Here is a 115,343-nt window from a genome sequence, read left to right as displayed (position 1 = left end):
TTCCAATTAGTCAGCTCACTAATAAGCGTATTGAGCATCCAAATGATATTATTTCACTTGATGATCAAATTAATGCGGTTGTTATCAAAGTGGAAGATGATGCTAAAAACATTATTATTTCCATCAGAAAATTAGATGAACAAAACACTTACGATGAGCTTAAACAAAAACAAGCAGATGATGAAACTATTCAAGGTAAGGTTGTTGAGGCTGTTAAAGCTGGCCTTGTACTTGATGTGGGTGTAAGAGGCTTTATCCCAGCATCATTACTTTCTGATGAGTATGTTGAAGATCTTGAGCAATTTAATGATCAAACATTAGATGTAAAAGTCGAAGACATCGATCAGGATAAAAACAGAGTTATCTTAAATAGAAAACGCATCGTTGAAGGGGAAAAATCTAAACTTCGTCAAGAAGAGCTTGAAAATCTTGAAATTGGCAGCATTATTGAAGGTGAAGTTGTTCGCACAACATCATTTGGTGCTTTCATCAAGATTGGAAATGTTGATGGTCTAGCTCATATTTCTGAATTGAGTTATGAAAGAGTAGAAAGTGTAGAAGATGCAGTAGACATTGGCCAAAAGGTCAAAGTTAAGGTTCTTGATGTAAAACCTGAAGAAGAACGCATCAGCTTATCTATTAAACAAGCTGGAGAATCTCCATTTGATCAATTTATCGATGCACATTCAGTCGGTGACACTTTAACAGGTACTGTTAAGCGTCTAGTTGACTTTGGTGCTTTCGTTGAAGTTGCAAGCGGTGTGGAAGGCTTAGTACACATTTCAGAAATTGCACATGAACATGTAAATGTTCCACAAGATGTTCTTAAAGAAGAAGAAGAGGTTACTGTTAAAATTATCGGTCTTGATAAAGATAACGAAAAAATTTCTCTATCAATTAAGGCACTTGAAGATGCACCAGAAAGACCTAGACAAGAAAAACGAGAATCAAACACTCAGGTTTACACAGATGATTCAGAAGATGATGCACCAACACTTGGTGATGTCTTCGGTGATCGTTTCAAAAACCTAGACTTATAAGTTAAAAAGTTCATTATCTTAAAGAGCGATGTGACTATCGCTCTTTATTTTATTTGTGTTAAAATATATGTGCATATAGGGAGGTTAAAAATGTATAAACCAACAGTAGCTGTAGTTGGCCGACCCAACGTCGGAAAATCTACACTTTTTAATAGAATTATTGGTGAAAGAAAAGCGATTGTCGAAGACACTCCAGGAGTGACTAGAGATCGACTCTACGCAGAAGGTGAGTGGTTAAATCATACTTTTAACCTAATTGATACAGGTGGTATTGAAGTCAAAGATGAACCATTCCAAGAACAAATTAAAATGCAGGCAGAAATAGCCATTCTTGAAGCTGATGTCATCTTAATGGTGGTTAATGGTCGTGAAGATGTTACACGTGATGACTTATTTGTAGCTAGAATCTTACAGAAATCAAATAAACCTGTCGTTTTAGTTGTTAATAAAATTGATAACTTTGAAATGAGAAACGATATTTATGAATTTTATCAATTAGGATTAGGAGAACCTTTCCCTGTTTCAGGCTCTCATGGACTCGGCCTTGGAGATGCTCTAGATGAGGTTGCAGGGCACTTTAAGCAACTTGAAATGGATGTCGAAGAAGACACTTCAATCAAAGTGTCACTAATTGGTCGACCAAATGTCGGAAAATCAAGCCTAGTCAATGCTATCCTAGGAGAAGAACGTGTTATCGTTTCAAATATTGCAGGTACAACGCGTGATGCGGTAGATACTCCTTATACTTATGACGGTGAAGCGTATACTTTAATCGATACTGCTGGCATGAGAAAAAGAGGAAAGATTTATGAATCTACAGAAAAATATTCTGTCTTAAGAGCCAGTCGTGCCATTGAACGTTCTGACATCGTTCTCGTAATTTTAAACGGTGAAGAAGGTATTCGTGAACAAGACAAGAGAATAGCTGGTCTTGCCCATGAAGCAGGTAAGGCAATTGTCATTGTCGTTAATAAATGGGATGCCGTTAAAAAAGATGAAAAAACAATGCGTGATTTTGAACTCGATATCAAGGATAATTTCCAATACTTAGATTATGCACCGATTACCTTTGTATCTGCTTTGACATCAGCACGTTTAAAAACTCTTTTCCCATTAATTCAAGAAGTATATGAATCGAGTATAAAACGTATTCAGTCTTCAACTTTAAATGAAGTACTTGTAGACAGTGTAAGTATGAATCCAACACCTACAGATTCAAGCGGTCGTAGACTCAGCATTTATTACGGTACACAGGTCAGTGTCAAACCACCAACCTTTGTGTTGTTCGTCAACGATACAGAATTGATGCACTTTTCATATCGTCGATATATTGAAAATCAACTACGTAAAGCATTCGGCTTTAAAGGTACACCGATTCATATTATTAGTCGTAAAAGAAATTAGAAGAGAGGCGTTTTCCCTATGAAGGTGTCAGTTATAGGAACAGGCAGTTTTGGTACTAGCCTTTCAATTGTATTAAATGACAACCAAAACCAAGTACTTTTATATGGTAGAAACCATGATACTGTTAATGAGATTAACAATTCTCATACAAACGAGCGCTACTTAAAACATATTCAATTAGATGAGAATATTGTCGCGACAACATCACTAACAGATGCAATAGAACATGCTGATGCACTTGTTCTCGCAGTTCCTGTATCTGCCATGAGAACTGTTGCGACTGACATTCATGAACACTTGAAAACTTTAAACAAACAAGTGTTAGTTGTTCATGTTGCTAAAGGACTAGAATTAAATTCATATAAGAGAGTCTCAGAAGTTCTATCTGAAGTCTTCGATGATACAACCGTCTCAGATATTTGTGTCTTAAGTGGTCCTAGTCACGCTGAAGAAGTTGCAGAAAAACAACCGACAACAGTCAGTGTTGCCTCTATTAACGTAGATGGTGCTAAAATCATGCAAGATATTTTTATGACAGATTACTTTAGAGTCTATGTAAACAGTGACTTAATCGGCGTTGAAATCGGTGGAGCCTTAAAAAATATCGTTGCCTTAGCAGTAGGTGCCTTGTCTGGTTACGGCTTTGGAGATAACCCTAAAGCTGCTGTAATTACTAGAGGCTTACACGAAATTGCAGCGCTTGGGACAAAACTCGGTGCTAATCCGCTTACCTTCTTAGGCTTATCAGGCATGGGAGATTTGATTGTCACGGCAACGAGTCAACACTCAAGAAACTACCGCTGTGGCCAGATGCTTGCGAGTGGTTTATCACTTGAAGAAGCTGTAGATCAAATGGGTATGGTTGTAGAAGGTGTTAACACAACACGTGCTGCTTATGAATTATCTAGTAGAGTAGATGTTGAGATGCCGATTACTAAAACTTTATTTGGTTATCTATTTGAAGGTATGAATGAAGATGAAGCATTTCAAGCCTTAATGCAGAGAGAAAAAACATCAGAATCAGAAGGTTTAAAACAATTATTAGAGAACCAAATTAAAAATAGTCATAGTTAGAGGTATAAATATGTTCGATATTTCGAGAATGGATTTAATGTGGGTGTCCTTTGTCTCTATGGGCTTAATGGCACTCTCAGCAGTCTTAATATACCTTTCGAGGTATGTAATTACTATCCGTATTATAAGTATCTTAGTATCCACCGTTGCATGGTTCCTCTTGGCTCTTGCCTTTTTACTAATGGTCGTAGTCATTGGAGGTTCATCACATGCGTAAATTAGCATTTTTATTAACACTCTCTACTGCACTTTTAATCTTAAGTGGATGTCTATATCCAGCTGAAGAACGTAGTGAGAACAGCATGCCACCTGAGGCTGATATTCAAAACGTGCAAAGTGCTGTTGAGAACTTTCAAAAAAATGAAGATGGTATTTTACCGATAAAAACAAGCTCAGATAATGTGGAATATCTAGAGTATCAAATTGATTTCACAAGAATTTCTCCACAATATCTTTCTGATATTCCTACAACAGCTTATGAAAACGGTGGTAATTTTCAGTACGTCATTATCGATGCTGAAGAGAAGCCAACCGTGAAATTGGCAGACTTAGCAATTATAGAAGAACTAAGATCTTTAACGCTTCGCATCAAAGGTATGGGAGAGCATGTAGAACTTGGAGAACAAGTCGGGCCTAATGTGTATCAATTGGATTTAGATTTTTACAACTTAGAAGAGAATCCAACTGTCACAAGTCCATATACAGGTGAACCACTCAATGTTTACTACAGTGGGGGCGAAGAGTATGTCATAGATTATCGCCCTGATTTAAACCACATCATTGAAAATGAAGGACTAGAACTTAAGACAGGTGAAGATATTAGGAAAATACTCTATGAATATACACCGATTGTGCCTATATATTCCCCAGAGATGACTGTAGATGAAAATAATGAAGCTATTTTTATGACCAGCCTTCATAAAAACTAATTTCAGGGCTTTTTTTTACTCTAAAAATCGCTTAAATGCGTTGCAGTCACTAGTGTCGTATGGTAAAGTCAAAACATAATGATAAAATCATTATACAGATTATAGGAGGTCTATCTCATGAATAAGACAGATTTAATCAACGCTGTCAGCGATAAAGCTGATTTAACTAAAAAAGAAGCAGGAGCTGCTGTAGACGCAGTATTCGAATCAATTCAAGGTTCACTTTCAAAAGGTGAAAAAGTACAATTAATTGGTTTCGGTAACTTTGAAGTACGTGAGCGTGCAGCTAGAAAAGGCCGTAACCCACAGTCTGGTGAAGAAATCGAAATCCCAGCATCTAAAGTACCTGCATTCAAAGCGGGTAAAGCACTTAAAGACGCAGTTAAATAATCTACTTACTTAGGCCTAACGCTTTTATGTTAGGTCTATTCATTTATAAGGTGATATATATGAACTACCAAACAGTAGGTCAGGATGATCAAATAAGTTTATCAGACATCATTGATGATCTAGAAAGTAATGACATTACAAACTTTTTAAAAGATGATGCTAACATTATAAAAGACAAAACTGTAGTTGAAGCAATTCTTTTATTTACATATGCTTTAAATAATTTAGATACTATACCATCTGATGAAAAAAGAGAGCAGCATGTCTTAACTGGAGACTTCTACTTTTCTGAATTTTACTTTGCTTTAAGTCGTGAATCTAAAATGGACATCGTTTACGAAATGGTTGAGATATCTAAAACCTTATCTTCAAGAAAGTCAAAAATATATGAAGAAAATATTGAAATTGACTTAGAAGAAGTTAAATATCTATTGTTTGCACCGCTCCTATATTTAATAGATAATGATTATGTTAAGTTAGGTCTAGATAGTGCGATCGACAAATATTTAATAGATAAAGACCTAAGTGAGATAACATACATAAAGAATATAAAAGGTGACGACTAATGCAAACAGAAAATAGAATTCAAACAATCTTCAACAATATCTCGAATGATTATGATCATATGAATGATATCATCAGCTTTAACCAACATACGATTTGGCGCAATAAAACTAATAGAGAAATATTCGTCAAAGATGGTCACAAGGTTTTAGACTTATGTTGTGGGACAGGAGATTGGACACTTCAACTCGCTGACAACTTAAAAGCTGATATTACAGGCTTAGATTTCAGTGAAAATATGCTAGCTGTCGCTAGAGAAAAAACTGAAAATTTCGGCAATATCAACCTCGTTCAAGGTGATGCTACTGATTTGCCATATGAGGATAATACATTCGATATTGTGACGATTGGATTTGGTTTACGTAATTTACCAGACTATCAAAAAGGTATTAGAGAATTTTATCGTGTCTTAAAGCCAGGCGGTCAATTAGTCGTCCTAGAAACTTCTAATCCAGAAAATCCTTTGATCAACTTTGGTTTTAAGATTTACTTTAGTAAAATTATGCCTTTTCTTGGTCAAAAAATTGCAGGTAGTGGGCAAGAATACACTTGGTTATATGAATCAACCAGTCACTTTTTAACTAAAAGAGAATTAAAAGAGATGCTACAAACTGAAAACTTTATCAATGTTAAGGTGATTCCACATACTTTTGGCACAGCTGCAACACATATTGGCTATAAAGCGCTTGGTGATCAAATGTGAAACGATTAAGAAAATTTATGTCAGAAGAGCTTCAACATGTTAAAAAAATTGTCAAAGCTGAACTGGAACCGAATGGTACCTTAGTCAACGATAAGAGCTATGAATTGTTTAACAATGGGGGGAAAAAACTCAGACCCTTATTTACAATTCTTGCTGGTAAACTTGGAGATGCCAATTTGTATGATAATGTTTTAAAAACTGGTGCAAGCCTAGAACTCCTACATATGGCTAGCCTCGTCCATGATGATATTATCGATGATAGTGAGCTACGCCGTGGTAAACCAACGGTCTACCATGATCAAGGTTACTTCCAAGCTGTCAACACAGGAAATTATCTTTTGTCTACAGCACTTCAAGTCGTTGCAAAAATTGATAATCCTAAGTTTCATGAGACTTATTCACAAGGTATTCGTGAAATTGTTAGAGGGGAAATTATCCAGTTAGATACACAATTTAATGAAGCACAAAGTGTTGATGACTACTATCAAAAGATTTATAGAAAGACAGCACTGTTAATTGTCTTGAGCATCAAACTAGGTGCTTATGCAGGGCAAGTTGATGACAATATAATTGATAAGTTAGTGGAGTATGGGTTTCACATTGGAATGAGCTTTCAAATTATAGATGACTGCCTAGATTTTACAGGTTCTACAAAAGTACTTGGTAAACCGAGATTTGCCGATTTAAAAAATGGTCATTATACTTTACCTGTCTTACTTCTTAGAGATAGTGACCCAGTGTTTAAATCTATGCTCAGAGAATATTCTAAGGATGGTAATGATAGCCAAAAACTGATTGACTATCTCTTAAATACGACTGCCATAGATCATGCAATGGATGTCTCAACTCAACATATAGAAAAAGCTAAGAAGGCTGTCGAGACAATTGATGAGCCAATTAAGTCCTACTTTATAGAAATTACCGATATATTAAAAAATAGACGTAATTGATTTGTAGTCATATATGAATAATGATAAAATAAGACGTAAATATTTTTAAGGAGCTATTAACATGGAAAAAACATTTCTTATGATTAAACCGGACGGAGTCCAAAGAAACCTAATTGGTACTATCGTTGAAAGACTAGAAAACAAAGGTTTTAAAATTGTTGGTGCTAAATTAATGCAAGTATCTGATGAACTTGCTAAAACTCACTACGGTGAGCACAGTGAGAGACCATTCTTTGGTGAACTAGTAGAATTCATCACTTCTGGACCAGTATTCGCTATGGTACTTGAAGGTGAAAATGTTATCAAGACAGCACGTCTTGTAGTTGGTTCAACTAACCCACAAGAAGCAGCACCTGGAACAATCCGTGGTGACTTCGGTTTAACAGTAGGGAAAAACATCATTCACGGTTCAGACTCACCTGAAAGTGCAGAAAGAGAAATAAATCTTTTCTTCGATCAAAGTGAACTAGTTGATTACAATCTATCTAATAGCGCTTGGATTTACTAAGATAAGAAACCAGGCTGGGTAAGAAATTACTCAGTCTTTTTTTCATATACAAATAAATTAAACAGAGGTGCTTACTATGAGATTTTTAACTTCAGGAGAATCACACGGTCCAAAAGTTAGTGCTATAGTTGAAGGTTTTCCTGCAAACCTTCCATTAAATAAAGAGAGAATGCAAGAAGAGTTATTTAAAAGACAAGGTGGCTATGGACGTGGCCGTCGTATGCAAATTGAAAAGGATACCTTTGAATTCGGCTCAGGTGTTAGACATGGTAAAACTTTAGGAAGTCCAATCATGCTAGAGATAAACAACGATGACTTTAAGCATTGGACTAAAATTATGGGCTCAGAGCCGATTACAGAAGAAGAAGAAAGTGAAATGAAGCGTGTCATTACTAAACCACGTCCAGGTCATGCAGATCTAGTTGGTGGCATGAAATATAATCACCGAGATTTAAGAAATGTTTTAGAGCGCTCATCTGCAAGAGAAACGACTGCTCGTGTAGCTGTTGGTGCACTGTGCAAAGAGTTGCTACATGCATTAGATATAAAAATTACATCACGTGTGACTCAAATCGGTAAAGTAGTTGATGAAGGCACATATGACTTTGATACCATTGTAGAAAAAACTAATAGCTCTAGTGTACGAATGGTGTCAGATGAAGTCGTTAGTGATGCAGAAAAAACAATTGATGCAGCTAAGAAAGCAGGAGATACAATCGGTGGTATCGTCGAAGTTATAGTTGAGAACCCACCGGTTGGCCTTGGATCACATGTCCATTACGACCGTAAACTTGACGCAAAAATTGCGAGAAGCATTGTCAGTATTAATGCTTTTAAAGGTGTTGAGTTTGGTCTCGGCTTTAAGATGGCAAGAACCCCTGGTAGTCAAGTCCAAGATGAAATTAAATATTCAACTGACGATGGTTACTATAGAAGCTCCAACAACTTAGGTGGCTTTGAAGGTGGTATGACAACGGGCATGCCAATTGTTGTCCGCGGTGTCATGAAACCTATACCGACACTCTACAAACCACTGATGAGTGTAGATATCGATACAAAAGAACCCTTTACTGCAACGATTGAACGTTCTGATCCAAGTGCAGTTCCAGCAGCATCTATCGTTGCTGAGCACATGGTTGCAATTGAAGTTGCAGAAGCTATTTTAGATAAATTCCCAAGTGATGATTTTAATGAATTAAAAGATGAGCTTGAGCGTTACAATAGAAGAATTAGAGAGTTTTAATATGGATATTCGCACATCTTATAAAAATAATAATTACACAATTTCTGTTGCAAACGACATACTAGAAAACAAGTTAAAAACTTGGACAGAACAATATGAAGATGTTTTTTATCTTATCGATGAAAATGTTTATGCTCTCTATAAAGATACTAAGTTAAAAAATATACATTCACCGATTGTGGTTACTGGAGGAGAATCGTTTAAATACGCTTCTCCTCTTATGAACACTATAGAAAAATTACTTGAATTAGGAATTAAGAGAAATTCTTTAATTGTGGTTATTGGCGGGGGAGCGACTGGTGATGCTGGGGGCATGATTGCAAGTCTCGTCCTAAGAGGGGTGGACTACATCCATATACCGACCACTTTACTTGCTCACGATTCAGCAATTGGTGGAAAGACTGCTATTAATTCACTTCATGGTAAAAACTTAATTGGTAGTTTTTATCGACCTAAAGCAGTCATCTATGATTTAGATTTTCTATATTCATTAAGTAACGATGAAAAGTTAAGTGGTTTTGGAGAAGTATTTAAACATGCACTTCTCTTAAGTGAAATTGAAGTAGAGTCATTAATGAAGGTTACTAAGGATTCTATTGAGATTAAGGATCTTACAGAATTTATTATCTCAGGGATTAAACTAAAAATGGATATTGTTACTAAGGATGAGCATGAAAGTGGCTCTAGAAAATTTTTAAACCTAGGTCACACCCTAGGCCATGCTATAGAATATCAATATAAAATCCCTCACGGTCAAGCGGTCATGTTAGGTATTCTATTTAGTCTTTATCTGTCCAATGAAATTTATCAGCAGGACTTCGACTTAGTTAAATATTATAACTTTATGGCTCACCACGGTTATCCAGTTCAATTACTTCAAAATATGAACGAGGATGATATGATTAAATTGATGCAACAAGATAAAAAGAATCATCAAGGTGACTTGATTACCTTTATTCTCTTTAGTGACACTAACACGCTAACTTTAACAGACATCAAAAAATCAGACTTATATGATTATCTAAGACGTATAAAGGAGACACTATGAAACAGTTACTGAATAGTACATTTATTGGTTCAACGAAAGTTCCAGGAGATAAGTCCATCACACATCGTGCTTTAATGTTAGGTGCCTTAAGTGAAGGAACAACTTATATTAAAGATCCATTAATCAGTGCTGATACGCTTCGAACGTTCGAAAACATGCAGCAAATTGGAGCTCAAGTTTCAAGAGTTGGTGACGATTTTCAAGTGATATCAAAAGGACATAGTGCTTTAAACTCTCCAGAAGATATACTTTACACCGGCAACTCAGGTACAACGACGCGTCTTTTAACTGGTTTAATTGCAGGCTTAGAGCATGTCAGTGCAACAATTGAAGGTGACCAAACGATTGCAAAGCGTCCAATGGATAGGGTAGTCACACCTTTAAATTCTATGGGAGCAAATATTACTTTAAAAGATGAGAAATATCCACCGATTGTGATTAATCCTAGTAACATCACACCTATGGAATACCATATGCCAATTGCCAGTGCACAAGTCAAAAGTGCCCTGTTATTCGCTAGTCTATTTCAAGAGGGAACAACTGTTATCCATGAGACCCATCAATCTAGAAATCATTCAGAAATTATGATGCGTCAATTTGGAGCTGACTTAAAGGTCGACAATAAGACAGTGACTCTAAATGGTGGTAAAAACTTACAAGCAAGTGATGTCACTGTGCCTGGTGATATTTCATCAGCTGCCTTTCTCATCGTTTTAGCACTCATTACAAAAGACTCTGATATTACAATTGAGAATGTGTCACTTAATGAGACGCGTTCAGGTATTATTGACGTCTTAAAAGAATGTGGGGCAAACATAGAAATTAGCAAAAAATCATCTGATGGTGAAAAATTTGGTGATATTCATGTTAAATACACAAGCGACTTAAAACCATTTTCTATTGATGGGGAAATTATTCCACGGTTAATTGATGAAATCCCAATTCTTGCAGTGCTTGGCGTCTTTGCCTCAGGGCCATCTACAGTAAAAGGTGCTCGTGAGCTCCGTTATAAAGAAACAGACCGAATTTCAGCTGTAGTAGGAGAACTAAAGAAATTTGGAGTAAAAATCGATGAATTTGAAGATGGTTTCACAGTTCATCCTGGTTTTTCTGTCGTCACTGACAACACTATTTTCAAAGGGTATCATGATCACCGAATCATTATGATGCTGTTAGTGATGAGCATCGGCGTAAATCAAGAAATTAAGATTGACGATGACTCAGCAATCGACGTATCATTTCCCACTTTCGTTCAAGACCTCCATAAGTTAAGAAAGGATCGATAAGATGCATGAAGAAATTCTTCAAATAATCGATAAATTACGCCAAGGAACCTACCCTGAAGCTGATTTAAATAATATATTAAACTCGCTTGATCAGTTTCATACTGATGAATCACTCGAAGCCTTATTTGTTTTAGGTGATGCACTTCAAAATGCCGGACTTGACTATCAGGCAAGACAAATCTTCTTACATTTAAATAATAATGTGGATCATGATGATTATGTCATCTCATATATCGTCGAGTCCTACATCAGTGAAGGAAGATTAGATGACGCTTTAGAACTCATCAACCAAAGTCCAACAACACCGACGGTCTTACTTCTAAAATCTGAGATTTTCCAACAGATGAACTTAAATGATGTTGCCTTAAAATTACTATTTGAAGCTAAAGATTTATCCGATGATTTAATTTTAGACTTTGCAATAGCGGAACTTTATTATTCAATGGGTGAGCTTGAAGAAGCAACACGTTACTATGAAAGTGTCATCAATCAGGGTGTGGATGAAGTGAACGGCATCATGCTTGGTTTAAGAATGGCTGACATCAATGTTAACCTCTTAAACTTCGATGATGCTAGAGCTTATTTTGATAGCGTAGAAGAAGAACGATACTCTAACGAAGACTACTACAAAAAAGCCCTCTTAGAATATAATCTAAAAGATTATGATGCAGCCAAAGTATTGTTGGAAAAAGTGATTGATAATGAACCTTACTTCATCAATGCATATATTTTACTAATGAACATCTATGAAACAGAACATAATTTAGACGATGCAATCCAAACTTTACAGACTTATTTACGAGAGAACGATAAAAATTCGCTCATATATTTCCATTTAGGTCGCTTGTATTTCAGAATGAATCAAGCTGAAACTGCAATTAAGAATTTCAGCATAGCGACTGAGCTTGACGAGGATTATGATGATGCTTATCTAATGCTCTTTGAAAGTATTTTAAAAACTGGTGATACATCCACTATCGATGACTATGTTAAGCATCTAGATATCAATGCCCTAAGTGGGGAATCAATCTATTTACTCGCTAAGATTGAAAGCGAAAATGAGAATGATGATAATGCACTTAAGTATTATAAGGATGCTGAGGCATTGATAGGGGATTCAGTGGAGTTTTATCAGGATTACTACTTCTACTTAAGAGAGATTAATCATCCTGATAAGAAGAGAGTGCTTGAAAAACTCATGCACTTAGAGCCCGATAATCCTGAATGGCAGTTGGATCATGAGCAGATAGCAGGTGAGGAAGACGAGTTTTAAAAAAGATTTTATTAATTACTGTCTTTATAACTACAACTTTAAGGACCACACCGCAGTATGGATATTGAATTTTATTAAATCTCATCCTTTAATTACTCATAATATTTCATTTACTAAGAGCACCTTAAATAGAAAACTACGGATCGCAGAAATTAACACGAATCGACCGACCTTGATGTTTGAAAAAGATGGCATCATTACTGATGATGGTGAAACCATTTTTCATGAGCTCAACTTAAATAAGACAGACGGTTTATATTTAGAGTTCATCTTAGCGAGTGACGATCAGAGATATCACCAAATGAAATCAGAAGAATTAATGAAAAATGATGAGATTCTACTTGAGGATATTGAAACATTAGAGAACTTAATCGATGAGGCTTTGATATCCAAAGACAAAGAACGTTTTTTAGAGTTGACTGATGAATTACAAAAATTAACCAAGCAAAGAGGGTAAAAGAGTGTTATATAATATTACAGATCTCAGAGTTTTAAAAGATGAAATCGAATTTATTGATACTGCAATTGTCCCTTTGGTCAATATTGATTTCAATAATGAAGTTCAAAACAATGCAAATAACTTAGAGTTAATGCAGTTTATTACCATCCAATTAGAAAAACAGCTAAAGGGTCGATTGATGATTACGCCTGTCTTAACTTTAATTGGTGATAACTATGACAACATAGAGGAATATAAGACTCAATTGTTAGATTACGGTTTTAAGAACATCGTTCTTTTATCATTTACAGCCTTAGAACTTGATGATGTAAGTACAATTAAAGTAAATAGTATTCCAATTTCGGATATGGACAACGATATGAAGTTATCAATTATTAATGACGAGGTTAAATCAGTCATCAAAGAAATCATTTTGGTGTGGAATAAATAATTAAAAGTATTATTACACATTCAATTTGTGACATGTGTCAATTCTTTGAATACTGTATTGACCGGGCACATTTAATAAGCTAAAATTAATGTGTCCTAGTTATATTATATGTAAAAGTATGTGCGTTTGAGGGGGGAAAGAATAATGTCGCAAAAAGTAACAAGACGCCAGTTCCTGAACTATTCTCTAATGGGTGTAGGTTCATTTATGGCTGCAGGTATGATTTTACCTATGGGTCGATTCGCACTGGATCCACTCTTTAAAGAATCATCTGCAGGTGACATGATAGCAACCAGTGTTAAAGTTGATGACATCACAGAAGAACCAGTTAGTGTCGACTTTACATACGAACAAAAAGATGGTTGGTATGTAAGTGAAGTCACTGATTTTGCATGGGTCTACCGTGATGGTGATAAGATTATTGCTCTATCACCAGTTTGTAAACACTTAGGTTGTACAGTTTCATGGGCAAGCGATGCAAACAACCCAGATCGTTTCTTCTGTCCATGTCACAATGGTTTATATGAAAAATCTGGAGAAAACGTCCCAGGTACACCACCACGTGGACCTTTGGATATGTACGAAGTTGGGGAATCTGATGGTTTCTTAACAATCGGTGCAATTAAAGAGAATGAATTGGTATAGGAGGGAATTATATGCTAAATCGTATTTATGATTGGATTGATGACAGAATTGACATTACTCCAATCTGGAGAGACGTAGCGGATCATGAAGTGCCGGAGCATGTTAACCCTGCCTATCATTTTTCAGCATTCGTCTACTGTTTTGGAGGACTTACATTCTTCATCACATTGATTCAAATTTTATCTGGAATGTTTTTAACAATGTACTATGTGCCAGATGTCGTTAACGCATGGAACTCTGTATACTTCCTACAACAGGATGTTGCAGCAGGGGTTATCGTTCGCGGTATGCACCACTGGGGTGCAAGCTTGGTTGTAGTAATGATGTTCCTACATACTCTTAGAGTATTCTTTACAGGTGCATACAAAGCACCACGTGAATTGAACTGGGTAGTTGGCGTACTGTTATTTGCGGTTATGCTTGGTCTTGCCTTCACAGGTTACTTACTACCTTGGGATATGAAAGCATTATTCGCAACAAAAGTAGGTTTAGATATTGCTGGTAGTGTACCGTTCATCGGTGAATGGATTCTGACATTACTTGCAGGGGATTCAACGATTATTGGAGCTCAGACACTTACGAGATTCTTTGCCATCCACGTATTCTTCCTACCTGCAGCACTATTTATCTTAATGGCAATACACTTTATCCTAATACGTAGACAAGGTATTTCAGGACCACTATAAGAAGGGGAGGGAAAATATATGAAACACGGTAAAGGTCTCACTTTTGTAGGTGACTCACGTGTCCAAAAGTATGACAAACCAAAATTGAATCGTGACTATTCAGAATTCCCTGGACGCACAGAGGAATTTTACCCAGACTTCCTTCTTAAAGAATGGATAGCTGGTGCAGTATTCTTAGTTGGATTCCTATGCTTGACTGTTGCACATCCTGCACCTCTTGAGCGTATGGCTGATCCAACAGATACAGGTTATATACCACTTCCTGACTGGTACTTCCTGTTCTTATACCAGATTCTTAAATATACTTATGCTTCTGGTCCGTTTAACATCGTTGGTGCAATAATTATTCCTGGTATCGCATTTGGTGCCTTATTACTCGCACCTTGGTTAGACGCTAAAAAAGAACGTCACTGGAAAAAACGTCCAGTTGCTACAGGTGTTATGCTCCTATCAGTTGGTATTATATTCTACACAACTTGGGAATCAGTTGCTTATCACGATTGGGATCAAACTCACCAACAAGGTCAAATTGTATTCTCTAACTTAGATGCAGAAGACCCTGTTTTCAATGACTTAATTCGTACAAACTGTACGAGCTGTCACGGTGGGGAACTAGCAGGTGGATCAGGTCCTAACTTGATCGAACCTGAATTACCACCAGAAATGGTTGAATCATTCGTAAGAAATGGTTCTGGTGAAATGCCTTCATTTGAAGGACAGTTAACTGATGAGGAAATCACTAAGATTTCTGAGTACGTTGCTGGACTAGAAGAAGTTTCTAAAGACGAAGCAACTAATATTAAAAAATAATGTACTAAATTAATTACCCTTCTGGAAACAGAAGGGTTTTCTTATAGGTGACTAAATGACAACTTATCTGATAAATCTCATGTACAATAGAAAATTTCTGGTCTTACTTTTAATTGCAAACTTTTTAGGTACTGTTTATGGCTATATATGGTACGGTGGGCAGCTCTCTGTTACACCTTGGTACTTCTATCCTTTTGTCCCTGATAGTCCAACAGCTACCCTATTTCTATGTATATTGATCGTTTTAATTCTATTAAATAAAAAATTTGGCTTGATTGATGCACTTGCCTTTACAACTTTAATTAAATACGGTCTTTGGGCAGTCATTATGAACATATGGAACTTTATTGATATCGGGTTTGTAACTCCTGTTGGCTTAATGCTAATCATGTCACACTTAGCCATGGCTGTTCAGGCATTTATGTTTCTCCCACATATACAAATAAAGAACTGGCATTTCTTTGTCACTGCAATATGGCTCTTTCATAATGACGTCATTGATTATGTTTATGTACAGTATCCACGCTATGGTCAACTGCATCCATATATGGCTGAGATTGGATACCTAGCATTTTGGTTGACGGTTATTGTTTTAATTTTGCTTTGGAAGCTGGCTGATAGACGTAACAATTGACTTATATAATTTCAATTTAGTAAAATACAAATAGGAACATGACGGAGGGACTAATGTGTATTTAATCATCTATTTTATAATCTTAATGATAGTGCCGATGCTCGCACAGATGAATGTTAAGTCAACTTTCAATAAATATTCGAAAGTTCGCTCAACCTCAGGTTTAACTGGTAAGCAAGTTGCAGAAGAAATCTTGAAGGAAAATGGGATTTACGATGTGACAGTTGAACGCGGTCAAGGTAACTTAACGGATCATTATGATCCAAGAAGTAAAAAGGTTGTCTTGTCACCAAGTAACTACGATAATCCGAGTGTTGCTGGTACCGCTGTAGCAGCCCACGAAGTTGGCCACGCCATTCAACATGCTACAAGCTATAAGTTCTTGAGTTTTCGTTCAGCCTTAGTGCCATTAGCTAACCTTGGCTCAAACTTCTCTTATTTCTTAATTATTGCTGGTATTATTTTAACTGCTGCTCAAAATGCAGCGGGTGGGGGACTCGGAGAAATCCTTCTATGGTCTGGTATTGGTTTAATGGCTTTTGCAGTACTCTTCCAAGTCGTCACCTTACCAGTAGAATTCGATGCTTCTAAGCGGGCAATGAATCAAATCGAAGAGTTAAATATCGTCAATAGTAAAGAATATAGACATGCTAAGAAAGTTTTAAATGCAGCAGCAATGACTTATGTCGCAGCGACTGCTGTAGCCGTAGCAGAGCTCTTACGCTTTATTATGATCGCTAGAAACTCAAGTAACTAAAACGACCTTTAAGGTCGTTTTTTTCTTTTAGAAAGATTTATTTCCTTTATAGAGATGACTTCTTTATAATTGATGTAGATATTAAGAGTTCGAGGTGGAAATATGAAAATAGGTATAACATGTTATCCAAGTGTTGGTGGCTCTGGTGTCATTGCAACTGAACTTGGAATCCAGATGGCTAAACGTGGACATGAAGTGCATTTTATCGCTTCTAGTGTCCCTTTTCGCTTAGGAAATAATTACGATAATATATACACTCATAAAACAGAAGTGAATGATTATAGTGTGTTTAAATATCCGCCTTATGATATTACCTTGTCTTCAAAAATTTCAGAGGTAATTGATGAGTTTGATTTAGATGTCATTCATATGCACTATGCAATCCCACATGCTGTGTGTGGTATTTTAGCGCGTGAGATGTCTGTAAAGAAAGATGTGGGCATTATAACGACTTTACACGGGACTGACATTACAGTCTTAGGCCACGACATGTCTTTAGTTAATGCTATCAAATTTGGTATTGAACATTCAGATATTACAACTTCAGTGTCAGATAGTTTAAAAGTTGAAACTTATGATTTAATCGAGCCCAAAAGTCAAATTGAGACGGTGTATAACTTTGTCGATGAGTCACGTTTTAATACAGAAGACCGTGACTTAATTAAAGCACAATTAAAAGAAAAACTAGGAATTCCGAGTGATGCTAAAGTCATTATGCATACTTCAAATTTCCGTAAAATTAAAAATGTTAATCACGTAGTGAAAAGCTTTGAACTCTTAGCTCAGTCAGTAAACTGTCACTTAGTCTTCGTCGGAGATGGACCTGATTTATATGCCATTCGTCAAATGGTAAAAGACAAAAACTTACAGGATATTACTCACTTCATCGGTCAAGAAACCGATGTAACAAGCTACTATAAGCTAGCTGATATCTTTTTACTCTTAAGTTCAAAAGAGAGTTTTGGTTTAGCTATGCTTGAAGCAATGTATTGTGGTGCTGTTCCTATTGGTTCTACTGCAGGTGGAATATCTGAGGTTATCAAGCATGGTGAAACTGGTTATATTGTTGATGTCGGAGATTACCAACAAGTAGCAAGCCACATCAAACAACTATTGAATGATGACGACTTGTACAAAAGGATTCAAGAAAATATGCTTATAGATGTTAAAGAACGCTTTGATATGGACACAATCGTTGACCAGTACGAAGCACTTTATCAGTCTATAATGACTGGTGAAGATAATGAATAAGCTATTTAAAGTTGCGAGTAGAATTATTTCGAAATTAGAAGAAGAGGGCTATGAAGGCTACTTTGTTGGAGGTTCTGTTAGAGACTTTCTGTTAAACCGTCCGATTAATGATGTGGATATAACGACTGATGCACTACCGGATGACATCGAGCGAATATTTGATAAAACAATCGATGTGGGTAAGGAGCATGGGACCATAGTTGTCCTTATTGACCAAGATCCATTTGAAGTGACGACTTATAGGGTAGAGGGTGATTACAGTAATTACCGCCGGCCGGATCAAGTGTTCTTTACTAATAAGTTATCAGATGATTTAAGCAGACGTGACTTTACAATTAACGCTATGGCAATGAGTAAAGACATGAAAGTCTTTGATCCTTTTGATGGACAAGTTGACTTAAAAAATCGTGTGATTAGAACGGTTGGTAAAGCTGAAGCTCGCTTTGGTGAAGATGCACTAAGAATGTTAAGAGCAGTGCGCTTTATGTCTCAGTTAGACTTTCAACTCAGTGAAGATGTCATTTCTTCAATTGAAGAAAACGGCAAGCTCTTACAACATATAGCAAGTGAGAGAAGCTTTGTAGAACTCGATAAGCTGTACAGAGGTAAAAATCCACAAGTGGCAAAGTCTGTGATTGATAAAACCAATTTGCTTCATTATCTGCCTTTCTTTAGTCATGTCAGTCATGAGAATTTTCTTTCGTCAAAAGTTTCAAACTTAGCTGACGAACTCATACTGCAGATATATTTAAAGTCCGACCTACATGACTATTTACATGAATTAAAACCGTCAAATAAATTGAAAGCCTATATCAACAATAGTTTGTCTTTGATTGAGACTTTAGACACGGATATAGATAGCCGTATTATTGCTTATCGTTTTGAAAGGACTGTTTTAGAGGGTGTGACTGAAATTAATAGAACGAATCAAATTCTAACTCAGTCTTCTTCTCATACTTTGAGTGATGCACTAGATAAAAAAGAGTCACTCATTATTAAAGATAGAAGTGAACTTGCAATCAACGGTAAGGATTTGATGGATGCTCTAGGAATCGCTGGAGGACCATGGCTAAAAGAAGCCTTAAATTTAATTGAAATTGCTGTCTTAACAGAAGAAGTAAACAATAATAAAACTGACATAATTAATTGGGTGAAGAAACATGCAAACGACCAAAACGGCACTATTAGCTTTACTTAAATCAGGAGATTTTGTATCAGGTGAAGCGCTAGCAGAAGAGATTGGAGTATCACGTACAGCAATCTGGAAAAATATACAGAAGCTAAAGGATCAAGGGTATAACATTGTAGCTGTACATAATAAAGGTTATTCTCTCTTAGAAAGTTCAAAAGAATTAAATGAAACGACCTTAAAATCACTCATAGAGTCATCACAACTGTTTGATCAAGTAGTCTATAAAGAAGTGGTAGATTCAACTCAAAATTACGCATTCAACATTTTGAACCAAAGTGATGATAACATAGTAATTGTGAGTCAGGAACAAACTAAAGGACGCGGTCGTTTTAAAAGAGAGTGGGAATCACCAAAATCAACGGGTCTATACATGTCTTTAGTACTGAGACCTGACATACCGAATCACAAGATGATTCCTTTTAATCTTTTCATATCCTTAGCGATTTCTAAAGCTATTCAAAAAGTTACTGGTCTAGATGCCGGCATTAAGTGGCCGAATGACATATATATCAATAACAAAAAAGTCTGTGGCTTTCTAACAGAGATTGTGGCAGAAGAGAATACGGTTAGCTCTATTATTTGTGGAATTGGTATAAATATTAAGCCTTCAAATGAAATTTCTAAACTGGCCACTGCCACAAGTTTACTTGGAGAATTAAAAGACAAAGACTTCGATTTAGTTCATTTTATCGACGTACTATTCCAACACATTGAAATATACTATAATATGTTTATGACTAAGAATTTTAAAGCGATTAAAGATGAGTGGTTAAGTCACTCTATTATTTTCAATCGCAAACTAAAAGTGACACAATCTTCCGGGGTTATCTATGGAAAAGTACTTGATATCACCGATGATGGCCAGCTCCTCATTGTGGATGAAGAAGCAAATATCCATAAAGTAATCAGCGCTGATATTGAAATTTAATTTGGTGATTAGATGTTAGAAAAAACATTCGCTGTTGTAGATTTAGAAACAACAGGTAATAAAATAAATAAAGATAAAATTATTCAACTCAGTATTACATTTGTCCGCAATTTAAAAATTGTAGACCAATATAATACTTTCTTAAGCGATAGCAAAAACATTTCTCCTTTTATTAGAGAGTTAACTAATATCTCTCCGAGCATGTTAGAAAAAGCACCTCTGTTTCAAGATGTTGCGACTGAGATCAACGATAAATTGAAAGATGCAATCTTTGTTGCACATAATGTTGAATTTGATTTAAATTTTTTAAAAGCAGCCTTTAAATCAATTGGCATTAACTATCAGCCAAGCTATAAATTAGATACGGTTGAATTATCGAGGATTTTTTTGCCACAAGTTGCTGGCTATCAATTAAATATTGTAGCGGACTACTTGAATATAGAGTTATCGCAAGCTCACAGAGCGGATGAGGATGCGCTTGCTACTGCAAAAATTCTAATCTACATCATAGAAAAAATGTTGAAGTTACACAGTCAGACCTTGATACATATTTATCATTTATCAAAAAATATGCCGACAAATTTAACAGACTTACTCTTTAACATCTTGAGTCAAAAAGATGAGACTAATGATCATCAGATTATTTCTTATAATCAGTTTTATATTAAAGATTCCAAAGTCGATCATAAAAATATGCCAGCAATTTCTGTCGATGAGCTGTATCAAGCTTATTTAAAAGCTGCTAACCATGAATACAGAAGTGACCAACATAAATTGGTTAACTTAATATACGATAGTTTAGTAGCTGGGAGATTTCATGCTATTGAAGCATACACAGGCTTAGGAAAAAGTGATGCATTCTTAATTGCAGCACTTAGCTATTATTCAATTTATAAGCGTCAAGTGATCGTTTCAACTTCTAGAAAAATCTTGCAGAATCAACTGATTGAATCATCACTGACACTCTTAAGAAGCGTCGCCCTTGGCGCAATGCCATTCGTCTTATTAAAAGGACGAAAAAATTATATTGATTTAGAAGCATTTACTAGTCTTCTAGACTTAGATGATGATAATCCTGAAATATGTTTCTTAAAAATGAGGATTTTAGTCTGGCTGTTAGAAACTGAATCTGGAGACTTATCTGAGTTAAATTTAAGAGGACCAGAAAAATCGTATTATGAAACGATGTTGATTCAAGTCGGACAACATAAAAGTCACTATTATTTTAAAAGAGCTTTAAATAATGCCAAAGTTGTACCTGTCATTGTAACGAATCATTACTTCTTAAATGACTGCTTGAATAATTTAGAGGATATTCAAGCTTTAATCATAGATGAAGCACACCAGCTAAAAAGTGCACTTGATTTAAAAGAACGCCGTTTATTTACTTATCCCAACTTAAAATTCTTTATTGGACAAGTAGGGCACGTGAGTCAAGATCGCCTGCTCGCAAGCTACATTAAAAGAAATCCGTCACCGACAAATTATCTACTAGAAGATATTGTTCTAAAACTTCACGGAGAAATTGATCACTTGTTTAAATATCTAACGAAAAAGGATATTAAAAAAGCGACTGACGCTTTAGATAACATGCTTAAGTTTACTAATTTGTTTCTCAGTACAATTAGGGGAACCAACGACTATCAAGCGCTCTACAATCAAGTTGCATATTTCCAGAGCTCTATAAAAGAATTGCGTCATTCTTTAGAATTTGATAATTGCACTATAAAAAGTCATAAAAACACGCATAAAACAGAAGTCATAATTCGTACAGATGAGCTCGATTCACTATCTGAAGCACTGGTTACTATACCGTGTCAGATTCTTTTATCGGGCACTCTAGAAGTTAATGGCAGCTTTAAACATTTAAGCTATTGGTTTGGAGATTCTGATTTCGATACCACCATAATGAATAAGAAAGAAATATTTGATGATATACGTTTATTCATTCCTAATGACATAACTTCATATGATATTGATGATAAATCTTATGTTATCGATGTCTTAGATTACCTATTACTTTATCTAACAGAGACAAATAGTAAATTAATCGTGATTTTTTCTAATTTCGAGCTGTTAGAAAAAGTGTATAGCTATACAGAAGATATTGGTTTATTTGAACAAATACCCGTCTTAAAGCAAAGCCGTGGATCCAACACTGAAAAATTACTCAATCAGTATAATCAGTTAAATCAATGCCTCTTACTTGGCACTTATACATTTACAGAAGGCGTCAATCTTGTCTCAGAAAAGGATAAAGTACTGATGCTGACAAAATTACCATTTCCTTTACCTAGTGGGGACAGCTTTAGAAACTTTTACAAAGAAGATTTACCTGAGGCAGTCATTCACTTTAGACAGATTGCAGGTCGCTTAAAACGTTCTCAAGATGATAAAGGGATACTCATCTTGTTTGATAACCGGATATTAAACAAACCTTATAAAAATGCATTTTTAAAATATTTTCCAGAAAAAAATATTATTAAAGCGGATAGGGCATCTTTTAAAGCCTTACTTTTTGATTTATAATGAGTAAAACACATTGTTAGGAGACGTCAGCCATGGAACTATCTGAGAAAGTTAAGTCCATTACACCCAGTCAAACAATAGAAATTACTAATGCTGCTCGTAAGTTACGTGAAGAAGGGGTGGATATCATTAGTTTATCAGCTGGTGAACCTGATTTTAACACCCCAACAGAAGTGATTGAAGCTGCACATCAAGCGGCCTTAGATGGTCATACAAAATATACAGCTTCAACAGGTATACCAGAACTTCGTCAGGCGATTGCTAAAAAAATGAGAGATGATAATCAGCTGGATTATTCACCTGAAGAAATCTATGTTGGTAATGGAGCAAAACAAGTGCTCTATAATATCTTTTTAGCAACTTTAAATCCTGGAGATGAGGTCTTACTTCCTTCACCGTACTGGGTAAGTTATGGTGAGCAAATTAAAATGGTAGGGGCAGAACCTGTAACTATTCAAACAGGGGAAGAAAATGGTTTTAAATTAACACCCGAACAATTGAAAGCTCACATTACTGAAAAGACAAAAATGATTGTCTTAAATTCACCAAATAACCCAACAGGAACAGTGTATTCTAAAGAAGATCTACAAAAACTCGCTGATGTACTAGAACACACTGATATCATTGTTGTTGTAGATGAAATTTATGAAATATTAACCTACGGAACAGACCATGTTTCTATCGCTTCTTTAGGTGATAAGATTAAAAGTCAGTCCATCATTGTCAATGGCTTCAGTAAGTCCCATGCCATGACAGGTTGGCGTGTAGGATACGCTTGTGGTCCAGCTAATTTAATTACTGCCCTAGGTTCTCTAACCTCTCAGTCGACAACGAGTGTGGCATCGGTCAGCCAATATGCTGCAATCAGTGCTTATAATATGGATTCAGAGTATAGAAAAGACTATGTACAGATCTTTCAAAATCGACGAGATAATGCCTATGAAAAAATAACGGGCTTACCTTATGTCAGATGCTTGAAACCGGATGGTGCTTTCTACTTATTCCCATATATGAGAGAGGCGGCTGTAAAATGTGGCTATGACAGTGTAGATAGTTTCGTTAAGGCTATCTTAGCTGAAACCTATGTTGCTATCGTACCAGGTTCAGCATTTGGCTCAGAAGATTACGCAAGAGTGAGCTATTCTGTTGATCAAGCACATCTTAACGAAGCGATGGATCGCATTAAAGAATTTATTGATAAAAAAACTAAAGCTTAAGGATGGTTACAATGAAGATTACAATTAATCAAGCACCAAATTTTGTCGGTCAAGAAGTCACACTAGGCGCTTGGCTACTACAAAAACGTGGTTCAGGAAAACTACAATTTTTACAATTAAGAGACGGTACTGGTTTCATGCAGGGTGTCGTTGTTAAAGCAAATGATGAAGACCTTTTTGAAACTGCAAAGAACTTACACCAGGAAGCATCTTTCTATGTGACTGGAATGATAAAAGAAGATGACCGCTCAAGCTTTGGTTATGAGATGGAAGTTTCTAAAATTGAAATCATCCAAAACAACACTGGATACCCAATTACACCTAAAGAACATGGTCCAGAATTCTTACTTGATCATAGACACTTATGGTTACGCTCAAAAAAACAACACGCAGTAATGAATATTAGAAATCAGATTATCAAATCAACTTATGATTTCTTCTTTAAAGAAGGTTTTAAAAAGATTGATTCACCAATCTTAACAAGCTCTTCACCAGAAGGAACAACAGAACTCTTCCATACTAAATACTTTGATGAAGATGCTTATCTTTCACAAAGTGGCCAGCTCTATGCAGAAGCTGCTGCTATGGCACATGGTAAAGTCTTTACCTTTGGACCGACTTTCCGTGCTGAGAAATCAAAAACACGTCGTCACTTAATTGAATTCTGGATGATTGAACCAGAAATGGCTTTCTATGATCACGATGATTCACTAGTGGTGCAAGAGCAATATGTTGAATACCTTGTACAAAATGTCTTAGAACATTGTAAATTAGATCTTGAAGCATTAGGTCGTGATACAAGTGCTCTAGAAAAAATTAAAGCACCATTCCCAAGAATTTCTTATACAGAAGCCATTGATTTATTACATGAAAAAGGCTTCGATGATATTGAGTGGGGCGATGACTTTGGTTCACCACACGAAACAGAAATTGCGAATAGCTTTGAAAAACCGGTCTTTATCCTAAATTATCCAAAAGATATTAAATCATTCTATATGAGCACTAACCCAGAAGATCCTCGTACTGTTCTATGTGCAGATTTAATTGCACCAGAAGGTTACGGAGAGATTATCGGTGGTAGTGAACGTATTCATGATTACGATGAATTAAAAGAACGCATTGTAGAATCTGGTTTAAACCTAGATGCCTACGAATGGTACCTAGACTTAAGAAAATATGGTAGTGTACCGCACTCTGGATTTGGCTTAGGACTTGAGCGTGCAGTTGCCTGGTTCTCAGGCGTACAGCATGTTAGAGAAACCGCACCATTCCCAAGATTACTCAACCGTCTATACCCATAAAATACAAGGAGACGTTAGCTTGCTAATGTCTCCTTTCATAATTGGAGGATGACATTTTGGTCAATGAATATATAAAATACATTACAATACCCGTTAATAAGGTGCTCCTAGACCATTATCAAGATTTCTCTTTAGATGAAGAAGCATTGATTATTTTAATCAAACTCTTAGAATATGATAGAAACCATAGTGTCATGAGTAATTTATCTGATATCATCAAATTTTGTAAGGTCGATCAAAATCAACTTAGTCGTGTCTTGCAATTATTAATCAAAGAAGAATTATTGGAAATTAATACTGACAAAATCGATGGCAAATTTTATGAATCTTATAATTTTGAACCGCTTTATGAGAAGCTAAATAATTACGTAAATATTGGTGATGAAAAAGAAGATGAGAATGATACAGGACAAATGAGAGAGCTATTTGACTATATAGAACAGCTCTATGGTCGGACGATTAGTCCAAATGAGTATCAGCGTTTGAATTCTTGGATAGATGATTCAAACTATAGTGTCGACAGCATTAAAGATGCTGTTGATGTCGCTTATAAGAGCAATATTACTTCACTCCAATATGTGGAGAGAATTTTATCGAGTCAAAGTAAAGCACCAGAAACAAAAGGCAGTGGCTTGCCAGTCATATCATGGTTAGATCGGGGGAATCGACTTGACGACAAGTAAAAAGAAAACGATGGAAATGATTTCTATTATAGATGAGATGTTTCCAGACGCTGAGGCAGAACTGAATTACACAAATCCTTTTGAATTGACCATCGCTGTGCTTTTAAGTGCACAAACAACAGATGTTGGGGTCAATCGTGTGACAAAAGACCTCTTCCAGCGATTTAAAACACCTGAAGATTACCTCAGTGTTGATGTAACAGAAATAGAGTCCTATATAAAAACCATCGGCCTCTATAGAAATAAAGCAAAGAATATCCAAAAATTATGCAGGGACTTAATCGACAAATTCGATGGGAAAATCCCTGAAAACTATGACGATTTAGTAAGTTTAGCAGGCGTTGGGCGTAAAACTGCCAATGTTGTCTTATCAGTTGCCTTTGGTGAACCAAGAATTGCTGTCGATACTCATGTCGAACGCATATCCAAACGCTTGGATATTGCGCGCTATAAAGACTCACCCTTAGAAGTTGAAGAAACCTTGATGGGAAAAATACCAAAAGAACGCTGGTCCAAAACCCATCATCAGTTGATTTTCTTCGGTCGTTATCACTGTCTAGCCAGAAATCCCAAATGTCATGAATGTCCACTCCTAGATCAATGTAGAGAAGGGCAAAAGCGCTTAAGAAAAGGCTTAGTCAAAGGAATGTAATTATAAGTAAGAACCAAGGAGACTTGGTTCTTTTTTTATGGGGTTTGTCGGTGATGAGTTGGGATGGATTTTGGTTTTTATCGATGGAGGAGGTGTGTGGGATGGTGACAAGTCATGCTAAATCTCGGCTCTTATCACCAAAAGAGATTGAAATGGTGATAAGTCTCGCTAAATCTCGGCACTTATCACCAAAAGAGATTGAAATGGTGATAAATCATGTTAAATCTCAGTACTTATCACCAAAAGAGATTGAAATGGTGATAAATCATGTTAAATCTCAGTACTTATCACCAAAAGAGATGGAAATGATGATAAGTCGTGCTGAATCTCGGTACTTATCACCAAAAGAGATGGAAATGGTGATAAGTCATGTTAAATCTCAGCACTTATCACCGAAATTTTTAAGAATCGTGATTGATCTACATTCAAACTCACTAAATCCAGGAGCTTATGTATTAACTTTTAATCAATTGATGTAGCTTTATCCTGTGGTATACGTTTCTCGATTGAAAATTCCATTGGCTATGCCAAAAGTCATATCGAATAGACAAAAGTACTTAAAAAGTCTATAAGTCATGTCAAAAGTCATATCGAATAGACAAAAGTACTTAAAAAGTCTATAAGTCATGTCAAAACTCAGGTCTTATAGACAATAAGGCTTAAAAAGTCTATAAGTCATGTCAAAACTCAGGTCTTATAGACAAAATGACTTAAAAAGTCTATAAGTCATATCAAAACTCATGTTAAATAGACAAAAAAGAAGTAACACAAAAATCAATTCTCTTTGATTTCCGCATTACTTCTTAAATTTATAAGCTATTCACTTGATGAGTCACTTTCACTTTCATCACTAGATGATTCTTCACTTGAAGAATTGCCGTCAGAGCTTGATCCACCTGATTCGCTCTCTGTTTCTTCAGATGAATTCGAGGAGTCGGAGCCGCCTGATTCTGACTCAGAGCTTGATTCAGATTCTGATCCTGAACTAGACCCTGACTCGGACTCTGATTGACTGCCTGAGCTTTCCTCTTCTTCTGGATCAGCGAGCTCAGCATCATCAGGGAGTTCTGATTCTGGCACATCGCCTTCGGTTTCTATTTCACCGTCTTCGTTATACTGCCAGCTCCACGTTCCGCCTCCAGAGTCATCGGATGAATTTGAATTACTGTCTGAGCCACTGGAATTCGAATTACTATTTGAATTCGAGTTATTGTTATTATTCCAGAAGCCACCACTTGCATTTTTCACTTGAAATTCATTGCCATTGATTTGTTCTACACTATCTGGTTGTTCAAAGTCTTGTCCGTTAAAGGTAGAAATATACTGCATAATATCTTTAAAGAACCACTGTGGTGTTATGTGTTCATCTGTACCGATAAAGAGCTTGTCTTCAGAGTATCCCGCTTCTGCATTATTAAAGCCAGACCACACACTCATTGTATATTCTGGTGTATAACCGACAATCCATGCGTCTTTAGCACTATTATTAGGAAGGTTATTCTCCTCTAATATTGATGTGTCTAGGGAAGTGGTACCTGTTTTAGCTGCTATATTTAAACCGTCCATCTTGATGTAGTCCGCACTACCATTGTTTTCAAAAGTATCTTTTAAGATATCCGTTAACATAAAGGCAGTGGAATCTTTCATCGCTGTATGTGTTTCATTATCAAATTCTATTGTTTCTTCGTCATCAGTCACAATGTATCTGATGGATTGTGCTTCATTGAATTCACCATTATTTCCTAGTGTTGCATAGGCTTGTGCCATTTGCAGTGGACTAAAGCGAGATTCGCCACCACCGAGTACATCATTAAAGGACACAGTATAATCGCCCTCTAATTTAGTAGAGTAGTCGAGTCCTACTTCACTAGCAAATTCAACGGGTGCTTGATTACCTGCTTCTTCTTGAACTTCTTCAAAAGTTTTAACAGCAGGTACGTTAAAGCTTTGTCTTAAAGCATCTCTTATCGTCACATTACCATGACCTTGATTGTCATAGTTATAGATTGTATTGTTCGGACTATCTTTAGGTGAGTAAGACTGTTCATCTTGGACTGTATGATTCGTTGCCCAGTCCAACTCTTCAATGGCAGGTCCATAAGCTAAGAATGGTTTCATAGTTGAACCCACATTATGTTGTACTAAGGATAGGTTTTGATCAACGACTTCTTGATAATCTCGACCGCCACTCATAGCAACTAAGCCACCTGAGGTCGTATCTAATATCGTTGATGCAATATTAAAGTCATCACTTTGGAATTTTTCATTATAATAATAATTTTTATTATTGGTCATATTTTGTAAATAGGCTTGAATATCAGCATCCATATTTGTATAGATTTTAATACCGCTATTTAAGACTTCTGAAATATCTCTATTTCTAAATTCATCATGATTTTGTAATTCAGTTTTAACATAGTTGATGTAAGCTGCATATTCTGGATCTTCTTGTTCGTTGACTGCACGATCTTCTTCATCACGTGCCACAAGGTTTGCTGTAAGATCTGTATTGATCGCTTCATCGTATTCTTCTTGTGAAATTCTCTCATGTTCTAACATCATATTTAAGACCACTGTCGTACGTTTCTGTGCCGCTTCTGGATCAACGTATAAGTTATAGACGTTAGGTAGGTTAGACAGTCCTGCTAAGTAAGCCGCTTCAGTAAGATTTAAATCTGCTAATTCTTTATCGAAATAATAAAGACTGGCGGTTCTAATTCCATAAATACCATCAGAATAATAAATTTTATTTAAGTACATCTCTAAAATATTATCTTTAGAGTATTCCTGTTCAAGTCTATATGATAAATAAGCTTCTTGAGCTTTACGTTCTATTGTTTGCTCCTCTGTTAAAAAGGCACGTTTAACAACTTGTTGTGTAATCGTGCTCGCACCTTGGGATGCAAAGCCATCCGTAATATTAGATATAACCGCTCCACCTAAGCGGATAAAGTCCATTGCACCGTGCTCATAAAAACGGTTATCTTCAATAGCAAGTACCGCATCACTCACATGTGTCGGCACATCTTCCATACTGACATATTCACGCTTTTGACCAGTATGTAAGGTGGTCACTAAGTTATCATTACGGTCGTAAATTTCAGCTGGTACTGGATCTTTTAATTTTTCTTCACTAAAAGCCGGCGCTTGTGAAGCATAATAAGCGAACATAACAGCCCCAATGACAAGACCGATTAGTGCGAGTAAGCCTCCATATAGGAAGACTTTTTTTATAATCGATGCTTTTGATGTATTGGAAGACCGCTTTTTGTCCTGTTTATTTTTAGGAGTCTTGCTCCTTTTAAAATTCGATTCCATAATTATTGCTCCATTTCAATGTAGAATTCGTCAACTGCAGCTAAGTAATCATACCGCGGATTGTACTTCATTGGTAGTATAATACTCTCATTTTTAATGTCTTCATAAGTAATAGATTTGCGTCCATTATTTAGAAAGTGATCCCAATGTTTTACAAAGTGTTCAAAGGGATACAAGAAGACTTCATCATGTACAGTAAACTTAATAATTAAAAAGACGATACCACCGGATAAATGACACTGTCGCATATGTTCGACTTGATGGGCATGAATGTTTATAAAAGGAAAGCGTGTTTTATTTCTTGTTTCTTTCGCTTCAAAATCAATATATCTTCCCTTATAAATTCCATTATAATCACTAGTCGATGGTACTTTAAAATAAGCTTCTGTAATCTTAGCTTTATTCCTTGAAGGGTAGTCCACATTGACGATTTGTACAGGTGTCGGCTTTTTGTGGATGACAGCTTTCTTACTATCCAAATAAAACTGATTGGTACGGTCTAAGTCTTTCTCGAGTGTCATTCCACGTTGGCCATACTGCACTTGTTTATTCGCCTGATAATTACTATTTGGTGCTCTTACACCACGTGGGTATTTCATTTATTAGCACTCCAAACTATTATTATATATACTTATTATAATATATTAATTAGAATTTGATTAATATTTCATTATTATTAGGTGGTGGACCAAACTTGTCAAGCACAGTCACATTCGAACAGTATCGAGAATTACTAGCTGAAATCGACAGTCGCTACAGCCGAGCAAGAGACGGCTATGATTTCGATTTCAAAAGTGAAATTGAACCTTTTCTCGACAACAACAAACAACTCGCTTATCATTTAGAGTCAATTAAAACAGATGAGCGTCTGACTCCTATTGTGAGACAAACTATGTCTGATGAGTTGATGGAGCTATTAATGAGTTGCCACATACCTCGTTTTAGTTTAAAGCTGTACTATGAAAAATTCAAATATATTAATATGTGGATTAATCATGCAAACGTAGAAGGGTTACTATGAATGTATTTATTACAGGCTATCGTCATTACGAAATGGGCATATTTAAAAATGATCAAAAAGAGGTCACAGTACTAAGAGCCTTTCTTAGGGATAAAATTATTCAGTTGATTGAAGAAGGGGCTGAGTGGTTTATCATCCAAGGCTATACAGGTATAGAAATGTATGCTGCCAATGAGATCATAGATTTAAAGGCAGATTATGATATTAAACTCGGTCTTTTAAAACCATTCCATAATTTTGATGACCGCTATAACGACAGTCATAAAATAGAATTGAATAATATAATCGCCCATGCTGATTTTGCCCGCTTTATCTTTGAAAGAGAGTATGAAAGTCCAGCTATGTTTAAAGCGATTAACCAGTTTATTACGAGTCATACGGATTATGGTTTAATCGTATATGATAGTGAGGCTGAAACAAATTTGAAATATATATTTAGCCTAATGCTTGAATTACAAGAGAAGAATCAGTATAATATTGAAAGAATACAATTTGACGAAATCAATGACTTCGTCAACGATAGATATGATGGTTGAGAGGTGTAAAGATGAGTGACTATACGCTAAAGCTGTCTGCTAAAGATATCTTCGAAAAAGAATTCGAAAAATCAGTGAGAGGTTTCAAACCGATCGAAGTAGATAGTTTTCTCGATGATGTTATCAGCGACTATCAGAAAATGGCAGACATGAACAATAACATTAAAAAGTTAGAAGAAGAAAATGCACGTTTGAAAAAAGAAGTCGAAGACTTGCGTATTAGAGTTGCAACAAATACGCGTACTGGTAATAACGGTGGTCAAAGTCAACAAATCGACATTTTAAAACGCCTATCCAACCTTGAAAAACAAGTATTTGGCAAAGCGGAAAAACAATCTTAGTCAATCATAATATTTAAGCAAACGGTAACTCGGATAATCGCTATGCACTTAGATGCATAGAGGAAAGTCCATGCTCACACGGCCTGAGATGGCCGTAGTGTTCGTGCCAGACGAAACAATAAGTCTGGGCAATGATATTTATATCTTGACGGCGGTGAAATACTCTAAGTGTTCGCATATGAGTAAATTAACCATAAAGTGCCACAGAGACGAGCTTCAAAAGAAATGATGAAGTTGGAACGCGGTAAACCCCTCGAGTGAGCAATCCAAATTAGGTAGGAGCACTTTCCAACAGGAAGTCAACTGACGGAGAGATATTAGTAAAATAATATAGACAGATGATTATCACCAATGTGCGAGTGTATACTAGTGCACGCTTATAGCACAGCGGGACAGAACATGGCTTACAGAGTAACCGGACTAGACGCTCTCCTTAAGTGGAGAGCTTTTTTTATGCCGATTTTCATACTATAATAAAAACAAATCAAACTTTAGGAGTCTATATATGAACTTTAAATTTATTGTCAACACACCAATGGGCCTAGAACGCGTCGTTGCAGATGAAATAGAATCCCTCGGACTATCGCCGACTCTAGAAAACGGCCGGGTCTATTTTGAAGGTAATGAACAAACCATCGTCGAAACAAATTTAAAACTTAGAACTGTTGATAGAATACGAATTGTCTTAGGTGATTTTACCGTTAAGACTTTTGATGAACTGTTTGAAAAAATCAAAGCTTTACCGATTTCAGATATCCTCGGACCTAATGCTGAGTTCCCAGTCACTGGTCGTTCTCACAAATCAACTTTATACAGTGTGCCAGATGTGCAAAGAATTACTAAAAAAGCAATTGTTGAACATCTTAAAGAAAGCTTTTCAATGACGGGTAAACTTCCAGAAGATGGCCCGCGTTACAAAATAGATATCAATATCTTAAAGGATCGTGCAATTTTAACTGTAGACACGAGTGGAGAAGCCTTACACAAAAGAGGTTACAGAGTCGAACAAGGGGAAGCACCAATTAAAGAAACACTCGCTGCCAGCATGTTGAAACTCGCCAACTACAATGGAGATAACACTTTAATTGATCCTTTTGTGGGCTCAGGCACCATTGCCTTAGAAGCAGCAATGATCGCACGTAATATTGCACCGGGTTCTAATCGTACTTTCGATAGTGAGTCTTGGGATATTATTCCTGAAGACATGTGGACTGAAATTCGCACACAATGTGAAAATGAAGCCGATTTTGATAAAGAAATAAAAATATACGCATCAGACATTGATTCAAACATGATTCGCATAGCACGTAGAAATGCTGAAGAAGTAGGCTTAGAAGACGATATTATCTTTAATACTATGGATGTACATGACTTAAATGAAATAGATGACAATGCACAGCTCATTACCAATCCACCTTATGGGGAACGTATTGGTGAGGCTAAGGCAGTTGAGGCAATGTATGAAAAAATTGGCCAACTGATGAACGCTCATCCAAGTCTAAATGTTTATTTGATGACTTCTAATAAAGAATTCGAACAGATTGTCGGTAAAAAAGCGACTAAACGTAGAAAGCTGTTCAATGGTTATATAGAAACAACTTTCTATCAATACTGGGGAGTGAAAGCATAGTTGTTAACACAAGGGGAAAAAGAGAAAAGCTTAAACCGTTTATATAAATTAAAAAAAGAAATATTAAAATCAGATAACGATGTCTTGGTCTCCCAAATTGACCATGCCATTTTAAAAACATACAAAAATCAATTAGTACTGTCGTTTATTGGTCATTATTCTGCAGGGAAGTCGAGCTTGATCAATCACTTATTACAAAGAGATATCCTACCATCTTCACCTGTTCCAACAACCAGTAACACTGTAGCAGTAGAAATTAGTAATGAGAACTTAATTGAGGCTTTTATCAATCAATACCAATATGCTGTGGTGGATAATTATGATGATTTAAAGCATTTAAACACAAAGGATTTAGATATTGAAGCGATCAATATGGAAATTATTCATGATGACTATAAAGAAGGTACAGTCTTTCAAGATACACCGGGTGTTGATTCTAACACTCAGAGCCATGAAGACTCAGCCAATCGTTTCTTACTAAACTCTGATGTTATTTTCTTTACTGTCGAATACAACCACGTAGAAAGTGAACATAATTTAAGACTACTTAAGGAAATTTCAGAGCTAGATATTCCATTGATCTTAATCATCAATCAAATCGATAAACATGATGATCATGAGCTCAGTATGGATACTTTTTTACAAAGAGTGAGAAGAACCTTAAAATCATGGCAGATCGCTGAAGAAGATATCTATACTACATCAATTTATGAATCTAAGTACAATCAAGTGGACGACCTAAAATCCTTTATTTTAAATATTGAAAAAGAGAAAGCAAGTCGCCTAAATCTCTACGATCAGCGTATTAGAAAGAATATAGAGGATAAACAGCTCGCCTATCTTAAAGATCAAGTCGACGCTTTAGAAGAGGACTTAAAGCTCGAGCATCCATTAAGTATAGAGAAATGCCAAGAAAGAATTTCCTACCTAGATAAGGAACTTAAGGAAGCACGTGCAGCTTCTATTCGTCAAGATCCAGAAGAACTAGAGTCTTATATTAAAGAACAAGTGAAAAAGTTGGTTAAAGATGCTTATATTTTCCCGCATCAAGTTAAGAGTGCCATTACGGATTATTTAAAAGTCCTTTCTGGGGATGAAAAAGTGTCTGGACTATTCGGTAAGAAGAAAAAAGAAGCACAACTTAAAAATGAACGACTGGAAAAAATCAATGACGTCATGCAACCGGTGCTAGATACTGAAATCAATGCTAATGTTAATAGTCTTTATACAAGTCTCGGTTTAATTGGTCCACCTTATAAGTATATTTGGCATAATGAAAACTTAAATCACGACGCCATTACATCTTTAAACAAGAACTTTATTTCCAATTACTTCGACCGCTTATCGTCAAAACTCATGACGGATATTTCTAAAGAAGCGGCTGACTTTATCAAACAATTAAAAGTCGAAGAGAGTAGTTCTAACCAGGGATACACAGCCTTAACATCTGAAAAAGAGCTCTATGAAAGTGCCGCTCAATACTTAACACTCATTGAATCCTTAACTACTCAAAACTATCAACATCTTTATATTCATATGGATGATGAAATCGATAAACTTAATTTAACAGAAGAAATTGAGTTATCAGTCGAAGACAGTGAAAAAGCTGAAGAAGAGAAAAGTAGACATAATATTTTTACAGTTAACAAATCAAGTCAATCTCTTCAAAGCTATAAAGAAGTTGTTTCATTACTTAAAGATCAGCCGACTTACAGCAGCTATCACAACATTTTTACAGAAAAAATTAACCGTTTAGAGTCGGGTAAAGCAAATATTTCTGTTTTTGGTGGCTTTAGTGCCGGTAAAACAACTTTTATTAATGCATTACTTGGACAACACTACTTAACTACAAGTCCGAATCCAACGACTGCGACGATTACAGAAATTAATGATCAAGAGACGAGTCGGGCCATATACAAATCAGAAAGTGATTTAATCGAAGTACTTGAAACCTTATCCGGTCTTTCTTATTCATCAATTAAAGATTATGAGTCATGGATTAAAAAACATATTAATCAGGTAGAAGAGACATACAAACCTCTACTATCTGGCTTATTAAACAAGTATGAAGACTATCAAGATGTACTTGGACAAACAGTCGATATCGACAAGGACCACTTGATCTCTATGATTTCGAGTGATGAAGATGCAACTTTTGTCCATAAGGCAGATGTTTCAATAAAAAATAAACTGACGGAATCCTATACCTTGATTGATTCACCAGGTATTAATTCTATTAACCAAAGACATACTTCAGAGACGAGTGACATTATCGCATCGAGTGATATGATCATATATGTATCTTACTATAATCACGTATTTTCTCGTTCTGATGAAACATTCTTAAAATATATACAATCTATTAAAGGTCAGGACTTCCCAATCATCTTTATTATCAATGCTGTCGATTTAATGAGGTCAGAAGACGATAAAAACAAGGTCATTAACTATATGGCATCGTCTCTTGATAAGCTTGGCATTAAGCATGTCATTTATCCTGTATCTAGTAAAAAAGCCTTAACCTCTTCAGATCAAGGCTTTGATTTAGCAAAAGAGAACATTATGAAACTCGCTAAAGAAGAAGCACGGGCTGTTCAAATTAAATCGCTCAAGGAATTAAAAGACCAATTACTCTCTAACATAGAAAGTAATATGAGACAGTTTGAGGATAGTGGACAAGAAAGACAAAAGATTATTAATGACAGACAAGATTTACAAGAGTTTCTTACAACATTTAACTTAAATAATTTACAAGACACCCTAAATTCAGAACTAGATATTATTTTAACTTATTTACCTAAGCGTTTAGATCTACAGCTTTACGACTATTTAAAAGGTTTACTGACAGTGTCTGATATGAAAGATAAAGCTTACATTAAAGACAATCTATCTTTACTTGAACGTAAAATTAATGATTACTTAACTCTTGAAGCTAATATTGCTTTTAATGCGGTTTATCGTCAGGCGGATAGTGAAGTCACTCAAACACTCACCACGCTAAATGAAAAAATCAGCCAAGCAAGTTTAGCAAATCATTTCACTATAGAGAAAAGTACTCATAAAGAAGCTCAGCTTGAGATTGATGCAAGTGTCTTAACGAATTATGATAAGACTTTAAACAAGGCGATCAATAAACCAAAAGTCTTTAGAGATGCTTTATTAGACTTATCTCAATCGCTAATTCAAACGATAGATATATCTCTCTTACAAAGTCAGCTCGAAGATTTAATTCATGACTATCTTAAGACACAGGATCAATCACTTGAAGCGGACAAAGATGAATTACAAAGAAGCCTACAAGTGCCTTTAAAAGAAATATCTCAAGAAGATTATGAAAAAGATAAAGTACTATATCAAGAACTAAAAGACATTAAGGAGTAGTGGCATGACAAATCAAACTTTGATTATAGATGGAATGGCACTCTTATTTAGACATTTTTTTGCGACCAGTTTTCGCAATCAATTTATGTACAATAAGTATGATATACCAACAAACGGAGTCCAAGGCATGATTAGACACACATTTAAACTTTTAGAATTAACGAAAGCGAAAAATGTGGTTATCGCCTGGGACATGGGTTCAAAATCTGTGCGAAATGATTGGTTTGAAGGCTATAAAGCGAACCGTCTCGCACCACCTGAAGAAATGACACCACAATTTGATATGGTCAAACAAGTGATGCATGACTTAGGCTTTCATCAAGAAGGTGTGATTGGCTATGAAGCGGATGACGTGATTGGCACAGTCTCTAAGGAAATAGATGATCTGATCATAGTCAGTGGAGACCGAGACCTTCTACAATTGATTAATGATCATAACCAATTATGGTTAACCAAAAAAGGCTATACAGAATACCATCATTATAATTTAGAAACTTTTATTAACCAGTACGGAATTACACCTAGTCAATTTATCGACGTTAAGGCTTTAATGGGCGATTCAAGTGATGGCTATACAGGAGTGACTGGTATCGGAGAAAAGACGGCTTTAAAACTTATTCAAAGCCACGGTTCAATTGATATGCTCTTAAATAATTTATCGACCTTAACACCTAAGATGCAGGACAAGATTAATACAGATATGGAATCCCTTAAGATGTCTTTAAAATTGGCTAAAATTATTACGGATGTGCCTTTAAAAATGGACGCCCTTAAAGACAATTCAGTTTTCACCTATGATAAAAATCACGCTCAACAAGTTTTAGAGGACTACGACTTAAACATCGCTCGAAAATATTTAGATAGTGTGAGTTTGTCTTAATGGCAATTATGTATATAGATGCAGCAGCAAGCATCGAACCAAAACTTGCTGCCGGTGGTGTCTTAATTAAGACGGATGATGCAACTTATGAAGCTTCCACATTTTTAGGAATAATGGACAACCATGAAGCGGAGTGGGCGACTTTTGAATTTGGTATAGAGGAAGCGAACCGTTTAAAACTCAACTCCCTGATTGTCTACACCGACTCTAAATTAATTGCTGATAGCTTTAATAAGGGTTTTGTTAAAAAGGGGATCTATAAGTCATACTTTGACAGGATTCAAAATTTAAGTCAGTCTTATAGTATGCTACTCGTCAGTCATACCCCTCGTAAGAAAAACAAAGGGGCAGACAGGCTGGCAAAAGACCGTTTATATAAAGAGCGAAACAGTTTATAATGGGTGAGTAAGAGCGCTTATAAAAGAGGTATGATAATGAATACAGAAGCACTTGAAAAAATAAATTATTTAGAAAAGAAATATTGTCGAGGCTGCCTCTTAAAAGAAAGAAATCGTTTAGAAGGCAGTAAAACTAGTGCACATACGTTTTGTATAACAGAGTGTTCAGTTGGTATTGAAATGAAAATGCAGGGCAATAAACTATAACCGGAGGCAATAACATGAAAATTGAAAGAATAGAACCTACACCAAGTCCAAATACAATGAAGATTACAGTCAATGAGGCAAAAGAAGATATGAAATCTTCTACTTATAAGGAAATTACAGAAGAGACACCTGCTTTCATTGCACGTGTATTAGAATTAGAAGATGTCACTAGTGTCTTTCATGCTTTAGACTTTATCTCAGTTGATAAATCATCTAAGGCAGACTGGGATAGTTTAATCCCACAGATTGAAGCCGTGTTTGATCAAGGACAGGCTGATGATCCAAAAAAAGCGTAAAACCTGAGTCGAACTTCGGTGAAGTAAGTGCTCAGGTGCTAACTTTTAAAGATATTCCCTATCAGTTAAAACTCAATGATGGTACAGAACATAGAGCGCAATTAGGCGACCGCTTTGTTCAGGCAGTCTCTGATGCGACTTTAGAAACGGATAATATTATCTTCAGTAGAAAGTGGCAAGATCTTTCAGTTCGTTATGGTCAAGTAGAAGACGTCATGAAGGAACTCTTAGAAGAGTTTGATGCGCTTTATCCAAAGACTGCTTTAGATCATTTAGTCAGCCAGGCTAAAGCAAAAAAACAGCCAGAAGCTAAAAAGTATTATAAAGTATCATTAGAGGACTTTAAAAATGCCACTGATTGGAAAGAGCGTCTTTATATGCTGGATCATTACGATAATCCAGATGAGAGTGATTATGACTTTTTATCATACGCAATGACCGATGAAAAACTACAAGTCAGACGTATGGCAGTCAGCTTACTATCCTTGATTGAAGAAAAGTCTACACTCCCTTATTTAAAGGAAGCCTTAAAAGATAGAGCAATTCCAGTTAGGCGAACCGCTGCGGATGCATATAGTGACCTTGGCTTTAAAGAAGGTTTAGAAGATATGCACCAAGCGCTCGACGATAAAAGTCCAATTATCCGTTGGAGAGCGGCAATGTTTATATACGAATCTGGTGATGAATCTAGCCTTGAAGTATTAAGAGCACATCTTGATGAACCTCAATATGACGTTCGTCTTCAAATAGAGATGGCAATTACTCGTATTGAACAAGGTGAAGAAGCACTCGGAAGCGTATGGAAACAAATGCAATATAGGGAGCGATAAGAATGGATGCTTATCAAGCGTATATGAAAGAAATTGCTGAACCGATGAGACGAGAGTTAACAACATATAATTTTGAGGAGTTACTCGACGAAGAAGCGGTTCATAACTATATGAAAGAGGCGACTGACGAGACAACGACCTTTGTTGTTATCAATAGTGTATGTGGTTGTGCTGCCGGACTGGCAAGACCAGCAGCAGTCACTGTGGCTAGTCAAAACCCAATTAAACCGGACCGTCTAGCAACAGTTTTTGCCGGCCAGGAAAGACCAGCGACAGAAGCCATGAGAGAATATATTGACCGTGCACCATCAAGCCCTTCAATGGCACTGTTTAAAGGTCAAACACTTGTTGCTTTCTTAGGTCGAGAAGATATTGAGAATAGAGAAATAGAAGCAATTATGGCAGATATTAAAGATAACTTTGATAACTACTGTGCATAAAAAAATACGCCGACTGAATATTTCAGTCGGCGTATTCATCTACTTACTCGTAAATGCACATACTAATCATGTATAATGCTAATAAAGACAGGCCAATTGTAAATAAAATTTCCATGTGCAGCACTCCATATCTTATTTTTCATTATTGATTACTTTAATTATATAGAATATATCTAGAAAATGAAAGGGTGGTTTTCATGAATTCATTTGATCAGAGCTATCATGACCTCGCTAAAAAGATTCTTAAAGACGGAATCGATAAAACAGATCGTACCAATACGGGAACAAAATCTATCTTTGGTCACCAGATGCGTTTTGATTTACAGGACGGTTTTCCCTTATTAACCACGAAAAAAGTGTCCTTCAAACTTATTGCAACCGAATTGATATGGTTTTTAAGAGGGGATACTAATATTAGATATCTCTTAACTTATAATAATAATATATGGAATGAATGGGCCTTTAAAAAATACGTCGAGTCAGAAGATTACCATGGGGTGGACATGACTGACTTTGGTCACCGCTCGCTTACCGATCAGGACTTTAAAAAAGAGTACGATCAAGAGATGGCAAAATTCAAAGAAAACATCCTAAATGACGATGCTTTTGCAAAAAAATATGGCACTTTAGGTAATGTCTACGGTCGCCAGTGGAGACACTGGGCGGGTCCGGATGGTCAAGTCATTGATCAGATTAAAAACTTAATCGACGGCTTAAAAAACAATCCTGACTCCCGCCGACATATCGTCAGTGCTTGGAATCCTGCAGAAATAGAAGGAATGGCCTTACCACCATGCCATACACTCTTTCAGTTTTATGTAGCAGATAATAAGTTGAGTTTACAGCTCTACCAAAGAAGTGGCGATGTCTTTTTAGGTATTCCTTTCAACATCGCAAGCTATAGCCTTTTACTGGCACTGGTGGCAAGAGAATGTGGCTATGAAGTAGGAGAATTTGTGCATACAATAGGGGATGCCCACATTTATTCTAATCACTTCGATGCTGTAAATACTCAGTTAAGTAGAGATAGCTTTGCACCACCACAGCTAAAAATTAAATCAGACAAATCAATCTTTGACTTAGAATATGAAGATTTAGAGATTATCGATTATCAATCACATCCAGCAATCAAAGCACCGATTGCAGTCTAAGGAGGACATCATGGTTTCTTTAATTGTTGCACATGCTCGTCAATTTGTAATTGGTTATAATGGAGATATGCCTTGGCATTTACCCAATGATTTAAAACATGTTAAGACACTCACAACAGGACAAACAATTGTCATGGGACGTAAGACTTTCGATACTTTAAAAAAGGCACTACCTAATCGAAAAAATGTAGTCTTAACGTCTAACACGTCATATGAAAAACCAGATGCGACAGTCATTCATAATATTGAAGACATTAAGTCTCTAGAAGGTGAGGTCTTTATCTTCGGTGGGGCGACGATCTATGAACAGACGATGCATCTTGTTGATACGATGTACATCACTTATATTGATGAACATTTTGGCGGCGATACTTTTTTCCCAGAATACGACTTAAGCGACTGGGATATTGTTGAAAAAGTCTCTGGTCAAGTCGACGATAAAAATAAATACCCACACACATTCTATAAATTAGTTAGAAGGTCATGATGAATTTTTTAAAAAATCATATATGGCAAATCTTGTTCTGCATACTTTTAGCTTTTAATATTTTAGTCATCTTATTGATTATTTCATTTACTAACCCAAGTTATGAAACAGTCAATTATGATGATAAGACAAGTAAAGAAGAACAAGCCTTACCTTTTATCTTGCCAAATACTACTATTGAGACTCTGATTAACGACAATTTACCTTATGAAGAATTTAAAGTGAGTGTGAATGAAGAGGGTGTCAGAGTTAATATTGAACAAACTGTCTTAGGGATTAAGGTTAAATCTAGCGTCCAAGGTAAACCAGTCGTTGATGGGGATAACATTATCATTCCCTTGTCGGATTTAAACTTAGCTAATCTGCCACTGAGTGAAGATACCCTTTACACTGCCTTAAGAACCTTTACAGATTTACCTGAAGGTATCACCATGAAAGAAAATGAAAAAGCCATCGTCATCGAAAGTGGACTATTCGAACAATATTTTGGTATTGGACTTCAAGTCGATAAGATAGACTACGAAAACAATGCGTGGTACTTTTCTATTAACAACATATTCTAGGAGGAATTTTTATGTCAACAGCGACACTTGCCGGAGGATGCTTCTGGTGTTTAGTCAAACCATTCGATCAATGGGATGGCATTAAGGAAATAGTATCAGGATACTCTAACGGTGATGAAGAAAATCCATCATATGAATTGGTTTCAACAGGGACAACAAAACATGTAGAAGCTGTACAAATTGATTTTGATGAAAATGTAATATCCTATAGAGAAATCTTAGAAATCTTTTTTAAAACTTTTGATCCAACAGATAATGGCGGTCAATTCGGTGACCGTGGACCGCAGTATATGCCTGCAATTTTTTATCATAATGATGAGCAAAAAGAAATTGCTGAATCAGTCATTAATGAACTAGAAGAAAAAGAAGTCTTTAATGCACCGATTATTACACCAGTACTGCCGTACAAGAATTTTTATCCTGCTGAAGAAGAACACCAAGACTTCTATAAGAAAAATGCAGGTCACTATAAGGCTTATTATAAAGGCTCAGGTCGTCAAGGATTCATTGAAAATACTTGGGGGGAACAATAATGACAAGAAAAACTGTAGAAGAACTTACTGATCTAGAAAGACAAGTCATGAAAGAAAATGGTACAGAAGCACCGTTTGAAAACGAGTACTGGAAGCATTTTGAAGAGGGAATTTACGTCGATAAATTAAGTGGTAAGCCACTATTCACTTCTAAAGACAAATTTGATTCATCATGCGGTTGGCCGTCATTCTCTAAATCACTTGCTGAGGGCGATGTATCAGAACACGTCGATACTTCATTTGGTATGAGACGTACTGAAGTCAGAAGTGAAAGCTCTGATTCACACCTCGGTCACGTCTTCCCAGATGGGCCACCAGAAACAGGTGGCCTACGCTACTGCATTAACTCTGCTGCGATTGACTTCATTCCAAAAAGCGAGATGAAAGATCAAGGTTATGAAGAGTATATCAGTATTTTAGAGGCGCGTGACTAGATGAAAGAACGTTCTTATTATCAATATATGAAGACAAGACTCGGCAGTAAAGATCAAGAAGGCCAGCTTGCCCATCATATTGTTGACGACATGTCTTTTCCGAAATACGAAACAGATTATGATAAAATTTCAGATTATCTTGAAAAGAACCCATACCTTAATATATCATTAGATACGTTCGATGATACTTTTTCGGATTATAAAGAATGGTTAAAGTCATAAGGAGATGAATTGATGAGTATTCACATTAATGCAAAACAAGGCGACATTGCTGATACGATCCTTTTACCAGGTGACCCACTACGTGCCAAGTACATTGCAGAAACATTTTTAGAAGACGTAGTTTGCTACAACGAAGTACGTAATATGTTTGGTTATACAGGGACTTATAAAGGTAAGAGAATTTCTGTACAAGGTACAGGAATGGGTGTCCCTTCAATTTCAATCTACATTCATGAGCTCATGAGAGAATACGGCGTTAAGAACTTAATTCGCGTCGGTACTGCTGGAGCTTTAAAAGAAGAGGTTAAAGTTCGTGACGTTGTTATTGCACAGAGTGCGACAACAGATTCTTACCAAAATGCTAAACTTTTTGGTAATGTCAACTACGCGCCAACTTCTGACTTCGATTTACTCTTAACGAGCTACAACGAAGCAAAAAAACGTGGTCTAGATGTTAAAGTTGGTAATGTTTATACAGCTGATTCATTCTACGATAGAAAAACAGATACTAAGCAATTAGCAGACTATGGTGTCTTAGCAGTAGAAATGGAATCTGCAGCACTATTTACAATTGCCCAAGAATACAATGCTAAAGCACTTGCTATTTTGACAATTTCTGACCACTTAATTACTGGTGAAGTAACAACTGCTGAAGAAAGACAAACAACTTTCAATGATATGATTGAAGTTGCACTTGACTCAGCAATACAATTTATCTAAGCATAATTAGAACAGTGGATATCACATTCACTGTTCTTTTCTTTTATTTAAAGTGATAAACTGTTATTATATGGAGTAATATACAGGTAGAAATTAGGTGCATAAGTTGACAGAAGAAAAAGAAAATGGAGGTCAGGGTCACAAGAACCGCTCTATAAAAATAAATATATTCTGGTTTATCGTTATTATATTGACGACAATTATTATTTCTGTCGTCATTACTGCTGTTTCTATATCTAATAATCAAGAGCGAGCAGTGAACGTAGGGACAGACACAAGAACTGAGTTTGCTAAACTTTATAATGTGTATGATACTTTAACTGAAAACTACTACGAAGATGTCGATAAAGACGCGCTGATTGAATCATCGATTAGAGGGATGGTAGAAGGTTTAGACGATCCCTACAGTGAATACATGAATATCGATGAGACCGGAGAATTTGAAGAAAGTATTACAGGTGACTTCGAAGGTATCGGTGCTGAAATTATGCAAGAAGGAAATAAGATCCTAATTTCTAGTCCGATGAAAGGCTCTCCTGCAGAAAAAGCAGGCTTAGAACCTGGAGATCAGATTGTCGGTGTAGACGGAGAATCGACTGAAGGCATGACGACGACCGAAACAGTTCAACTTATCCGTGGTGAAAAAGGTACAGACGTGACGATTACTATCCAGAGAGGGAACAGTAGTCCAAGCGATGTTACTATCACGCGAGATACGATTCATATCGATAGTGTGACTTATGAAGAAGTAGATGGTGTCGGTCATATTTCAGTCAACCGTTTCCAACAAGGTACAACAGAAGAATTTGAAACACACTTTAATAAGGCTGCAGATGACGGTGTAAAAGAATTGATTATTGACTTCCGTTACAATCCAGGTGGACTCTTAAATGAAGCAGTCACACTCATCAATCAATTTGTTGGCCCTGATACAAATGCACTTTATCTAGAAGATAATGAAGGTAACCAACAAGAACTGCTAACAGAAAATGAAAAAAATCCAAATGCTGAAAAATTTGACGAAGTTTACATCTTAATAAATGAAGGTTCTGCAAGTGCTTCAGAAGTATTTACAGGTGCCTTAGATGATTTAACTGATGTTAAAATCGCAGGAACGACTTCATTCGGTAAGGGTGTTGTTCAAAGAACAAGTGAGTTCAAAGATAACTCTATGCTTAAATATACAAACACCAAATGGTTAACACCGAATAAGACTTGGGTTCAAGATAAAGGTATAGAACCTGACATCAACCTAATTACACCGGATCACTATAGAATAGAACTCTTAAGTGAGGATGAAGTCTTTAGTGAGAACCAAGAGAACGACAAGGTACTGTCAATAAAAGTTGCCTTAGACGCACTCGGTTATGATATCTCTGACTTCACCAATAAATTTGATTCTAACTTGACCAATGCTGTAAGTGCATATCAAGAAGATCAAGGCTTAACTGCAGATGGTATTGTTACTGGTGAAACGACAACAAGCTTAATTTCAGATATTAGAGAATTAATTCAAGAAGAAGATGCACAACTAAATTACTTAGTTGATTACATCAATAACGATCGTTCAATTATGGAAATCGAGCAAATTGCACGCAATAACGCTCAACACATTCCAGTCGTTGAAGATACTGAAAACAATCTTGAAGATACTGAAGAAGAGGAATAAATATTCCAAAGGCATGTTTCCTGGATTAAACAGGGGATATGCCTTTTCTTTTATGGTAGCTTAGAATTTACACACTTTTATACACAATACAGGTCGAATTATGCAGAATTTTTCTTGTGGACAGCTTACAATTGGTTTAAAGTAATAGTAATAAGTACGATGATGGAGGATTTTATGGATTCCGAGAATAATAAAATTATGCTTACCGGCGGTGGTACAGTCGGTCACGTTATGTTAAATAAAATGTTAATCCCTGAACTAAGCAATATGGGATATCAGCCACACTACATCGGCTCAAAGAATGGTATAGAAAAAGATATTATGGAAGAAACTCAAATTCCGTATCATTCCATCTCAAGTGGTAAATTACGTAGATATATATCGCTTGAAAACTTTAAGGATATTTTCAAAGTAGTTAAAGGTGTACTTGATGCCAAAAAGATCTTGAAAAAAGAAGCACCGCTCTTAGTGTTTTCAAAAGGTGGCTTTGTATCAGTACCTGTCGTACTGGCAGCTGCTGCGAGAGATGTACCTGTCTACATACATGAGTCGGATTTGACACCAGGACTAGCAAATAGAATTGCGAGTAAGTTTGCAAATAAAGTATTTTGTACTTTTGAAGAAACGACCAGTAGTTTTACTGATGCAAAAGTGTCTTATTTAGGGCCTGTCTTACGTACAGATTTACTTCAAGGTCAGACAGAAGAAGGTTTTAAACTGACACTTTTTTCAGCTAAAAAACAAGTGCTCATGATTATGGGTGGCTCTTTAGGTTCTAAAAAAATTAATGAATTTATTTGGGAGCATATAGATACACTGACTGAACACTATCAAGTGATTCACTTAACAGGTAAGGACAATATTAACAAAGATATTTCCAATCCTGATTACATCCAGTTTGACTATGTAAATGAAGATTTAAAACATCTCTTAGCAATTTCTGATATAGTCATATCACGTTCTGGTTCTAATGCAATCTTTGAACTTCTCTTAGTTAAAAAGCCAATGATCTTAATTCCACTCGGCCTTGACCAAAGTCGTGGAGACCAGATTCAAAATGCTGAGCATTTTAAAAAGGAAGGTTATGCTGAAGTAATTAAAGAAGAGGAACTAGATATTAATACTTTAAGAAGTCAGCTTAGTAAGATTGAAGACAACTACAGTGATATTACTTACAAGATGTCTCAATTTAAAAATGCTTTTGAACCTAAGGAATTTGCTAGAAAACTCATCGAGGAGGCCAGTAAGTGAATCGACAAAAAAAGATATCCTTATTTATAGTCTTCACTTTAATATTTGGCGTCATCGCCGTCTTTCATGAGTCGAGAGTGGGGCGCTTTATTGACCGTGAAGTATACGAAATTATCTATGCCTCTGAGAGCTTTATCACTACAGCACTCATGCTAGGTTTAACCCAGCTTGGAGAAGTTTTATCAATGATTGTCATGTCATTGATCGTTATCTCTATACTCATGCTTTATAAACTTAAAGTACATGCTTTATTTATGATTCTATCCATGCTGACATCTACAATTTTAATTCCTGTCTTAAAACATTCTTTTGACCGCGAACGTCCAAGTTTCTTAAGACTTATTGAAATCTCAGGCTTTAGCTTCCCAAGTGGTCATGCTGTAGGGTCATCTATTTTCTTTGGCTCTTTAGCCACTGTAATTAACCATACCAATCTAAATAATAAAGCGATTCTATTAACAGTCTGTGCATCATTTATCCTCTTGATTTCATCATCAAGAGTCTATCTCGGTGTGCATTATCCAACTGACGTCATAGCAGGGGCAGTCATTGGCTTAGCAGTTGTCTTTGGAACAAGTGCTATACTCCATAAGTCCTTAAAACGCTATAAGTTATCTAGATAAATTTATTTTCCAATATTATTATTGCTTATAATTTGGCTAGCAATTATAATGAGATTGCTTGTGATAAATTAAGACGGTAGGTGATAATATGGTTATAAATTTATATGAAAACATCACTCTAGAAAACGATAGAATTAGACTCGTTCCTATGCAGTTAAGTCATGCGGCTGAGCTACACAGAATCAATCACGACAGTATTTGGACCTACATGCTGTTTCAAGCAACTACCGAGGATACTATGCTTCAATGGGTACAAAGCGCAATTGACTTAAGAACTCAGATGCAGTCAATTCCTTTTGTTGTCGTCTTAAAGTCTACTGGTGAGGTTGTTGGTTCAACAAGAATTCAACATATTGATTACGAACGTCAAAGCTGTGAAATTGGTGCATCTTGGTTTGGTACCAAAGCCCAGCGTACTTTTATAAATTCAGATAGTAAGTACTTACTTTTAGAGTACTGTTTTGAAGTATTAAATCTCATGCGGGTTCAAGTCCGTGCTGATGAAAGAAATGAACGCTCTAATAGAGCGATTGAGCGAATTGGTTTTACCAAGGAAGGTGTCATTCGAAAAGAACGTGCCTTACATGGTGTGCCTCGTAACCTGATTATCTATTCCATCATCGATGATGAATGGCCAGAGATTAAGACCAATTTACTCATTAAACAACAAAGCTACATGATGGAAACACCGGACTCGAGTGTTAGCTAAAAATAAAGACATACTTATGTATGTCTTTATTTTTTTTAAGCTAAGTTTCATGCTAATATAATTGAGAAGTAGGTGGTTAAATGCCAGAAATATTAGTAGTAGAAGATGAAACAAATTTAGCGCGTTTTATCGAATTAGAATTAAGTCATGAAGGTTATTCAGTTACGGTGGCAGCTGATGGCCAAGAAGGATTCAACCTCGCTTATGATAACAACTATGATGCTATTCTCCTAGACTTGATGTTGCCAAAATTAAATGGTTTAGAAGTATGTCGAAAACTTCGTAAGACAAAAAACACCCCGATTATTATCATCACTGCCAAAGGAGAGACCTATGATAAGGTCGTTGGACTCGACTACGGGGCGGATGATTATATTGTTAAGCCATTTGAAATAGAAGAACTCTTAGCAAGATTACGTGTCATTATGCGTAGAAATCAATCTGTTGAAGTCAATCATGACACGATTAATATTCATGATATTGAGATTGATACAACAGCTTACACCGTGTCAATTGAAGGCACACCAATTGATCTGACTAAAACAGAACATGAACTCTTGTACTTACTCGTTAAAAACAAGGGAATCGTCATGAAAAGAGAACAGATATTAGATGTTATCTGGGGTTATGATAGTGAAGTCGAGACCAATGTTGTCGACGTTTACATTCGTTATCTACGTAATAAATTAAAACCCTTTAACAAGGATAAACTCATTGAAACGGTCCGTGGTGTCGGCTACGTGATTAGACAATGAAATCTCAAACTTCGTTAAGATCACAGTGGTTAAGATTATCTATTCTGATCATTACCATTACTTATTTAATCTTTAGTTCACTCTTAATTTATGCGACGAGCATTTACTTAAAAGATCAGGAATATCGTTCGATTTCTAGAAGTTTAGATGATGTGTCTACACTTTATTCTGAACAAGCATTTAACTCAATTTCAGAAAAGGACATCTACTCTAATCTTTACGATAATCAGCTCATGGCACTTTACACTTTAAGTGGAGAAGAGGTTTACCGCTGGCCAGTGCGTTCGATCTTAGACTTCCAAGTAGATTTCGAGCAGAGTGATAATCCAATTATCCGACCAAAGAGCCTTGAAGGTAATGACTACTTAGTCGGCACTCAGTTAATACAAACAGATTACTGGCATGGCTATGTTGCGGTTGTTCATCCTTTACATGAGTACAATACCATTATTAGAATGATGATCTTTATCGCTATGATTATTGGCTTTTTATCAATTACCTTTACATCGATTATTTCTTATTTCTTTTCTTTCCAAATGGTCAAACCGATTGGGCGATTCACCAATCAATTGAAGAAAATTGAAAATCAAGGCTTTGCAGAAAGGCTGCAATTAAAAACAAATATTGTCGAAACTGATTTTATGATTGAATCCTTTAACAACATGATGGATGCCTTAGAAGAATCCTATAATCAGCAAAAACAATTTGTAGAAGATGCTTCTCATGAATTAAGAACGCCACTGCAAATTATTCAAGGCCACTTGCAGTTAATCAATCGCTGGGGACGAAATAATCCAGAAGTACTCGATGAATCACTTGGTATTTCCATCCAGGAATTAAAACGTATCAATAAATTAGTTGAAGAACTTCTCTTATTGACTAAAAACGAGGCGAGTGACTATATTCAAACTGAATATATCAATATTAATGATGAAATTAAGAGTCAGTTAGAATCCTTAAAAAAAGTTCATCCAGACTATCAATTTGATAGTCATTTACACCCTAGTAACTTAACTTATCCAATTAATAACTATCATTTTGAACAGATGTTGATCATCTTCTTAGATAACGCTATTAAGTTTGATACTAAGAATAAGCATATTAGTGTCACAACAGAGCTGAATGATCGAGGCGATATTCACATTCAAATTTCTGATAGTGGCATTGGTATTCCGAAAAATGAAATCGATCAAGTATTCAATCGTTTTTATCGTGTGGATAAATCCCGCAGTCGCAATCAAGGTGGCAATGGGCTCGGATTATCGATTGCTAAAAAGGTAGCTGAGCTATACAAAGGCACCGTGTGGATTACAAGTGAAGAAGGAAAATCTACCACTGTTCATATAAGTTTTCCTAAGCCTTTAAAGTAAGTAGGAAAATTTACACTTATACATCTTGATACTTTAAAGCGCTTAGATTAAATGGTAAAATTTAGTTGTAAAGAGTAAATAATATAAAGAGGTGGCAGTACAATGCAAGCAAATGAATTTGAGAATGCGCCACTGAGATTCGGGACTAATCTCGGCTTAATTCTCGACTATTTTGACATGTACAAGGAAGACCCAAGTTCAGTATCAGATGAAATGAAGTATCTATTTGATACCATTACAACTGGACTAGACGGCGATGCACCATCTAGTAGCACTACTTTAAGCAATGCATCACAAGACAAGATCAAAGGCATTTTACAGTGGTTAAATGATATTCGTCAGTACGGCCATTTGAAAGCTGATGTTTATCCTGTTTATGCACCAGAAATTGATAATGCACCAAACTTTGATTTTGAAGCTTATGGATTTTCTTCGAGTGATCTAGAAGCACTACCTGCAAGTATTGTTTCAGAAGCAATTAAAGACAAATTTTCTAACGCATTAGAAGCTGCAAACTATTTAGAAGAAGTATACACTTCACCGTTATCTTATGAGTACACTCATATTAATAACAGTGAAGAAAGAGCTTGGTTACAAGATGCAATTGAAGGTGCGGGAGAAATCAGTCTGACTGATGAAGAAAAACTTCATCTCTTTAAAGAGCTCGTTAAAACTGAGGGCTTTGAAAAATATTTACACAAAAACTTCGTCGGTGCAAAACGCTTTTCAATTGAAGGTGTTGATTCACTCGTACCGATGCTAGACCATTTACTAACGAAAATGGCAGAGGAAAACATTCCACATCTACAGATTGGTATGGCTCACCGTGGACGTCTTAACGTCTTAACACACACGCTTCAAAAACCATATGCCATGATGTTAAGTGAATTTATGTCGACTGACCCGATGAAATTCTTACCAGAAGATGGTTCTTTAGTCTTAACCAATGGTTGGATGGGCGATGTGAAGTATCACTTAGGTGGGGTGAAAACTAGAACTGATAAAGGAATCACTCAAACAGTGACGCTAGCTAATAACCCATCTCATTTAGAAATTGTGGGACCAGTTGTACAAGGACGTACACGTGCGCAACAAGAAAAAAGAGATGAAAAAGGTTATGCAAGTCACGATCTTGATAATTCACTTGGTGTTATTATCCACGGTGATGCTGCCTTCCCAGGTCAAGGTGTGAACCCTGAATCCATGAACCTTTCTAACTTAGAAGGTTACTCAGTAGGTGGGGCAATGCATATCATCACAAATAACCGTATTGGCTTTACTACAGAAGAGTGGGATGCACGTTCTACCCTCTATGCTTCTGATATTGCTAAAGGCTTTGATATGCCTGTCTTCCACGTCAACGCTGACCGTCCAGAATATGTCTTACGTGTCATTGATATTGCAATTCAATACCGTCAGAAGTTCAAGAAAGATTTAGTCATTGACCTAATTGGTTACCGTCGATACGGCCACAACGAAATGGATGAGCCGATGACAACAAACCCAACTTTATATAATGAAGTTCATGCTTATCCAACAATTGATCACTTATACGGCGACCAGTTGATTGAAGAAGGTGTACTGACTAAAGAAGATAAGGATGCGATTTTACAAGCAATCCAAGACGAATTAAGAGACGCTCATGACCAAATTGATAAAAATGATACGATTGTCACTAAAGATATCCAAACTCCAGAAGTTATCTTAGAAGGCCAAGCTAACGAAGAAGAAAAGGATATTTCACTTGATCGTCTTAAAAAAATTAATGAAGAACTCCTAACTTACCCAGAAGGCTTCTCACCGATGAAAAAACTAGGCAATGTTCTAGCGCGTCGTGAAAAACCATTTACTGATGATACTGCCTTAGTAGATTGGGCACATGCAGAAGCTTTAGCATTTGCAACAATTAATCAAGATGGAACACCGATTCGCTTAACAGGTGAAGATGCTGAGCGTGGAACATTTGCTCACCGCCATGCTGTACTTCATGACCCTGAAACTGGTAAGACACATACACCATTACACAATGTGAGTGGTTCAGAAGCATCATTCGAAATATATAACTCACCATTAACAGAAATGGCTGTTGTTGCTTATGAGTATGGTTATAATGTTGAGAGCAATGAAACGCTAACGATTTGGGAAGCACAATACGGAGATTTTGCTAACATGGCACAAGCAATCTTTGATGTGTTCGTCTCATCTGCACACTCTAAATGGGGTGAACGTACTGGTCTAACTTTACTCTTACCACACGCTCAAGAAGGTCAAGGACCAGAGCACTCATCTGCACGCCTAGAAAGATATTTACAACTGTGTGCAGAAAACAATATGACAGTGGTTAATTTATCTAGTAGTGCGAACTACTTCCACTTGTTACGTCGACAAGCGAAGTATTTAAACACAGAGAAAATGCGTCCACTTGTAGTAATGTCACCGAAGAGCTTGCTTAGAAACACTACAGCAAGTCAACCAATATCTGAGTTTGTAAATGGACAATTCCATGAAATTATCGTTCCTGAATACAAGAAGACAAAAGTTAAAACTGTCGTTCTTGCGAGCGGTAAGATGGCTGTAGATCTCTTAGAAGCAGAAGCTAAAAAAGAAGAGAGCAATGATGAATTACTCATCATTCGCTTAGAACAATTGTATCCTTTCCCAGGACAAGCAATTAAAGAAATTCTCGATGGTTTAACTAATCTTAAAGAAGTGCGCTTCGTTCAAGAAGAGCCACAAAACCAAGGTGCTTACCACTTTGCACTTCCTTACTTATTAGATATCGTTCCAAGTAAGGCAACACTGAACTATGTTGGTAGAAAACCAAGTGCTTCAACTTCAGAAGGTAATGGTGGATCTTACAAACTTATTCAAAATAGCATCATAGAAAATGCTCTAAAATAATAGGAGGTATTTTATAAATGGCTGAAATTATAGTCCCAGAATTAGCTGAATCTATTACAGAAGGTACAATTTCAACTTGGTTTAAACAAGTTGGAGACTCTGTTGAAAAGGGAGAAAATGTCTTAGAACTTGAAACTGACAAAGTTAACGTAGAAATTGTTAGTGAAGAAGCTGGGGTAATTTCTGAACTTAAAGCAGAAGAAGGCGACACAGTTGAAGTCGGCCAAGTGATAGCAATTGTCGGTGAAGGTAGTGGTGCACCTGCAGCTGATTCTGCTAAAGAAGAAAAAACAGAAGACAACAAAGAAGAAAGTAAATCAGAGTCAGTAGCAAGTGAATCAGCTGACGAAGATGCATCTGTTGTTGTCGCGACACCATCTGCTAGAAAGCTTGCTCGTGAAAAAGGCATAGATATTAAAGATATCAATGCTGCAGATCCACGTGGTTTAGTACGCAGTCAAGACGTGAACAAACACAGTACAGCACCTGCTAAAGAAGAAACACCAAAAGAGACGCCTAAGGCAGCTACAAAAGAAAATACGACACCTGAAAAACCAGTTAGACGCGAAAAAATGTCACGTCGTAGACAAACGATAGCTAAACGTTTACTTGATGTATCTCAAAATACAGCAATGTTAACGACTTTCAATGAAATTGATATGACGAATGTCATGGAATTAAGAAAGCGTAAAAAAGAATCATTTATGGAGCGTAATGACGGAACTAAGTTAGGATTTATGTCCTTCTTCACTAAAGCCGTTACTGCTGCTTTACGTAAATACCCAGCTGTCAACGCTGAAATTGATGGCACTGACTTAATCTACAAAGAATTCTTTGATGTGTCTATCGCCGTATCAACTGATGAAGGTCTAGTTGTACCAGTTGTTCGTAACACAGATAGAAAAACATTTGCAGAAATTGAAAATGATATCGCTGAACTTGCAGGAAAAGCAAGAGATAAAAAGCTGTCACTCGACGAAATGTCAGGTGGATCATTTACAATTACGAATGGTGGGGTATTTGGTTCCTTAATGTCGACACCAATCATCAATGGTACTCAAGCAGCTATCCTTGGTATGCACACGATTCAAAAACGTCCAGTCGCAATAGGGGACGATATTGAAATTCGCCCAATGATGTATATTGCTTTAAGTTATGACCACAGAATTATCGATGGGGCAGAGTCAGTTGGATTCTTGAAAACTGTTAAAGAACTCATTGAAAACCCTGAAGACTTATTGTTAGAAGGTTAATTGAATTAAATATTAAACTGATTAGAAAGGGTATCCTTGGGATACCTTTTCATTTTTTAGGAGGAAATAAAATGATACAAAAAGAATGGGAAAACAAAAATCTAGGTACTGTGATTGTAAAACACACAGATGCTGAAAAATTCAAAGTGTCTGACATGTTAACAGTTGGTAAGGAATATACACTTGTTAACGAAACAGAAGAATATTACTTTGTGATAGATAACTCTGGAAAAGTTGCTGGTTATTACAAAACTTACTTTTCTTAACATTAATTTCAGATAATTTAAAATACTTCTAGATTTTTTTCATATTCTAGTGTAGACTTATTGCATACTAATTTTAGATGAGGGATGTTTATGAGCATAAAGCAAGTTATAATGGTTGGATTTATGCTGTTTGCCATGTTCTTTGGAGCAGGTAACTTAATTTTTCCACCCGCACTAGGTTTTTCTAGTGGAGAATATTTTTGGACAGCTATGATTGCCTTTGTCTTAACAGGCGTAGGTTTACCACTTCTAGGGGTAATTGTTGGATCAATTTCAAAGGCAGGATATAAAGAATCACTTAAAAATATCCATCCAGCTTTTGCAGTTGGATTTCTAGTTGTTATTTACTTAACAATTGGACCTTTCTTTGCAATTCCAAGAACAGCAACAACTGCATATGAAATGTCAGTTGTTCCATTCTTAAGTGAAAACACAGGCGTATGGTTACTTATATTTTCACTAGTATATTTCATTATTGTCTTTTTACTTAGTATTAAACCAGGTACTTTAGTAAATAGTATTGGTCAAGTGTTAACACCTTTACTATTAATCGGTATCTTACTGTTGATTGTCTTAGCTGCAGTAGCTTACTTTAACAATCCGATTAACCCAACTGGAGATAGTTTTGTTGATACTTCAGCCTTCTCAATTGGCTTTACTGAAGGGTACTTAACAATGGATGCCATTGCTGCCATTGCTTTCTCAGTTTTAGTATTAAACTCAATCAGACAGCTAGGTATCACAAACAGAAAAGACTTACTTATCGGGACGATTAAATCAGCTTTACTTGCAGCAGTATTACTTGCTGTAATCTACATTTCTTTAGGTTGGTTAGCAAACAGAGTAGACCTAGGTGGTATGGCGGTCGATGACCAAAACCTTGGTACTTTCTTACTGACATTTATGGCTGATGATGTCTTTGGTGGCTTTGGACCAATTTTACTTGGTATCATTGTCTTCCTTGCTTGTATAACAACAGGTACAGGTTTAATCGTATCAGTATCAGAATACTTTAATAGCTTACTACCAAAAGTTCCTTATGGATTATGGGTAACAGTCTTTACTCTAATTTCATTTGGACTTGCAAACCAAGGACTTGACCAAGTAATTGCAACAAGTGTACCTGTCTTATCAATTATTTACCCAATCGCTATGACGACAGTGGTCTTATTGATACTGACATACTTTGTTCCTTCACCTAAATTATCATTACAACTACCAGTGTTCTTAGTGACTATACTGTCAATTATTACAGTAATACACAGAAACGGTTGGTTGACAATGGATTGGTTAGAAGCTTTACCACTATTTAGCTTTAGTTTTGAATGGATTCCATTCTTAATTGTCGGTTACATTGTGGGTTACCTCATCTCAATGAACAAACCAAAAATTGAATACTCATAAGAAAAAGCTCCAGAAACTTTTAAGTTCTGGAGCTTTTTTATCAATATCGATATTCATCTTTTAACTGAAGTAAACGATCTTTTAATTCTTTTTCCATTGTTACTAATTCAGATTCAGCAGATTTACGTTTTGCTGATCCTTCCGCTTGGATTTTAAGCGTTTCTTCGATTGTCGATACTAGGTTTTCTTGTGTCGTCTTCAGAGTTTCTATATCGACAATGCCTCTTTCATTTTCAGCCGCTGTTCTAAGTGAATTTTGTTTGAGCATTTCACTGTTCTTAGTCAGTAAATCATTGGTTGTATTTGATACTTCTTGTTGAGCTTTAGAAGCTGATTCTTGACGAAGTAGGGTAAGTGCAATCGCCATTTGGTTCTTCCATAAAGGAATACTCGTTAGAATAGAGCTTTGAATTTTTTCAGCTAAGGTCTGGTTAATGTTTTGAATCATTCTGATTTGTGGTGCAGACTGTAGTGTAATTTGTCTAGATAGTTTTAAATCATGGACACGTTTTTCAAGTCGATTAATGTACTGCATCATATCGTTAACATCTTGAACATCCATTTGATTAGCCGAACGGTCAGCTTTTTCTCTTAAGCGAGGCAACTCTTCTTTTTCTAATTCCTCTTTTTTAAGCTCAGCTGCTGCAATGTAAATATTGATTGCATCAAAGTAGTCTTTGTTTTGTTCGTATAAGCCATCGAGCATATTGACATCTTTAACTAATACTTCTTTAGCATGTTCAAGTTGAATAGAAATTCGGTCGACTTGAGAAGCGATACTTTGGTGTTTGGAAATCATTTCATTTACAGAACGTTTCACCTTACCAAACATACGTTTAAATATATTGGATTTTTCATTCGTTAATTCATCAGGATCAATTTCTTTAAGCTTTTTCATTAACTCCTGAAGTGTGTAACCAATCGGACCCACATCTTTAGATTGAACTTCACTCAACATTTGGTGTGAAAACTTAGACATTGCTTGTTGAGCATTCGCACCATAAGTGATTAAAGCATCATTATCAAGTGGCTCAATCTTATTTTTAATATCCTGTATTGTCTTTAAATCATCTTCGGAAAATTGATCTTGGTAGGTAGTTAAAACCGATGAACTATTACTATTTTGACTTGTCTCTTTTTGTGGCTGTAGGACGAGTTCATCATCATTATCATCTATAGATTTAAATGGATCCTTCAACAGCTCGTTTTTCAATTCCTTATTCTCCATTCTTATCACCTCGGTAGACATATTCTTTTGCTTGATCTTTTTTAAGATTAATCTTTTCTTTATCTAGTTTATTAGTCAGTAGAGCTTGTCTCTTTTTACTTCTATCTGCATTACGTTTAATCAGTTCTCTTTCGACATCTAGATCATCATAACTAGAAGCATTCATGTGTGACAGATTTGACTGTAAGGTACGTTTTAATTCTAACAGCGATAATCTCGTTTCATGAAGTTGCATGCGTTCTTGTTTTGACTTTCCAGGCATCTTGTAAAGATATAAATACTTTTCAATCGTATTGACTGCAGATTCTAAGTTAGAGTGAAAGAACTGTTGACCTCTATAAAACTTTCTAGGTTCCTCTTCCACTGAAGAGATAATTGTTTTTATAATTCGATTGATTTCATAAATCATTTTAGCATCTTTAATCGTTCTAATATTCATATAAGATGAACGTAGACGTTTAATCTGCTCATCTGCTTGATTTAATTGCTCTTTAATGTACTTGTATTCGCTATTCGTCAACTTATATTTGTCCAAGTGTTTTTTATGGAATATTTGTTGAGTGGGGAGATAAGAAGCTCCGAATCCACCAATGCCCACTAAAACATCTAGAAATAGATGAATATCAAAGATATTTGAAGATAGTACCCAGAAGATTAAACCGACTGGTACAGCAATCAAAGAAGCAAGAAAATGAGAAAAATTATTTTTCATTGCTTAAAACCCCTTAATATAGATGTAGCTACGTATTACAATTATAAAACTTAATACTTGATAATGCTAATTATACGCGTTTATAATTATGGCTAGTATAGGCAATCTGTTAGGAGACTTTCTATGTATGAAGTAGTAATAGTTAAAGCTGATTATGAAGGCTGGTGGCTGTTCGAAGGTTGGCAAGATGACATCGTCGAACGCTTCCCTGCAAAAAATCAAGCAGACCTCATTAAGCTTTATCAAAAAATAGTACTTGAAATGAAAGAAAAATACACGAGTTACCAAGAAGGAAAGTATCATCTGATTGCTTTCTTTAATGCCTGCGAGTTGGAGTACTGTGAAGACTGTGGTGACGATATGCAGTTATTTTATACTCCTATGATGACTAAAAATAATGAATTTTTAAATTGTATAGAAAATTAAAATATTTGTCGAAATGGGTTTGCAAAATAAGTGATATTCTTGTATAATATGAAATATCAGTAAGTTCTACTTATTGATAATTAACGTCTTTTGGAGGATTTTATTAATGAAACAAGGTACAGTAAAATGGTTTAACGCAGAAAAAGGTTTTGGATTCATCGAAGTTGAAGGAGAAAACGACGTGTTCGTACACTTCTCAGCAATTAACCAAGAAGGTTACAAATCACTTGAAGAAGGTCAAGAAGTAGAATTCGAAGTAGTTGAAGGCGACCGCGGTCCACAAGCTGCAAACGTTGCTAAACTATAATTATAAATTGATTCATGTGAATAATTTGTAAAGCAAAACAGGAACCAAGTTCGCTTGGTTCCTGTTTTTTTGTTTTTGGATGGATGGAGATGTTTTTTCTAATTTGTGGGGATGGAGGGTGGTGATAAGTCGTGATAAGATTAGGTGTTTATCACTGAAATAGGTGAGGGCGGTGATAAGTCATCGCAAATCTCGATACTTATCACCAAGAAAATTCCAATAGATATAAATCTCAATGTCTTTTTTCCACTCGACATCATTTCTGACAGACCCTATGGAATTTTCAGCGCTTATTTTCCATTCGACATCATTTCTGACACACCCAATAGACTTTTCAACTCGTTTTGTCTATTCAGCATCATTTTTAACACACCCAATAGACTTTTCAACTCGTTTTGTCTATTCGACATCATTTCTGACACACCCAATAGACTTTTCGACTCATTTTGTCTACACGACATCATTTCTGACACACCCAATAGACTTTTCGACTCATTTTGTCTATACGACATCATTTCTGACACACCCAATAGACTTTTCGACTCATTTTGTCTATTCAGAATCATTTCTAACAAACCCAATAGACTTTTTAACTCACTTTACAACCCATTCACCAAAATTTATAAAAATATACTAATCGCTGAATAAACAAGAAGCAAACTCATAACAATTCTAAAGGGTAAGTCATATTTATTTAACAAGTCTTTTAAGAAACTACCTGCAAAGCCCCATATCAATAAGTATAGCCAGCCGACTATGACAGTAATCGCCATGTAGATTATGGTCGTCACTAAATCATCTGCGATTTGCATAATGAAGGCACCAAGTAGGGTGATGAAAATCAACAATGACTTCATATTAAAGATTTGGATCAAAAAGACTGATTTAAATGATTGATAGGCTTTACTTTCATCTTCATCAACTGACATTTTAAAGGTTTTATAGGCAAGATATAGTAAGTATACAAAACCGAATATTTCAACACTGACTGAATTTCAGGTAATAGATCATTCAAAGTGTATAACAAAACAAGTGAGAGACAAGCTAAGAATAAAAATCCTGCTAATATACCAGCAATAAAGCGGCTTGCACCTTTAATACCAAAGGTTTTAGAGGATAGCATGATAAATAGATTACTTGGTCCTGGTGTAATTGAAGTAACTGTAATATAAATCAAGAATGACAACATAACATAACCACCTTCCTTATGTAATTATTCTAACTAGCACATCATCATAAGTTAAATTAATATTTTTAATAAAGTATTAGTAAGAATAATAAAAAGACAAAGAGTGGAGATTTTTATCATGGAAATAAAACAAATGCCGATGATTCATAATATTTTACGGACGCACGACGCTATATACTTGCTGAGTGACTTACATCAAGAGGAGGGGACAATCCGAGTGGCGGCGCCGGAATCTTTAACACTTTCAGGACTAGGTGATGTGGTTCGATATTTCATCTATCATCATCCTAATATCAATATTGATCTCTATAACAATACCTGTACCGACAATCAAAAGTTATTGTTGATGGACGAGATTGATCTGGCACTTGTTGTCAATCACACCGTTGATGATCGCTTGTTTAATGTGCAAAATTTAAGAGAGATTCCAATTGTTATGGTCAGTCATGCACATGCACCTGATGATTTTGAAACTCTCTTAAAAAACGACGGTTACAATCACTTCATTACAAATGAAAAAGAGTCTACCTACCGACGCATGTTTGAAGAAACTTTCGATAAAAATCTTAAAACGACTGAACTTTGGTCGATTGGTGCCATTAAACAAATGCTGTTAGATGATGTCGGATTTTCAGTTCTACCTTACAACACTGTCGTTCAAGAAATTAAAAATGGCAGTCTCAAAATCATTGACCATGATCTTGATTTTAAGACGTTTCACGCATTTCTACTGACTCAAAAACAGTCTTGGACCCATCCTTTAGTTAAACAATTTATCGATCAAACAAAAAGTGTATTTAAAGAAAAATAGAGCCGTCCCAAAAGGGATGACTCTATAATGTTTTATCTAATATCATTTTCGATTAACTGCTCTAGACTCTGTCTTTTAATCACTTGGCGAACACCATTGTCACTTACAAAGATAACTGCTGGTTTTTGCATTTGATTATAATTCGAAGCCATAGAGTAGTGATAGGCACCTGTAGTTTTAACGGCCAGTAGATCACCGCGTTTTATGTCTTCTGGTAACATCTTGTTCTTACCAATCACGTCACCGGACTCACAGAGCTTACCAACAACATGACTTGGAAGGCTGGTCGAATCCTCATTCAATTCCACAGGAATGACTTCATAGTCAGCACCGTATAAAGGAGTACGAATATGATCGCTCATGCCGCCATCAATTGAGATATATTTACTAACACCCGGAATATCTTTAATGGTGCCGACTTCATAGACCGTAATGGCAGCTTCAGCAGTAATCGAACGACCAGGTTCTATCATAAGGTGTGGCATGTTCCGATTCGATTGTTTTAAAACTTTCTTTAAGTGGTTAAGTATATCATCAAAACCTGTCTCAATTGGAAAACGCACATCGTCTTCAGTATATTTAACTCCGTAGCCGCCACCCATATTTAAGATGTCGATATCAATATTTTCTTGATCGAGCCAAGCGAAGACGTTGCTAATCGCATTGATAAACGGCTGACTGTCAGCGAGTTGTGACCCTAAATGATAGTGAATGCCCTTAAAATTTAAATGTTGACTTCTTTTAATTAAGTCAATTGCTTTTTTAGCAGCTCCATTTGATAAAGACAGGCCAAACTTACTATCTTCTTGACCGGTTGATATGTATTCATGTGTATTGACTTCTACACTAGGATTAATGCGGATTAACACATTGACAGCATCATCTTCCTCTAAATCTTCAGCTAAGCCATCAATTAAAGAAATTTCATCTAGCGCATCGATGATAAAAAATCTAACACCATTTTTTAAAGCATAGTCAATTTCATAAGGGGTCTTGTTATTACCATGAAAATGAATATCTTGTGCTGGAAAGCCTGCCTGTAAAGCGGTGTAAAGCTCCCCGATGGAAACGACATCTAATTCCATATTTCGACTTTTTAAAAGCTTAATCATTTGGATACTAGAAAATGCTTTTGAAGCATAGGAAATAGAATAGGGCACTTGATGGTGCTTAAAGACACTATGATATTTATCCATCATGGACACTAGATGGTCTTCATCGTATATAATAAGCGGTGTCCCGTAGTCTTTAACAAGACTTTGAACCTCATGTCCTCTAATTGTGAGTTGCCCAAATTCATTATATTCAGTCGTCATAAACAATGTCTCTCCTCATCGAGTTGTAATTTAAAGCACCAAGTTGTTCTGAGTTTGCACCGACACCAAGGGCGGTGAAGTGATCAATTCTTTGATTCTTACCATAGAGATAAACAGGCATATGAGCTTCTACATGATCATCGATTAAAACCGCCATGTGACTCATCATCAAAGCAACAATCTTATAAGTTCGACCACCAATTTGACAGCCATGCTTAATTCTTTCTCTTAAAATCCCATCACCATAACCAATATCAACAATGGCGATTTTACAGTCCTCTTCAGCTGTAAAGGCTCCACTATAGCCAAGGGACATACCTTTATCTAAGTGTTTGATTTGAATGATTGGTGCGGTGACAGATGAAGCTTGAATGAAATCTTTATCGTCTAAGTTTTTAAATGGTTTAGACCCATAAAGACCAATTCCTAACCTCACATGACTATGAGATTTAAATATGCCATCACGGACAAAAGAAGCACTATTTTGAGCGTGAATGACAGAGGGTTTAAGTCCTAAGTCAAAAACACCTTCAACAAAGTCTAACCACAGTTGTCTTTCCTTTTCATAGATACCGTTAAATTCATCAGCATAGCCAAAATGCGTCCATAATCCTTTTATATTTAGAGTACTTCCAGAATCTTTTGCATCTCTCAAAATTGCAGCGAGCTGATCTATATGTGCTAAACCAGAACGTTTAAACAAGCCTTCAAATTCAATATGTATAGCCAGACCTACTAAGTCATTCTTATAGGTCTGATAATAGTCAAGAGAGGGGAGGGTGATCTCAAGCTTATATTTTTTTACTCTTTTAAAATCTGTCGTCGGATTGAGTAGGAAAATACTAACTTTTTCCCCACAAATTTTTCTAATATAAATTGCATCTTCTATTGAAGTCGTTGCAAAGTAATCAATGCCTGAAATTGCAAAGGCTTTAACAGCAAAGTCTAAGCCGTAGTTATAAGCATTATTTTTTACAACAGCAATCGTTTGACCTTCAAGCTGAAATTGACGCGCTTGCTCTATAAATTCAGCTTGATCCACTTGAAAAACACCACCCATATTTGACACTCCTGACTTCTAGTAGTTATTTAAAATTGCTTGATAGTAATCGGCGACCTTAATCAAGACTTTCTCATCAAAGTTAAAAGTATTTGTGTGTAGGCCGGTTAAAAATCCTTGGTCAATATTTCTAGACCCCATAAAGACAAAATAAGTTGGTGCAATAGTAGAGTAGAAAGAAAAATCTTCACCGAAGAGATAAGGTTTATCTTTTTCATGAGCTTCAAGTCCCGCATCTTTTAAAGATGTTTCAACGAGCGTTTTAAGTTCACCATTGTTTCTCACTGCAGGGTAACCACTATTGTATTCTAGCCTCACTGTGACACCATACAGTAACTCTGCTGTTTCTTTTATTTTAGCCATGGTCGTCTTAATAATTGCAAGATCTTCTTCCTCATAAGTTCGGATGGTGCCTCTTAGTTCTGCTGAACTTGGCACGGTATTAATCGCTTCTCCAGCTGACATTTCACCCATATGGACGATATTTCTATTTAGTCCATCTAGATGGAACTGTTGAATGGTCGCAACTTCAGAGGCAATTTTTATAATCGCTTCAAGTGCTGATTTCCCTTGGTGTTTTTGAGCAACATGACTGGAGGTACCCTCAACGAAAAAGTGAAACTCATTGGCGCTCGCCGTTAATTCTTCATCCTTATAATGCGCAGTCCCTTCAGCTTCATCTGGCATTAAATGAATACCAAAAATCGCATCAAAATCCGGTCGATTATCCCAAGCATTAATTAAAAGATTCGCACCAGCATTACTTTCTTCACTCGGTTGGAAGATAAAGACACAGTTATGTTTTAACTGTCCTTGTTCAGATAAAGTCTTGAGACGCTTAATAAATAATAAAAGTGCAGTCGTGTGACCATCATGGCCACACGCATGCATTACATTTTTCACTTGACTCTTATATGAGACATCATTTTCTTCTTGGATCGGTAGCGCATCGATATCCGCTCTGAAACCGAGAATTTTATCAGAAGACCCTTTTAACTCAGCAATAACGCCAGTATCTAGAACACGATAGTAGGGGACATCAAGGGATTCTAAGACACTAATAATATAATTTGTCGTCTCGAATTCCTCCATGCTCAGTTCAGGGTGTTGATGAAGATGTCTTCTATGTTTAACTACAAATTCAAGTTCTTCTTTTACATTACTTGTCATCTTATTTCAACTTTCTTAATGCTTGAACAATTTCTTTTTTAGAATCTGTTACTTCACTTGCTTGTTTAATGACTCTAGCTGGTGTACCTGCCACAACAGAACCTGCAGGCACATCTTCTGTCACAATAGCACCAGCAGCAACAATAGATCCTTTACCAACTCTAACACCTTCTAAGATGACTGCGTTGGCACCGATAAGTACGTCGTCTTCAATGACAACAGGGGAGGCACTTGGGGGTTCAATGACACCTGCTAGGACTGCACCCGCACCAACGTGAACATTTTTACCAGTTGTTGCACGACCTCCTAGAACAGCGTTCATATCAATCATAGTACCTTCTCCTACAATGGCACCGATATTAATAGACGCACCCATCATAACGACTGCACCGTCTTCAATCACTGCATGTTCACGAATGAAAGCACCTGGCTCAATACGTGCATTGGTATTTGTTAAATCCATTAATGGAATTGCTGAATTACGACGATCTTGTTCAACGACAATATCAGTAATTTTATCTTCAATTGTAGGATAAAATGCTTGCCAGTCTCTTGCATCAGCAAATACTGTTTTAGAATCATTTGTCCCAAATACTTTAAAGGACTCATCAAATGTGACTTCAGAGAAGTCCCCATTGATATATATTTTTAAGGGTGTTTCTTTTTCTGCCTCTGAAATGTAATTAATAAGTTCTTCTGCTGTAAATTTCTCCATGTGTAAAGTTCTCCTTTAAAGTAAGTTATTATAATCGTAATATCCGTTTTCTTTTTTAATGAGTGCCTCTGCTGCCTTAATAGCACCATTGGCGAAAATATCTTTTGATTGAGCGATATGTTTTAATTCTATCACTTCATCGTGGCCTGCGAAAATTGCATCGTGCTCTCCAACAATGGTACCACCTCTAATAGCAGAAACACCAATCTCTTCAGGCTTTCTAGCATGGCTCAGCTTAGAGCGATCATAGACTGGATAACTGTCCGTTCTTTCTTCTAAGGCAGTATCTAAGAGTTTAACTAGTGTCCCACTTGGAGCGTCTACCTTTTTGTTGTGGTGGCGTTCAATCAGTTCAAGATCGTAATCTTGTAACTGTTCTAGGGCATTTTTTAAGAGCTTGTTTAAAACATGAACCCCGTAGCTCATATTGCTAGAGAAGAAAACAGGTGCTGTTTGACTACGTGCTTTTAACAGCTCAACAATTTCTTCTTTTTTACCAGTTGTCGCCACAACTATTGGTGTTTTAAAGTCTTCAGAAATTAAGGGAATCAATCGTTCTGGATTAGAGAAATCGATCGCAACATCCGCTTTAGCATCATCTATATGTTGATAGACTGGATAAGCGTCTGTTGAAGAAGAGATGACTCCGATAACTTCATGACCCGCATCTTCTGCTAATCTTGCGACAATCTGATTCATAGTCCCATAGCCAATTAAGAGAATCCTCATACTCTGACACCAGCTTTAAAGTTTTCATAAACTGTGACAATACTTTGTCTCACATCTTCATCTAAAGCGAGTAGGGGCAGTCTGAGTTCATAGTTCCCAAAGCCAAGTGAAGCAGTAATCGCTTTGACAGGAATCGGGTTAACATCGACTTGGACCGCATTGATGACTGGCATCAAATCACTAAAGCGTTCACGTGCAGTCGTTGAATGACCTGAAGATTGTAATTCATAAACTTCTTGTAATTCTTTAGGAATGACATTACCGACAACTGAGATTAATCCTTTACCACCAAGGGCAGTAAAATCAGTGAAGTTATCATCATTACCAGAATATAAGGTAAAGTTGTCATCCACTAGATTTAAGACTTTTATCGTGTAGTTTAAGTCGCCAACCGCATCTTTTAAAGCCACAATATTAGGATGTTGACTTAGTTCTAAAATAGTTTCAGGCTCAATTGAAAGATTAGTACGTGATGGCACATTGTATAAGACAATTGGAAGTTTGATACTATCTGCAATTGCTGTAAAGTGAGCCACTAAACCTTTTTGATTGGACTTGTTGTAATAAGGTGTAATGAGCATAACAGCATCAGCCCCAGCTTCTTCAGCAAATTGTGATAGGGCAATGGATTGATGAGTTGAGTTAGTTCCCGTACCTGCAATGACTGGTACACGACCATTAACAGTCTCAATCGCAGTGGTTAAAAGTGTTTTGATTTCATCTTCAGATAAGGTTGGTGACTCACCAGTTGTACCGTTGATAATTAAACTTTGGACATTATTTTCTATTAAAAACTCAAGGTGATTTTTAAATGCGTCAAGGTCAATTTGGTTATTTGTAAATGGGGTGGTCATGGCCACACCAATACCTTCAAAAATTCGGGTCATATTAATCCGCTCCTTATTAATTATCAATCAGTGATTTAAGAATCTGCACTGTATTCTGTGCTGCACCTTTAAGTAAGTTATCTCCGACACACCAAACGTGGAAAGTATTTTCTAAAGTAGGGTCTTTGCGAATTCGTCCAACATATATTTTGTGTTGATCTGTTGCTTCATACGGCGTTGGATACACACCACTTTGAACGTCATCCATAACGACAATGTGATCAAACTGTTTAAATGTTTCTCTAACTTCTTCTTCACTTGTTTCTTTTTTTAGAGTGACGTTAATCTGTACGCTGTGACTTGAAATAACAGGTACTCTAACACATGTTGCCGTCACTTTAATATCATCGTTATCTAAAATTTTCTTTGTTTCATCAATCATTTTGACTTCTTCTTTTGTATAACCATCATCTAAGAAAACGTCAATTTGAGGAATGACATTATTATAAATTGGCTTTGGATAAGTCGTTGGTGCTTCACCCTTTGCACCTTCCTCTAAGTCACGAATACCGCCTGCACCTGAACCAGAAACAGATTGATATGTCGCATAGTGTACGCGGTCCACTCCGAACTTATCGTGAAGGGGACTTAGAGCAATCACTGACTGAATGGTTGAACAGTTAGGATTGGCAATAATTTTTCTCTTCAAACTCGGTTGATTAATTTCAGGGACAATCAAATCAATATCATCATGCATTCTCCAAAAGCTTGAGTTATCAATGACAATTGCACCATTTTGTTCAAAGAGTGGTGCGAACTTTTCACTTGTTGAACCACCAGCGCTCATGACGACATAGTCGAAGTTACCATCTGTTTTATCCTCAGTGAGTTCTTCTACGGTATAAGTTTGACCTTTAAAGTCAATCTTTTTACCGCTAGAGCGCTTTGATGAAAATAAAACTAAATCGTCAAAGGGAATCTCATAGTAGTCAATCATTTCTAACATCTTACTACCAACAACACCTGTGGCACCTACAATTGCTAATTTCATATCTCATTGCCTCCTGAATATTCTGAACTAAATAGATAAATAAAAAAACAAGCCCGGGTGACCGGACTTGTTAAATTTATATACAAGCGATGCACTCCATTATCGAAACAATAATGACAAATCCCTAGCTCTTAACCTAAAGATTCAACGACTAATTCCTGCATGAACTAATCATTTCGGCATCTCACCCTTTCCTCTATACACTTTGCAGAAGTTCTGTAAGAGAGTACTATTGATCGATGCGCCTCATCCAATCATATTTAGTTTTTAAATTACTGTTAGATGTCATTATACATAAGGAAATATTCAAAGTAAACAGAAACTTCTTATTGTTTAATAATTCCTTTTTCAACTAGGTAATCTTCGTAACCAATTTCTTTAACGATGGCTTGATTATTATCTAAGTCTAAAACAGTATTAGAAATCGTGTTGATAAACTCCAAGTCATGAGATGTAAAGATGACTGAGCCTTTAAATTTCTTCAGACCATCGTTAACCGCTGTGATACTTTCTAAGTCTAAGTGGTTAGTCGGTTCATCTAAAAGAATGACGTTCGCTTGAGATAACATCATTTTAGATAACATAGCACGTACCTTTTCTCCCCCTGATAAGACGCTTGCTTTTTTCTTAGCTTCTTCACCAGAGAAGAGCATGCGACCTAAAAAGCCACGTAAGAAAGTTTCTGTCTGTTCTTCAGGTGGTGCATATTGACGTAACCATTCAACTAAGCTTAAGTTGACACCTTCAAAGTACTCTGAGTTATCTTTAGGGAAGTAACTTTGTGAAGTCGTCACACCCCAACGTACTTCTCCTGAATCCGGAGTAATTTCACCAGCTAAGATTCTTAAGAGTGTCGTTCTTTGGAGTTCACTACCACCCGTTAAAATAGTCTTGCTGTTTGGAAGTAGTGTAAATGATATATTGTCTAAAACTTTTTCCCCATCAATAGAGTGACTGAGATTTACGACTTGTAGTAATTCATTACCGATTTCTCTTTCGGCAGTGAAGTTAACAAATGGATAACGACGTGAAGACGGTCTAATATCCTCTAGCTCAATCTTATCTAACATTTTCTTACGGCTAGTTGCCTGTTTTGATTTAGAAGCGTTGGCAGAGAAACGAGCTACGAAATCTTTAAGCTCCTTAATCTTTTCTTCTTTTTTCTTGTTTTGATCTTGAGCCATTTGTAGGGCCATCTGGCTTGATTGATACCAGAAATCGTAGTTACCTACATAAATTTGGATCTTACCAAAGTCGAGATCCGCAATATGTGTACACACATTATTTAAGAAGTGTCTGTCGTGGGATACGACAATAACTGTGTTTTCAAAGTTGATTAAGAACTCTTCTAACCACTGAACCGCTTCAATATCTAAACCGTTGGTCGGTTCATCTAAAAGTAAAACGTCAGGATTACCAAAGAGACTTTGAGCAAGTAAGACTTTTACCTTTTGTGTATTATCAAGCTCTGACATGTTTTTATCGACTAATTCATGTGGAATTCCAAGTCCGTGGAGTAGGGTTTCTGCATCACTTTCAGCAGTCCAACCACCCATTTCACCAAATTCCCCTTCAAGTTCAGCAGCTCTAATGCCGTCCTCATCTGAGAAATCAGGTTTCATATAAATTTCATTCTTTTCATTCATTACAGACCATAATTTTTCATGGCCCATCATAACAACATCTAGGACTCGAGTGTCTTCGTAGCCGAAGTGATCCTGTCTTAAGAACGCCATGCGCTCATCTTGTCCTAAAATTACGTGTCCGTCTGATTCAACTTCACCAGTTAAAACTTTTAAAAATGTCGATTTCCCAGCGCCGTTGGCACCAATTAAGCCATAGCAGTTACCTGGTGTGAATTTAATATTGACATCTTCAAACAGTTTTCTGTCTCCGAATCTCAAACTCACTTCGCTTACTTGCAGCATGTGCATTCTCCTTTATATTCAAATCATTACGCTAAAGTTTACATACATAAGCGATGATACCATAAATGTGGTATTATTGGAATATAGTTAACTTAGAGAACACATGATACGATGAGCTTAAGACATGATTTTTTAACAGACTAAATCCAAGCAATTTTATAATAAATGAGGAGTCATTATGACAAAAATTTCAGGTACAGTACAATTTTTAAAAATAATTAAAATCGAAGGATCGACTTACCACTTAGTCACTGAAGACGAAAAGTATATTCGTATGAACGCATCAGAAATTGAAGATGGTAAAACATATGAAATTAACGAAGAGATTCCGGTCTTTATCTACCCAAACCGTTCTGGAGAATTATTCGCGACACCAAAAATACCGACCATTACAGCAGATAAGTTCGGTTATGCAAGAGTTGCTGAAGTAAACCGAGATGGTGCTTATCTAGATATCGGTTCTCCGAGAGAAATCTTAATCCCATGGACAGATTTACCACGTATGAAAAACGTCTGGCCAGCAGTTGACGACATGGTCTATGCGACCATTCGTGTTGAAGCAGATGATCAATTATTCGGTCGTCTCATTACAGAAACTGAAGTCGAAGAAAAATTCCAGCCCCTTAGTCAAGAAGACTATAAAGAGCTAGGCAATAAATGGATGAAAGGCCGTCCATACCGCCTGTTGAGAATCGGAACTTTCTTAATTTCAGAAGATGGTTATAAAGTCTTTGTCCATGAATCAGAAAGAGAAGCTGAGCCCCGTCTCGGTCAAGAAGTCTCATTCCGATTGATTGGCATTAATGACAAAGGCGAAGTCAACGGTTCATTTTTAGAAAAAGCCTATAAACGTTTAGGAACAGACGGAGAGCGTCTCGTTGAATATATGCAAATGCATGGCGACATGATGGAATTTAACGATAAAAGTGATCCAGAAGACATTAAAAAAACTTTCAACCTATCAAAAGGCCAGTTCAAACGTGCCCTCGGTGGTCTCTTAAAAGAAGGCCGAGTCGAATTCGTTAATGGCAAGGTTCATTTAAAAGAAAATAAATCAGAATAGATATGAATTTTGATAATGCGTGCCGTCGTCCGTGTGACGAAGGCGCGTATTTTTGTTTGTGTGACGTCGTTCCTTGCTCGGGTGGTGCGCAAATCCGTTTGTGTGATGTCGTCAATTTCTCGATGGCGCGCAAAGCTGTTTGTGTGACGTCGTCATTTCTTCGATGGCGCGCAAAGCTGTTTGTGTGACGTCGTCAATTTCTCGATGGCGCGCAAATCCGTTTGTGTGACGTCGTCATTTCTTCGATGGCGCGCAAATCCGTTTGTGTGACGTCGTCAATTTCTCGATGGCGCGCAAAGCTGTTTGTGTGACGTCCGATAAAGTGATATATCAGACATCGAAGTTTTGACGACGTCCGATAAATCATTCATCAAAAAAGCCATGAACCCCTCTAACAATAGGATTCATGGCTTTTCATTTTATTTATCGAGCTCTTCTGTTAATGCTTCTAATTGATCGACAAGTTCGCCGATATAAGCAATTGTATTCTCTAATGGCTGACTTGTTGTAATGTCAATGCCTGCCATATTAGCTAATTCTACTGGATTTTCTTTACCACCAGTTTTTAGAACGTTTAACCAGTCATCAATGGCTGGTTGTCCTTCATTTAAAATACGTTGTGACATTTCTGTCGCAATCGTTAAGCCTGCTGAGTAAGTGTAAGGATAAAGTCCCATGTAATAATGCGGTTGACGCATCCATGTTAACTCAGCACCTTCAGTAATCTCAACGTCGTCTCCCCAGAATTTTTCAATCACATCTCGCTTAATTTTGTTTAAAGCAGATGCTGTGACTGTCTCATAGTTATCAACGAGTTTATAAACTTCTCTTTGATAAGCGGCTTCTAGTAGGTGAGTAACAAAGTTGTGGTAATACGTTCTTGAAATAATTGAACTGATTACCCAACGTTTAAAGGCAGGGTCTTTAGAGTTTTCTAAGAGATGATTTGCCATTAACATTTCGTTCATGGTACTCGGTGCTTCGATAAAGTACATAGATGGACGGGCATCAAAGATATTTTGTGAACGGTTGGCATTATAAAAATGACCAGCATGTCCTAATTCATGGGCTAGTACAAATACTTCTTCCATTAAGGATGACCAAGAGATTAAGACAAATGGGTGAGAACCGTATGGACTTGAACAAAAGGCACCAGTCGATTTCCCTTTATTCTGTACAAAATCAATCCATCTCTCATCAAAGGCACGGTTAATCATGTCCGTATAATCTTCTCCCATTATACCGAGTGCATCTAAAATATATTTACGTGATTCTTCCACGCTAATTTCAGGCTCTGAGTCCGGATCTAGTGGAATTTTTAAATCTTCATATTTCATTTGCTCTAGACCATGCTCTTTTTTCAACAATTTCGCATAGCGTCTCATGTGTGGTGCTAATTGTTCTGTAATCGTATCAATCTGTCTATCGTATAACTCACGGTCTACTTTTTGACCATGTAAGAGATAATCAATGACTGAATCAAAACCTCTTAAATCCGCTTCTGCTTTTTCTTGCTTGAGATGAATATCATAAGTGCCTGCTGTTGTTTCTTGGTATTTTCTTAAAGAATCCGAGAATTGTTTAAAAGCAGTTCGTCTAACATACTTATCTGGATTGGATTCTAAACCACCTTCAAAAGCAAGGTAGGATAGGGCGTATTCTTTACCATCTACAGTAAAGCTACCAAAATCAATGTCTAAAAGCTTAGTTTTTTGATAAAGATCATATGGCCCTTTGAAAACAGAAGAAAATGCAGCGAGTGCTTTTTCTACATTTGGTTCTAGTTGATAAGGCTTAGAGCGTAGTAAATCTTCCACAAAATGAGCATAGTCTGCTTTTGCTTCACCAATAGCGTTTAAGAAGTCTTCATCCTTATCTAATAGCTCACTTGTTAAAAAGCTAGTTTTAGTACTGACTTCTGTTTGTAAGCTACCTGTTAAGGCGCCTAATTTCTGAGCTGCCTCATCACTTCTATCTGCAGATAATCTTAAATTAGAATATGTACCAATTAAGACAAGTTCTTCTAAAATTGCACGGTAGTCATCAATTGCAAGTACTGCTTGTTCTACAGTTTCAATATTGCCTTGGTGTTTATCTTGAAAGGCAGTAACATCCACCTTGACACCTTCAATGGCTTTAACACAAGAGTCATCATCCTTAAATAAAGGTGTTAAATCCCATGTGTACTTTTCTTCAACTTCTGATCTGTGTTTCAATTCCGTCATGTAAACATCTCCCTAATTTTTTCCTTCGTTTGACTACATTATACATAAAATTTTGAATATTGTATAACTTCAAGATAATGATTGAAGCATCTTTTTTTGGGTATAAATAAGAGAGGTGATGACGATGGTAGATGATGTACAGTTTTACATTTATACACTCTTAGCAGTGATTGTTTTAAGTATTATTGTTGGATTTTTACCTAAAAAATATTACATTATGCCACTGGTCACCTTAGTTGTGATGACCATCTTGGCTTTTGTACTACCGAACTTTTATCCAGATTTAGATTGGCAGCCACTTCTTGGCTACGCAGTGTTCTTAACGCTTCTTTCACTCGCAATTTCTGTTTCAATGTGGATTACTAAAAGAAATAGAAGAAAAGCCAAAGAGGTTAGGAACGCTGAAAAAGTAATTTCTAAAGCAGAAGAGAAAGAAGAAACCCATAAACGCTGATATGACAGCGTTTATTTTTTTTACGATAAAATCCCCAAACGAAACAGTTCAGCAACAGCCTCTGTTCGATTCCTACTATTTGTTTTATCCATAACGGTCTTAATAAAGTATTTTATATTTGCTTCTGAAAAGTTCATGGACTCAGCAATCTCCTTAGTTGAGTAGCCGTATGAGACATACTTTAAAATTTTTATTTCTTTTTCAGGAAAATCATGTTTGCTCATAACTTTTCCTTCTGATAACAACTCGGATACAGCAAAACGAAAATCATTAGCTTCTTCTATTACACTTTCAGACATATTGAAGTCAATGTTTAAACCAGTAAAAAATGCAATAACTACATCATTAAGTGAGATTGGTATTAGAAATAGATCTTCAATTATAACCGGAGCTAGATATTGGCCTCCGATACTAATCTGTAGTCTATTACCATGAAATAACTTAACTTTATTTTCTTTTAAGTGTCTATGAATGTGTTCATTCATTTTCATATACTCATGAATATGTTGTAACGAATTCACTTTATAATCTTTATATTGTAGGACACCACTAAAAGAATCATCTAAACGAGAATAACGAAATAACTGTGATACCTCTGAAGGGAAGTATTCGTGAAAAGTTTTTAAAAGTTCAAAAGATCGTTCATTCGGATGACTATGTTCTTGCATATCGAAAAATATCTTATGAAATCTATTCAAATATCTCACCTCAATTTTCTTTCAAATTTTAAGGTCGTCAACCATTGAAGGTGCGTATGCTGATCCTTTATACGGTGGCAATAAGAATATGGAAGGATGGAAAATGAAAGAATATCCTGGCGCTCAATTATCTTATCGAAATTTAATGACTGAAGATTATCAAGCCGACGCAGAATACGTTGTTATTGAACCAATGAGTTTAAGCGATCAATAATAGAACGGAGTTAACAACATATGGTGACTAAATTAGACAAAGTGCCAGTCGTAACCATTGGCGTAGGTTGGGCCGGGGGAATTGTCGCTGCTGAACTTTCAAAGGCAGGACATAAAGTTGTCGGCCTTGAAAGAGGCTCTAACCGTGTAACTGAGGACTTTGCCAATAAGCATGATGAGTTAAGGTATATCAATCGACACGAACTAATGAATAAACTGTCTGACTTATCTTTTACATTTAGAAATAATACTGAAGAAACAGCAGCTCCACTAAGACATCCAGATTCTGCAATTGTTGGTAGAGATGTTGGTGGTGGCGGCTTACACTGGGCAGCACAAACACACAGATATTTTCCATATAATTTTGAAATTAGAAGTAAAACTATTGAAAGGTATGGCGAAGAAAAAATTCCAGAAGGCTCAACAATTCAGGATTGGGGAATAACTTATGATGAATTGGAACCATATTTTGATAAATTCGAAAAAACTATGGGTACTTCCGGAGAACGTAACGATAACGAGGCACCTAGAGAAAATGATTATCCTACACCACCTCTGAAAAAAACACCTGCCATGGCATTATATGAAGAAGCTGTAAAAAATTTAGGATACAGTCCATATGTGATACCTTGCGGAACTATTTCAGAAGAATATGAAAACCCAGATGGACAAACTTTAAATGGTTGTCAGTATAATGGATTTTGTGGAAGTTTCGCTTGTGAATGGGGTGCTAGAGCAAGTCCTGTTACAACAGTTATTCCAACAGCACTTGCTACCGATAATTTTGATTTAAAAACTAATTCACTAGTTACAAGAATTCTTCATGAAAATGGTAAGGCTACTGGAGTAATTTATAAAGACACTAGAACGCTAGAAGAATTTGAACAACCAGCTGACCTTATCGTATTAACTAGCTATACATTAAACAACATAAGATTACTATTACTATCAGAAATTGGCGAACCATATAATCCAGAAACAGGAGAAGGAATTATTGGTAAAAACTTCACTGATCACCATGCCTATCATGGTGCTACTGGATTCTTTGACGATAAAATTATTAAATATATTAGTACAGGTGCATTAGGTATGGCTTTTGGAGATTACAACGCAGACAACTTTGATCATTCAGATTATGATTTTATTCATGGAGGTCAAGTAGAAATTAGAGAGCAGGGTAACATGCCAATTTCAACTAATCCAGTACCTAATGGAACAAAAACATGGGGGAGAGAATTTAAAGATCAATCTGTATATTATGCAAATCGTCACATATCTTTAATGTCCCAAAAAGCTTCTTTACCTTATGAAAATAATTATGCTGATTTAGATCCGACATTTAAAGATCCGTATGGTGATCCGCTATTAAGAATCACAGTAGATTACCATGAGGAAGAAACAAATCGAAATAATTTTCTAATAGATAAAGCAGAAGAAATATTAAAAGAAATGGGCGCTCACTCAATAAATAAAGATGAACAAGCTGAACATTTTTATCCTGGTATGAATGGTATGCACAACGGCGGTGGCGTAATTATGGGTGACAGTCCTGACAACTCAGCAGTAAATAACTACATGCAAATGTGGGATATAGAAAATCTATTTGTCTGTGGTGCAAGTGCGTTTCCACACTTCGGAGCCACAAATCCTACATTGACAATGGGAGCACTCACTTATAGAGCGACAGAAGGGATGATTAAATATCTTGATGGCGAGAAGGGGATGCTAGTAGAAGCAAAAACTAAAACAACTTTAGCATAAAATAAAATAAAATAATTGCCGTGTCCTAAAAGTAGGGCACGGCAATCTTTTCATATATTTAATTAACCAATAATAGTGTCTAAATCTATACCATACGTTTCTGTGACGATTAAGAATACTGCACCTTTGTCGAGTTCTGCTTCATATTCTGATGTTTCTGCTTCAGAAAATCCAACACTTTCGATTTTGTCTCTTAACTCATCGCCTTGTTTTTCAAATACTGATTTAACAGCATCTGTGAGACCTTGTTCGCTTGCACCAATTGTATTTGCTTCTGTGTTCTTAGCGATACGGTTAGTGCGATCATCATCGTGAGAGAGTACGTAGATATTTTCTTTTTCAATTTTATTCGCTTTTAAGATTGAAATATCTTCTTGGATTCTTTCGTCATCATGATACACTTTAAAAAATGGTGCAATACTAACATTCCTCCATAGAAATAATGATTTGTCTTACATATATGTATTTATCCGAATAATAGAATCTTAAACATAATGTTCACTATAGGGGCAATATTACCGTCAATTTATAACTTCCTATAATATATGTTATGTAAACTTTATAATTAATTTTAAAAGAGGGCGATAAAATTCTTCTTTAACACTTAATCCCAATCTTCATATAATTGCATGTCTTTTATTCTTTCAAACGCATCATGATCAACTGAAAATGTTTTCTCATCTGAGTTCGCAATATTATCACTCACAGTTAACTCATCAATCACATCATATAAGGATTCAATCTCATCTAAGGCAAATTCGTATTGTGCTTTACTCATTAAAACGCCAGCTGATTCGTTTTCGTCCAGAACATGTATAACTCGTTTTTCTTTTTCTGCAGTTTCAAATACCTTATTTGGGTCTTGTTTTAGGTCTTTGATATCAATATTAATGGATCTAGATGAATTCACTTTGACACCTCCTTATTTATTCAGTGTACATTTACCCATTAATCAGTATTTTAGACGTATTTTTTTAATAAAAATCAGCATTCAAATCCATTTTTATATTTTCTGAATTTTTAAATTTTTATATATATGCCCATTATATGACAAAAACCAGAACTTTACAGTTCTGGTTGTCATCTTATATCTTACCTAGCGTACTTGCCACCATATAGACAGCTTTATTGAAGACTTTATCAAAGGTACCTGGTAATTCTTCTATATACGGCATATAACCGCGTTTAAATCGATACACACCATAGTCCTTGGATTCTTCTGTGAAGTCTCCTGTTAAGCCAAAGAAATTAAAGCGTTTAAGTCCTAATTCTTGGGCTTTTTTGATCATTTCCCAAGTTGCAAAGTTGGTGCCTTTAAAGAATGACAGTTCTGGATAGCTTCCGCTAAATAGATATACCATTTCTTGGTTATTGTAATAGTACATCCCTACCGATAAATCGAGTTCTGTACCAAATTCAGCTTTAAATTCTCCCATTTTCTCAATTCTTTTCAGCTTACTTGCTAACTGTTCTTTATGTTCGTTCAGACGTTTTTTCTCACGTTTGGTTGCAGTGTTTGCTGCCATTTTTTCTTCAATGTCATTGATATTTTGTTCTTCCTCAGCTTTTTCATCTTGCAATTGCTGCAGGTAGTTATCAACATTGACATGGGTTAAGATGAGATACATACGGTCTTTTAATGTATTGAGTAAGTTTTTCACTTTTTCTCTTGGTACTGGATCAAAACCGATGCGCTCTTCTGTTTCTTTGTAAATATCGATAAACTTATCGTATTCATCTTCTTGGAGTAGCTTCAGTTCTAAAGGCATAATCTCCGTTTGACGGGTATTATAGCGCGTAGTTGTATCCATTTCTTTTAAGATTTGATCTAAGGGCTTATCGACATCGATGACAGCTTGGTAACGAAGGAGTTCTTCTGTCACAAGCTCTTTAGTGAAACCGTGATGTGTGTAGCCTAAGTCTTCATAGATTTTTATAATTTCTTGATTGTTTCTCGGATCATCTTCTAAAATATTTCCGTCATGGTCTCTCATTTGATAGACAGTGTATGGTGAATGAATCATCTTCAATGCGCCGTTCTTTTTAGCATATTGGTCGATGCCTTCTAAGAAGAATTTTAAGTCTTCATTATTAAAATCTTTTAGTAAAGGTCCAGTATGCGATGTAAATAGCCTATATTTTTTTAGGACTGATGTGGCACTTAACATGGACACACCGATGAGTGCTTCTCCATCAAAGAGTCCGAGTAAATGCGTCTCATTTACGCCTGAAATATAGTCATAAAACAAAGGATCATGAAAATAATGCATATGTCCTTGATAGTCTTTTAAGAACGATTTAAAGTCTGTTTCTTCTATTGGTCTGACTTCCATTACTGGATCAACCCTTCTCTTTTATTACTTATTAAGGCCAAGTTTAGCTTTTACTTTATAGATATTGTGGTGGAATGGTGAAATGACTTTAACAAAATCACCGACTAATTCTTCAATTTCAGCGTTAAATCCACGCTTGAATCGATAAACACCATAGTCTTCCCCATCTTCAGAGAAGTCACCGCTCACACCGTAGAAGTTATAACGTGCAATGTTATGTTCCATACAGTATTTCATCATTTCTAGGTGCATCTTATATGGTCCAACGAATTGTGGATATTCTGATGTACTTGCACCTGAATTGTAGACTAATTCATATGGTGTGTCGAAGTAAATACCAGCAGCAAGGTCTAAGACATTACCTTCTTTTTCATGGATGACTTTTGCTTCTTCTAAATCTTTATTTAAGTTAGCAACTTGTTTTTCTAACTCTTTAATTTTATTTATTGTTTTATCGTTTTTATTTTCTTTTGCTTCCATGATAACTAGACGGCCTTCCACATCTTCTAGTTGAGCTGTTAAATTACTAACGTACTTATCTAACTCAATATAGGCTAAAGGAATTAAGACCTTATCGCCGTATGCTTTTTTGAAGTTAGTGAAGTAAGACTTAGGATCTGGATGTGTAAAGAAGCCTTGACGTTCTGATGTATCTGCATAAAGTTTAAGGAATTTATCAATTTCATCTACTTCTAAGAAACGTAATTCCACACCGTATTTTTGAGCTTTTTTAATGTTACGCTTACGCTGTGAATCAAAGGACTTCACTAATTCATTTTCATTGTTGAAAGGTGACACGTCTAAAACACTCATCCAACGCGCTTGAGAGGTTTTAGAATAGCCTCTTGTAAAGCCTTCATGGCCGTAACCAAGCGATTCTAGCAACTGAATGAGTTCGTCTTGAGGCTCATAATCCGTTTTTTCATTAACATCCTTATCGTATTTTTTGTAGATCCAGTTCGGGTCCACTTTGACGTAAGAACAGTTGTTTTTACTTAAGTAGTCTGTTAGTTCTTCAAAGAAAAATCTAACTAAGACAAGATTGTGATAGTCAAGCACAGGTCCACGGTTAGAGTAATAGAAATGCTTACCCATTACAGTTGGTTGTAAAGTAAATAGACAAGCTGCAATCACTTTGCCTTCATCATCTTTAACACCAAGCAATTTAACTTCTTGACCATCCATTTCACGATTCTTTTTATTTTCTATCATTTGGAAAAAGGCAGACGCGTGCCCTTCTTCAATGAAGGATTGATATTCTTCATCTGTAAGTTCTAAGAATTTCATGTCTTCTATCCCCTATCTTATTTGTTACGTAGCTTATTCAACGCCTGATACGCCTTATAAGCCGGTCCATTAATCGGTTTAATGAAGTCTCCGATATATTCATTCACAACAGCATTGAAGCCTTTTTTAAATTGGATGACACCGTAGTCTTCAGCATTTTCAGTGAAGTCTCCACTGATTCCGTAGAAGTTATACTGGTCAATGCCTTGTTCAAGTGCATATTTAATCATGGTCCACTGGATTAAATATGAGCCAGCAAAGTGTCTAAAGTCGTTATCTGTTCCACCTGATAAGTAAGTGACTTCGTGTGGTGTCACAATGAAGTAGGCACTAGATAATGGTAAATCTTTACCATGAGTCGATAAAAGTGCTTGTCCTTCTTTTAACTTAGCATCGATGTTTGTGAGTTGCTCAGATAAGTTTTTAATTTTATTCGCTTGTTTTTCATTGTTTGGATCTTTATCCAGTGCACGTTGTGCTTTTTCAATATTTTTCTCTAGTTTTTCTTTGTCCTTTTGAGTCGCTGCATTGTAGTCTTCTAAGTCAACATACACCATTGGAATCAAGACTTGATCTTTAAAGTACTTTTTACGCTCGATGTAGAAGCTGTCATCTCTATCAAAGAACTCTTTCATCTCTGAGGTATCTTTCATAAATTTACGGAAGATATCAATGTTGTCTAAGTCTAGATATTTAATATGCAGACCGTTCTTTTCAGCTTTTTTAATATTTCTTCGTCTTAAGTTATCCATGTCATCAAAGACTTGTTTTTCTGATTTTCCTTCTAAATCTAAAACAGAATGCCAACGGACTTGGACAATCGGGTCAAAACCGTTTCTAAAGCCGTCATGGTCGTAACCAAGTGCTTTAAAGTTATCAAAAATGTAATCATTGTTCATGCTCTCAATGATTTCACCTTCGTGGTTTCTCTTATTAATCACTTCATATGGGTCGACTCTGACATAGAGTACTTTTTTCGTTTTTAAGAAGTTCGTTAAACCATCGAAAAAGGTCTTAAACACTGCCTCATCACTATAATCGAGGACTGGCCCTCTGTTAGTATATGCGTATTTAAAGATCTTCATAACAGGTGTTAAAGTGACTAAGCAAGCAGCTTTTACTGTTTCTTGATCCTTTACACCGACTAAATAGGTCTCGATGCCACTGTCTACTTTTAATTGATAGTTCTCTTTTGTTTGAGTAAAGTGACTGAAATTCTCTGTCGTAAAGTCATTAAACTCACTTAAACTTAGCTCTGTAAATTGCATAATGGCACTCCCGTTCATCAATACTTAATCTCTAATATAGTAACAGATTTAACAATCAGTTTCATCTAATATAGGTATTCTCGCTACATGTAACATCAATATTTTCAAATAAAAACCCCCCTTTAAGTGTCTTTCAACTTAAAGGGGGTGAGACTTAGTCTTCTAGTCTTTGATTGTCTTTATGATATTTAATGACACCTTCTGCACAGCGGTAAGCAATCGCACCGACTGTACCTGTTGGGTTGTTACCTGAGTTATGAACGAAGGTACTTGAACCTGCAACAAATAAGTTGTCACGGTCCCAGTGTTGTAACCAAGTATTTACTACACTGTTTTCTGGATCGGTTCCCATCGGTGTACCACCTGAAATGTTAGTAGATTGATAAGGTACAATATCATAATTACCTAAGTCATCATTATCAACATCGATGTGTTTAGCACCCATTTGCTCAACAATTTCTGCACATTTCTCAGTTAAATATTTATTTCTAGCATTGTCTTGTTCGGTCCAGTTGTAAGTAAGCATCACTTGTGGATTACCGAAGGCATCTTTATATGTCTCATCTAAATCCAAGTAGTGATCTCTATGTGGACCAGTATGTGCCATCGTATAAACTTCTAGTGTTCTAGTGAAGTTATTAATGGATTCTTTCTTAAACTCTTCACCCCATGCTGGTGTGTCTTTACGAGTGGTATTCGTTAAGATTGGACGGCTACCTGTTTGAACGAAGTGAATGGATCCACCATGTATGAAATCAAGATCTTCATGGTCAAAGTTGTCTCCATTATAATCATCCGCAATCATACCAAGTGCCCCAGCACCCATAAAGGTATTGAACTGTTCATCGAAGAAACCAGTGGCACCTAAACCGGTTTGATAGCAGTAGTTACTACCTAGTGTCCCTTTTTCAGTTTCTGGATTGTATTGTTCACCGATGTCAGAGACTCTAAGTAATTTGTAGTTATTAAATAAGAAACTTGTGAGTACAACCACATCAGCAGGTTGGAAGAACTCTTCACGTGTTTCTGTATCGATAAATTTAACACCAGTGACTTTTTTATCGTCATTTTCGTCTGTAACGATTTCAGTCACGTTGGAGTGATAACGAATTTCATAATTCCCAGTTTTTTCTGCTGTTTTTAATACTGTGACATCTGGCGTTGCTTTAGCATCGTATTCACACGCAAAGCGTTCACAGAAGGCACAGTACTGACACGGATTCAATGTTTCGCCATCTGGGTTTTCGTAACTTTGTGACATGTTAGATGATGGCATCATAATTGGATGTAAGTCTAATTCTTGGGCTGCTTTTTCAAACATTTTTAATGTTTTTGTCTTGATCATCGGAGGGTTTGGATATGGGCTAGAACGCTTTTCACCTAGCGGGTTTTCCTCACCACTGACCCCTGCAGTTTTTTCGAATTTATCGTAGTATTTTTCCATCTCATCAAAAGTAATTCCCCAGTCACGGTAACGTAGACCAGAATCTTCAGCGAGCTTTTCTTTACCATATCGTTCTTCTGTCATGGATTTGATTTCAAAGTCATAGGCCATGTAACGGTCAGTTTGACCATTCCAGTGTGTCCCTGCACCACCACGTCCACTACCTGGTAAGAATGAACCTAAACGGCGAACAGGTAAAGCACGTTCGTCTCTAGAGTTTCTAAAGGTGAGTGTTTCAATAGATGTGTCTTGCATTAACTCATAACGCTGTGCGTATTTTAATTCATCATGAACGTGTTGGTAATCATTTGTATCACGGTAACCCCCACGTTCTAAACTTTTTACTTTAAGTCCTTCTTTGGATGTCTCTGCAGCAACGATTCCGCCAGTCCAACCTGCACCAATTGTGACGACATCCACTTTATCTAATTCTTTTACCAATTCTATTTCCTCCTATAATCTCAACTATTAGCCAAAGTTAGGCAATGGATCGATATCTTGAAATTCGTCACTCTCAATAACATCTAAGTAAGAGTGCTGGTGTCCTGGGAACTGTTTCATCTTCCAGCCCGCCATGTCTCTGTTCCCTCTGTAAATCGGGTCTGAGTAAACACCGTCTAAAGTTGCTTCACGTAACAGTTGGAAAAAGTAAGCTGAAGTTGCTGTACTTTTCGGTACATTGAAGTCGACTTTGTCTGCTTCAAAATCTTTCAAGATATCATCTTGTTGTCCTGCTTCTAATTGAGAGAAGGCTGTCTCGTGACGGTCATTCGCTTCTTCTTGTAGTTTACGAATACCAAGTTTAAAATAAGACGCACGATTTAGGTTAGATTGATAACCTTGTGTGTCTGTTCCTTCGTAAAAAGGACCTTGCATGTATTCTCTTGAATTACGACCGTATGAACCTGCAAGCTGTGCGTCTAAAAAGTAAGCTGCACCAAGTGCTTTTGCCCCTGGACCAATATCATCCTCTGGAAAAATTCTTTCCATTGCTGCTTCGATTGTGTTGAAATCTTCGTCGTTAGCAAAGAAAATTCGACCAGCCTCTGGAATTGTTGTACCACTAGCCTCAGAATCACCTGAAGCTTCAGAACTTCCTGCTTCATCCTTTGTGACAGTTTCCTCACTGTCTAGGTCTTGTAAGTTAAAACCGACCAACCCACCGAGCAAACTACCACCGATAATACCTCCAGTTGCGGCTCCAGTGGTCTTTAAGAAATCACGTCGTGAAAATTGCTTTTCCTTCGCCATTTCATTTACCTCCATATCTTTCTATCTATAATATTGGGAAATATATCCTACAATAGGATATTATAACATTCAAAATTTAATATGTAAGAGATAAAATTCATAATAAGTGTAATATAATATTAGATTATTCACTTTATTTAGATATCTAAATTGTTAGTCTAACATTTAATTTTGGCTTTGAGATAAAAAGTGCTCAGAGGATGGATTTAAGGTGGATGAACGCAAAAAAAGGCTAGACATAAGCCTAGCCTTGAAATCAAAAATCGATGAAAATTCCATTGGGTATGTCAAAAATCATGTTAAATGGAAAAAAGAACCTGGAAAACTATATTTCAGATTTCCAAGTCCTTTTACACTTTTTAAATTAGCCTATTTAAACTAATTATATAAAATTCGCTTTTTTAGGCTAATTAATATATAATTGCCTTATTAAGCTAAGGAGTTGATTCATATTTTATCTATGCTGATTATGGATGTATCGAATAGTACTAAGGCACCAGAGGAGATATACAATCATCTTACTTTTATAGAAAAAAAGTTGCAGGCTTTAAATACAGATAAACACAAAGTATATGTTAATTACCGTATGGGAGATGAGCTCTTTATTCTGTCAGATAAAGAGAACTATACTGCTCTCTTGTCTCTTTATGTAAAAATTCTCTGGCCCGCTTCTGACTTTCCATTAAAGTGTAGTTTCCACAGTGTAGACATTCCTTTTCCTGAAGGTAATCCCGAACACTGGAATCATCCATCCATTAAAAATGTGAGAGAATCGCTCCAAGCTATCAAGAAATCAAACATCCAGGATTTTGCTAGTCCAGATATGTCTAAAGGGATCGAGATTGCTTTAATGTATGCGACGGACATCTTTAGAGGATTAACTAAAATACAGCAAGAGACCATGCAGTATTATTTAGCAGGAGTAAGTCAAAAAGAGATTGCTAAAGAAACAGAGCGGTCAGAACCGACCATTTCTAAACATTTGCGATTGTCACGTGTAAAGCAGTTAGTAGAGATTATTGATTACCTTAAATCGACTTATCAACTAACTTCTGATGAATTAGTCGATCAGCTCCGAAATATCACACAATCAGGAGGTCAGTCATGACACTTTTAATTATTGTTGGTATTGTCTTTTACTTACTAAGTGGATTTTTCATTAAAATTATTTTAGAAATTTTATCCGGTGAGAAAAACACAGAAACCGACCGTATTGGAATGACGATCGGCTACTGCGAAAGGTTGCTGACTATAGCATTTGTGATATTAAATCAATACACTGCACTTGGACTCTTAGTTGCTGCCAAATCTATTCTCCGCTTCTCAAGCGATAAATCTGACGAGTCTGTTCGTAAAGAAAGTGAGTATGTTCTAGTAGGAACTATGTTGTCATTGGTTTTTGGTATTGTGAATGGTTTGATATTCGTGTTTGCTTTTAAAGCATAATCTCTTACTGATATTTACTCAATATTCTCTGCCATTCTTCCTGTGCATCTTGGTCTCCTGAGACTTCGAATCTTGAAGCGGGTGCATATTCTCCGCGTGTACCGTCATCATTGAATTCACCGAATCCTGATGACAGGCTCGTTTCTTCTTTGACTGAAATGTGTTCATAGACTACTCCGTTATCGGCTAACATATATTTATGGATATCTGTACCATCTATGGCCATAGTCTGATAGCCAGATGCAGTGCTTTCTACTTCTGTATTTTCATCTGCACCATAGTCTCCACTAATGGGTTGATAAAATACAATACCTCCGATTGCGTGGATATTAAATGCATCGAATCCCGGATTGTCTTGATCCTGTACTTGTACATCACCATGGGGTGTTGTTGCATACCAGTCACCACGTCCTGCAGCACCATGACCAAAGTAGTAATCATTAACTGCCATTCCACCTACCTCAGCTCGCTCTACTGCCCAAGTGTAAAACTCATCTACCATAGCTTGTTTTTCTGCATCTGTGAATTCTCTAACTGCTGTTTCTTGATGTGCTTCGTCTTCAGCCACTTCAGTGTTATCTTCTGCACTTTCATCGGTTTCTTCTGTTTCTTCATTTTGTGATTCTACATCAGGTTCAGAGTCACTGCTTTCTTCTTGAGCCTTATCCGCTTCACTCGTATCACTGGATTCTTCGTCCTCAGAGCTTTCTTCTGTCTCTACCTCTTCACTATCATTATTCTCTGCTTCCTCATTTGTTTCACTTTCTGCAACTTGCTGGCTTTTTTCATTGACCGCTTCATCTTCAGTATCTCCACTGTTACATGCAGCAAGCATCAGTACTGCCATCACACTCACAACTCTTTTCATCGACTGACCTCCAAAAAATATTACCATTTAATTTATATCTACCATTTTTATCTTTACATCAAACCTGATAAAAACAAAATAAAAAGAGCAGAATTGTCTGCTCCTTTTAAAAGAAAATGCGGATTAAGAAGATACCAACAATATTGATAATCATAGAGGAAAGCAGTAATTTCTTATCTCTACCTTCTCCGGACTTGGTAATAATCAATACTAGGACACTTAAGAGGGCGAGGGCAATTGCTATATAATGCGGTAAGCCAAATGGTGACAGGTAAATATTAGTCAGGTCATTGGCAGCAAATGTGGTAATCAAATAGACTAAATTGACGACAGATAGTATCAATATACCAATTCGCATATCATCACTTCCATAGTATGACTCTACCTTTTATGCCCCGCTATTAAACCTTCTCTTAATTTCAAGGTAGAGGCTTCTGTACAGCTGATGGCTCTCATAATGGATAGCTGTCCATATTTTTCTTTCACGTCATCTATGGTCTTCATTAAGGCTTCTTCTCTTAAGAGTTGGTCGGTGTCTTGAAAGAGTGAGATTTGCTTGGCACTGTCTGGTATAAAGTTCGACAATGAGACCGATATGGTTCGATAAAGTGCATAGGGATCTGCCATTCTACTTAGATGCTTCCAGACTAATTTCATAATATCCATTTCATTATTCGATCCTGCATTAATGGTGAACTGTTTACGATAAACATGACCGTCTTTAGTGCCGACTGTAAAATGGACGGTTCTCGCGAGTTGTTTCATCAACCGCATTCTGTGAACAACTTCATCGATATGTTCGAATAAGACGACATAGGTTTCTTCGAAGCGGTAGTCTCTCATCAGTATTTGGCTTTTAGCAATAGAAGGTGAATGGACAACGTGCTTTTGACTAATCTGACTAAAATCAATACCGTTGGCATGGAGATGCCAGTCAACACCAATAATGCCAAAGTCTTTTTTCAAATAAGTATAGGGATAATTTGCTAGGTCCCCTACGGAAAAGATTCCGCGTTGATTGAGTTTCTTTTCACTGCGTCGATTTATCCCCCAAAATTTACTGAGTGGTTTTATCCTCCAAAGTTTCTCTGGTACGTCTTGGTAACGCCATTCTGTAATACCGTCTGGCATGTGTTTCGCTTCTATATCTAAAGCGACCTTACTTAATAAAAGATTGCCACCGATACCAATCGTCGAATGAATATGTGTTTCGTCATAGATTTCATCCTGGATCATTTTAGCGAGTGCTTTGGGACTATCTGCAAATAGATGATAACTATGGGTAACATCCATAAAGAACTCATCGACGGAGTATTGATGAAAGTCTTCAGGCGCGATATATTTTAAAGCAATCTCTGAAATACGTTTGGTGTAATCTAAATACACTTTCATCGACGGATTGATAATATAAATATCACTTCTACTTGGGATTTCAAATAGTCTAGAACCTGTCTTAATGCCGAGTTTCTTTAACTCAGGTGTCGCTGCGAGTACGACAGAACCGATGCTTTTAGTATCCCCTACGACCGCGAGCTTGACCTTCATAGGATCGAGCCCTTTTAAGATACAAGAGACACTGGCAAAGAAGCTTTTTAAATCTACGCAGAGAATATCTCGCTCGGGACAGAGATGATAATTATATAATTTATACATATAGACCCTCCTATATCGAACATATGTTCTATATTAGCATGGATGGTCATATTTTTTTAGTATTAAAACTTAAAAGGCATATAAAAAAACACCAAATGCATTTTTTAGGCACTTAGTGTTTTGAAAGATGCTGTCTGATCAACGACTTTTTAAATCATTATAATCTTCTATAGCATACAAAAAACCACCAAATGCTCTTCCCAGCATTTAGTGGTTTGGTGAAGCCATGAATACTATTTTTGTTACTTTTAATTTAACATATGCAGAATTATATTACCAGTTTGAAGTATTTATTTCATTCAATCGTTCTAATATATAATTATAACCACTCTAAGAATTCTAATCGATTACCAAATGGGTCATGAAGATAGAATCGTTCTGCACCTTCTAAGCTGTTATCTTCTATAATCTCTACATCTAGTTCCAGTAGTTTACTTCTTAAGTCTTTTATAATTTTAACTTCAAAGGCTGGATGTGCTTTCTTAGCAGGATGAAAATCATTTTCTACTCCGACATGTAGTTGGTGATGACCGACTTGAAACCAAACGCCGCCTCTTTTAGCTAGTTGATCAGGCTTTCTGATTTCCTGGAAACCTAACTTCTTACCATAGAATGCTCTTGCTTCATCTTCTTGATTTCTTGGTGCTGCAACTTGTACGTGATCGATACCTTGATAAGAATATGTCATTCGAATCCCCCTTATTTACTCAATAATAACATTAATTCAAAGGATAAAAATCACTTCACACAATAGAACATACGTTCTATTTTTGTTATAATTATTATATCGCCTATTCTTCCCGGGCGAAGTCTATCCGGGAGGGGGTGAAAGCCATGGATCCTATTTTTGTCTATTTTGTTGGACCAATCGTCGTTGGTTGCATCGTCCAACTGTTCAAGCACTGGCTTGAATTACAAAGAAAAGACTAGGCGATAAGCACTAGAGCCCCGACTTGTTCTTCCCAACAGGTCGGGGTTGTGTTATGCCTAATTTAAACGACACTTTCTTCTGTCTCTTCTTTGTTACCTGACATATTCATTACAATGACACCGACAATAATAATGACTAAACCACTGATATTGATTAGGGTTAATACTTCATTAAACAAGAAGATACCCACTATGGCAGTACCGACTGTACCGAGTCCTGCCCAGACGCTATAGGCAATACTCAGTGGAATGCCTCTTAAAGCGATGACGAGTAGTGTAAATGATATCGCGTAACCGATGAATAAGGCAATGGTCGGTCCAATGACTGAGAAGCCTTGAGATAGGTTTAGCATGGAGGTTGCGAACACTTCAAATAATATTGAAACAATTAGTATTGAAAAGTATTTTAAATTCATATTTTCTCCTTACACTCTCATTAAGACAACACCAGCAATGATTAAGATGATGCCGATGAGTCCATTTTTTGTGATTTGTTCTTTAAATACTAAAAATCCGACCATAGCTGTAAATGCTGTTCCTACCCCGCTCCATACAGCATAGGCAAAGCTTAGCGGTAAGGTGACGACGGCGAGTGATAGTAAGAAAAATGCGAGTATATAACCGCCTGCAATGCCGACAATATAGAGTTTATTATCGTTTGTTGCTGTCATTTTCATCATGGTGGTTCCGAATACTTCAGAGAGTATGGCACCGAGTAAATAGATATAAGGCATTTATATCACTTCCGCTTCTAGAGTTTGAATATAGTTGGTAATGATTTTTTCCATTTTTTCTTTATAGAAAGCACCAATTTTATAAGTTAAGGTAAACCAGATACCATCACATATCATTCTGAGTTCAAAAATTTTATCTTCGTCACCTTGATCGTTTTTAAAAGATTGATCCCAAAGGTTGGATGTCTCTTCCCATAGTGCTTTACTTGAACTGTCTTCATGAGAAGAAATAAAGACTGCAGGTAAGAGTATGTTTTCAGAGTCATTGATGTAGTCAAGTGTGGCTAAAGCGTAGGCTCGACTATATCGGTATGGTCCACTTAATTTTCTAATATGTGTATCGATACGATTATCAAATTCTTGAATGACTTTTTTATTCATATTGAGTAGGATATCTTCTTTACTATCAAAGTGATAAAGTACCCCACCTTTCGTTAATTCAGCTTTCTCTGCTAAATAACTCATTGTTAACTTTTGAATCCCTTCGTCATTGACAATTCGTGCGGCTTTTATTAAAATTTCATCTTTTTTCGTCATGATTATCTCCTATTAACTATACTGAACGTACGGTATAGTAATTATGACAAATACCTATAAAAATTACAAGGAAAATATTTAAAATCTTGATTTTTTACATAAGAAAATCCCCTCATACGTTGAATACGTACAAGAGGATAATCGAAATATTAATCAACAAATTAGAGAGTCAATATCTCTTGGATAATACGTGAGCATTTCCATTCCTGTTTCTGTAATTAACACTGTATCAGAATGTCTAAATCCACCTAGACCTTTGACATAAATCCCTGGTTCTACAGTGACAACCATACCAGGTTCCATTATTGTGTCATCTCCTAAATCAAAGAATGGTGCTTCATGTCCTAACAGTCCAATATTGTGGCCTGTATGGTGTTTAGTCAAGTGTGTTATACCAGTTTCTTTATAATATTTTTGAACCGCTTCTTCTACAGAGGAATATTTCTCTCCTGGTTTAATGGCATTAAATGCAACTTCTTGTGCATCATACATATATTTAAAATACTTCTCTTGATCATTATTATATTCACCTACAAACATCACTCTTTCAAGTTCACTGTGATATCCAAACACATCAGCGGCAGCACCTGTTACCAAGGTATCGCCTGTTTTAAATACTGCATTTTGCGTCACAGCATGAGGGAATGCAGATTCAGCACCAATCTGACCTCTGTATATAGCATAAGCAGTTTTTCCGTGAGGTTTATAACCTGGACCTAAAGTTTGAGTCATTGCCATTGTTGCATCGATAGAAGCTCTGTTCGTAACTTCTATCTCTTCTTTTCCTGCTTCCGTGTATTTTTGAAGTAGCTTATGTGCAAGATTTCCCCATCGACAGGATTCTTTAATTAACTCTATTTCGTTATCTGACTTAATAAATCTCATTTCTTCTATAATTGTAGAGATTGAAATAAATGAATTTGCAGTGATAAGCGTATCAACACTTGGACCTCTATAACCATTAGGTGATCCGTATCCGATTGAGTCATAACCAATATTTTTGTTTTCAAAATTGTATTCTTTTAACACGTCTTTAAAGTATTCCATAGGGTGTCTTAAACCTGGATATTCAGGGTAAGAATGAACCTCATCAATTACACTGTATTGTTCAGCATGTTCGTGTTCTAATGATGGTACGAATAAATGATATTTTTCGCTAGGATCTACAATCAAACCCATCGGTCTTTCTGTAGCATGGAAGTGAAAACCAGTCAGGTAAAATATGTCTGTTACAGAAAATATAATTGCACAATCACTGCCTTGATTTTGAAATCTCTTTATAAATTCCTTTTGTCTTTGTCTAAATTCCTCTGTTGGAATTTTTAAAATCATACTTCCACCTCATTTAAATTATATTACTACTCTCTTGTGACATTACGTAAGTCTAGTAGGTTGTTGTTATCAATTTTTAGTCCACTAATATTACTTTGATATGCATTTAAGTTTTCAGGGTATCTAATGAAGATCGCTGGAGCTTCATCAATCAGAATTTCTTGAGCTTGTTTGTAGATTTCTTCGCGAGCGCCTTCATCTGATTCTTTCTTACCTTCATCTATAAGTGCATCAAATTCCTCATTAGAAAATAAGGAGCGGTTACCAGCGCTACCAATCATATCTGAATGGAAGAGCGTTGATAGTAAATAGAGAATAGTCTGTTAATTTAAGTGATAAGTCTCTAAATAATATAAAAAACCTGACATTAAACATAAAAGTTTAATATCAGGCCTCATTACCTTCATATGCATCAGGTACATCTATAAAATTATATAAACCAAGTCTGTAACCCCATAATTTATAAAATTCAGTGAACCAGAGTCTTTTAGCACCAGGACGCTCGTTCCATTTCTCTCCATTAGTACCGAGAGCTGAGATATAAGTTAACTCATATTGTCCGTCATTGACTCTGTCATAAATCATTTTAGACCGCTTCAAGTGATAATCACTTGTCACAACAAGTGCACTGTTAAAGTCATATTTACCCATTAACTTTAAGGTTTCTGTTGCATTAGTGTAAGTACTCGTCGCCTTATGTTCTTCTATAATCGCAGACTGTGGAATTCCTAATTCAATTGCGTACTCTGTACTTTGTGAACGGATCGATTCTATCTCTGGTGAAATCATTACATAATCTGCATACCCATTATGATATAGTTCTGCAGATTTCTCTAATCGACCGCTATCACCACCGAGCATTATAATAACATCTGCTTTTTTTGGTGAATCAGTCTTATTATGATTAAAGCTATCTATAATTACGACCATCATCAACATTAATGAAATACACATTAAGATGACTGCTATTTTTATTTTCATGGTTATCTCCTAGTAGTGTTAACTCTGTAACATGAATCATAATAGCACACAGCTAGTTTAAATTGGAAGTAAAGATAGATTAAAATTGCATGAGTTATTTAATACGTGTTGGCTTAATCTTCACTTTGTCATTGGGAACAGCTGGGATATCGTTAAATTCGAAACCAAAATTTTGTTCTGGCACTTCGAATTCTAGATGATTGACTAAAAAGTCGAGTGTTGTTCTCATCATGACGATTGTGATAAACTCCCCTGCACAGCGGTGACCGAAGTCGTAAGATCCACCACCTTGTGGAATAAAGTTGAATGGTGTCTCTTGCCAACCTTCAAATCTTTCGGGTTTAAATTCATCAGGATCTACCCAATCGTCTGGATGACGGTTAGTACCGTATAAGTCTAGTAGCGTTAAAGTACCTTCTTTAAACTCGTAACCTTGCCATTCGAAATCGAGTTTCACTCGTGCGACTGCGAATGGGAAGAAAGGATAATAGCGTCTGACTTCTTGAATGAACCATTCTAATTGTTGTCCATTTGCAGATTTCAATTTCTCTGCAGAATTTGGATGTTCGTGAATAGCTAGACCAATCATTGCAACCCATACACTGATAGCATTAATTGGACGAATAAGGTTTAAAAGCTCGACTGTAGCAATTTGTGAGTCTAATAGTTCACCGTTTAAATCTTTATGCATAGCAAAGTGATATAGTGCTCTATCTTTGTCTGCTTCAAGCTCACCGTTTCTAACACCTTCAATGAGTCCTTTAATCCAGTCCTCTGTTTCAGATCTAGATTTACGTCCTTTCCAGTGTTGGATTCCAAGTGATGCAGGTGATTCGTATAAATCAGCAATCTGACTTGCACGAGCTTCGTTGTCTTCATCTTGTAGAGACACTCCAACCCAGTCACAAGCTACTTTTAGAAAGACAACTTTTGCAGCTTCGTATAACTCAACTGTGTCATTCCAGTCAATTTCTTCAAAATATTCGTGCCAGTATTTCTGTGTTAAATCTTCTATTTCATCCATCGCTTTGTTATCCATTAAAGACATGAACATCGATTTACGGTTTTTGTGCTCATCACCGTCTAGACCTTGGACGCCACCTTCACCGAAAAGAGTTTTTTGTACTCTGACTGGTGCCGCATCACTGCGGCTGAAGCGGGTGTTGTCGTAAAACAGTTCAGCGAGTTCACTACCTGTAAGGCAGATTGTCTTTTCACCGAGGATACGTGTTTCGAAAATGTTCGTGTGCATTTCCTTGTCACGGTTCATGACGAATTCGTAACCTTCTTTAAGAACTCTTAAAGTCTTGTCGAAACCAGAATCTTTTGGCATATTTGAATTCATTTAAACACTCCTAAAATCTATATTAGTAATATCTACCCTTCTATGATTGAAAATATGTATATCTATTCCACTATTAAGTGAAACTCTATTACAAATGGGGATACGATATAGTCTAAGTAGGCATAAATTTGAACCTGTTATGTTTTGGGAGTAATCTTAGAGTGTTTAGCTTGTTATCAATATCGTTAAATTGGCAAAACACATTTATTTTTAACTAAAGCATTAATAAAATAAACCCATCCGTTAGCTTTTCTGGGGCATCACGTGAGCATATATCCTCACGATGATATTTTCTCCTAGAAGTCTAACGAACGGGTTTGTAATATAGTTTATTTTGTTATTCGTTTAGCGTTATTCATCTATTCTTCACTACTACCTTCTAAAAACTCCTGCAAGGCATTTGAATTCGTTTCAAAGTCCATGTCGATGACATTTCCTGTATAAGACGTATCCATAAATTGATAGGTATTATCGAGCGGTAAGGTCAAGGTATCAATGTCTTTATTACCACGGATGAGGTAACTCGAAATCATCCTATACATTTCACCGTTGGTCATTGAAGTATCGACATATCCCATACCAGTACCTAAAATTTTAGGCAGTTTTACTACACCACCCACACTGATAATCTCATCTTTTAGAGCTGCTATGACTTGTTGCTGCCGTCTCACTCGTCCAAAGTCGCCTTCTTCATCATTTCTAAATCTGGCATAAGCTAGTAAGTCTTTACCATTTAAACGTTGAACGCCTTTTTCTAAAGTGGTATCAATTTTTTCTGACATATCTTTTTCAACATCTATTTCTATTCCATCAGGATTGACAACATTTACTGTTTCTGTAAAAGCATCATAGTCCACCGTAATATATTCTTCAACTTCCACACCAAAGTTATGTAAGATCACTTCTCTTAAAAGATCCATACCGCCTAGTGAATAGACCGCATTAATTTTATAGTTCTGATAACCAGGTATTTCCACAAAGATATCACGCATTAAAGACACAAGTTTCATTTCTTTCGTCATATAGTCATACTGAGCAATCATAATGACATCTGTTCTTTCTGCACCTTCATCCATTCTATCTTTACCAACAATCAGCATTGTTTTCTTACCATCATTATTATCTACAGCATCAAACGTTTCAGGTTCTGTTTCCACACCATTTTCTTTAGCAGTATTTAAACCTGATTTATATGAAAACACAATATAAATCGGAATTATAATTATCAAAAGAAGCAAGATTAAAAGTGCAATCCCACGCTTCCTTATCTTCGTTTTCTTAACTGTTTTATACTCAATTTTGTCGCTTCTTCTCATTGTCTCTTTGTCCATTGTTTAAGCCCCTAAACCTTTCTAGGCACTTATTGTACGCCACTTTAATTATATAATAAAGTAATAACTGAAAGGGTAAAAACGTATTTAAACAGAAAAAAATATCCCTTAAGTTTATTTAAACCTAAGGGATAAGCATTTACTCTTCAGATTCTTCTACATCTTTTTTATACTTACTTTCAATCTCATCAAACTGCTCATTTACAGAGTCCCGTAATTTTTCTTTTTCTTCAAGCGTTGCATCATCCGCTTCATCATAATTTTCACTCAAATAATCTCTAACAATCAGATATCTCTCATTTGCCCATTCTTTTGCTTGTGGATATCTAAACTCTTGTGAGCTATTTAAAGATACATCATTTAAAACTCCAACAATACGATTGTCAGTTTGTCTGTTAGCAGTATTAGCTGCATTGACTAATTGAGTATTTTCGATTTGCTTATCATTACTCGCTTCTGTAATATTTTTTAAATTCTCATTAGACCAAGCACGATATTTAGTAAATAAAGCGAGCTTCTCTTGTTTTAAGACATGGCTTAGTTCATCAGGATTTGTGGCTGATAAGTACTCACCACCGTTTGCTTCAGTAATGTCGACCAAGGATTGGACTTCGTCATCACTGATATCAAAACCGATGATGTTTAGAACCGTTTCTACATTCTCATCTTCTGGAAGTGCTTCTACTGCTTCAACAGGATCACCGTGACATGTTTCTTTTCCATCACTCACTACATAAATTGTATGACTACCAGTCGAATCACTCTCTTCGATTACTTTCCCTACTTCTTCAATGGCAAGAGCTAAAGGTGTGAAGCCTTCACTATCATATTTATTTAAGGCTTCATTAAAGTCATCCGCTTCGTATTCTCCTAAAGCAAATGTTTCTTCTACTGCAGAACAGGATTTTTCTTCACTATCACCTTTATTATCTTTCTCATCACTTTCCTTATTAAAACCATAACTGATAAGGCTAACTTCAGTACCTTTTGGCATATCTTCTACAAATTGGTTAATTGACTCACGAGCTGCATCCATCTTTGTCTGTCCATCAATATCTTCTGACATACTTTCACTATTATCCATTAAAATATAAACATTGTTCTTAAGCGACAGCTCACCATCTTCAACTTTTAAGCCACCTGGTTTATCTGTAAGATCGACTAATTCTGGAGAAAAGTCTTGGAAATACTCAATGCCTTCTTTAACATCGGGGTGACCGCCGAGCATCTCTAATAATTTTTCATAGACTTCTTCGTCTGTCACATCACCATCATTCTCTTCTATAAAGTTAGTTAATTCTTCCTCAAGTTCTTTCTCACTTGCATCTAACATTGTCCCCTCTTCTTCCTCTAATACAGATTCTAGAGAAATTTCTATGTCATCTTCTGAGTTTGAGTCAGATTCAGATTCAGATTCATTATTATCATCTTCTGTCTGTTCTTCCTTGTCATCTGTCTCTTTAGCTTCTTCAGTTTGGTTCGTCTCTTCTTTTGAATCTGTTTCTTCCTCTGCATTTGTTTCTGCTGGCGCGCAAGCTGTTAATAAGAATAGTAGTCCAATTAATACACTTGTCCTCATCATGTCATCCCCTTTTATATTTTCACTTTTTTATAATATAACCTACTTATCTCTACTTAAATCCAAGATATAACAATTCGTTTGTAAATATTATGTAAATTATATTTTCAGCAATTCCTATGTAACTTTAATTATTTTTTAAGAATTATAAGTTAAAATAAGATAATGCTACATATGTAGCAAAGTTAGTCATAAGGAGTTTATATATGAATAAGAAGAGTGTTTTACTATTATTAGTTTTACTATTTTCAGTACTTCCATTTACATCACAAGATATTAAAGCAGCGTCTGAGTGGGATCAAGCAGTCACAGTTTACGGTGCGGCCTTAGAATCCAATCCTGATTTACAAGATCAAACTGCTGAACTACTTGGTGCGACTGATTCTGATATGGTTGACTTTGTATACAGTGAAGACGTCAATCAATACATTAACCAGAGCTATGACAATAGCGTTTTAATGTCGAGTATCCGTATTCAACAAACAGATGAAGGTAGTGGCTTAAAAATCAACATTGATGAGTCTTTAGGTAACATTACAATGATATCTGAAGAAACTTATCAAAACGCCTTACTCACTTCTGGTATTACAGATGCAGATGTTACTATTGCAGCAGCATCTGACGTAACTGGTGAAAGTGCCTTAGCTGGCGTTTATAAAGCTTACGCTAATCAAGGTGAGGAAATTGATCCTGAAAGAACACAAAATGCTCAAGATGAATTAGATGCAATCTCTGATATTTCTAGTGAAAACGAGAGCGTAGAAGGTTTTAGCCAAGTTCAATTGAACAAGGTCATCACTGAAGTGAAAGTTGAAATTATTAATAACTTTAACGGTGATGTGACTGAAGATCAGATTCGTACTATTCTTGACGAGAAATTAAATGCCAATGGTTTAGATGGAATTTTAAGCCAGGCACAGATTGACCGCCTAGTTGAAATCTTTAACCAGCTTAAAGACTCTGGAATCTTCACTGGTGAAGAGGCTCAAAAATTAGTCAATTCATCTGAAGACTTAATTAACAGAATTACTTCAAGTGATGCTTTTAAAGATGCTAAAGACAGTGCCACAGCACTTGGTAAGGATATTGCAGAATCAGAAGAAATTAATTCATTTATGGATGCACTTCGTGACTTCTGGGATCGTATAGTAGAATTCTTTAAAGGATTATTCTAAAAAAACAGCCTGAAAACTTATGTTTTCAGGCTGTTTTTACATATACTAACTAAATTAATCTTATTATATTTAAATATTTTTAATTCCATACTTTTTACTTGGTTATATCTTTTACTTACTATTTGAAGTCGCTTTATAGAGATTACGTCCAGCTATAAAGAGAATAATCGCTGCAACTAGGTAGACAATTGCCATAAGTAAACTATCTGAAAATGTCATAAAGACATTGATCAGTGATGCGATGCTTAAAATAATAAGGACGATGCTAAATACTTTTACCATTATTTTCTCCTTACGGATTACGCCACAGTATCTTACCTGAGCTTCTAGAATTAAAGATCTTTCTATAACGAATTGAAATAAAGATCGCTAAGGCTACAGCAAAACTTGCGATAATAATTTCAAAGATGAAAACTGACGAGACACCCACATGTCGATTAAGTAGTCCTGTTACATACGGTAGGACAATGAAAGCAATACTCGATGACAGTGTCACAAAGGCTGTACTAGTTCCTTTTTTCTCTGGGAAAAACTGTGCCATTAAAGTAACAGCAAGTTGGAAGAGTCCGGATGTGGACAGTCCTAACATAAAGGCAATGACGACTAAGATGTAATAGTTTTCTACGACTAAGAGTGACACCAGACTGATAATCGCAATGACCGGATAGATAATAAGAATGGTCACTGGTTTAAAGAGTCTATCTAGGAGTGTCGCTAGAATAATGACTGTAATAAAACCACCAAAGCTATAAATACTCAGTAAATTAATGGACTGTGATTCACTGAGGCCAATGATGGTTTCTGCGAAAGTCGCCATCCAAGTTTGGATAATTAAAAACAGACCAACTGAAGTAAAACCAATGACAATAACTGTGATACCTTCACGTTTAAACCTAGGTTTTTCCAAAAAGACTGTTTTCGGTTTTAGTTTAACATGTCTCTTTTTATAATTTTTAGGCGGTAGAAAGCCCCCATTCGCTTGAGGGAACTTCAGACTCAACAGATGAATCGCATTCATTAAAAAGACCGCAACCATAATGAAAAAAGTATAACCGTAGAACATATCTCTTGCCATAAAGAAAGTAATCATCAAAGGTAAGATTGTTGAACCTACAGACATAAAGGCCTTAACTAAAACTGTTGCTGAACTCGAACGATTGGGAAAGACTTCGATTAAGGCTGGATAAGAACTCGTATCTAAGAGAGAGTTTCCCATACCCGCTAATAAGGCAAATGCAAAAGCGACCCCATAATTTGGTGCAAAGGGTAAAGCACTTAAAAAGATAACGTAAAGTATACAGGCTGTAATAATCATCGGACGACGTCCGAGAGTATCCGATAACCTACCCGCAAATGACAAGGCAATGAGTTTACCAATTCCGATAGCTGATATTAAAGCAGAGATGGCAGCTGCATCGGTATTTAACTGTTCTGTTAAGAAACTCATATGTAGGGCAATAATCAAGTTGATCATGCCTAGTAAAATGTAGTTAATATAAATACTTGTGCCGATTCTAATCTGATGCATGACATGACCTTCCTTAATTTAAGTATTACAGTAGTATACCAAATATTTTAAAAAAAGGAAGATTGGCGCTTACGAGCGCTTATGCCACATCGGTTAATTCTAGACTGACATAGACATAAATAATGGTCGCTGCGGTGATGGTAATATACACCCAGAAGTACTGCGTAATAGAAGGTGGTGCAAATAAGCCAATCAATAAGACTACTGTTACTAAGAGTAATGGAATAATCATCTTTTTCTTTGATTTTTCCGACACATATTGAGTGTTATGACAATAATCACACTCTACCCCATTCGCTGAAGCAAAATGCGCTTTAAATAATAAGATTCCTGTCCACTGCTTTTTACAAGTTGCACATTTAGTCATTTAAAACATATCTCCTTAAAACATTTAGTTTATATTTTATTTGCTTTTATTTTTTTGATTTTTACATAGACGTAATAGATACCTTACCATATCTTAAATTTTTTACACAAGAAAAAAGCCAACCTATTTAAGGTTGGCCTAGTCTTACTTATTCGCATTTGGTTCATCTTCTGGACCATCTTTTCGGTAGTCCTCATCGCCCCACTGATTATCATCCGGCAATTTATACGATATGTTTTTCGCATAGAAAATCGGTGATTCTCCTCGGTCTTTTTGTTCCTTATAGTCTCGCATTACTTCAAAGACTAACGGACTTAAGGCAACAACCATCATCAAGTTGATAATAGCTAAGAAGGCCATAAAGAGGTCAGCTAACGTCCACACAAGTTGAACACCTAAGACTGCACCGACGACTGTCATAATCGTCACAATCACTCTAAAGATGAAAGTCGATCTTTTACTATCAACTAAGAATGATAAGTTACTCTGTGCATAGAAATAGTTTCCTAGAATCGTCGTAAAGGCAAACAGTAAAATAAATACTGCAACGATTGTTCCACCATAACCTAGGAACTGTTGGTCCATTGCTGCTTGTGTGACTTGAATCCCTTGTGGTGCATCCGCTCCAAAGCTAAGGTCTGAATACATTAAGATTACGATTGCTGTTGCTGTACAGACAATAATCGTATCAAAATAGACTCCAAGTGATTGAATCAAGCCTTGTTGAACCGGGTGACGGACCGCAGCTGATGCTGCAGCGTTTGGTGCTGACCCCATCCCCGCTTCATTGGACAGAAGACCACGTTGGAAACCATTAATAATTGCTGCACCTAAGGCACCACCAAAGACTTCTTCAAGACCAAAGGCATTCATGACAATTGTTTTTAACATCGGTATAATCATGTCGTAGTTCATCACTAAGATGACGCCGACAAGTATAAGATATAGTCCCGCCATAATCGGTACAAGTGCTGATGCCACATTGGCAATCCATTTGGCACCACCAAAGATGACCAGTCCAACGACTATTGCAACGATGACACCTGAAATCCATGGATCAATATTAAACGCTTCGTCGTAGGCATTTGCGATTGTGTTGGATTGTAACATGACAAAGACCACACCAAAGGTAATCGTCATCAAAATAGCAAATATGTAGCCGATTCCCTTTTGATTTAAACCTTTAGTCATGTAGTACGCTGGTCCACCACGAAATCCACTTTCTGAATCTCGAACCTTATACAGTTGCGCGAGTGTCGCTTCAAAGAAGGCAGATGCTGCACCAAGTAAAGCAACAATCCACATCCAAAAGACCGCTCCGGGTCCACCGACGACAATGGCTGTTGCAACACCCGCAATATTTGCGGTTCCGATACGCTGGGCTGCGGATATTGTGAAGGCCTGGAAGGAGGAAATCCCCTTAGAGCCATCCGGCATATTCGCTCGTTTTTCTCCCAGTGAAGAAAACATAGTTTTTAGCCATCTGAATTGCACGAAACGTGTAGTAAATGAAAAATACAGTCCCGCTATAATCAAGAGTCCAATCAATACTTCCTGCCACAGCAAATCATTTAAAAAGTTGACTGCTTGTTCGAACATTCCTAATAGTGAATCCACCCAATTCCCCCTTTATATATTTACAGGTCACTGAAATGTGCAGTTTCAATCTTGCCAAAAGTATCCTCATCTACGACAAATGACCCATTAGAATACTTACCACTTAAGCGTACCTCATTTGCTCGAATTGTTTCAATTGAAGTGTCTGACAATAAGGTTATTTCTTGATCTACACCTTCATCGATGACACTCGCTGCAACTATGATATGCGGTTTTGATTTAATATCTTTATAGAGCATAGTACCAACCTGTGCACGTGCACCAATGTCAAAGACATCGAGCTTAGTGCGTTTAACTGCACCACGGTTAGAGACAGTAATTAAGTTGCCCGCTTCTGGTATCACTTGACCTAAGATTAGATGATCGCCTGCTTTAACATTCATCGCTCTAACTCCTTGTGACTTCAGACCAGTCTGTGACACTTCAGCTAAAGGATATTTAAGAGATAGCCCCTTAGATGTAATAAAGAGTAGACTCGCGTCTGTTTGATCTGTTATTGAAACAGCAATCACTTCATCATCTTTTTTCAGTTTCATATTGACGATTGGTCTAGATATTCGAGTCGCTTCGAACTCTTTTAAGGCCGTTTGTTTCACTTGGCCAGCTTTAGTCGTAAGAACCACTGTTTGATCTTGATTGAAGGATTCTAAGGTTGTCGCATAAATCGGTGCTTCGCCGTGTTTTAAATTAAAACGAGAGGATAAGTGCTGCCCCATGTCCTTCCAACGAATATCTTGAAGATCATGAACTGGAATAATCATATAGTTACCGTAATTGGTAAATATCATCAGCTGTTCTAAAGTATTAGAAGGTCCAGAGAAGAGCACATAGTCCCCTTCACGACGGCCTAATTCATCAGGGTTTGATGCATTATAAGACCTTAGACTCGTTCTTTTCACATAGCCTTCCTTAGTTAGAGACACAATTGTGTCTTCTTTAGCAATCAACTCTTCTTTAGAAATTTCGATATTTTCGATTTCATCTTCTACTTGAGTCAGGCGCTCAGAAGCATATTTTTTCTTAATAGCTCTCAGTTCTGATTTGATGACATTTTTAAGTTTTTTATCGTCGGCTAAAATTTCTTGGAGCTGATTAATTTGAAACTCTAATTCACTTTGTTCAGTTTCTAATTCAACCACATCTGTATTGGTTAGACGGTAGAGCTGTAGCATGACAATCGCTTCAGCTTGAGCTTCAGTGAAATTAAAGCGCTCCATCAAGTTTTCTTTAGCATTCCGCTTATTCGCCGATTCTCTAATGGTCTTGATTACTTCATCTAGAATGGATAAGGCTTTAATTAAACCTTCGATAATATGCATACGTTTTTTAGCATGATCGAGCTCGTATTTAGAACGGTTGGTAATGACTGTTTCTTGGTGTTTAATATAAGCTTCTAATATGTCTTTTAGTCCCATACGTTTTGGTGCACGGTCAGAAATCGCCACCATATTAAAGTTATAGGACACTTGAAGATCAGTCTTCTTATAGAAGTAATTAATAATCGCATCGATATTGGCATCTTTTCTTGCTTCCACGACAATACGTAAACCTTCACGGTCCGTTTCATCACGGACTTCTATAATGCCGTCAACTTTTCTATCCGCACGGATTTCATCCATCTTCTTAACCAAGTTCGCCTTGTTGACTTCAAAAGGAATTTCAGTAATAACGATGAGCACCTTGTTGCCTCTCGTCTCTTCCTTGTTGACGACAGAGCGGACCACGATGCGCCCTTTACCGTTGGTATAGGCTTTTTTCAATTCATTTTTACCTTGAATAATACCACCTGTTGGGAAGTCTGGACCTTTAACAAAGTTCATTAATTCATCGACTGTTACCGACGGCTTATCAATAATTTTTAAGGTCGCGTCGATCACTTCACTCAAATTATGCGGTGGAATGTCTGTCGCATAACCCGCGGAGATTCCTGTTGCCCCGTTAACTAATATATTAGGAAATTTTGCCGGTAAAACAGACGGTTCTTTTTCCGTATCATCAAAGTTATCAATAAAAGGGACAGTATTTTTATTTAAGTCTCTTAATAACTCACCTGAGATTTCCGCTAATTTCGCTTCAGTGTAACGCATAGCAGCGGCAGGGTCCCCGTCGACACTCCCCTTGTTACCATGAATTAAAATTAACTCTTCTCTCATCTTCCAGTCCTGGCCTAATCTGACCATGGCATCATAAATAGAAATCTCACCATGTGGGTGATAGTTACCAATCACGTTACCGACTGTTTTGGCACTCTTACGATAGTTTTTGTCGAAAGTATTCCCTTCTTTATACATAGCATAGAGAATTCTTCTTTGGACGGGTTTTAGTCCATCTCTCACATCTGGAATGGCACGGTCTTGGATGACGTACTTACTGTAACGTCCGAAGCGGTCGCCAATCACATCTTCTAGCTTTAATTGTTGTAGTGGATTATGCTCGGCCATAGTCTTCATCACTTTCTGCTAATTTTTCAACATCTTGATTGTCCAAGATGCTCGTTCCCTCTTCTAGCGTAAAGGAAACGTTGGAATCAATCCATTTACGTCTGATTTCTACATTATCACCCATTAAGGTAGTGACACGTTTTAAGGATAGGGCTTCATCTTCAATACGTACTTGAATTAAAGTACGCGTGTCAGGATTCATAGTCGTTTCCCAGAGTTGTTCTGCCATCATTTCCCCTAACCCTTTGTAGCGTTGAAGTTCAGCATTGGCACCCATTTCTGTTTGTGCATCTGCTAACTCATCTTCAGTCCAGACGTATTTGATTTTCTTTTTCTTACCTTTTGTCTCTAATTTAAAGAGTGGCGGTAAGGCAATGTAGATCTTACCTGCTTCAAAGAGCGGTCTCATATAGTTAAAGAAGAAGGTTAAGAGTAGGACTTGAATGTGAGCACCATCCGTATCCGCATCGGTCATAATGATAATCTTATCGTAGTTTGAGTCCTCTACTTTAAAGTCATTACCAACTCCTGCCCCAATGGTATGAATAATGGTGTTGATTTCTTCATTTTTAAAGATATCTTCAAACTTCGCTTTTTCAGTATTGATGACCTTACCTCTTAAAGGTAGTATTGCTTGGAAGCGGCGGTCTCGCCCTTGTTTAGCTGAACCACCTGCTGAGTCCCCTTCGACTAAAAACAGTTCATTCTTCTTAGAGTTTTTAGACTGAGCAGGTGTTAACTTACCAGACAGGAGCGTGTCTTTAGATTTATTTTTCTTACCAGAACGCGCGTCTTCTCTCGCTTTTCTAGCAGCTTCTCTCACTTGTCTTGCCTTAATCGCTTTTTTAACTAGCTGAGTCGATAAAGCCCCATTTTCTTCTAAAAAGTAAGGGAGTTGATCTGTTAGAAGCGTCTCCATTAAGTTTCTCGCTTCACTTGTACCGAGTTTTCCTTTCGTTTGTCCTTCAAACTGTAAGAGATGCTCTGGTAATTTAATGGAGATGACAGCTGTGAGGCCTTCACGAATATCTGAGCCTTCTAGGTTTTTATCTTTATCTTTTAATTCACCAATCTTACGGGCATATTCATTAAAGACTCTGGTAAAACCTGTTTTAAAGCCGACTTCGTGTGTTCCACCATCTTTAGTGCGGACATTGTTGACGAATGAAATTATGGTTTCTGAGTATTGGTCGTTAAATTGGAAGGCCACTTCTGCAATCATTTCATTGTACTGTCCTTCGAACATAACAATATTACCGATATTATCTTTACCTTCATTTAAAAAGTGAATAAAGGCTTTTAAACCATCATCATATTGAAAGATTTCTTCTTCGTCTGTTCTTTCATCTTTAATAGTAATTTTAAGTCCCTTAGTTAAAAAGGCTGACTCTCTCATTCTTTCAACAATCGTTTCAAAGTTAAAAGCAATGCTTTGCTTAAATATTTCAGGGTCTGCCTTAAAGGTCACTTCTGTCCCTGTTTCTTTAGTCTTGCCGATTTCTTTTAAAGGTTGATCAACTTTCCCACCATCTTTAAAAGTAATTTGATATATTTTACCATTTCTATAAGACTTTAATTTTAAGGATTCACTTAAGGCATTGACGACAGATGAGCCAACACCATGTAAACCACCTGATGATTTATATGAACCAGATGAGAACTTACCACCTGCATGTAAGACAGTAAAGATAACTTCTGCTGTCGGACGGCCACTTGAGTGCATGCCAGTTGGAATACCACGACCATTATCTCTAATTGTAATACTCTCATCTCGCTGGATGACGATATTAATCTCATCACCGAAACCATTGATAATCTCATCGACCGCATTATCAGTAATTTCATACACTAAGTGATGTAAGCCTCTTGAATCTGTTGATCCGATATACATACCCGGACGTTTTCTTACGGCTTCTAAGCCTTCTAATATTTGAATGGATTCATCATTATATCCAGTTTGTTTGGCCAAGTCTGTATCCTCCTAGAACTCTACAAACGTATGTTCGTTAAATTTATCTACTTTACTATTTTTATATAAAAACTATGATTTTGCAAGTACTATCGAAAAATTTAGTTTACATAATATTGTTATTGACTACTTATTATATTTATAGGCGGATATAAATTTATATGGTAAACTGTTAGTACCTGATAATAAAAGGGGCGCATTTTGTGTACACAGTTATAATATTATTAATTTTTTCCTACCTCTTCGGTTCAATTTCATTTAGTCTAATTATTTCAAAGCTCTTCTATAATTTAGACTTAAGAGAACATGGCAGTGGCAATGTTGGTACGACTAATACTTTTCGTATACTCGGTAAAAAAGCAGGTATTATCGTCTTAATTATCGACCTCTTAAAAGGGGCAATCCCTGTCTGGGTCGCAATGCTCGTTGACGGTACGGGACACTTCCCTGTCATCATTTTTGGTGTTGTTGCAGCCCTTGGTCATGTCTACTCGATATTCTTGAAATTTAAAGGCGGAAAAGCAGTCGCCACAGGTGGCGGTGCGATATTTGCAGCCAATCCTCTCTTGTTCCTAGTTCTTATTATTACTTTTTTATTAACCTTAAAACTTTCAAAATACGTCTCCTTATCGAGCGTATTTGCTGCAATCGTCTTAATCATCGGCGTCTGTTTTACCGGTGATTGGTTTATGTTTATCTTTGGTATCGTCCTCGGACTGGTCGTCATCATTAAACATATTCCGAACATGAAACGCATTAAAGATGGTAGCGAACCTAAAATTACTTTTATGTAAAAAATCAAGCCTGAAAATCCTAGACCTTAGGATTTTCAGGCTTTTCTTTATCTCATCAATTAAGCTGCAATTTTATTACGTAGCACAAGTTGTAAAATACCACCGTGTCTATAGTAGTCTGCTTCTACTTCTGAATCAAAGCGTACTTTCGCTTGGAATTTAGTTTCTTCTCCGTTGTCTTTTCTAGCAATGACGTCGATCACTTGACCAGCTTCAACATTTTCATCAATTTGAATATCAAATGTTTCTGAACCATCTAAACCGTGATCATCTGCGTTTTCGCCATTGACGAATTGTAGAGGTAGGACACCCATCATCACTAGGTTAGAACGGTGAATACGTTCGTAACTTGCGGCAATTACCGCTTTAACACCTAGTAAGTTTGTACCTTTAGCTGCCCAGTCACGACTAGAACCCATACCGTAATCATCACCAGCGATAACCACTAAGCCTGTACCATCTTCTTGGTATTTTTGTGAAGCATCATAAATACTCATGACTTCTCCACTTGGCCAGTAAGTTGTGTAACCACCTTCTGTACCTGGTGCGATTTGGTTTCTAATACGGATGTTAGCAAATGTTCCGCGAACCATGACTTCATGGTTACCACGACGTGAACCGTAAGAGTTAAAGTCACGTGGTGACACGCCTTGTTCAATCAACCATTTACCTGCTGGAGTATCTTTACCGATTGCCCCTGCTGGTGAAATGTGGTCAGTTGTCACTGAGTCACCAAATTTACCAAGGACTCTTAAGTTAGATAGTGGTTCAATTGTACCTGCATCTTTAGATAGGTTTTGGAAGAATGAAGGGTTTTGGATATATGTTGATGCATCATCAAAGTCATATAGTGGTGCATCTGTCACATCAATCTTGTTCCAAGTTTCATTCGAATCAAAGACTGTTTCGTATTCTGCTCTGAATAACTCAGGTGTTACTGTAGACATAACCGCATCTTTAACTTCTTGGATTGAAGGCCAGATATCTTTCATGTAGACATCATTACCATCTTTGTCTTTAGCAAGTGGTTCAGTTGTAAGGTCAATATCCACTGTACCTGCAAGTGCATAAGCAACAACTAACTGAGGTGATGCTAGATAGTTTGCTTTAACAAGTGGGTGAATACGTCCTTCAAAGTTACGGTTACCTGATAAGACTGAAGATACTAACATGTCATTGTCGACAATTGTCTTAGTCACTTCTGGACGAAGTGGTCCTGAGTTACCGATACAAGTTGTACAACCGTAACCGACTAAAGTAAAGCCAAGTTGGTCAAGATAAGGCTGAAGACCTGAATCTTCTAAATATCCTGTAACAACTTTAGAACCTGGTGCGAGTGAAGTCTTAACGTATTTCGGTACTGTTAAGCCTTTTTCAACTGCTTTTTTAGCAATAAGTCCTGCACCTAACATAACGTAAGGGTTAGATGTGTTTGTACAAGATGTAATCGCTGCGATCACAAGGTCACCTGTTTTCAGTTCACCTGTCTCACCGTCGTTGTATTCAACTGGAGCAGTTTTATCGAATTCTTCTTCACTTAAACCGTGTCCATGGTTACCAGATTCAGCAGTGACAGATTTTTTGTATTCTGTCTTCATATCTGATAGTTTGATTAAATCTTGTGGACGTTTCGGTCCTGCAAGAGATGGTTCAACTGTTGATAGATCTAGGTCGACAACATCAGTGTATGTTGGCTCGACACTTGGATCAAAGAAGAGATTGTTTTCTTTTAGGTAATTACGTACGAGCTCGATATGCGCTTCGTCACGTCCTGTTAATTTAAGGTAGTCTAGAGTTTCTTCATCAACTGCAAAGAAACCACATGTTGCCCCGTATTCAGGTGCCATGTTTGCGATTGTCGCACGGTCTGCAAGTGGTAGTGCTGTCACACCTTCACCGAAGAATTCAACAAATTTACCAACCACACCTTTTTTACGGAGTAATTCTGTCACTCTAAGTGCAAGGTCAGTTGCTGTTGTTCCTTCTGGTAAAGCATTTGTCATACGTACACCGATGACTTCTGGTACTGGGAAGTATGAAGGTTGGCCGAGCATTCCTGCTTCTGCTTCGATACCACCGACACCCCAACCAAGGACGCCGAGACCGTTGATCATAGTCGTATGTGAGTCAGTTCCGACTAAAGTATCTGGATAGAGTACATTCTCACCGTTTTCTTGACGGTTGTGTACAACATTCGCAAGATACTCTAGGTTCACTTGGTGAACGATCCCTGTTGCTGGTGGCACTGCTTGATAGTTATCAAATGCCTTCGTTGCCCAGCGTAGGAACTCATAGCGCTCCATATTACGTTGGAATTCTAGATCCATATTTTTTTGAAGTGCTTGATGTGTACCGTACTCATCAACTTGAACTGAGTGGTCAATAACTAGATCCACTGGCACTTCCGGGTTGATTTTTTGAACATCACCATCGACTTCTTCCATCGCTTTACGTAGTGATGCTAAGTCCACTACCGCTGGTACCCCTGTAAAGTCTTGTAGAATTACACGAGATGGTTTAAATGGCACCTCTTTACCTGAGATATCTCCCTTATCCCAGTTAGCTAATGCTTCAATGTGTTCGTCTTTAATTACTTGACCATCGTATTGACGTAAAACAGATTCTAGTAATACGCGAATAGAATATGGTAGTTTTTGAGACTGACTCATTCCATCATCCACTAAAGATTGTAGACTGTAATAAGTATAGTCCTTACCTCCGACTGTTAAAGTACGACGGGAATTGTCTTTGACGTTTTTTGACATTATTAAAAGCCCCCTCTAATATTAGTCCTCTTAATTGTATACTTACTTTCATAACAAGTAAATGCAAGGAAGTTAAGTAATGATATGAATAAGTACAATAATTAGATAAACATATCTTATCTATTATTATATCATTAATAATATTTAGTTATAAATAATTTGCTTTAGACTCTGTTAAATTTCTATTAAAATGTAAAACTATCCTTGTTAGAGAAAAAATATTAGGGTATAGTTTTAAAGCACTAAAAAAATTAATGACTGGAGGCTTTTATTTATGTGGCAAGAATTTAAAGACTTTATGCTTAGAGGAAACATTCTAGACTTGGCTGTTGCCGTTGTGATTGGGGCAGCTTTCGGTAAAATCGTTCAAGCACTTGTTGAGAACATTATCATGCCATCGATCGCCTTGATCTTTGGTAACACAGATTTCGCAAGCGAATGGCAATACATGGGGATCACGTATGGTGTATTCATTCAAGCAATTATCGATTTCCTAATTATCGGTGCCGCTGTATTCGTCTTCGTAAAAGTAGTAAACAAATTAACTGGTGACCGTTTCGTTGAAGAAGAAGCAGAAGATGAGCAACTTGTTTTACTCCGTGAAATGAGAGACTCTCTTAAAGCTGTAGAAGGAAAAAAAGATAACGATACGACTTTATAAAGGTATGGGAGTTTTGTGAGGACTATGAGAAACTCTCATTGAACCGCCAGAGCCTTGGAAGGACAATGAGCATTCCTCATTGAACCGCCAGGACCTTGGGAGGACTATGAGCATTCCTCATTGAACCGCTAGAACCCAGGGAGGACTATGAGCAACTCTCATTGAACTGCCAGAGCCTTGGGAGGACTATGAGCAACTCTCATTGAACTGCCAGAACTCAAAAAGTGAAATCAACAAAAAATGGCTTGGGAATCTTCAAAAACAAGATTTCCAAGCCATTTTTTTATCTTAATCTTTCAACTGCTGTTTAATTTCACTTATAAAATACAAGCTGCCTGTGATTAGGAGGAGTTCATCGTTAAAGTTACGAATAAATTTCATATAATCTTTAATGTAATGCTTATTCGGATGTTCAATCGCATCGTATAGCACACGTCCGTCTTCTGCTTTAAAGAAGTCAAATTCCGTGACGTAAAATTCATCTGCCAGCATACCTATTTTATAGACCATGGAATCGAGTGGTTTGCCTTTAACCGCTGAAAATAGGACAGTAATTTTTTTATCGTCAAAGTGACTGTGCATAGTCTCAACTAGCGCGTCCACTGCTTCATTATTATGTGCCCCATCTAAGATAATCAAAGGTTTTTCATTGATCTTTTCAATACGGCCAGTCCAGGTCGTCTCTTCTACACCTAAAATCATCTTATTAAAATCGAGTGTGACAATCCCTCTTTCTTGCATTTCAATTAATGCAGCAATGGCAATTGAGGCATTTTCTTGTTGGTGACGGCCAAGCATCTTGAGTTGAATATCATCAAAGTCATACTTGTCATATTTAAAGCTGAACTCATCACCATTGGTCGTTAAGATAATATCTCTTTCTAATTCAATTCCTTTAGAGCCTTCTTCGTCTAAAACCTTATATATATAATCTCGACAAGTGTCATCCTTAATATTAAAGACTAAAGGAATACCTGGTTTAATGACGCCAGCTTTGTCACGTGTAATTTCTAAAAGCGTATGCCCTAAAATATCGACGTGATCTAAACCAACGCTTGTCAATAAGGTCATGACTGGATTAAAGACATTGGTCGAGTCATTGGTTGCTCCAAGGCCCGCTTCAATCAAGACAACATCAACTGGATGAAGTTTACCAAAATACATAAACATCATCATAGTAATCATTTCAAATTCTGTCGCGTTACCTAAGTCTGTTTCTTCAACCATATCTTCTGAAATTGGTCTGATGATATTGGCAAGTTCTGCTATATCTTCATCTGAGATCGGCTTTCCATCTACAGAGATACGCTCGTTAAAGATTTCAATATAAGGGGAGGTAAAACTCCCCACTGTATAGTCGTTATAATTTAAAGCATTTCTCATATAGGATAAGGTAGACCCCTTACCGTTAGTCCCAACGATATGCACACCTGTAATATTTTTCTCAGGGTTGCCGAGTTTCTCTAGCATCCATTCCATTCGCTTAATCCCAGGTTTAATACCAAATTTTGTACGTTCATGTATCCAAGCTAGGCTTTCATCATAGTTCATCGTCATATACTTACTCACCTTTCAAGCTAGTTAGTCGCTCATGTACTTCTTGGTACTGGGCTTGATAGCCAGCTTCTTTTTTACGTTCTTCTTCGACAATTTTCTCAGGTGCATTATTAACGAATTTGTCATTCGATAATTTACCTTTAACACGTTTTAATTCTCCGTCTAGTCGACTAAGTTCTTTTTCTAAGCGTGCGATTTCTTCTTCTTTATTAATTAAACCAGCTAAAGGTAAGATGACTGTTGCTCCTTTAACGACGTCTGTCTTATCGTCATCGTGCTTATCGATTGATGCTTCGATTGTTAATGTCTCAGGATTCGTAAAACGTTCGATGTAGTGTGTATTGTCTTTGACAGCTTGACGACGTTTATCATCTTTTACTTCTAGTTTAATGTCGATTGGTTTAGACAGTGGTGTGTTCACTTCATTTCTAGTCGTTCTCACAGATTTAATGATGCTCACTAGAAGCTCCATACCCTCTTTTGCTTCATCAAAGTTTAAAGCCTCATCAACTTCTGGCCATTCAGACTGAGTAATTGAAGTGTCTTTTGTAATTGCTTGATAAATTTCATCTGTGACAAACGGCATGTAAGGATGTAACATTTTAAGAATTTTATCCAGTGTGTAAAGTAAGACAGAACGTGTCATATTTTTCTCAGCATCTGTGCCGTCTGTCATTGGTACCTTAGCCATTTCGATGTACCAGTCACAGAAATCATCCCAGATGAAGTTATATAGTACACGGCCGACTTCACCGAATTCATAGTCCTCAGATAGGCGTGTCACATCTGCAATGGTTTCGTTTAATCGAGTAAGAATCCATTTATCAGCAAGATTTTTCTCACCATTTAAATCGATATCTTCTAGAGTGAAATCTTCACCAATGTTCATGAGCGCAAATCTTGAAGCGTTCCAAATCTTATTGATAAAGTTCCAGACGCTTTCTACTTTTTCATCTGAATAACGAAGATCTTGACCTGGTGTTGAACCTGTTGCAAGGAAGTAACGAAGCGCGTCTGCACCGTATTTTTCAATAACATCCATTGGGTCTACCCCATTACCAAGTGATTTAGACATCTTGCGATTTTGTTCATCGCGTACTAAACCATGTAAGAGTACGTCAGAGAATGGTTTTTCACCAGTTTGTTCTAGAGATGAGAAGATCATGCGTGCCACCCAGAAGAAGATAATGTCATAACCTGTTACTAAGACATTCGTTGGGAAGTACTTTTTCAAATCTGCTGTGTCTTCTGGCCAACCCATAGTTGAAAACGGCCACAAGGCGCTTGAGAACCAAGTATCTAAAACATCTTCATCTTGAGTCCAGTTTTCCGGGTCACTTGGTGCTTCTTCACCAACATAGATTTCACCTGTGTCGTTATGGTACCAAGCTGGAATTCTGTGTCCCCACCATAATTGGCGAGAAATCACCCAGTCACGAATGTTTTCCATCCAACCATTGAAAGTATGTTCAAAACGGTTTGGCACAAAGTCAATACGGTTATCTGTCTCCTGATTTTTCAAGCTCTTCTCAGCTAAGGGTTTCATGCTAACAAACCACTGAGTCGATAAGTAAGGTTCAACAATTGCCCCACTTCTCTCAGAGTGACCAACAGAGTGCATGTGATCTTCAATTTCTAAAAGATACCCTGCTTCTTCTAAGTCCTTCACTAACTGTTTACGACAATCAAAGCGGTCGAGTCCTTGGTACTTACCACCCAATTCGTTAATGATACCGTTTGGATGCATGACATTAATGCGCTCTAAGTCATGACGGTTACCAATTTCAAAGTCATTCGGGTCATGGGCTGGTGTTACTTTCATGGCACCTGAACCAAATTCGATATCGACATAATCATCCGCAATAATCGGTAACTCTCTACCGACGATTGGTAAGATGACTGTTTTACCAATCATATCTTGATAACGTTCATCATCCGGGTGAACCACAACTGCTGTATCTCCAAGCATAGTTTCAGGACGTGTTGTCGCAATTTCAAGATAGCCTGAACCATCTTTTAAAGGATACTTAACATGATAAAATTTACCTTCTACATCTTGGTGAATCACTTCGATGTCAGACAGTGCAGTCTCAGTTTGTGGATCCCAGTTAATAATGTATTCCCCGCGGTAGATCAAGCCTTTTTCGTAGAGGTTAACGAAAGTTTTACGCACGGCTTTTGATAGCCCTTCATCGAGAGTAAAGCGCTCTTTATCATAATCTAAACCAAGCCCTAATTTTGCCCACTGCTCGCGAATATGAGATGCGTATTCTTCCTTCCAGTTCCAACTGTGTTCTAAGAACTTTTCACGGCCGATGTCATGACGGTTAATACCCGACTCACGTAAACGTGCATCAACTTTTGCTTGTGTTGCAATCCCTGCATGGTCCATACCGGGTAGATAAAGTACATCATAACCTTGCATGCGTTTTAAGCGTGTAATAATATCTTGTAAAGTCGTATCCCAAGCATGCCCAAGGTGTAACTTACCCGTTACGTTGGGTGGTGGAATTACGATTGAGAACGGGGGTTTATCGCTTGTTACATCAGACTTAAAGAGACCTGATTTTACCCATTTTTCATACTTCCCTTTTTCAACTTCTGTCGGATTGTACTTTGTAGACATCTCCATGAAATCACTCCTTAAATTTTAAAAACAAAAAAACTCCTATCCTATAACTAGGACGGGAGTTCCGCGGTACCACCTAAATTCAGGTGAGTTCACCTGCATCTCTAATGACGATTAACGCTCGTCTCACGTCCTGAGCTACTTAAATTTCACACAGAACTTTAGACAGACTACTTTCACCTGTTGTTTCGGTAAACTTTCACCACCGCTTACTCTCTTATATACCCACAACAGAATACTTTTCTGTAAATCTCGTTTATTAATATAGCTATATATTAGGTCAAATAACCTTTAAAGTCAAGACTCATGAGAGGTCCGACGACGTTTATCAAGATATTTTAAATAGTAACCGACAATCGGTACAACGACGATAATAATAAAGAAGATCCTAAAGATATGATAAGAAGAAATCATGGCAATATTACCGCCTGTTTCTATGGCGATTACAATAATTTGACCGAGTCCTCCTGGTGCAGCGCTTAAGAATAAATCATTGAAAGCGTGACTAGTAAACAATTGGAAGACAAAGACGATTAACATGGTACCAAAAATTAAGGATAAATTTTGGATTAAAATAGCAAAAATCATGCGTTTAGTTAAGCGCGGCATCAAGGAAGCGATTTGTAAGCCAATGCGGACACCAAAGAGAATTTGTGCCACGTTGATCAAGGCCATATCTAAAGAAAACTCTATACCTGTTGTTAAGTTCCACACAATCATTACAATAATCGGACCGAGCATCAAGGATGCAGGAAAGTGGATTTTGTTGAGTAAGAAGATGAGGATAAAAGCAAACAGTGGAATAACTAGCATTCTCGGCTCAAAGACACTAGATAAATCAGCCACTTCAGTCACTTGTTCACTCACGCCACCCTGACTTGAAAACAATCCTGCCACAAAAGGCACAATTAAAATGATCAAGACAATGCGAGACATTTGAGTTAAAGTCACCACTAAAATATCCGCACGCTTCTCTTCCTCAGCCATGATCAGCATTTGAGATAAAGCCCCTGGTACACTGGAGAGAATCGCTGTTTCCGGACTGCTTTTAGTTAAATATATAAAGAGACGAGATAAGGCTAAACTTAAGAGTAGTACAAAAATTGTCATAAGAAAGATATTTAAAAGGTCTGCCTTCATATCTATGAGCGCGTCGAGCGTTAAAGTCGAACCAATCTCTATCGCCATGATCGCAACCCCTAAATTTCCAAGCCATGGCGGAAAGAAGAACTCATTTTTAACGAGTCTAATATAAAGGATTGTTGCAATTAAAGAACCAAACATCCAAGGCATGATCATGCCAAGAAAATCCAGACCTATAGAAATTATAGAAGAGAGAATAACGAGAAAAAGTAAACGAAGATACTTCATAAAATCACCTTATCGTTTTAGGATTCATTAATAATATTAACTTATAATGTGTATTTTTACTAGAATCTTGCTCATGGGGATGGGTGGGTTG

At 36.6% G+C, this 115,343-nt stretch carries 116 protein-coding genes, 1 other RNA gene, 1 riboswitch and 1 other annotated feature (1 of these 119 running past the window's edge); of the genes, 72 read left to right on the top strand and 45 right to left on the bottom strand.

Annotation, left to right across the window (positions count from 1 at the left end):
* The 30 genes from rpsA to JEOSCH030_RS06055 all read left to right on the top strand — a co-directional run.
* On the top strand, positions 1–1,040 hold the 3' portion of the coding sequence (rpsA, locus tag JEOSCH030_RS06200) for a 30S ribosomal protein S1 (RefSeq protein ID WP_185125756.1). 205 nt of this gene lie to the left of the window's left edge; 1,040 of the gene's 1,245 nt are visible here — the last part of the coding sequence; its start codon lies off the left edge, out of view; its stop codon occupies positions 1,038–1,040.
* Between the two features lie 90 nt (positions 1,041–1,130).
* Complete coding sequence (der, locus tag JEOSCH030_RS06195) at positions 1,131–2,444, top strand: ribosome biogenesis GTPase Der (RefSeq protein ID WP_185125755.1); 1,314 nt, start codon at positions 1,131–1,133, stop codon at positions 2,442–2,444.
* Between the two features lie 18 nt (positions 2,445–2,462).
* On the top strand, positions 2,463–3,518 hold the full coding sequence (locus tag JEOSCH030_RS06190) for an NAD(P)H-dependent glycerol-3-phosphate dehydrogenase (protein ID WP_185125754.1): 1,056 nt from the start codon (positions 2,463–2,465) through the stop codon (positions 3,516–3,518).
* Positions 3,519–3,528: 10 nt separating this feature from the next.
* Complete coding sequence (locus JEOSCH030_RS06185) at positions 3,529–3,735, top strand: DUF2768 family protein (protein ID WP_185125753.1); 207 nt, start codon at positions 3,529–3,531, stop codon at positions 3,733–3,735.
* Positions 3,728–4,447 (top strand): hypothetical protein, encoded by a 720-nt coding sequence (locus JEOSCH030_RS06180; protein WP_185125752.1) that lies wholly within the window; start codon positions 3,728–3,730, stop codon positions 4,445–4,447. Before JEOSCH030_RS06185 ends, JEOSCH030_RS06180 begins: the two co-directional genes overlap by 8 nt.
* 117 nt (positions 4,448–4,564) lie before the next feature.
* The gene (locus JEOSCH030_RS06175; RefSeq protein ID WP_026866330.1) at positions 4,565–4,837 is read left to right on the top strand and encodes an HU family DNA-binding protein; all 273 of its coding nucleotides are present in this window, start codon (positions 4,565–4,567) and stop codon (positions 4,835–4,837) included.
* A gap of 59 nt (positions 4,838–4,896) precedes the next feature.
* Positions 4,897–5,403: a hypothetical protein gene (locus JEOSCH030_RS06170; protein ID WP_185125751.1), complete on the top strand. Its 507-nt coding sequence runs from the start codon at positions 4,897–4,899 to the stop codon at positions 5,401–5,403.
* On the top strand, positions 5,403–6,104 hold the full coding sequence (locus tag JEOSCH030_RS06165; RefSeq protein ID WP_185125750.1) for a demethylmenaquinone methyltransferase: 702 nt from the start codon (positions 5,403–5,405) through the stop codon (positions 6,102–6,104). The genes JEOSCH030_RS06170 and JEOSCH030_RS06165 overlap by 1 nt, the downstream gene beginning before the upstream one ends.
* Positions 6,101–7,054: a polyprenyl synthetase family protein gene (locus JEOSCH030_RS06160; RefSeq protein ID WP_185125749.1), complete on the top strand. Its 954-nt coding sequence runs from the start codon at positions 6,101–6,103 to the stop codon at positions 7,052–7,054. Before JEOSCH030_RS06165 ends, JEOSCH030_RS06160 begins: the two co-directional genes overlap by 4 nt.
* A gap of 61 nt (positions 7,055–7,115) precedes the next feature.
* Positions 7,116–7,562, top strand: a complete 447-nt coding sequence (ndk, locus tag JEOSCH030_RS06155) for a nucleoside-diphosphate kinase (protein ID WP_185125748.1) — start codon at positions 7,116–7,118, stop codon at positions 7,560–7,562.
* Between the two features lie 76 nt (positions 7,563–7,638).
* Positions 7,639–8,805 carry a chorismate synthase gene (gene aroC / locus JEOSCH030_RS06150; RefSeq protein WP_185125747.1) on the top strand — a complete coding sequence of 389 codons (1,167 nt, stop codon included), beginning with the start codon at positions 7,639–7,641 and terminating at the stop codon, positions 8,803–8,805.
* A complete protein-coding gene (locus tag JEOSCH030_RS06145; RefSeq protein ID WP_235962238.1) occupies positions 8,765–9,853 on the top strand; it encodes a 3-dehydroquinate synthase in 1,089 nt (362 codons plus the stop codon). The genes aroC and JEOSCH030_RS06145 overlap by 41 nt, the downstream gene beginning before the upstream one ends.
* On the top strand, positions 9,850–11,139 hold the full coding sequence (gene aroA / locus JEOSCH030_RS06140; RefSeq protein WP_185125745.1) for a 3-phosphoshikimate 1-carboxyvinyltransferase: 1,290 nt from the start codon (positions 9,850–9,852) through the stop codon (positions 11,137–11,139). The genes JEOSCH030_RS06145 and aroA overlap by 4 nt, the downstream gene beginning before the upstream one ends.
* 1 nt (position 11,140) lies before the next feature.
* Positions 11,141–12,412, top strand: a complete 1,272-nt coding sequence (locus JEOSCH030_RS06135) for a tetratricopeptide repeat protein (RefSeq protein ID WP_185125744.1) — start codon at positions 11,141–11,143, stop codon at positions 12,410–12,412.
* The gene (locus JEOSCH030_RS06130) at positions 12,393–12,869 is read left to right on the top strand and encodes a YpiB family protein (protein ID WP_185125743.1); all 477 of its coding nucleotides are present in this window, start codon (positions 12,393–12,395) and stop codon (positions 12,867–12,869) included. The genes JEOSCH030_RS06135 and JEOSCH030_RS06130 overlap by 20 nt, the downstream gene beginning before the upstream one ends.
* 4 nt (positions 12,870–12,873) lie before the next feature.
* Complete coding sequence (locus JEOSCH030_RS06125; RefSeq protein WP_185125742.1) at positions 12,874–13,302, top strand: DUF2487 family protein; 429 nt, start codon at positions 12,874–12,876, stop codon at positions 13,300–13,302.
* A gap of 144 nt (positions 13,303–13,446) precedes the next feature.
* On the top strand, positions 13,447–13,947 hold the full coding sequence (locus JEOSCH030_RS06120) for a QcrA and Rieske domain-containing protein (RefSeq protein ID WP_185125741.1): 501 nt from the start codon (positions 13,447–13,449) through the stop codon (positions 13,945–13,947).
* Positions 13,948–13,958: 11 nt separating this feature from the next.
* Complete coding sequence (qcrB, locus tag JEOSCH030_RS06115; protein WP_185125740.1) at positions 13,959–14,633, top strand: menaquinol-cytochrome c reductase cytochrome b subunit; 675 nt, start codon at positions 13,959–13,961, stop codon at positions 14,631–14,633.
* An 18-nt stretch (positions 14,634–14,651) separates the two neighbouring features.
* Positions 14,652–15,443, top strand: a complete 792-nt coding sequence (locus JEOSCH030_RS06110; protein WP_185125739.1) for a menaquinol-cytochrome c reductase cytochrome b/c subunit — start codon at positions 14,652–14,654, stop codon at positions 15,441–15,443.
* A gap of 79 nt (positions 15,444–15,522) precedes the next feature.
* Positions 15,523–16,077 carry a DUF1405 domain-containing protein gene (locus tag JEOSCH030_RS06105; protein WP_235962237.1) on the top strand — a complete coding sequence of 185 codons (555 nt, stop codon included), beginning with the start codon at positions 15,523–15,525 and terminating at the stop codon, positions 16,075–16,077.
* Positions 16,078–16,132: 55 nt separating this feature from the next.
* Positions 16,133–16,834 (top strand): zinc metallopeptidase, encoded by a 702-nt coding sequence (locus tag JEOSCH030_RS06100; RefSeq protein WP_268883978.1) that lies wholly within the window; start codon positions 16,133–16,135, stop codon positions 16,832–16,834.
* A gap of 102 nt (positions 16,835–16,936) precedes the next feature.
* The gene (gene bshA, locus JEOSCH030_RS06095; protein WP_185125737.1) at positions 16,937–18,085 is read left to right on the top strand and encodes an N-acetyl-alpha-D-glucosaminyl L-malate synthase BshA; all 1,149 of its coding nucleotides are present in this window, start codon (positions 16,937–16,939) and stop codon (positions 18,083–18,085) included.
* Complete coding sequence (locus tag JEOSCH030_RS06090) at positions 18,078–19,283, top strand: CCA tRNA nucleotidyltransferase (RefSeq protein ID WP_185125736.1); 1,206 nt, start codon at positions 18,078–18,080, stop codon at positions 19,281–19,283. The genes bshA and JEOSCH030_RS06090 overlap by 8 nt, the downstream gene beginning before the upstream one ends.
* Positions 19,246–20,205 (top strand): biotin--[acetyl-CoA-carboxylase] ligase, encoded by a 960-nt coding sequence (locus JEOSCH030_RS06085; RefSeq protein WP_185125735.1) that lies wholly within the window; start codon positions 19,246–19,248, stop codon positions 20,203–20,205. The genes JEOSCH030_RS06090 and JEOSCH030_RS06085 overlap by 38 nt, the downstream gene beginning before the upstream one ends.
* A gap of 12 nt (positions 20,206–20,217) precedes the next feature.
* Positions 20,218–22,734: an exonuclease domain-containing protein gene (locus JEOSCH030_RS06080; RefSeq protein WP_185125734.1), complete on the top strand. Its 2,517-nt coding sequence runs from the start codon at positions 20,218–20,220 to the stop codon at positions 22,732–22,734.
* Between the two features lie 32 nt (positions 22,735–22,766).
* Complete coding sequence (locus tag JEOSCH030_RS06075; protein WP_185125733.1) at positions 22,767–23,951, top strand: pyridoxal phosphate-dependent aminotransferase; 1,185 nt, start codon at positions 22,767–22,769, stop codon at positions 23,949–23,951.
* Between the two features lie 11 nt (positions 23,952–23,962).
* A complete protein-coding gene (asnS, locus tag JEOSCH030_RS06070; protein WP_185125732.1) occupies positions 23,963–25,252 on the top strand; it encodes an asparagine--tRNA ligase in 1,290 nt (429 codons plus the stop codon).
* 56 nt (positions 25,253–25,308) lie between these two features.
* Complete coding sequence (locus tag JEOSCH030_RS06065) at positions 25,309–25,935, top strand: DnaD domain-containing protein (RefSeq protein WP_185125731.1); 627 nt, start codon at positions 25,309–25,311, stop codon at positions 25,933–25,935.
* Between the two features lie 10 nt (positions 25,936–25,945).
* Complete coding sequence (nth, locus tag JEOSCH030_RS06060) at positions 25,946–26,587, top strand: endonuclease III (RefSeq protein ID WP_185126531.1); 642 nt, start codon at positions 25,946–25,948, stop codon at positions 26,585–26,587.
* Between the two features lie 101 nt (positions 26,588–26,688).
* The gene (locus JEOSCH030_RS06055; protein WP_185125730.1) at positions 26,689–27,066 is read left to right on the top strand and encodes a hypothetical protein; all 378 of its coding nucleotides are present in this window, start codon (positions 26,689–26,691) and stop codon (positions 27,064–27,066) included.
* 337 nt (positions 27,067–27,403) lie between these two features.
* On the opposite strand, the gene JEOSCH030_RS06050 is transcribed toward JEOSCH030_RS06055, so the two are convergent.
* Together JEOSCH030_RS06050 and recU are read right to left on the bottom strand one after the other, a co-directional pair.
* A complete protein-coding gene (locus JEOSCH030_RS06050; protein WP_235962236.1) occupies positions 27,404–29,905 on the bottom strand; it encodes a transglycosylase domain-containing protein in 2,502 nt (833 codons plus the stop codon).
* Positions 29,906–29,907: 2 nt separating this feature from the next.
* Positions 29,908–30,504: a Holliday junction resolvase RecU gene (gene recU / locus JEOSCH030_RS06045; RefSeq protein ID WP_185125729.1), complete on the bottom strand. Its 597-nt coding sequence runs from the start codon at positions 30,502–30,504 to the stop codon at positions 29,908–29,910.
* 95 nt (positions 30,505–30,599) lie between these two features.
* Between recU and JEOSCH030_RS06040 the strand changes: the two genes are divergently transcribed.
* The 29 genes from JEOSCH030_RS06040 (at position 30,600) to brnQ (ending at position 56,176) form a co-directional block, all read left to right on the top strand.
* The gene (locus tag JEOSCH030_RS06040; RefSeq protein ID WP_185125728.1) at positions 30,600–30,926 is read left to right on the top strand and encodes a DUF1798 family protein; all 327 of its coding nucleotides are present in this window, start codon (positions 30,600–30,602) and stop codon (positions 30,924–30,926) included.
* The gene (locus JEOSCH030_RS06035; protein WP_185125727.1) at positions 30,923–31,462 is read left to right on the top strand and encodes an SLOG family protein; all 540 of its coding nucleotides are present in this window, start codon (positions 30,923–30,925) and stop codon (positions 31,460–31,462) included. The genes JEOSCH030_RS06040 and JEOSCH030_RS06035 overlap by 4 nt, the downstream gene beginning before the upstream one ends.
* Positions 31,463–31,473: 11 nt before the next feature.
* Entirely contained in the window at positions 31,474–31,803 is a 330-nt protein-coding gene (gene gpsB / locus JEOSCH030_RS06030) for a cell division regulator GpsB (RefSeq protein WP_185125726.1), read from the top strand.
* Between the two features lie 25 nt (positions 31,804–31,828).
* An RNA gene (rnpB, locus tag JEOSCH030_RS06025) (RNase P RNA component class B) lies at positions 31,829–32,215 on the top strand.
* Between the two features lie 93 nt (positions 32,216–32,308).
* Positions 32,309–33,433 (top strand): THUMP domain-containing class I SAM-dependent RNA methyltransferase, encoded by a 1,125-nt coding sequence (locus JEOSCH030_RS06020; protein ID WP_185125725.1) that lies wholly within the window; start codon positions 32,309–32,311, stop codon positions 33,431–33,433.
* Positions 33,434–36,814: a dynamin family protein gene (locus tag JEOSCH030_RS06015; protein WP_185125724.1), complete on the top strand. Its 3,381-nt coding sequence runs from the start codon at positions 33,434–33,436 to the stop codon at positions 36,812–36,814.
* Positions 36,815–36,818: 4 nt separating this feature from the next.
* Positions 36,819–37,694, top strand: a complete 876-nt coding sequence (locus tag JEOSCH030_RS06010; RefSeq protein WP_185125723.1) for a 5'-3' exonuclease — start codon at positions 36,819–36,821, stop codon at positions 37,692–37,694.
* Positions 37,694–38,092, top strand: coding sequence for a ribonuclease HI family protein (locus JEOSCH030_RS06005; RefSeq protein WP_185125722.1), 399 nt, complete (start codon positions 37,694–37,696; stop codon positions 38,090–38,092). Before JEOSCH030_RS06010 ends, JEOSCH030_RS06005 begins: the two co-directional genes overlap by 1 nt.
* A 36-nt stretch (positions 38,093–38,128) precedes the next feature.
* Complete coding sequence (locus JEOSCH030_RS06000; protein ID WP_185125721.1) at positions 38,129–38,299, top strand: zinc-finger domain-containing protein; 171 nt, start codon at positions 38,129–38,131, stop codon at positions 38,297–38,299.
* 14 nt (positions 38,300–38,313) lie between these two features.
* Positions 38,314–38,595 carry a NifU N-terminal domain-containing protein gene (locus JEOSCH030_RS10860; RefSeq protein ID WP_235962235.1) on the top strand — a complete coding sequence of 94 codons (282 nt, stop codon included), beginning with the start codon at positions 38,314–38,316 and terminating at the stop codon, positions 38,593–38,595.
* Positions 38,596–38,630: 35 nt separating this feature from the next.
* Entirely contained in the window at positions 38,631–39,425 is a 795-nt protein-coding gene (locus JEOSCH030_RS05995; protein ID WP_235962234.1) for a virulence factor, read from the top strand.
* Between the two features lie 2 nt (positions 39,426–39,427).
* Positions 39,428–39,865, top strand: a complete 438-nt coding sequence (locus tag JEOSCH030_RS05990; RefSeq protein WP_185125720.1) for a BrxA/BrxB family bacilliredoxin — start codon at positions 39,428–39,430, stop codon at positions 39,863–39,865.
* A 197-nt stretch (positions 39,866–40,062) separates the two neighbouring features.
* On the top strand, positions 40,063–41,016 hold the full coding sequence (locus tag JEOSCH030_RS05985) for a thymidylate synthase (RefSeq protein ID WP_185125719.1): 954 nt from the start codon (positions 40,063–40,065) through the stop codon (positions 41,014–41,016).
* A 7-nt stretch (positions 41,017–41,023) separates the two neighbouring features.
* Positions 41,024–41,503, top strand: a complete 480-nt coding sequence (locus tag JEOSCH030_RS05980) for a dihydrofolate reductase (protein ID WP_185126529.1) — start codon at positions 41,024–41,026, stop codon at positions 41,501–41,503.
* On the top strand, positions 41,503–42,066 hold the full coding sequence (locus JEOSCH030_RS05975; RefSeq protein WP_185125718.1) for a DUF2140 family protein: 564 nt from the start codon (positions 41,503–41,505) through the stop codon (positions 42,064–42,066). Before JEOSCH030_RS05980 ends, JEOSCH030_RS05975 begins: the two co-directional genes overlap by 1 nt.
* An 11-nt stretch (positions 42,067–42,077) precedes the next feature.
* Positions 42,078–42,599, top strand: coding sequence for a peptide-methionine (S)-S-oxide reductase MsrA (gene msrA, locus JEOSCH030_RS05970; protein ID WP_185125717.1), 522 nt, complete (start codon positions 42,078–42,080; stop codon positions 42,597–42,599).
* Entirely contained in the window at positions 42,599–43,033 is a 435-nt protein-coding gene (gene msrB, locus JEOSCH030_RS05965) for a peptide-methionine (R)-S-oxide reductase MsrB (RefSeq protein ID WP_185125716.1), read from the top strand. Before msrA ends, msrB begins: the two co-directional genes overlap by 1 nt.
* The gene (locus JEOSCH030_RS05960) at positions 43,034–43,255 is read left to right on the top strand and encodes a YozE family protein (protein WP_185125715.1); all 222 of its coding nucleotides are present in this window, start codon (positions 43,034–43,036) and stop codon (positions 43,253–43,255) included.
* Positions 43,256–43,267: 12 nt separating this feature from the next.
* Positions 43,268–43,975: a purine-nucleoside phosphorylase gene (gene deoD, locus JEOSCH030_RS05955; protein WP_185125714.1), complete on the top strand. Its 708-nt coding sequence runs from the start codon at positions 43,268–43,270 to the stop codon at positions 43,973–43,975.
* Between the two features lie 97 nt (positions 43,976–44,072).
* Positions 44,073–45,644: a S41 family peptidase gene (locus JEOSCH030_RS05950; RefSeq protein WP_235962233.1), complete on the top strand. Its 1,572-nt coding sequence runs from the start codon at positions 44,073–44,075 to the stop codon at positions 45,642–45,644.
* 174 nt (positions 45,645–45,818) lie between these two features.
* The gene (locus JEOSCH030_RS05945) at positions 45,819–46,895 is read left to right on the top strand and encodes an undecaprenyldiphospho-muramoylpentapeptide beta-N-acetylglucosaminyltransferase (protein ID WP_185125713.1); all 1,077 of its coding nucleotides are present in this window, start codon (positions 45,819–45,821) and stop codon (positions 46,893–46,895) included.
* On the top strand, positions 46,892–47,518 hold the full coding sequence (locus JEOSCH030_RS05940) for a phosphatase PAP2 family protein (protein WP_185125712.1): 627 nt from the start codon (positions 46,892–46,894) through the stop codon (positions 47,516–47,518). Before JEOSCH030_RS05945 ends, JEOSCH030_RS05940 begins: the two co-directional genes overlap by 4 nt.
* Before the next feature lie 88 nt (positions 47,519–47,606).
* Positions 47,607–48,227, top strand: coding sequence for a GNAT family N-acetyltransferase (locus JEOSCH030_RS05935; RefSeq protein ID WP_185125711.1), 621 nt, complete (start codon positions 47,607–47,609; stop codon positions 48,225–48,227).
* 80 nt (positions 48,228–48,307) lie between these two features.
* The gene (locus JEOSCH030_RS05930; protein ID WP_185125710.1) at positions 48,308–48,982 is read left to right on the top strand and encodes a response regulator transcription factor; all 675 of its coding nucleotides are present in this window, start codon (positions 48,308–48,310) and stop codon (positions 48,980–48,982) included.
* A complete protein-coding gene (locus JEOSCH030_RS05925) occupies positions 48,979–50,352 on the top strand; it encodes a HAMP domain-containing sensor histidine kinase (RefSeq protein WP_185125709.1) in 1,374 nt (457 codons plus the stop codon). Before JEOSCH030_RS05930 ends, JEOSCH030_RS05925 begins: the two co-directional genes overlap by 4 nt.
* A gap of 102 nt (positions 50,353–50,454) precedes the next feature.
* On the top strand, positions 50,455–53,253 hold the full coding sequence (locus JEOSCH030_RS05920) for a 2-oxoglutarate dehydrogenase E1 component (protein ID WP_185125708.1): 2,799 nt from the start codon (positions 50,455–50,457) through the stop codon (positions 53,251–53,253).
* 17 nt (positions 53,254–53,270) lie between these two features.
* Complete coding sequence (gene odhB / locus JEOSCH030_RS05915; RefSeq protein WP_185125707.1) at positions 53,271–54,506, top strand: 2-oxoglutarate dehydrogenase complex dihydrolipoyllysine-residue succinyltransferase; 1,236 nt, start codon at positions 53,271–53,273, stop codon at positions 54,504–54,506.
* Positions 54,507–54,577: 71 nt separating this feature from the next.
* Entirely contained in the window at positions 54,578–54,772 is a 195-nt protein-coding gene (locus JEOSCH030_RS05910; RefSeq protein WP_185125706.1) for a DUF6501 family protein, read from the top strand.
* A 90-nt stretch (positions 54,773–54,862) separates the two neighbouring features.
* A complete protein-coding gene (gene brnQ, locus JEOSCH030_RS05905; RefSeq protein WP_185125705.1) occupies positions 54,863–56,176 on the top strand; it encodes a branched-chain amino acid transport system II carrier protein in 1,314 nt (437 codons plus the stop codon).
* Between the two features lie 40 nt (positions 56,177–56,216).
* Here brnQ and JEOSCH030_RS05900 read toward each other — a convergent pair whose 3' ends face one another.
* Both JEOSCH030_RS05900 and JEOSCH030_RS05895 read right to left on the bottom strand, forming a co-directional pair.
* Positions 56,217–57,404 (bottom strand): toxic anion resistance protein, encoded by a 1,188-nt coding sequence (locus JEOSCH030_RS05900; RefSeq protein WP_185125704.1) that lies wholly within the window; start codon positions 57,402–57,404, stop codon positions 56,217–56,219.
* Positions 57,394–58,116: a 5-bromo-4-chloroindolyl phosphate hydrolysis family protein gene (locus JEOSCH030_RS05895; protein WP_185125703.1), complete on the bottom strand. Its 723-nt coding sequence runs from the start codon at positions 58,114–58,116 to the stop codon at positions 57,394–57,396. The genes JEOSCH030_RS05900 and JEOSCH030_RS05895 overlap by 11 nt, the downstream gene beginning before the upstream one ends.
* A 123-nt stretch (positions 58,117–58,239) precedes the next feature.
* Between JEOSCH030_RS05895 and JEOSCH030_RS05890 the strand changes: the two genes are divergently transcribed.
* Together JEOSCH030_RS05890 and cspA are read left to right on the top strand one after the other, a co-directional pair.
* Positions 58,240–58,542, top strand: coding sequence for a DUF1033 family protein (locus JEOSCH030_RS05890; RefSeq protein ID WP_185125702.1), 303 nt, complete (start codon positions 58,240–58,242; stop codon positions 58,540–58,542).
* Positions 58,543–58,648: 106 nt separating this feature from the next.
* The gene (cspA, locus tag JEOSCH030_RS05885) at positions 58,649–58,849 is read left to right on the top strand and encodes a cold shock protein CspA (protein WP_026866280.1); all 201 of its coding nucleotides are present in this window, start codon (positions 58,649–58,651) and stop codon (positions 58,847–58,849) included.
* 620 nt (positions 58,850–59,469) lie between these two features.
* Here the strand turns inward: cspA and JEOSCH030_RS10855 are convergent.
* A complete protein-coding gene (locus JEOSCH030_RS10855) occupies positions 59,470–59,778 on the bottom strand; it encodes a LysE family translocator (protein WP_235962232.1) in 309 nt (102 codons plus the stop codon).
* 378 nt (positions 59,779–60,156) lie between these two features.
* On the opposite strand from JEOSCH030_RS10855, the gene JEOSCH030_RS05875 reads away from it, so the two are divergent.
* A complete protein-coding gene (locus JEOSCH030_RS05875) occupies positions 60,157–60,849 on the top strand; it encodes a LysR family transcriptional regulator substrate-binding protein (RefSeq protein WP_185125701.1) in 693 nt (230 codons plus the stop codon).
* 32 nt (positions 60,850–60,881) lie between these two features.
* Here the strand turns inward: JEOSCH030_RS05875 and lysA are convergent, their stop codons facing one another.
* From lysA to JEOSCH030_RS05835, 8 genes are all read right to left on the bottom strand, one after another.
* Positions 60,882–62,165, bottom strand: a complete 1,284-nt coding sequence (gene lysA / locus JEOSCH030_RS05870) for a diaminopimelate decarboxylase (RefSeq protein ID WP_185125700.1) — start codon at positions 62,163–62,165, stop codon at positions 60,882–60,884.
* Complete coding sequence (locus JEOSCH030_RS05865; protein WP_185125699.1) at positions 62,155–63,225, bottom strand: alanine racemase; 1,071 nt, start codon at positions 63,223–63,225, stop codon at positions 62,155–62,157. The genes lysA and JEOSCH030_RS05865 overlap by 11 nt, the downstream gene beginning before the upstream one ends.
* An 18-nt stretch (positions 63,226–63,243) precedes the next feature.
* The gene (locus JEOSCH030_RS05860; protein ID WP_185125698.1) at positions 63,244–64,395 is read right to left on the bottom strand and encodes a M20 metallopeptidase family protein; all 1,152 of its coding nucleotides are present in this window, start codon (positions 64,393–64,395) and stop codon (positions 63,244–63,246) included.
* A 1-nt stretch (position 64,396) separates the two neighbouring features.
* Positions 64,397–65,110 carry a 2,3,4,5-tetrahydropyridine-2,6-dicarboxylate N-acetyltransferase gene (gene dapD, locus JEOSCH030_RS05855; RefSeq protein WP_185125697.1) on the bottom strand — a complete coding sequence of 238 codons (714 nt, stop codon included), beginning with the start codon at positions 65,108–65,110 and terminating at the stop codon, positions 64,397–64,399.
* Positions 65,111–65,125: 15 nt separating this feature from the next.
* Positions 65,126–65,839 (bottom strand): 4-hydroxy-tetrahydrodipicolinate reductase, encoded by a 714-nt coding sequence (gene dapB, locus JEOSCH030_RS05850; protein ID WP_185125696.1) that lies wholly within the window; start codon positions 65,837–65,839, stop codon positions 65,126–65,128.
* The gene (gene dapA, locus JEOSCH030_RS05845; RefSeq protein ID WP_185125695.1) at positions 65,836–66,726 is read right to left on the bottom strand and encodes a 4-hydroxy-tetrahydrodipicolinate synthase; all 891 of its coding nucleotides are present in this window, start codon (positions 66,724–66,726) and stop codon (positions 65,836–65,838) included. The genes dapB and dapA overlap by 4 nt, the downstream gene beginning before the upstream one ends.
* 16 nt (positions 66,727–66,742) lie before the next feature.
* Positions 66,743–67,717 (bottom strand): aspartate-semialdehyde dehydrogenase, encoded by a 975-nt coding sequence (locus tag JEOSCH030_RS05840; protein WP_185125694.1) that lies wholly within the window; start codon positions 67,715–67,717, stop codon positions 66,743–66,745.
* 81 nt (positions 67,718–67,798) lie between these two features.
* Positions 67,799–67,975, bottom strand: a riboswitch (Lysine riboswitch).
* Positions 67,976–68,043: 68 nt separating this feature from the next.
* Complete coding sequence (locus JEOSCH030_RS05835; protein WP_185125693.1) at positions 68,044–69,645, bottom strand: ABC-F family ATP-binding cassette domain-containing protein; 1,602 nt, start codon at positions 69,643–69,645, stop codon at positions 68,044–68,046.
* Positions 69,646–69,823: 178 nt separating this feature from the next.
* Here JEOSCH030_RS05835 and JEOSCH030_RS05830 point away from each other — a divergent pair, with 178 nt between their 5' ends.
* Positions 69,824–70,708, top strand: a complete 885-nt coding sequence (locus JEOSCH030_RS05830) for a CvfB family protein (protein ID WP_185125692.1) — start codon at positions 69,824–69,826, stop codon at positions 70,706–70,708.
* Positions 70,709–71,127: 419 nt separating this feature from the next.
* On the opposite strand, the gene pepF is transcribed toward JEOSCH030_RS05830, so the two are convergent.
* A complete protein-coding gene (gene pepF, locus JEOSCH030_RS05825; protein WP_185125691.1) occupies positions 71,128–72,933 on the bottom strand; it encodes an oligoendopeptidase F in 1,806 nt (601 codons plus the stop codon).
* Between the two features lie 124 nt (positions 72,934–73,057).
* Between pepF and JEOSCH030_RS05820 the strand changes: the two genes are divergently transcribed.
* Complete coding sequence (locus tag JEOSCH030_RS05820) at positions 73,058–73,387, top strand: hypothetical protein (protein WP_185125690.1); 330 nt, start codon at positions 73,058–73,060, stop codon at positions 73,385–73,387.
* Positions 73,388–73,407: 20 nt separating this feature from the next.
* Here JEOSCH030_RS05820 and JEOSCH030_RS05815 read toward each other — a convergent pair whose 3' ends face one another.
* Positions 73,408–74,085, bottom strand: coding sequence for a helix-turn-helix transcriptional regulator (locus tag JEOSCH030_RS05815; protein ID WP_208454284.1), 678 nt, complete (start codon positions 74,083–74,085; stop codon positions 73,408–73,410).
* 13 nt (positions 74,086–74,098) lie between these two features.
* Here JEOSCH030_RS05815 and JEOSCH030_RS05810 point away from each other — a divergent pair, with 13 nt between their 5' ends.
* Positions 74,099–74,299: a gluconate 2-dehydrogenase subunit 3 family protein gene (locus JEOSCH030_RS05810; RefSeq protein WP_185126527.1), complete on the top strand. Its 201-nt coding sequence runs from the start codon at positions 74,099–74,101 to the stop codon at positions 74,297–74,299.
* A gap of 20 nt (positions 74,300–74,319) precedes the next feature.
* Positions 74,320–76,059 carry a GMC family oxidoreductase gene (locus tag JEOSCH030_RS05805; protein WP_185125688.1) on the top strand — a complete coding sequence of 580 codons (1,740 nt, stop codon included), beginning with the start codon at positions 74,320–74,322 and terminating at the stop codon, positions 76,057–76,059.
* A 62-nt stretch (positions 76,060–76,121) separates the two neighbouring features.
* Here the strand turns inward: JEOSCH030_RS05805 and JEOSCH030_RS05800 are convergent, their stop codons facing one another.
* The 7 genes from JEOSCH030_RS05800 to JEOSCH030_RS05770 all read right to left on the bottom strand — a co-directional run bounded on the left by JEOSCH030_RS05800 (position 76,122) and on the right by JEOSCH030_RS05770 (position 83,642).
* Positions 76,122–76,478, bottom strand: a complete 357-nt coding sequence (locus JEOSCH030_RS05800; protein WP_185126526.1) for a general stress protein — start codon at positions 76,476–76,478, stop codon at positions 76,122–76,124.
* 185 nt (positions 76,479–76,663) lie between these two features.
* Positions 76,664–76,969, bottom strand: coding sequence for a type II toxin-antitoxin system Phd/YefM family antitoxin (locus JEOSCH030_RS05795; RefSeq protein ID WP_185125687.1), 306 nt, complete (start codon positions 76,967–76,969; stop codon positions 76,664–76,666).
* Between the two features lie 175 nt (positions 76,970–77,144).
* Positions 77,145–78,392: a peptidoglycan bridge formation glycyltransferase FemA/FemB family protein gene (locus JEOSCH030_RS05790; RefSeq protein WP_185125686.1), complete on the bottom strand. Its 1,248-nt coding sequence runs from the start codon at positions 78,390–78,392 to the stop codon at positions 77,145–77,147.
* 24 nt (positions 78,393–78,416) lie between these two features.
* Positions 78,417–79,679, bottom strand: coding sequence for an aminoacyltransferase (locus JEOSCH030_RS05785; RefSeq protein WP_185125685.1), 1,263 nt, complete (start codon positions 79,677–79,679; stop codon positions 78,417–78,419).
* A gap of 17 nt (positions 79,680–79,696) precedes the next feature.
* A complete protein-coding gene (locus JEOSCH030_RS05780; RefSeq protein ID WP_185125684.1) occupies positions 79,697–80,947 on the bottom strand; it encodes an aminoacyltransferase in 1,251 nt (416 codons plus the stop codon).
* 154 nt (positions 80,948–81,101) lie between these two features.
* Positions 81,102–82,832: a GMC family oxidoreductase gene (locus JEOSCH030_RS05775; RefSeq protein WP_185125683.1), complete on the bottom strand. Its 1,731-nt coding sequence runs from the start codon at positions 82,830–82,832 to the stop codon at positions 81,102–81,104.
* 27 nt (positions 82,833–82,859) lie between these two features.
* On the bottom strand, positions 82,860–83,642 hold the full coding sequence (locus JEOSCH030_RS05770; RefSeq protein WP_185125682.1) for a gluconate 2-dehydrogenase subunit 3 family protein: 783 nt from the start codon (positions 83,640–83,642) through the stop codon (positions 82,860–82,862).
* Between the two features lie 460 nt (positions 83,643–84,102).
* On the opposite strand from JEOSCH030_RS05770, the gene JEOSCH030_RS05765 reads away from it, so the two are divergent.
* Together JEOSCH030_RS05765 and JEOSCH030_RS05760 are read left to right on the top strand one after the other, a co-directional pair.
* Positions 84,103–84,750: a sigma-70 family RNA polymerase sigma factor gene (locus JEOSCH030_RS05765; RefSeq protein ID WP_185125681.1), complete on the top strand. Its 648-nt coding sequence runs from the start codon at positions 84,103–84,105 to the stop codon at positions 84,748–84,750.
* Positions 84,747–85,088 carry a hypothetical protein gene (locus JEOSCH030_RS05760; protein ID WP_185125680.1) on the top strand — a complete coding sequence of 114 codons (342 nt, stop codon included), beginning with the start codon at positions 84,747–84,749 and terminating at the stop codon, positions 85,086–85,088. Before JEOSCH030_RS05765 ends, JEOSCH030_RS05760 begins: the two co-directional genes overlap by 4 nt.
* 4 nt (positions 85,089–85,092) lie before the next feature.
* Here the strand turns inward: JEOSCH030_RS05760 and JEOSCH030_RS05755 are convergent, their stop codons facing one another.
* From JEOSCH030_RS05755 to JEOSCH030_RS05740, 4 genes are all read right to left on the bottom strand, one after another.
* On the bottom strand, positions 85,093–85,956 hold the full coding sequence (locus JEOSCH030_RS05755) for a hypothetical protein (protein ID WP_185125679.1): 864 nt from the start codon (positions 85,954–85,956) through the stop codon (positions 85,093–85,095).
* Between the two features lie 106 nt (positions 85,957–86,062).
* The gene (locus JEOSCH030_RS05750) at positions 86,063–86,314 is read right to left on the bottom strand and encodes a hypothetical protein (RefSeq protein ID WP_185125678.1); all 252 of its coding nucleotides are present in this window, start codon (positions 86,312–86,314) and stop codon (positions 86,063–86,065) included.
* Between the two features lie 23 nt (positions 86,315–86,337).
* Positions 86,338–87,609, bottom strand: coding sequence for a Y-family DNA polymerase (locus JEOSCH030_RS05745; RefSeq protein WP_185125677.1), 1,272 nt, complete (start codon positions 87,607–87,609; stop codon positions 86,338–86,340).
* Between the two features lie 319 nt (positions 87,610–87,928).
* Entirely contained in the window at positions 87,929–88,297 is a 369-nt protein-coding gene (locus tag JEOSCH030_RS05740) for a VOC family protein (RefSeq protein ID WP_185125676.1), read from the bottom strand.
* A gap of 146 nt (positions 88,298–88,443) precedes the next feature.
* Here JEOSCH030_RS05740 and JEOSCH030_RS05735 point away from each other — a divergent pair, with 146 nt between their 5' ends.
* Complete coding sequence (locus JEOSCH030_RS05735) at positions 88,444–88,539, top strand: type I toxin-antitoxin system Fst family toxin (RefSeq protein WP_185125675.1); 96 nt, start codon at positions 88,444–88,446, stop codon at positions 88,537–88,539.
* Positions 88,540–88,601: 62 nt separating this feature from the next.
* On the opposite strand, the gene JEOSCH030_RS05730 is transcribed toward JEOSCH030_RS05735, so the two are convergent.
* The 9 genes from JEOSCH030_RS05730 to JEOSCH030_RS05690 form a co-directional block, all read right to left on the bottom strand.
* The gene (locus JEOSCH030_RS05730; protein ID WP_185125674.1) at positions 88,602–88,955 is read right to left on the bottom strand and encodes a DMT family transporter; all 354 of its coding nucleotides are present in this window, start codon (positions 88,953–88,955) and stop codon (positions 88,602–88,604) included.
* A gap of 9 nt (positions 88,956–88,964) precedes the next feature.
* On the bottom strand, positions 88,965–89,273 hold the full coding sequence (locus JEOSCH030_RS05725; RefSeq protein ID WP_185125673.1) for a DMT family transporter: 309 nt from the start codon (positions 89,271–89,273) through the stop codon (positions 88,965–88,967).
* Complete coding sequence (locus JEOSCH030_RS05720) at positions 89,274–89,810, bottom strand: TetR/AcrR family transcriptional regulator (protein ID WP_185125672.1); 537 nt, start codon at positions 89,808–89,810, stop codon at positions 89,274–89,276.
* A gap of 153 nt (positions 89,811–89,963) precedes the next feature.
* Positions 89,964–91,142, bottom strand: coding sequence for a M24 family metallopeptidase (locus JEOSCH030_RS05715; RefSeq protein WP_185125671.1), 1,179 nt, complete (start codon positions 91,140–91,142; stop codon positions 89,964–89,966).
* Positions 91,143–91,168: 26 nt separating this feature from the next.
* A complete protein-coding gene (locus tag JEOSCH030_RS05710; protein ID WP_185125670.1) occupies positions 91,169–91,423 on the bottom strand; it encodes a hypothetical protein in 255 nt (84 codons plus the stop codon).
* Positions 91,424–91,529: 106 nt separating this feature from the next.
* On the bottom strand, positions 91,530–92,123 hold the full coding sequence (locus JEOSCH030_RS05705) for a YdcF family protein (protein WP_185125669.1): 594 nt from the start codon (positions 92,121–92,123) through the stop codon (positions 91,530–91,532).
* Positions 92,124–92,217: 94 nt separating this feature from the next.
* Positions 92,218–93,468, bottom strand: coding sequence for a cytochrome P450 (locus tag JEOSCH030_RS05700; protein WP_185125668.1), 1,251 nt, complete (start codon positions 93,466–93,468; stop codon positions 92,218–92,220).
* Between the two features lie 359 nt (positions 93,469–93,827).
* Positions 93,828–94,799 (bottom strand): LCP family protein, encoded by a 972-nt coding sequence (locus JEOSCH030_RS05695; protein WP_185125667.1) that lies wholly within the window; start codon positions 94,797–94,799, stop codon positions 93,828–93,830.
* Between the two features lie 139 nt (positions 94,800–94,938).
* The gene (locus tag JEOSCH030_RS05690; protein WP_185125666.1) at positions 94,939–96,378 is read right to left on the bottom strand and encodes a vWA domain-containing protein; all 1,440 of its coding nucleotides are present in this window, start codon (positions 96,376–96,378) and stop codon (positions 94,939–94,941) included.
* A gap of 206 nt (positions 96,379–96,584) precedes the next feature.
* Between JEOSCH030_RS05690 and JEOSCH030_RS05685 the strand changes: the two genes are divergently transcribed.
* On the top strand, positions 96,585–97,553 hold the full coding sequence (locus tag JEOSCH030_RS05685; RefSeq protein WP_185125665.1) for a DUF1002 domain-containing protein: 969 nt from the start codon (positions 96,585–96,587) through the stop codon (positions 97,551–97,553).
* A 111-nt stretch (positions 97,554–97,664) separates the two neighbouring features.
* Here the strand turns inward: JEOSCH030_RS05685 and JEOSCH030_RS05680 are convergent, their stop codons facing one another.
* The 6 genes from JEOSCH030_RS05680 to parE all read right to left on the bottom strand — a co-directional run bounded on the left by JEOSCH030_RS05680 (position 97,665) and on the right by parE (position 105,475).
* Positions 97,665–97,835: a hypothetical protein gene (locus JEOSCH030_RS05680; RefSeq protein WP_185125664.1), complete on the bottom strand. Its 171-nt coding sequence runs from the start codon at positions 97,833–97,835 to the stop codon at positions 97,665–97,667.
* A gap of 10 nt (positions 97,836–97,845) precedes the next feature.
* Positions 97,846–99,081, bottom strand: coding sequence for an MFS transporter (locus JEOSCH030_RS05675; RefSeq protein ID WP_185125663.1), 1,236 nt, complete (start codon positions 99,079–99,081; stop codon positions 97,846–97,848).
* 79 nt (positions 99,082–99,160) lie between these two features.
* Positions 99,161–99,448 (bottom strand): TIGR04104 family putative zinc finger protein, encoded by a 288-nt coding sequence (locus JEOSCH030_RS05670; protein WP_185125662.1) that lies wholly within the window; start codon positions 99,446–99,448, stop codon positions 99,161–99,163.
* 144 nt (positions 99,449–99,592) lie between these two features.
* Positions 99,593–101,047 (bottom strand): alanine/glycine:cation symporter family protein, encoded by a 1,455-nt coding sequence (locus tag JEOSCH030_RS05665; RefSeq protein WP_185126525.1) that lies wholly within the window; start codon positions 101,045–101,047, stop codon positions 99,593–99,595.
* 38 nt (positions 101,048–101,085) lie between these two features.
* Positions 101,086–103,506, bottom strand: coding sequence for a DNA topoisomerase IV subunit A (parC, locus tag JEOSCH030_RS05660; protein ID WP_185125661.1), 2,421 nt, complete (start codon positions 103,504–103,506; stop codon positions 101,086–101,088).
* Complete coding sequence (gene parE / locus JEOSCH030_RS05655; RefSeq protein WP_185125660.1) at positions 103,493–105,475, bottom strand: DNA topoisomerase IV subunit B; 1,983 nt, start codon at positions 105,473–105,475, stop codon at positions 103,493–103,495. Before parE ends, parC begins: the two co-directional genes overlap by 14 nt.
* 203 nt (positions 105,476–105,678) lie before the next feature.
* On the opposite strand from parE, the gene plsY reads away from it, so the two are divergent.
* The gene (plsY, locus tag JEOSCH030_RS05650) at positions 105,679–106,269 is read left to right on the top strand and encodes a glycerol-3-phosphate 1-O-acyltransferase PlsY (RefSeq protein ID WP_185125659.1); all 591 of its coding nucleotides are present in this window, start codon (positions 105,679–105,681) and stop codon (positions 106,267–106,269) included.
* Between the two features lie 59 nt (positions 106,270–106,328).
* Here the strand turns inward: plsY and acnA are convergent, their stop codons facing one another.
* Positions 106,329–109,034, bottom strand: coding sequence for an aconitate hydratase AcnA (acnA, locus tag JEOSCH030_RS05645; protein ID WP_185125658.1), 2,706 nt, complete (start codon positions 109,032–109,034; stop codon positions 106,329–106,331).
* Positions 109,035–109,308: 274 nt separating this feature from the next.
* Between acnA and mscL the strand changes: the two genes are divergently transcribed.
* Positions 109,309–109,695 carry a large conductance mechanosensitive channel protein MscL gene (mscL, locus tag JEOSCH030_RS05640; RefSeq protein WP_185125657.1) on the top strand — a complete coding sequence of 129 codons (387 nt, stop codon included), beginning with the start codon at positions 109,309–109,311 and terminating at the stop codon, positions 109,693–109,695.
* 288 nt (positions 109,696–109,983) lie between these two features.
* On the opposite strand, the gene JEOSCH030_RS05635 is transcribed toward mscL, so the two are convergent.
* From JEOSCH030_RS05635 to JEOSCH030_RS05625, 3 genes are all read right to left on the bottom strand, one after another.
* Positions 109,984–111,246, bottom strand: coding sequence for a bifunctional folylpolyglutamate synthase/dihydrofolate synthase (locus JEOSCH030_RS05635; RefSeq protein ID WP_185126524.1), 1,263 nt, complete (start codon positions 111,244–111,246; stop codon positions 109,984–109,986).
* Between the two features lie 10 nt (positions 111,247–111,256).
* Complete coding sequence (locus JEOSCH030_RS05630) at positions 111,257–113,884, bottom strand: valine--tRNA ligase (RefSeq protein ID WP_185125656.1); 2,628 nt, start codon at positions 113,882–113,884, stop codon at positions 111,257–111,259.
* A 45-nt stretch (positions 113,885–113,929) separates the two neighbouring features.
* Positions 113,930–114,137: a binding site (T-box leader), on the bottom strand.
* A 41-nt stretch (positions 114,138–114,178) separates the two neighbouring features.
* The gene (locus JEOSCH030_RS05625; protein WP_185125655.1) at positions 114,179–115,252 is read right to left on the bottom strand and encodes an AbrB family transcriptional regulator; all 1,074 of its coding nucleotides are present in this window, start codon (positions 115,250–115,252) and stop codon (positions 114,179–114,181) included.
* Between the last annotated feature and the right edge of the window lie 91 nt (positions 115,253–115,343).

It is taken from the genome of Jeotgalicoccus meleagridis, assembly GCF_903994045.1.
GTDB classification, from domain to species: domain Bacteria; phylum Bacillota; class Bacilli; order Staphylococcales; family Salinicoccaceae; genus Jeotgalicoccus; species Jeotgalicoccus meleagridis.
This window is presented reverse-complemented; position numbering and strand designations above follow the sequence as displayed.

Excerpts from the sequence above, each read along its gene's own strand:
- der (WP_185125755.1), top strand. The coding sequence starts at position 1,131 with ATGTATAAACCAACAGTAGCTGTAGTTGGCCGACCCAACGTCGGAAAA.
- JEOSCH030_RS06190 (WP_185125754.1), top strand. The coding sequence starts at position 2,463 with ATGAAGGTGTCAGTTATAGGAACAGGCAGTTTTGGTACTAGCCTTTCA.
- JEOSCH030_RS06185 (WP_185125753.1), top strand. The coding sequence starts at position 3,529 with ATGTTCGATATTTCGAGAATGGATTTAATGTGGGTGTCCTTTGTCTCT.
- JEOSCH030_RS06180 (WP_185125752.1), top strand. The coding sequence starts at position 3,728 with ATGCGTAAATTAGCATTTTTATTAACACTCTCTACTGCACTTTTAATC.
- JEOSCH030_RS06175 (WP_026866330.1), top strand. The coding sequence starts at position 4,565 with ATGAATAAGACAGATTTAATCAACGCTGTCAGCGATAAAGCTGATTTA.
- JEOSCH030_RS06170 (WP_185125751.1), top strand. The coding sequence starts at position 4,897 with ATGAACTACCAAACAGTAGGTCAGGATGATCAAATAAGTTTATCAGAC.
- JEOSCH030_RS06165 (WP_185125750.1), top strand. The coding sequence starts at position 5,403 with ATGCAAACAGAAAATAGAATTCAAACAATCTTCAACAATATCTCGAAT.
- ndk (WP_185125748.1), top strand. The coding sequence starts at position 7,116 with ATGGAAAAAACATTTCTTATGATTAAACCGGACGGAGTCCAAAGAAAC.
- aroC (WP_185125747.1), top strand. The coding sequence starts at position 7,639 with ATGAGATTTTTAACTTCAGGAGAATCACACGGTCCAAAAGTTAGTGCT.
- JEOSCH030_RS06145 (WP_235962238.1), top strand. The coding sequence starts at position 8,765 with ATGAGCTTGAGCGTTACAATAGAAGAATTAGAGAGTTTTAATATGGAT.
- aroA (WP_185125745.1), top strand. The coding sequence starts at position 9,850 with ATGAAACAGTTACTGAATAGTACATTTATTGGTTCAACGAAAGTTCCA.
- JEOSCH030_RS06135 (WP_185125744.1), top strand. The coding sequence starts at position 11,141 with ATGCATGAAGAAATTCTTCAAATAATCGATAAATTACGCCAAGGAACC.
- JEOSCH030_RS06120 (WP_185125741.1), top strand. The coding sequence starts at position 13,447 with ATGTCGCAAAAAGTAACAAGACGCCAGTTCCTGAACTATTCTCTAATG.
- qcrB (WP_185125740.1), top strand. The coding sequence starts at position 13,959 with ATGCTAAATCGTATTTATGATTGGATTGATGACAGAATTGACATTACT.
- JEOSCH030_RS06110 (WP_185125739.1), top strand. The coding sequence starts at position 14,652 with ATGAAACACGGTAAAGGTCTCACTTTTGTAGGTGACTCACGTGTCCAA.
- JEOSCH030_RS06105 (WP_235962237.1), top strand. The coding sequence starts at position 15,523 with ATGTACAATAGAAAATTTCTGGTCTTACTTTTAATTGCAAACTTTTTA.
- bshA (WP_185125737.1), top strand. The coding sequence starts at position 16,937 with ATGAAAATAGGTATAACATGTTATCCAAGTGTTGGTGGCTCTGGTGTC.
- JEOSCH030_RS06090 (WP_185125736.1), top strand. The coding sequence starts at position 18,078 with ATGAATAAGCTATTTAAAGTTGCGAGTAGAATTATTTCGAAATTAGAA.
- JEOSCH030_RS06085 (WP_185125735.1), top strand. The coding sequence starts at position 19,246 with ATGCAAACGACCAAAACGGCACTATTAGCTTTACTTAAATCAGGAGAT.
- JEOSCH030_RS06080 (WP_185125734.1), top strand. The coding sequence starts at position 20,218 with ATGTTAGAAAAAACATTCGCTGTTGTAGATTTAGAAACAACAGGTAAT.
- JEOSCH030_RS06075 (WP_185125733.1), top strand. The coding sequence starts at position 22,767 with ATGGAACTATCTGAGAAAGTTAAGTCCATTACACCCAGTCAAACAATA.
- asnS (WP_185125732.1), top strand. The coding sequence starts at position 23,963 with ATGAAGATTACAATTAATCAAGCACCAAATTTTGTCGGTCAAGAAGTC.
- nth (WP_185126531.1), top strand. The coding sequence starts at position 25,946 with ATGGAAATGATTTCTATTATAGATGAGATGTTTCCAGACGCTGAGGCA.
- JEOSCH030_RS06055 (WP_185125730.1), top strand. The coding sequence starts at position 26,689 with ATGGTGACAAGTCATGCTAAATCTCGGCTCTTATCACCAAAAGAGATT.
- JEOSCH030_RS06050 (WP_235962236.1), bottom strand. The coding sequence starts at position 29,905 with ATGGAATCGAATTTTAAAAGGAGCAAGACTCCTAAAAATAAACAGGAC.
- recU (WP_185125729.1), bottom strand. The coding sequence starts at position 30,504 with ATGAAATACCCACGTGGTGTAAGAGCACCAAATAGTAATTATCAGGCG.
- JEOSCH030_RS06035 (WP_185125727.1), top strand. The coding sequence starts at position 30,923 with ATGAATGTATTTATTACAGGCTATCGTCATTACGAAATGGGCATATTT.
- gpsB (WP_185125726.1), top strand. The coding sequence starts at position 31,474 with ATGAGTGACTATACGCTAAAGCTGTCTGCTAAAGATATCTTCGAAAAA.
- JEOSCH030_RS06020 (WP_185125725.1), top strand. The coding sequence starts at position 32,309 with ATGAACTTTAAATTTATTGTCAACACACCAATGGGCCTAGAACGCGTC.
- JEOSCH030_RS06010 (WP_185125723.1), top strand. The coding sequence starts at position 36,819 with ATGACAAATCAAACTTTGATTATAGATGGAATGGCACTCTTATTTAGA.
- JEOSCH030_RS06005 (WP_185125722.1), top strand. The coding sequence starts at position 37,694 with ATGGCAATTATGTATATAGATGCAGCAGCAAGCATCGAACCAAAACTT.
- JEOSCH030_RS06000 (WP_185125721.1), top strand. The coding sequence starts at position 38,129 with ATGAATACAGAAGCACTTGAAAAAATAAATTATTTAGAAAAGAAATAT.
- JEOSCH030_RS10860 (WP_235962235.1), top strand. The coding sequence starts at position 38,314 with ATGAAAATTGAAAGAATAGAACCTACACCAAGTCCAAATACAATGAAG.
- JEOSCH030_RS05990 (WP_185125720.1), top strand. The coding sequence starts at position 39,428 with ATGGATGCTTATCAAGCGTATATGAAAGAAATTGCTGAACCGATGAGA.
- JEOSCH030_RS05985 (WP_185125719.1), top strand. The coding sequence starts at position 40,063 with ATGAATTCATTTGATCAGAGCTATCATGACCTCGCTAAAAAGATTCTT.
- JEOSCH030_RS05975 (WP_185125718.1), top strand. The coding sequence starts at position 41,503 with ATGAATTTTTTAAAAAATCATATATGGCAAATCTTGTTCTGCATACTT.
- msrA (WP_185125717.1), top strand. The coding sequence starts at position 42,078 with ATGTCAACAGCGACACTTGCCGGAGGATGCTTCTGGTGTTTAGTCAAA.
- msrB (WP_185125716.1), top strand. The coding sequence starts at position 42,599 with ATGACAAGAAAAACTGTAGAAGAACTTACTGATCTAGAAAGACAAGTC.
- JEOSCH030_RS05960 (WP_185125715.1), top strand. The coding sequence starts at position 43,034 with ATGAAAGAACGTTCTTATTATCAATATATGAAGACAAGACTCGGCAGT.
- deoD (WP_185125714.1), top strand. The coding sequence starts at position 43,268 with ATGAGTATTCACATTAATGCAAAACAAGGCGACATTGCTGATACGATC.
- JEOSCH030_RS05945 (WP_185125713.1), top strand. The coding sequence starts at position 45,819 with ATGGATTCCGAGAATAATAAAATTATGCTTACCGGCGGTGGTACAGTC.
- JEOSCH030_RS05935 (WP_185125711.1), top strand. The coding sequence starts at position 47,607 with ATGGTTATAAATTTATATGAAAACATCACTCTAGAAAACGATAGAATT.
- JEOSCH030_RS05930 (WP_185125710.1), top strand. The coding sequence starts at position 48,308 with ATGCCAGAAATATTAGTAGTAGAAGATGAAACAAATTTAGCGCGTTTT.
- JEOSCH030_RS05925 (WP_185125709.1), top strand. The coding sequence starts at position 48,979 with ATGAAATCTCAAACTTCGTTAAGATCACAGTGGTTAAGATTATCTATT.
- JEOSCH030_RS05920 (WP_185125708.1), top strand. The coding sequence starts at position 50,455 with ATGCAAGCAAATGAATTTGAGAATGCGCCACTGAGATTCGGGACTAAT.
- odhB (WP_185125707.1), top strand. The coding sequence starts at position 53,271 with ATGGCTGAAATTATAGTCCCAGAATTAGCTGAATCTATTACAGAAGGT.
- JEOSCH030_RS05910 (WP_185125706.1), top strand. The coding sequence starts at position 54,578 with ATGATACAAAAAGAATGGGAAAACAAAAATCTAGGTACTGTGATTGTA.
- brnQ (WP_185125705.1), top strand. The coding sequence starts at position 54,863 with ATGAGCATAAAGCAAGTTATAATGGTTGGATTTATGCTGTTTGCCATG.
- JEOSCH030_RS05900 (WP_185125704.1), bottom strand. The coding sequence starts at position 57,404 with ATGGAGAATAAGGAATTGAAAAACGAGCTGTTGAAGGATCCATTTAAA.
- JEOSCH030_RS05895 (WP_185125703.1), bottom strand. The coding sequence starts at position 58,116 with ATGAAAAATAATTTTTCTCATTTTCTTGCTTCTTTGATTGCTGTACCA.
- JEOSCH030_RS05890 (WP_185125702.1), top strand. The coding sequence starts at position 58,240 with ATGTATGAAGTAGTAATAGTTAAAGCTGATTATGAAGGCTGGTGGCTG.
- cspA (WP_026866280.1), top strand. The coding sequence starts at position 58,649 with ATGAAACAAGGTACAGTAAAATGGTTTAACGCAGAAAAAGGTTTTGGA.
- JEOSCH030_RS10855 (WP_235962232.1), bottom strand. The coding sequence starts at position 59,778 with ATGTCAGTTGATGAAGATGAAAGTAAAGCCTATCAATCATTTAAATCA.
- JEOSCH030_RS05875 (WP_185125701.1), top strand. The coding sequence starts at position 60,157 with ATGGAAATAAAACAAATGCCGATGATTCATAATATTTTACGGACGCAC.
- lysA (WP_185125700.1), bottom strand. The coding sequence starts at position 62,165 with ATGACGACTGAATATAATGAATTTGGGCAACTCACAATTAGAGGACAT.
- JEOSCH030_RS05865 (WP_185125699.1), bottom strand. The coding sequence starts at position 63,225 with ATGGGTGGTGTTTTTCAAGTGGATCAAGCTGAATTTATAGAGCAAGCG.
- JEOSCH030_RS05860 (WP_185125698.1), bottom strand. The coding sequence starts at position 64,395 with ATGACAAGTAATGTAAAAGAAGAACTTGAATTTGTAGTTAAACATAGA.
- dapD (WP_185125697.1), bottom strand. The coding sequence starts at position 65,110 with ATGGAGAAATTTACAGCAGAAGAACTTATTAATTACATTTCAGAGGCA.
- dapB (WP_185125696.1), bottom strand. The coding sequence starts at position 65,839 with ATGAGGATTCTCTTAATTGGCTATGGGACTATGAATCAGATTGTCGCA.
- dapA (WP_185125695.1), bottom strand. The coding sequence starts at position 66,726 with ATGACCCGAATTTTTGAAGGTATTGGTGTGGCCATGACCACCCCATTT.
- JEOSCH030_RS05840 (WP_185125694.1), bottom strand. The coding sequence starts at position 67,717 with ATGAAATTAGCAATTGTAGGTGCCACAGGTGTTGTTGGTAGTAAGATG.
- JEOSCH030_RS05835 (WP_185125693.1), bottom strand. The coding sequence starts at position 69,645 with ATGCTGCAAGTAAGCGAAGTGAGTTTGAGATTCGGAGACAGAAAACTG.
- JEOSCH030_RS05830 (WP_185125692.1), top strand. The coding sequence starts at position 69,824 with ATGACAAAAATTTCAGGTACAGTACAATTTTTAAAAATAATTAAAATC.
- pepF (WP_185125691.1), bottom strand. The coding sequence starts at position 72,933 with ATGACGGAATTGAAACACAGATCAGAAGTTGAAGAAAAGTACACATGG.
- JEOSCH030_RS05820 (WP_185125690.1), top strand. The coding sequence starts at position 73,058 with ATGGTAGATGATGTACAGTTTTACATTTATACACTCTTAGCAGTGATT.
- JEOSCH030_RS05805 (WP_185125688.1), top strand. The coding sequence starts at position 74,320 with ATGGTGACTAAATTAGACAAAGTGCCAGTCGTAACCATTGGCGTAGGT.
- JEOSCH030_RS05790 (WP_185125686.1), bottom strand. The coding sequence starts at position 78,392 with ATGGAAGTCAGACCAATAGAAGAAACAGACTTTAAATCGTTCTTAAAA.
- JEOSCH030_RS05785 (WP_185125685.1), bottom strand. The coding sequence starts at position 79,679 with ATGAAATTCTTAGAACTTACAGATGAAGAATATCAATCCTTCATTGAA.
- JEOSCH030_RS05780 (WP_185125684.1), bottom strand. The coding sequence starts at position 80,947 with ATGCAATTTACAGAGCTAAGTTTAAGTGAGTTTAATGACTTTACGACA.
- JEOSCH030_RS05770 (WP_185125682.1), bottom strand. The coding sequence starts at position 83,642 with ATGGCGAAGGAAAAGCAATTTTCACGACGTGATTTCTTAAAGACCACT.
- JEOSCH030_RS05765 (WP_185125681.1), top strand. The coding sequence starts at position 84,103 with ATGCTGATTATGGATGTATCGAATAGTACTAAGGCACCAGAGGAGATA.
- JEOSCH030_RS05760 (WP_185125680.1), top strand. The coding sequence starts at position 84,747 with ATGACACTTTTAATTATTGTTGGTATTGTCTTTTACTTACTAAGTGGA.
- JEOSCH030_RS05755 (WP_185125679.1), bottom strand. The coding sequence starts at position 85,956 with ATGAAAAGAGTTGTGAGTGTGATGGCAGTACTGATGCTTGCTGCATGT.
- JEOSCH030_RS05750 (WP_185125678.1), bottom strand. The coding sequence starts at position 86,314 with ATGCGAATTGGTATATTGATACTATCTGTCGTCAATTTAGTCTATTTG.
- JEOSCH030_RS05745 (WP_185125677.1), bottom strand. The coding sequence starts at position 87,609 with ATGTATAAATTATATAATTATCATCTCTGTCCCGAGCGAGATATTCTC.
- JEOSCH030_RS05740 (WP_185125676.1), bottom strand. The coding sequence starts at position 88,297 with ATGACATATTCTTATCAAGGTATCGATCACGTACAAGTTGCAGCACCA.
- JEOSCH030_RS05735 (WP_185125675.1), top strand. The coding sequence starts at position 88,444 with ATGGATCCTATTTTTGTCTATTTTGTTGGACCAATCGTCGTTGGTTGC.
- JEOSCH030_RS05730 (WP_185125674.1), bottom strand. The coding sequence starts at position 88,955 with ATGAATTTAAAATACTTTTCAATACTAATTGTTTCAATATTATTTGAA.
- JEOSCH030_RS05725 (WP_185125673.1), bottom strand. The coding sequence starts at position 89,273 with ATGCCTTATATCTATTTACTCGGTGCCATACTCTCTGAAGTATTCGGA.
- JEOSCH030_RS05720 (WP_185125672.1), bottom strand. The coding sequence starts at position 89,810 with ATGACGAAAAAAGATGAAATTTTAATAAAAGCCGCACGAATTGTCAAT.
- JEOSCH030_RS05715 (WP_185125671.1), bottom strand. The coding sequence starts at position 91,142 with ATGATTTTAAAAATTCCAACAGAGGAATTTAGACAAAGACAAAAGGAA.
- JEOSCH030_RS05710 (WP_185125670.1), bottom strand. The coding sequence starts at position 91,423 with ATGATTGGTAGCGCTGGTAACCGCTCCTTATTTTCTAATGAGGAATTT.
- JEOSCH030_RS05705 (WP_185125669.1), bottom strand. The coding sequence starts at position 92,123 with ATGAAAATAAAAATAGCAGTCATCTTAATGTGTATTTCATTAATGTTG.
- JEOSCH030_RS05700 (WP_185125668.1), bottom strand. The coding sequence starts at position 93,468 with ATGAATTCAAATATGCCAAAAGATTCTGGTTTCGACAAGACTTTAAGA.
- JEOSCH030_RS05695 (WP_185125667.1), bottom strand. The coding sequence starts at position 94,799 with ATGGACAAAGAGACAATGAGAAGAAGCGACAAAATTGAGTATAAAACA.
- JEOSCH030_RS05690 (WP_185125666.1), bottom strand. The coding sequence starts at position 96,378 with ATGAGGACAAGTGTATTAATTGGACTACTATTCTTATTAACAGCTTGC.
- JEOSCH030_RS05685 (WP_185125665.1), top strand. The coding sequence starts at position 96,585 with ATGAATAAGAAGAGTGTTTTACTATTATTAGTTTTACTATTTTCAGTA.
- JEOSCH030_RS05680 (WP_185125664.1), bottom strand. The coding sequence starts at position 97,835 with ATGGTAAAAGTATTTAGCATCGTCCTTATTATTTTAAGCATCGCATCA.
- JEOSCH030_RS05675 (WP_185125663.1), bottom strand. The coding sequence starts at position 99,081 with ATGCATCAGATTAGAATCGGCACAAGTATTTATATTAACTACATTTTA.
- JEOSCH030_RS05670 (WP_185125662.1), bottom strand. The coding sequence starts at position 99,448 with ATGACTAAATGTGCAACTTGTAAAAAGCAGTGGACAGGAATCTTATTA.
- JEOSCH030_RS05665 (WP_185126525.1), bottom strand. The coding sequence starts at position 101,047 with ATGTTCGAACAAGCAGTCAACTTTTTAAATGATTTGCTGTGGCAGGAA.
- parC (WP_185125661.1), bottom strand. The coding sequence starts at position 103,506 with ATGGCCGAGCATAATCCACTACAACAATTAAAGCTAGAAGATGTGATT.
- acnA (WP_185125658.1), bottom strand. The coding sequence starts at position 109,034 with ATGTCAAAAAACGTCAAAGACAATTCCCGTCGTACTTTAACAGTCGGA.
- mscL (WP_185125657.1), top strand. The coding sequence starts at position 109,309 with ATGTGGCAAGAATTTAAAGACTTTATGCTTAGAGGAAACATTCTAGAC.
- JEOSCH030_RS05635 (WP_185126524.1), bottom strand. The coding sequence starts at position 111,246 with ATGAACTATGATGAAAGCCTAGCTTGGATACATGAACGTACAAAATTT.
- JEOSCH030_RS05630 (WP_185125656.1), bottom strand. The coding sequence starts at position 113,884 with ATGGAGATGTCTACAAAGTACAATCCGACAGAAGTTGAAAAAGGGAAG.
- JEOSCH030_RS05625 (WP_185125655.1), bottom strand. The coding sequence starts at position 115,252 with ATGAAGTATCTTCGTTTACTTTTTCTCGTTATTCTCTCTTCTATAATT.